We start from the raw sequence: 105,793 nt of genomic DNA on the forward strand, positions 1-105,793 counted from the left end.
GCAGATTTGCAAATAACTTAATTTTTACTTCAGCCATGAGGAAGACTATTTCATCCTATTCCTTAAATATACCTATGCCTTATAAGGAGCAGCCATCACCGGAAGGTTTGGAAAACAATGCAGCAAAGTCCAGATAACGACACCGCAAATTCACCGAAGCTCTCTGATCAAAAGTACAGGCTTTTAGGGCTTCTGATCGTTTTTTTTGCCCTTGTCCTCAGACTATTTGAACTTGGAGAGAGGGTTTTCCATCATGATGAAAGCGTACACGCCAGTTTTACCCTCAAACTGCTTGAAACCGGGGAGTACAGTTATAATCCAGCTTACCACGGCCCCTTTCTTTTCCATTCTACTGCAGCAGTCTTCCATTTTCTGGGAATAAACGATACCACAGCCCGCCTGGTCCCGGTCTTTTTCGGAGTGGCAACTATTCTGCTGCTCTTTTTGCTGAAAAAAGAACTGGGGAAGAGTGGAGTTCTCTGGTCAATGTTTCTGCTTGCATTTTCTCCAAGTATGGTCTACTTCTCAAGGTTCTTCAGAAACGATATGATAATTGTGTTCTGCACTCTGGCTGCTGTTGCAGGTGCATTCCGCTATCTCGACAATATTCACAGTTCAAAGCGGTACCCTTACCTTATCCTGACAGCGGCATCTCTTGCCATTGCCGTAACTGCAAAGGAAAATGCATATCTTGTCATACTTATATTCGGGGCTTATGCCGGGATGGGCTTATTATACTGGATTTATTCAAGCTGGAAGAGAGAAAACCTGAGTTTGCAAAAGACCCTTCTTCTAAAAAGTTCGGCTCTTTTATCTTTCCTTCCCGAATTTCTTCTTTCAGGGGCACTCTTCATTTTCATTGTAATGTTTTTTTATACAAGCCTTTTCAGAAACGATATTTCTCTTTTCTCAATCGTAGAAAGGGCTTTTACCCATTGGATGGCAATGCACAGGATAGAGAGGATAGGAGGCCCTTTTTACTACTATATCCCCATCCTTTTTAGATATGAAATTCCGGTTATACTTTTTGGGACTGCAGGATTTTTCCATTTTCTGAATAAGAAAGGAAAAAATGCTTCATTTTTCCTTTTTCTCTGCTACTGGGCATTTACCAGCCTGCTGCTCTACTCCTATCTTCAGGAAAAAGTTCCCTGGCTCGTTGTGCATATCGTCCTGCCCTTCGGAATTCTAGCCGGCGCTTGCCTGGGAGACTTCTTTTCCCGAAATATTGAATCTATAAAGCCGGATCAAGGGCTCCTGGAAGGAAATATAAGCCCCCTGACAGACAAGAAGCCATTTTCCCGGACAGAACACGCCGGAAAAGCCCGCACTTTAACAGCAGTAATTCTGGCGCTCGCCCTTCTATTTTCCCTGGGTCAGTGTATCTCGGTAAATTACTACAGGAGCATGGAACCGGCAGAACTGATGACATATACACAGGCCTCTCCGGATATTCGGGAGCTCATGGTGATGATAGAGGGTTTCAACCGAAGGCCTGAAACTCTAAGGCTTTACGTGATTGACCCGAATAAGTTGTACTGGCCCCTGCCCTGGTATCTGCGGGACTACGAAAAAACAGGTTACTCTTCAAAACCTCCCGCGAGCAGTAAATACGATGCTATTATTGTGCCCATATCCTATGATATGTACAAAGAAATCTCTGCAGAAGAGTACTCCTCTTACAACTTTACCCTGCGTCCGGGAAGAGATTTCACCCTCTATTATAAGAAGACACTTGAAAAGAACGGATAAATCTCGTATAAAAAGAAATTATTCATTTTGAATTGCAGAGGGAAAAGAGAGGAACACATAAACGGAACTATAGGGGCACACAGAAGCGGAAACACAGAAAAACAGAAGCGGCATACAGAAACATAGAAGCGGAATACAGAAACATAGAAGCTGAAACATAGAAGCTGAAACATAGAAGCTGAAACATAGGAAAACAGATCCGAAAGTACCTGAAAACGCAAATTATCTGTAAAAAGAGAAGAGTTCTTAAATGGGGTTTTTTATGGGCAAAATATTCTCTCTGGCAAATAATCTTGCAGGAGGACCCCCCTCTCAAAAAAACAGCAACGAAGGGGGGGAAGAAGAGGAAACAGGAACAGAGAAACAGCTGGAAAAGGTTTCTGAAAAGGGAGAGGAATTACCTGATTCTCCTGAAAGGTATCTGGAAGCCACCCCTACACCCAACCATAATGAAGAATTTTTTGAGAGCTGTCTCTGGATAACAATTAGAGACCTTATGACCAAAGAGGTGGTTACAATCCAGGAAGACACTCCTCTGGAAGAAGTCTTTTCGCTTTTTGGGAAGCTTCCCTACCATACTTTCCCGGTAGTGAATAAGAATAATGAGCTTGTGGGCATTATTGATATTGACATCATTCTTGAAATCCTGCTTTTGTGCCTGGTTCCCAGAGCAAAACATACTCCTCTTACAGCTATAAGGTCTCTTGGAGGAAAAGCGGAAGATGTAATGATAACGCATCCGGTGACAATTCCTCTTGATGCTACACTCAAAGACGCGTCAGACCTGATGATGAAGTACAGGTTTGACCGCGTCTGCGTCAGTGAAAACGGAAAACTGGCAGGAATCATCTCCAAGAAAGATCTTGTAAAAGAGATTTGCAGAAGAAGAAAGAAGGAAAGAATAGAGTAGACAAAAGGAAAGGGTCAATAACCCACTACTAAAAATCGCGGGCATGTAACTTATAACGGAAGTTGATGCATTCCTCCCATGTCTGAAGACACGGGTATCCTGCTTCTTTTTTCATGAAAACGATAAATGAATGCGAGATAGATGAATCCGATAATAAAGTAGAGAATGAATCCGATAATAAAGTAGGAGAATGAATCCAATAATAAAGTAGGAGAATGAATCCAATAATAAAGTAGAGAATGAATCCAATAATAAAGTAGAGAATGAATCCAATAATAAAGTAGAGGGGACAAAACAGAAGGGGCTAAAAGCTCTGGCCAATTCCTGAGAAAAAGGAATTAGGGTTAAAAAAGCAAAGATTGGGGGACTAACAGCAGTGAGTGCTCTGTTTCAGATACTGTTCCTGATTTTCAGTGTGAAAATTCTGGGTGAGGCGGCAGAAAGAGTCGGTGTCCCCTCAGTCATGGGAGAAATCCTGGCAGGTATCTTACTTGGAGCGCTTTTTCTTAACGTAGAAACCGGAGTAATTACTTTCTTTGCCCAGCTTGGAGCTATTTTCCTGCTTTTTACTGCAGGATATAAAGAAGTGAGCTTAAGGGACCTGAAACCCGCAGCATTAGCTGCCCTTGTCCCTACACTTTTTCAGGTAGCCTTTGCCTTTGCTTTCGGTTTCGGGCTTGGAAAGATCTTTGATTTCAGTTTTCTTCAAAGCCTCTTTATGGCAGTTGCTTTTAGCCCTACAAGTATAGGAGTGGTGATCAGGGCCCTTATAGACCTGAACTACCTTTCCAGCAGACCCGGGAAAATAATACTCTCCTCGGCAATCCTGGATGATATTATAGGGATATTTCTGCTCTCTGTGGTGGTTACCTTTGCCCGTTTTAACCGCGCGCCTTCATTTCTGGGTGTTCTTACGATTGCAGGAAAAATTCTGCTTTTTCTGCTGATTATGTATATCCTGGGAAAGTACTTTTTTCCCAGGCTTTTTGTCTACGCTCAGAAAATGCATGCAAAAGAAGCAGTATTTTCCTTTGTGGTTATGGTAGCCCTTTTTTCTGCCTATCTTGCAGAGTTTTTTGAGCTTCATGCAACAATTGGAGCGTTCATAGGAGGGACATTAATTTCGGAAATTCCCCTTGCCAAAATCCAGGATGTGCAGAGCAAAGTAGAAGGACTGGCTTACGGGATATTGATCCCTCTTTTTTTCGCATTCATAGGCTTTTCAATTGACCTGCCCACCCTGGGAAATACAGGCATTTTTGCCCTTCTGGTTGTCCTCTTTGCCCTCTCAGGAAAGCTAATAGGGGGTTTTATAGGGTCAAAAGCCATAGGCTTTGATTTTTATGAAAGCCTTATCTTCGGGATAGGAGTCATGCCCAGGGCAGGGGTAGAACTTGTGGTACTGGCCATAGGCAGGGAGCTGGGGATTATCAACCAGGAAATCTTTTCGGGGATAGTGCTTATGGTGGTTGTATCCATTCTGGTTTCTCCTCCACTTTTGAAGTTTGCGATTCAAACTGAAAGAAAAAAGAAAACCGATAATGGAATAAGAACATGATTGTTTAAAACCGGATGACGAAACGGGGTATGTATGCTAATATCTGGAAAAGGAATGGGAGATGACCTTTTAAGGCAGAGAGCCGAAAAAACTCAATTCCCCTTTTGATCAGTGAGCTCTCCTTGCGTTCAGGTACTTTACAATCTCCATCGAGATGAGTGTGGTGGAAGCTAAAGCCGTTATGCTTCCCAGCTCAGAAAGGGAAAGGGGAACCGTCCTGAAAGCAAATTGAAGGAACGGGACGTAAACCACTATCAACTGCAGAACCACTGTGGTCAGGACAGCGTAGACAAGAGGCTTGTTTGTAAAAAGTCCCAGAGTAAAAACCGAATACCTGTCAGAACGCCAGTTGAAGGCATTGAACATCTCTGAAAAGACCACAAGTGTGAAGATCATAGTCTGCAGTTTCGAAATGGGAACGCCGCTGTTCAGAGCCCAGACTAAAATTATCAATGCCTGGGAAGCTATAAGCCCTCCCAATCCCAGTCCTGCAGTGATTTCACGGCGGGTTATCAGCCCTTCCTCAACGTTTCTGGGCTTCTGTTTCATAAGCCCTCTGTCAGGAGGTTCAACAGAAAGGGCCATAGGCGGGAGCCCATCTGTAATCAGATTGATCCACAGGATCTGTACGGCAAGCAAAGGCAGGATCTGCCAGCCCAGAATTGCTATAAGGACAATCAGGACTTCTCCTATATGGGCTGTGAGCCCGTATGTGATGAAATTTTTTATATTTTTAAATATATTTCGTCCTTCTTCAACTGCCGAGACAATGGACGCAAAGTTATCATCGGCCAGGATCATACTTGAGGCTTCTTTGCTTACATCCGTGCCTGTAATGCCCATTGCTATGCCCATATCCGCAGCTTTCAGAGCAGGAGCATCATTTACCCCATCTCCGGTCATCGCCACAACATGGCCTTTCTTTTTTAGAGCTTCTATCACCCTCAGTTTATGGATAGGGTAGACTCTGGAGTAAACCGAGACCTTTTCAACTTTGTCTTCAAATTCACTCTCATCAAGACTGTCAAGTTCTGAACCAGTAAGAGTGAGATCGTTTTCTTTCAAAATTCCAAGTTCTCGCGCAATCGCAGCTGCTGTAACTTTATGGTCTCCTGTTATCATTACAGTCTTGATGCCGGCATCCTCACAGGTCTTGATTGCAACTTTTACTTCTTCTCTGGGAGGGTCTCTCATGCCAATTAACCCTGAAAAGACCATGTCTTCTTCGATCTTCTCTGCAGGGATTTCTCCGAATGAAACTTTTTCGGGAGAGAAGCCTTCTTCAAGTGGACGGAATGAAATAGCCATAACCCGAAGCGCCTGATTCGCAAGCTCCTTAACCTGCTCGGAGATCTCCCGCGCCTGCTCGGAGGTTAAAGCTTTCATTTCGCCGTTTTGGAAAATCTTTGTACATGAGGCAAGGATGACCTCGGGAGCCCCTTTTGAAAAAGTTACAAGCTCGGAATTAAGAACGTTTCCCGGATTGTCTTCCAGTTTATTGAAGGTAGTCATTCTCTTACTTTCGGAAGAGAAAGGTATTTCTCCAAGCCGCGGATATTTCCGGTCAAGTTTGGATTTTTCAAATCCAGCCTTTGCCGCAGCAACCACCAGAGCTGCTTCTGTTGGGTCTCCTGTAATTTTCCATCCGTCTTCTTCATAAAGGTTTGAATCGTTGCAGAGAGCAGCCCCAAGCAAAAGAATCCTAAGGTGTGTATCGTCTTCCGGTACTTCTGAATCTCCTTTTATAAATTTTCCCTCAGGATCATACCCGTTTCCTGTGACCTTGAGGATCTGCCCGTTAACATATATCTTTTCAACTGTCATTTTGTTCTGCGTCAACGTGCCTGTTTTGTCAGTACAGATAACATCTGTAGCCCCGAGTGTTTCTACGGAAGGCAGTTTTCTTACAAGGGCATGCCTTTTGACCATGCGCCTTACTCCAAGCCCGAGCCCTACTGTCACAACCGCAGGAAGGGCTTCAGGGATAGCGGCAACTGCAAGCGCAACCCCCCAGAGAAACATCTCAAGAGGGGGAAAGCCGGATAAGACGCCGAGCACTGCAACAAAAGCTACAATTACAAGGGTTGCCCCGCCAATCCATCTTCCGAATTTATCAAGGCTTTCCTGTAAAGGGGTTCTGGACCTTTCTATTGTTCCTAGAAGCCCGGCAAGTTCTCCAAAAGAGGTTTTCATGCCTGTTGCCGTGATAACAGCCTTTCCTCTTCCGTAGACAACTGCAGTCCCTGCGTAGGCCATGTTCTTCCTGTCAGCTCCCGAAGTGGCTGCAGGCAGAGAACCGGTAATTTTCTGGACAGGCACGGATTCCCCGGTGAGCGAGGATTCGTCCACTTTAAGGTTGAACTCTTTAATTATCCTGGCATCTGCAGGAATACGGTCCCCTGTTTGAAGCAGAATAATGTCCCCTGGAATCAGTTCTGTTGAGGGGATCTTTTTTTCAGTCCCGTTCCTTATTACAACTGCTTCCGGAGACGTCAGGGATTTGAGAAGCTCAATTGCTTTTTCGGCTCTGTACTCCTGCACAAAACCAAGAACTCCGGCAAGAAATACAGTAAATAAAATCACTATTGCGTCAATGGCTTCCCCAAGTAAAGCCGAAATAATGGAAGCAACTATCAGGATAAAAATTAAAATGCTTTTAAATTGTGATAGAAAGAGTCGAAAGATAGAGATTTTTTCTTTTTCTTTAAGCTCGTTTTTCCCATACTCTCCCAGTCTTTTTTCAGATTCATCGGAGCTCAGCCCTTCCTCTGATGTCCCCAGTTCCTCAAAAACCGAGCTAATTTCCTGATCGTAGTACACCCTGACCCTCGCCTCTTTGTAATCAGATCGCTCTGAACTCAATATGTCCTGTGTTATAATATAAATTAGTTTAATGTATATATAGCGGTTATACATTATAGCGGTTAGACATATCGATATTTAAAGGGGTTTTATGTAATTTGGAGTCCTGCAAAACCTTTTCTGGAAAAAAGATGTGGAATCTATCACGTTTCTCTAGAATCTATCACGTTTCTCTATATCGGAATTTCAGGGTTGTAAAGCCCAATTCTCAACAATCAGCTTATAAATTCAATGAATAGAGGGAAAAAGTATCCATGAAGATAGTAATAATCGGAAGCGGACTTGCCGGTCTGTCAGCAGGTTACAGGCTCTGTAAAGCTAACAAAGTAATAGTTTTTGAAAAAGATCCTGATATCGGAGGAATGGCAGCAAGCTACTGTCTGGAACACTCCGGAAAAAAATACTTTATTGAAAGGTACTATCACCATATATTCAGGAGTGATTCGGAACTTCTTGCCCTTATAAGGGAACTTGGGCTTGAAAAGCAGATGCTGTGGCTTGAAGCAAAAAACGCCTATTTTGTGGATGGCAAAAATTATCCCATGAACACTCCAGTCGAGATCTTACACTTTAGCCCTCTTTCTATTTTTGACCTGGTAAAACTTGGCTTGCTGGTCTTCAGGATAAGACTGATAAAAGACACGGTGGCCTATGATCAAATAAAGGCAAAGGACTGGATTCTCGATACTGCCGGAAAGTCGGTGTATGAAAACTTTTTTGCTCCCCTTATGAAAAGTAAATTCGGAGACAATGCCGAAAATGTTTCTGCTGCCTGGTTGATCGGGCGAGTGAAAATAAGGTCGGATAGGGGAAAAGAAGGAGAGAAGCTGGGGTACATGAGAGGGGGTTTTAATTCCCTTATAGAAGCCCTGGCAGGGGAAATAACTGCAAATGGGGGAGAGATTCACACAAGTAAGGAAGTAACGGAAATTGTGATCAAAGACAATGCCGTACAGGGAGTGGTAGTTGGCGGGGATTTTATAGCCTGCGATGCAGTTATTTCAACTGTAGAACCAAAAATACTGGATGCAATCACCGGAGGCAAGCTTGGGACCCTTCATAACTCTTTAAAAAATATCCGTTATCAAGGGACTGCTTGTGCTTTGATAGGGCTTGACAGACAGCTTATGGAAGATGGGAATTACTGGTTGAACATAAAAGCCGATGTGCCTTTTGGAGCCGTAATCGAGCACACTAATTATTTGCCTTTTGAAGACTATGGGGAACATCTGGTCTATGTGACGTCCTATTTCCAGGACGAAAAGAGTGCTCTCTGGACTCAAAAAGAAGAACGTATCATTGATTCTTATCTTAGAGGGCTCGAAAAAATGTTTCCCGGATTCTCAAGAGAGGAGGTCCACTGGACGAAACTCTACCGTAGAATAGATACCGCTCCTGTATATGAACAGGGGTATCTTAAAAATGTGCTTCCTTTTGCGGCAGGCCCATCCGGACTCTACCTTGCAGGTATGTTCTCTTCAACCAACTATCCGGAAAGGAGTCTGAACGGCTCGGTAAAAGCCGGGTTTGAATCCGCTGAACTGCTGATAAAATAAATATAAAATTATGTATATTAATGAAACTGTTTCTCTCAAAACAATCCCTTCGGACGAACTATTATATAGTCTGAGGGATAATATTCTACTGTCTGTGCCTGCAGAACTTCTTTCTGCACGGCAACCTGTCTTACCGGATTTGTCACTCGTGGGGATTTAGGAGTGGCAGATAAAGGAGAGGCGGAGAAAACTTAAAAAACGTTTTGAATTTCTGCCGTAAACTGTCTTTTTGGAGGCACACAGGTCATACCTGTAAGGGAATGGCAGAGGGGGACACACATGTTTTCCTTAAGGCTGAGCTCTCTAAAAAGAACCCGGACGCTGAACAAAAGCTGCCTGAGCTTCCGGAAATTGGTAAGGGTGGCATAAAAATAATAAAAGGAGTGGTAAAATATGTTATTCATGGACGTTAGTACCTGGGACCCCTCGGATCGTGATAGGATCCTTGAACACTTCGCGAAAATGGAAATTCCTGAAGGAATTGATGTAATCAACCAGTGGGTTGACCTTTCCGGAAACCGCTATTACATTCTCTACGAAGCAGAAAGTTCTGAGGCTTACGGAGCCTTCAACCTGCCATGGTCCGACATCTGCATGATTGACAGCGTTCCTGTAATGGAAACCTCCGAATTCATGCAGCTTCTGCCCAAGTACAAAAAATAAACGGCAAAAATTATACTTCAGTTTTCTTAAAGAAATTCGGTGAGTCGGTTAATGAAGGCTCACTGAAGATCTTTATTTCCTATTTTCAAATAAGGACTTTTTTAACACTTAGCTTTAACACTTAGCCTTAACACTTAGCCTTAACACTTAGCCTTAACACTTAGCCTTAACACTTAGCCTTAACGCGTAGTCTTTACATTCAGGTTTTTAACATTATGGTTTTTGTCTCCAGATATTCAGAAAGGGCGTCGGGTCCATTTTCCCTTCCAAAACCACTCTCTTTAACCCCTCCAAAAGGAACTTCAGGAGCTATCTTCATGTGCTGGTTGACCCATATAATGCCTGCATTTAACTGTTCACACCCTGTTCGTGCCCGGTCTAAATCTTTTGTCCAGATAGAAGCACCAAGCCCGTAACTGGTACTGTTTGCCTCCTCTATTGCCTCATCCAGGTCTTTTACCGTGACCATGGGCAGTAAAGGGCCAAAAACTTCCTCTTTCAAAAGTCTGGAGTCCCCTGGTACATCTGAAACAAGGGTCGGCTCAAAGAAGTACCCTTTATCAGAACCTTTGAACGCAGGTACTTTTCCTCCGGTAATTATCCTGCCTGAATCCTTCTCCTCAATTTCAGATGTGAGCTCTTTTATATATTCCCACTGATGGCGATTGTTAAGAGGCCCTATACTGGTATTTTTCTCCAGCCCGTTTCCTATTCTTAAGCTCCGAATGCCTGTTTCAAGCTTTTTTGTGAATTCTTCAGCTATGGATTCAAAAACATAAAGCCTCTTGACAGCGGTACAGGTCTGGCCGCAGTTGTAAAACCTCCCTCTCAGGGCTCCGGCAGCAGCACTTTCAAGATCGGCATCGTCACACACAAGCATAGGGTCACTTCCTCCCAGCTCAAGAGTAACCCTTTTCATCCCGCGGGCTGCAAGTTCAGCTACTCGTTTTCCGGTTCTGGCTTCTCCTGTGAAAGAAATTTTTCTTACATCAGGGCTGCGAACAAGACCTTCTCCTGCTGTTTCACCCGGGCCTGTGACCACATTCAACACACCTGCAGGCAGCCCGGCTTCCCCAAATATAGAAGCCAGATTCAGGTTTGTAAGGGGAGTGTTACTTGCCGGCTTCAGCACAAAAGTATTCCCGGAAATCAGAGCCGGGGCAATTTTCCAGCCCATAATCAGAGCAGGCATGTTCCAGGGAATTATGGCTGCACAGACCCCAAGAGGGTTTTTTACGGTAAAAGCATACCCATTTCCCGGGACCGGGATGAAGTCCCCTCGCAGACTGCCTGCAAGTCCGCAGTAATATTCAAGGACGTGTGCAAAACCTTCTATTTCATTTCTGGCTTCTGCAAGAGGCTTTCCCTGTTCCTGCGTAAGCAGGGCAGCTAGCTCATCCTTCCTCTGTCGGACAATTTCTGCAGTCCTGTAAAGAACTCCTCCCCTCTGCTGTGGAGATGCGGCAGCCCAGCCGGCGAACGCTGATGAAGCAGCTTCGACCGCTGCAGCCACGTCCTCTTCCGTGCCCCTGGGGACCTGCTCTATAAGTTCCCCTGTTGCAGGATTTTTAACCCCAAAAAACTCGCCTCCGCATGCTTCTACAGCTTTTCCGTTGATCTGCATTTTCATAGCTACCATTATTTGCAAAGATCTATTTTAAGCTAACAAAGCGTTTTATATCTTTAAAATAATAGTTATAAAGTCCAATGCGAAGACTATAGCGAAAGTAAAACGAAAAACAAATTCTCGTTCGACAGAAATATAAGTATATTTACAAATCACATAGTATCAAATATGGGATCTTCTGGCAGATTCGAATGCAGGATCTTCTGCCAGATTAAAACAAAGGAATTTATAAAATACTTATTATAAAAGTGTCAAAGTGGCTTTAGAGGCGAGACTCTTCTGGGAATAGGGGTGTGACTCCAGATGAGCTTGTATGGGATAAAGATACTTCCTGAACGACATTTTGCAGGATGTAATGTTTTGAGTTTACTTCCCGAGCTGCAATTTTTCAGTAGCTAAAAAAATGAATTTCACAGGCAGGTACAGATAACAGTGTCAGATTACCTTCAATTACTTCTATGGTTTTTTCTTGTCGAAATCCTGGGCTTGATTGCAATTCCACTTGCTGGAAATGCTGGAAACAGGCTGGCTGACAGGGGCATTTCTGCATCAAAAACTCTGGGAATTATACTTGTAGCCTATTTTTCCTGGATCTTTTCTTACATCTGGGGTTTTAACCGCAACACAATTCTTATCTCTATTCTTGTTCTTTGCATCCTATCAATTATCCTTTATCGGAAACAGAGAATTTTCCCGAAAGGAAAGGCTTTGCTCGTCAATGAACTCGTGTTCTTCGCAGGTTTCTTTTTTTTCTTGCTCGTACGCATGCACCTTCCGGAAATATATATGCACGAGAAATTTATGGACTTTGCTTTTTTAAATGCAGTAATAAGGACTTCCTCTTTTCCTCCGGCAGATCCCTGGTTTGCAGGTGGGTTTCTGGATTTTTACTATTATTTTGGGTATCTTTCCGTGGGTACTCTGGGAAAACTCAGTGCTGTCAAACCGACCATACTTTTTAATCTGGCAGTTGCCCTTACTTTTGCTCTTTCCTTCAATCTCTTTTTCGGCATAGGGTATAACCTTACCCACGGGAAAATTAAGTATGGATTCCTTACTGCTGGGGCGGGGATGCTGCTTGGAAATTTGCAGGGACTTATAGAATTTGTATCCATGTATGTCCTCAAGGTGCAGGTTGCAAGAGGATACTACTGGAGCAGTTCGAGGGTTATTCCTTTTACGATAAACGAGTTTCCCTATTTCACTTTCATACACGGAGACCTGCACTCTCATATGCTTGCAATCCCGTTTCAGTTGCTTGTACTGGTATTTCTCCTGAATATATATCTCAGGATAAGTGAGAACTCAATCTTTGAAAACAGCCTGGCATTTATGACATTTTCAATAGCTCTGGGTTTTTTATTCCCATCCAACTCCTGGGACTTCCCTGTGTACTTCAGCCTGGCACTTTTTATTATCTTTGCATTTTATTACGGGCATTATATTCGTAATAAAAATTTATTCGGATCCATTGCAGGATTTTCCGGAGCAGTCCTTCTCGTTTCTGTCTTCAGCTTCCTGCCATATTTGCCCTTTTATCTGTCCTTTAATCCTCAGGCGGCAGGAGGATTTGATTTTGTTGTGCCGGAACTCAGGACAACGATTGATAAATTCCTTATCCTTTTCGGACTTTTCCTGTTTTTAATCTTCTCTTTCCTTGTAACCCGCCTGGAATCCAGACGACAACTCGGAGTTTTTGTCCTTTCTGTTGGAGCATCAGCACTGCTTTCTTCGATATGGTCTATTCCCCTGCTTGCGGTTCTTTTTCCCCTACTTGCCCTTTCTCTGTTTTCGTTCCTGAAGGATCTTCCGGAAAGAAGCGCGGCAGGATTTATATTTCTTCTAATAGCAACAGTCGCCTTCATTGCCCTGATCTGTGAAATTATTTACCTTGACGATCCCATTTCAGGCGATTTCGCCCGTATGAATACAGTATTCAAATTTTACATGCATTTATGGATTTTCCTTGCTATTGCAGCCTCTTATTCATACTATGAACTTCATTTTCGTTTCTGGGGCGGGTCTGAAAATAGAATGCTTTTGAAGGGAACTTATGTAAAAAAAGCATGGGCAGTTGTACTTATGCTACTGGTTATTTCCTGTGCCTTTTTTCCTGTAGTATCAACCTTTACAAGAATAAAAGATATGAATGCCGAGCCTACCCTTGATGGAATGGAGTACATGAAGGAACTGGACAGGGGAGATTACAATGCCATACAATGGTTGCAGGAAAATATTGAAGGATCTCCGGTAGTCCTTGAAGCTTCTAAAGATGATAGCAGTTACAGGTATACGTCCAGGGTCTCTGCAAATACCGGGCTCCCTACAGTCATCGGGTGGGCAAGACACGAGCGGTTCTGGGGAAGAAACCACAAAGAAGTAGAAAAGAGGATAACAGATGTTCGCTCAATTTATTCCACTGGCAATGAAAAGAGAACCCTGGAGCTTATGGATAAATATAACGTAAGCTATGTGTATATCGGCAAACTTGAACGGCAGACGTATCACGTAAAACTGGATAAATTTGAGAATGAAACCTATTTTGAACCGGTTTACCGGGATACAGTCACAATATATAAATTAAAGAAAGGTGTGTAAAAGAGGAAAATTAAAGAAAGGTACTTAAAAGAGAATATTATATTTGTCTATTTTCAGAGAAAAACTGGCTCATGAGAAAAAATCATGGTTTAGATCAGATATATCATTTATTTCAGTATCCTAAACATTGTTTCATAAATACTTTTCATAAATACGCTTTAAAACAGGTTCCACAAATATATTATAAACATAATATTTATTTGAATATGTGGACATACCTGTGAATACAGTCCAGCATAAATACCCTATTATTATCATAAACGTTAAGAGGTTGTTCGTATAACCAGCGTCTCGGTAGTTCTGCCCGCTTACAATGAAGCCGCTAGAATAGAAAATACAGTCTCGATAACAGCAGAGACCCTTTCAAAGATAACTGATTCTTTTGAGATCATCATAGCAGAGGATGGAAGCACGGATGGTACGGACCGGATAGCTTCACGTCTTTCGGAACAGTATTCTTATGTCAAACACCTGCATTCCGATGAGCGGCAGGGTAGGGGAAGGGCCCTTAACAGGGCTTTTAAGGCAGCCTCAGGAGAGGTGCTCTGCTACATTGATGTGGATCTTGCAACAGATATGAGTTATCTGGAAAAACTGGTCAGAGCTGTAAGTACGGGTGGCTATGACTTTGCCACCGGTTCGAGAATAATGCCCGACAGCGATGCAAAAAGACCTTTCAAGCGGGAGTTTGCTAGCAGAGGATACAACTCCCTTGTGCGGCTTTTTTTGCGTTCAAAACTCTATGATCACCAGTGCGGTTTTAAGGCTTTCAGGAGAGGTGCACTCTTCGATTTGCTCGATGGAATTGAAAATCAGCACTGGTTCTGGGACACTGAATTGCTGGTCCGAGCTCAGCACCGGGGATACAGGGTTCTGGAGTTCCCTGTCTACTGGAGGCACGGAGGATCAAGCAAGGTCAATTTAGTAAAGGATGTTCTTGGAATGGGGTCTGAGATTTTCCGCCTCTGGTGGGAACTCTTTTTTCCGGGTTTCTTTTCCGGAAAAGGGAAAATTTTCTTAACAGCTTCTCTAGCACTTCTAATTCTTGCACTTGCTGCAACTTTTCTGGGCGTTTCCGATGTTCTGGAAAATATCAGGCATGTGTCCCTGGGCACCCTGGTTCTTTCTTCTCTTGTTTACTGCGTTTCCTGGCCGTTTCGGGGTATTCGTTTCCAGCAGATCCTTAATAGGCTTGGAAGCCATTACGGGCTTGGATTCCTTACAGGAAGTATTTTCATCAGCCAGTCTGCAAATGTGGTCCTTCCTGCACGAATAGGGGACCTGAGCAGGATGTATATCCTGAAAAAAAGTAAAGATCTTGCCCTTACAACAAGCCTTTCCGCTCTGACCATCGAAAGGGTCTTTGACATAATTGCAATTACCTTCATTGCCATATTTGCTTCTTCAAGTGTAGCTTCCAGGTTTGAACTTGCTTCCTGGATGGAGTCCCTGATTCAGTTTTCAGGGCTTGCAGTTCTCCTTTTCTTTGCAGCTCTCTTTGTATTGTCTTTTCGAGAAAGCCGCAGGAATAAGAGAGGTGGGAAAAAGGATTCTGTAAGTTCTTCCGGTGAACCTCTTCATAAAATAAAACAGTTTGTATCCACTTTTATCCACCAGATGAGCGTTGTTGCTGTCCGTCCCGGAGCGTTTGTTGCAGTTATTACATTTTCTCTTCTTTTATGGGGTATGGATATCCTTACCTGTTTTCTGGTTCTGAAATCCATTCCTTCAACTGGGGTAGATATGTATTCAGTGTCCACCATATCCCTGATCTTCCTGGCGGTAGCTCTTGGGAACATTGCAAAAACTTTTCCTATCACTCCTGGAGCTATAGGGACATATGAGGTTGCCCTTACTGCCGTGTTCGGGCTTGGAGGAATCAGGCCGGAAATAGGGTTTACAGTCGCTGTGCTTGACCACATAATAAAGAACTCGATCACATTGATTGGAGGCGGGTTCGCCCTCTCGGGACTCGGGCTCAGGTGGAGAGAGATTCTTTCAACGAATACCGATACACTGAAAGGGATGTGATAGCCTGAAACAAAATCTCAGCAAAAATGGTGCCGATTAAGTTCTTCAAGAGTGAAATGGGAGGGGGGCTCAACTCCAGTCCTAATATATGGGCAACAATAAATATAAGGGAATTTAAAAATGAAAAAGAAGTAAGGGAATTTTAAAAATGAAACCGAAGCTAATTTAAGACCGGAATAAATAATTGGAAGCTTTATCCAGAGTTAAATTAACGACCGCATGCTTTGCCTTAATCGATGTTTAAGTGCAAAAGATCTGAGTGGAAGAAATGTCTGAAAGAAAAATAATCGAAGTTCGGGATGCTTATTCCCTGCCGGAAGATGTGCTCGAGGCTGTTCACAGGGCACTGAACGAAGACGTTGAAAATATCGTAAGTCTGTTCAAGGTTCTTGCAGATCCGACCCGCCTGAGAATTCTTAAAGCCCTCGAAGTCCAGAGCCTCTGCGTCTGCGTCCTTGTTGAAGCTACGGACCAGAAGCACTCTGCACTTTCTTATCACCTCAAGCTCTTAAAGGAAGCAGGGCTCGTGGACTCCAGGAGAGAACGCAGTTTCCAGATCTACGACCTTACTGAATTTGGAAACCTGCTCCTGAAGCATATTGAAAAACACTTTGAACAAAACTAACTTGAGTGGATGGGGGGCTTTTTCCATTTAATAGTTCTGAGTCCCACAACACTCTATCTTAATTCTGTCTGTGTGTGGATTCGTATTCTTGAAGGATAATATTAGATTTTCTCGTTTGAGGATACCGTTGTGAGCTTTGAGAACTTTACTCCTTTAAGAGACATTATAGCTTCAGCAAGCTCTTTTATCTCTTCGCCTTCCCCATCCAGAACGATTACTTCAAAACAGTTGTCGTGGTCCAGGTGGATGTGCACGGAGGACTTAATCAGGGGAGAGTATTGGTGCTGGATGTCTGCAAGGGCGTTTGAAAGCCCACGCTTTGTGTGGTCATATATAACAGCAACAGTCCCTACACGATGACCTTTAATGTCACCCATCCACTCGTAGTAAGAAATGTAACTTCTGATGGCGTCCCTTATGCCTTCTGAACGGGAAGAGTAACCTCTTTTTTCAATAATCTCATCAAATTTATTAAGAAGTGTGTCGGGCAGGGATACCCCTATCCTCATAAGTTCTGTTTCCATCGTATCACCAGGTAATTTGCAATTTATCCGAAAGATATTACATTAAGTTATTGTAAGTATTACTATATATGTTTTATTCACTTGTTAATTTATATAAAAGAGTTGTATTCATATGTTAATTCATCCCTCAGTATATTAATGTTTGGGAACTATAATACTTAGCATATATGTAAGGGGCAAAGCGTCCATAAAAAAATAAAAGAGACAAAAAGAAATAAAAAATAAACACAAAAGGAAAAGAATTTAAAAAAAATAAATAAGCAAAACGGTTAAAGGAAACTTATTAAGTTATGCCGGCATAAAATACTAAACCATACAAAAACAAAAACTAAAAAAGAATTCATAAAGAATTAAAAAAGTTAAACGAAACCAGAAAGTCATTGAAAATATAGTTTTATTTTTTCCTTTAAACTCTCGATGTCCGTTAATGTCCGTTATTTCCTATAATCCTGCTTTCGGCAGGTCGACATAAAAATCCATTCAATTATTCTGTTGATATCGTTTTTTTCAGAACTTTTGAAATTCAATTTAAATCAAAAATTGCTAAATGTTAACCATAACATAATTAATATATATTTGTGGTAAATGCGATAAATGTCAAATCATGTTGGATATATAGTCCGTATGATATTGGTTTTTAAGTGAACCTGCAAAAAATAACAATTAAGGATATTTAGATGTTAGACTGTGCTTGCTGCCGAATGTAGGTATAATATGTCCGTTACTTTCCGGTTATCGTCTGTCCACGAGCCTCTTCGGTCTTCCCTTTATCTTGTAAAGCTCAAGCCCTCTGGGACCCGTGAAGTTGAAAAGGATCTTGAAAGTATCGTCTTCATAAGCCCTGGAAAGAGGATGTTTATATTTAAGGAAAGAGCGGATGAAGTTTTCTTTTATAAGGTCTCTGTCACAGGTATCGGGGTTTTCGCATTCCATACTGACCCTCAGTATGGTTTCTCCTTCATCTTCTCCGCCGTAGAGAAATGCTTCATACTCTCCTGTCAGGTAGTCCATATTCCCACTCTGGAAGACCCCCCTTTCCACGTCTACACGGTTAAAAGGAGTTCCTTCTATCCAGAAAGTTTCAGCCTCTCGCTGTGGAGTCATGATTTTCATATGCGTCCTTCCGCAAGAGCAGGTTTTGCGGGTGAGCACGACAGTCGTGTCATCAGTATCGTAGTTTAAGAGAAGGTTTCCTGCTTTTGCCCCAACAGGCAGAAGAGTGCTCAGGACAATCCTTCCACAATCCCCGTCAGGCACGAAGTTCTTCAGGTGCGGGTCGTAAACATCAAGATGGACGACATCCTCGGGAACATGGAGCCCTGTAATTTCACTGCATTCCCCGCACATCGTCCCTTCCGTGCTCCCATAGGTGTTGTACACAGGACAGCCCCAGATTTCCGAGAGATAATTTCTGGACTCGTCTGCAAAGGACTCTCCTCCAACGACAAGTTTGTTTATCCCGGATTCTTCAGGGACGAGTCCCTCAGCCTTCATCCTTTTGGCAAGGTTCAGGAGCTTAAAGACGCTGCCCACTATGCCTGTCGGCTTGTAGGCTTCAATGATGCGCAGGGGAAAAGTGCATTTACCCTCAGGGATGATGCTCATGCCCAGCTGCCTGGCAGCAAGGGTCATGGTGTTTGCCCCCACATTCATGCCGTAGGAAGCACAGATAACGACCCTGTCTCCAGGCCCGAAACCCTGAGACCTGAAAATCCGGGCGTATTTTTCTGCATAGCGTTCCCAATCCTCCCAGGTAAGGAAAAAGCTCTTTGGGGTCCCGCTCGTGCCGCTGGTCTCATGGATGGTGAAAACATCTTCCCAGCCCACGCTTTTGAACATAAAATCCTTCATCTCAGGGGGCTGGTTTTCCCGGATAGTCTTTCCAGATATTACGGGAAGCTCCTGGAGGTCTTCATGGGCTTTAATGTCTCCGGGCTTTATCCCATGCTTTTCAAACCATTTCCTGTAGAAAAGAGAATTTTCGGCTGCATATTTTACCGTGTAACGTACACGTTCCTCAATGAGAGCATCAAGCTCTCCCCTCTCCATAGTTTCGATTTCAGGGTTAAAGTAAGGTTTTGAAATGTCCATCACATTGCACCCCCATTGAAATATCTGTCTGGAAGAAAAGCCTGTTAATTATAGAATTCCAAATATGAATTTGGTCTTCAATTATGAAACAGTTTTGGGTAGAGGATTGCCAGGAGGAAATTAATCATAAATATTTCAGGTTGGAGCCCGGGCTGTAAAAAAACGGCTATGCAAAACCTTAAAAGCTCCACTGTTGCAACTCAGCGTTCGGAAGGAGTTGCTGAAATTTATTTTTAAAAGGTAAAAAAGGAAATAAACTTATTTTAAATTTATTTATCCCCAAAAGGCACAAGATATACGCCATTTGCTCTTTTTTGTCCCTTTACCAGCTCACAGTGCCTGAGGAGTGCAAACTGGTTTTCGGTTTCTCGTGGAGATATCCCAAATTTTTCTGCAATTTCTTCCTTTTTTGCCCCGCCCCGGGAAACAATGAATTCATAAATGGCTTTTTGCAGGTCTGTAAGGCCGTCAGTTCCTTCAAGCCCGGCTTCTTCCCTGAATATTTTTTTGGAGCGCACTGCCCAGGGGTTGCATGCCTGGATTTTATGGTGCCCCTCTATATAGCAATCCTCACAAAAAACCTTGCCTTCGTCTTCTATACTGTCTTCTCCTGTCAGTTCACGTCCGCAGGCCGCACACTTAGCAGGGCTGGTTATTTCTTCTGCCATCTTTTATCCCTCCAGAGTTTTATACATCCAGTTCATCCAGAATTTTGAGAACAACTACTGACCCGTAAGCTACGGCAGGTCCTCCTGCCATCAGTATTGCAGTGCTTACAGCCTCCAGGATCTCTTCCCGGGTCGCTCCCATTCTTACAGCTTCAGGAACGTGCTTCCAGAGGCAGTACTCACAGCGCAGGGCAACTGAAATCCCTACCATCATTATCTCTTTTGTTTTTGCGCTTAAAGCCCCGTCCTTGACGACTTCGGAATGAAGCCCCATAAGAGCTTTCATTACTCCCGGGATTTCCCCGGCCATTGCTTCCATCCTTTCATTCATATCGATTTTTTCGGTCGTGTTATCACTTCCTGAATACACAAAATTTAAGGTACCCAAAATTTAAGGAATAATTTAAGAATCAAAAGGCACCATGTACATTTCTTCTCCCATTTTTCTCCACTTTAAAAGCTCGCAGTGTCTCAGTATTGCAAGCTGATTCATGGTTTCCTGCAGCGTGAGCTCGAAAAGCTTCGAGGTTTTTTCAGGGGTTGCACCCCCTTCTGTAAGGATAAAATCATAGATTTCTTTTTGCAGTTCTGTTAGTCCGGCTGTCCCTTCAAACCCGTGCTGTTTTCTGAAGAGCTTCTTTGAACGCACTGCCACAGGGTCTGCAAACTTTATTTTTTGGTGCCCTTCCAGATAGCAGTCTTCACATATTGCCCGCCCGTTATCTTTTACGCATTCGTTTTCTGCAACTTCTTTGCCACAACCCGGACATATTACGAAATAGTGGATATTCGGGTCAAGCTCGCGGTTACCTGCTTTATTCGTTTTTATAAGGCCGTGAAACTCCAGATAACCTACTATTTCGTAAACAGTTGACCTTGATAATCCATATCCGGTTTTTGCCTTCTTGATAACATCCCGAATATGGAATCCACGCTCGGTTTGAACCTCTTTAATGCATTCAAGGATCCCTATTTCGTCTTCATCCAGAACAAGCATCATTATAATCTCCGGAGCTAAAGCCCATCCAGATTCAGTATTAATAAGGCAACGTTATAAAGAAGGACTCCAGGTCCCGAACAGCTCCAAAACACTGGACTTTTACGCTGGACCTTTTTTGGTTTCCCATCAAATCCTATTTTTGAACCGTGTTCTCTTCAATAGTTCGTTTCTCTATCTATTTGACACTAATTGTATATAATAATTACGATATCATTAAATATAATATCACTATTTCAGAGAAGGAGAAGTGGTGAAAAAACAAAACCCGGTTCACGCTGGAATGAATATTTTCGTCCTTTTCAGCCAGGTAACTGAAACATACAAAAGGTGCATTCCGAAGACCAGGGAACACTTATATCAAAAAATTCGGAGCCGGAAGCCCCGGAAAAGCAGCTCTCAGTTCCAGTCGGAAAGAATATGTACAAAAGACATGTTAGTGTTATTTACAATTTAGTGTTATTTACATCAAGATGTAAATCTAATCTAAATAATAAAAACATATAGAGAAACAACTCAGCCATATAACCGATGAGCACGTCCGTTACACTCGGCGAATACCATTCAAAAGTGATCATAATGTCCAGAAGCAAATACGGGCGTCATACCCCAGCATTCATACTCCTGTTCCTTGCACAGGAACCGGCTTACGGAGCTCTCTTACTCACCAGAATAGAAGAAGAGCTGCCTTTCAATCTAATCGATGGGCCTTCCCTTTACAGGTCTCTTCAAGACCTGGAAAAACAAGGAGCTGTTGAGTCTTACTGGGACACTTCAGAACCCGGCCCTGCCAAAAAATGGTACAGAATAAGCCCTACTGGGATGGAAAAACTGGAAGAGTTCAGGCAGGACATAGAAATGAGAATGCAAAACCTGGAATATTTCCTCAATACTTTCAAAAAACTATGAACCAAAATCACTTCAGAGTCCGGAACAATAAATTCATCCTGAAATTCTAATAAATAAACTCGTCCTGAAATTCTAACAAATAAATTTTCCCTCAAATTAAAAAATGAAAAACGTGGTGGTTTTCTGAGCGGCATCTACCTTTATGCCCTGGCTTTGATTTTTCTGGGCGTTTCCTTTTTCAAAGACCGGAATAAAACGAAAATGGCCCTCCGCAAGGCCTGGAAATCCTTCTCTTCCCTGCTGCCGGAAGTCCTCTCCATTATGATGTTTGTGGGAATTTCCCTGGCAATCCTGAGTCCGGAAACTATCTCAAGGCTGATCGGGTCAGATTCCGGGCCATTCGGGGTTGCAGTCGCACTGGTTGCAGGATCGGTTACTCTTATCCCCAGTTTTGTTACTTTTCCTCTGGGGGCTGCCCTTCTTAAAGATGGGGCAGGGTACGCCCAGATTGCCGCTTTTGTCTCCACGCTTATGGCTGTTGGAATCGTGACCCTTCCTGTGGAAATAAAATATTTCAACTGGTACACGGCAGTCCTGAGGAATATCTCGGCACTTTTTGTGTCTATAATTTTTACGATCGTGATCTGGAGGCTTATGTGATGGTGAACAAAGAAAATGCTGCCATAAAACCCGGACTCTTCACCCTGTTGAGGAAGTACAGGTTTTCGATAGGTTTTGCCTTTACAATTGCAGCCCTCTATTTTGCAAACCGACCCGTCGGAACAGAAGCCTTCGACATCTCCGTATCGAATACAATAGAAATGCTCAGTCTTCTCCCCCCGGTTTTCATCCTTGTGGGGTTGCTGGACGTCTGGGTCCCAAAGGAGACGATTATCCGGTATATGGGGGAAAACTCCGGTTGGAAAGGAATCCTCATGGCTGTTTTCCTGGGGTCTGCAGCCGCCGGTCCTCTCTATGTCGCGTTTCCGATTACGGCTCTCCTCCTGAGAAAGAGAGCAAGGCTGGCATACGTATTGTTTTTCCTGGGAGTCTGGTCCACTACCAAGCTCCCCATCGTACTTTATGAAATTTCATATATGGGATTAAGGTTCACAGCAATCCATGTAGCTGTTGGGATTCCCCTTTTCCTGTTGTTTTCTATGATTATCGAAAAGGTGATGCCAGAAGAAACCAGAGAAGCCCTGTACAGAAAAGCTGAACTGGAGTTGCCCTGAAAAAAAAGGTCAGACTCAGATCCTGCACACACACCTTGCACTCACACCCTGCACTCACACCCTACACTCACACCCTCTTTCTTTTAAGATCCGGACCTGTTCCTCATAGGTAGTCACAAATTCATTCTGTACAGCTACTCCTGTCGCAAGGGCAGGGTCCAGGGGGGTGTGGTGTTTATATCCCCTTTTTGTCATCTCTTCCACAAGGGCTTCATGCCTCAGGTAGAGAGCTTTAAGTTTTCCCTTCCAGCGCAGGGTTTCAGGGTGGTGAGCATAAGCTTTTTTGTTATTGGTAATTATGGACCAAAGGGCGTGCAATTCACGGTGTTCTCCCAGGAGGTGCTGCCTGCACATCTTCTCAGGGGTGATGTCCCAGATTCTCATAAGATGAACTTGAACACATTTCAGAAAGGGCTTTCGGCAGGAAATTTTAAGCTTTTAAGCCTGAACTTAATTTCAGGGATTTGTTTCTGATTCTAGATTCTGATACCTATTTACTGGCGGCAGGTGATAATATGGTCTATGAAACGGTGGACCTTAAGATATTCTGCCTTACTATTTATTTTAGTGGCGGGTATGTATTTGTTGCTTATCCCTGTGCTTGCCCATGTTCCGGCCTTTGGAGAGGGAGGTAAAAGCCCTGAAACAGCAACTTCCGTCGAAAATCCTGCAAAGTCCAGAGTCCTTTATGGACAGCTTTCAGGCACAGATGTTCAGTACTACAGTTTTAAGATGGAAAAAGGGGAGAGAATCGTACTTGGTCTGATTGTCCCTGCCGGGAAGGAGAGCCGGACTTTTACTCCTGATTTAATCCTTATGGGACCCGGGCTTTCTAACGAAGGAAAAGTTCCAGAAACCGCAGAACTGCCTGAAGGATACGGAACAAAGGTCTTTTCGGGAAAGATGCCTGAAAGCGCAACATACGAAGGATTTACTCCGAGCGCCTTCTACTCCCTTGCCCGGGCAGACCTCCAGGCCCCGGAAAGCGGCACATACTATGCAGCAGTGAGTTCTATTGAGGAAAGGGGCAATTACGGAGTTATTCTGGGATACAAAGAAAGATTTTCCCTTATCGAGTGGCTGTTAATCCCTCTGAACCAGATAAAGACTTACCGCTGGGAAGGACAGGGTCTGCTTTTTATCCTCTTCCCGCTGGGAGTAACGCTTGCAGCCGGAATTCTGGCAATTTCACTTAAAATGGAAGCTGCAGCCGGGTTCAATCCGGCACGCTGGTCGGGAATTTTTGCAGGGCTTTTCTTTCTGGGTACAGGCTTATCATTAATATTCCAGATGCTGGTTTCACTTAGCAGGAGTTCATACTCTCCCGAAGTAATCATTACTGTCTTTCTGGCTCTTGCCAGCCTCGGGCTTGGAATTACAGCCCTTATCTTGAGTCTGAAAGATGAAGGGTATGGGATGAAATCGAGACGAAAACAGTTTTACTTTTTCGGCATCGGGCTTGCAGGGCTTTTCCTCTGGGCAGGCTGGTTCATAGGGCCGATTCTAGCTTTTGAAGCGGCAGTCCTTCCCTGGAGGAGAAAAAGCTGAGTTGAGGGCAGGGGCAAACAAAAGATATAATATAATTACATTAAGAATAATTATTTATTAAAAATATAATTTGTATAATATGATTGAGTTCTATGATTATTAAATAATTATTCATTGGTCTTCGGTTAAGGAATTTTCTTGCCTGAAAGTGTCGATTTTGCATTAGAAGTCTACCTTAAATTTTGGCTTGATTACATGAAATCAATATCGTGTCCAGCTCTCAATTACTATAAATATTTGATAACTGTTGTGGGAATGGAGGTAATTTATCACGATTCCTCACTTAACCGAAGACGCATGAATAATTATTTAGTAACCGCAAATATGCGGCACGGACTTACCAGGGGGAAAAATATGGTAAATACATCACTGGAAGCAGGACAACTTGCACCTGATTTTTGTCTTCCTGATCAGGAAGGAAATCGGATATGCCTTGAAAACCTCAAAGGAAAATGGGTAGTCCTGTACTTTTATCCGAGGGACAACACTCCGGGCTGCAGCCTGGAAGCCAGAAATTTCAGCTGCCTGAGAACAGATTTCGAAGCTGAAAACGCAGTTGTTCTGGGAGTCAGCAGAGATAGCGAGGAATCTCACAGGACATTTATCGAAAAGAAAGAGCTTAATATTAAGCTGCTCTCCGACGAGCAGGCGGAAGTCCACGGGAAATATGATGTCCTGCACCCAAAACACTTCAGGGGAAAAGATGTTATAAGCGCTGTCCGGACAACTTTCCTTATCAACCCGGAAGGAAAAATTGTCAGGATATGGGAGCACGTTAAATCTGTAGGGCACGCCGAAAAGGTGCTTTCTGAACTGAAAAAACTGAAAGAGAAGTGAAATGAGAATAAGTCATAAAAGTAAATATCAGTAAAATTACATGTATCAAAATTTGTTGATATGTGTAAAACCTGAGATTTAGTATAATCGAAAAATTAGATTAAAAATAAAGGTGAAATAAATAAAAATAAAATTTCTAAGAAGAAAAAATAATCTTATCTTAATTTTATGTCCAGCCTTCTGAAAAAAATTGTTGCTGGTTAAGGCCCTTTCACAGTATTACCCCGGAAAGGAGCTTTTCCAATCTTTTTTCCTTAGTGACGTACTGTGGTCTCATGGGTTTGATATGTTTCAGCTCTTACAGTGAAATAGATCATATAAAGCGCTGCAAGTCCAACAATCATGTACACAATTTTCGAAAGAGTACTCCCTGTCCCGAAGATAGTATCTACAAGGTTAAAATCAAAGAGTCCTACAAGTCCCCAGTTTAATCCGCCCACTATAACAAGTATAAGGGCGATCAGGTCTACAGGATTTCTTACTGCCATAAGTATCACTCCCTTTTTACTTTATTTCCCTGTTTTCTATATCGAGAAGATATATAAAAATCCCTATATTAAAATTGGGTGTACTTGTATTTATATGTGACTAATCTAAAAATCGAAGCCTCTTAAAGAAAAAATAAAAAATAATAAAATAAATAGTTATTTTGGTACAGGAATTTTTTATTTTTCAGCACCCTTCTAACCGGATATTTTGAGACAACTCAAGTAATTTGTAGATGTAACCTTAGTTTTGTTTGACAGTATACATTGCATTTAGAATGAAAACTCATTTTTTCGTCAAAATCATTTGACAGCCTATAATAATTTCATCAAAATTACCTATGATTGGTTGTTTTTTCAACCCCATAATTTTGCTCGCTATCCATACAATCTCTCTAATTCAATACCAAAAATTTGATCAAAAATAAAGAAAATAGCCATCAAGAGAAAGAGAATCATCTGTCAAATCGAATCACAAAAAATGGGTCAAAAATTTGTTGACCATATATTACTTCTTCATTCTTCTCAAATATGAAAACATTCTTTCAACATAAAAATCAAACTGTCAAATTAAGGATGTAATACTTTCGGGAAAAAGGGTTTTTTGTGTTAAACGGTTGTTTTAGTCCTTAGGTAAATAATCAAAAATCCTTCCTAAAACCTAAGCAGAAAACCCCTGAGTCTTTAGCTCAGGAGTAGTTGACGAAAGCCTTCGGGCAAGTTTCAGAGAGCACCAAACACACCAGATACTAAATATATAGAAATTACATAAAAAATTAAGTTCACAAACACTTTACCAGCTTTATAGTCACAATTAGCTTGATATTCGTTTTCATATAGCTCAACGTATAATCTGTAAGATATTGATTTTCGGTTCCAGTTATCAATTAGCACACAAAATGCTCCTACTAACATAATAAGAAAGCTAGCTTTTGTTGATAAATTAACAACAGCTGGATAACTCTTTATTAGCAAGAAAGGAAGTATTATGCCGTCAAGACCTATGAAATACTTATAGTAATTATCCAGAGAAAAGTAATACTGATTCATGTTTTTACACCATATAAATTCCTTTAGTACACTAAAAATATTAAGCTAAATATTAACTTAATGCTTCAATGCGAATTATGTTTACCTTTTGATTAGTAGGTTTAAAGGCAAGTCTATCTAAAGAAACAGGTCCATTTTAAGCCATGTTTCTGGTAGCAGGTGAAAAATTTCAATTATCTGGGAAAAATCTAAATTTAAGCTTTAATAATCCTGTATAAGTATCCATAAAGCTTAAAATCTTAGTATGCAACATAACCAAAAAAATGGAATAACTTATTTGGATAAAATTAAGGATTTCTACCGAGCTGAATATTTTGCAATATATAATTCAACGTCGAATTTCCTTTTGCAACCCTCATAACTCATATATCTGATTTTTCCTATCACCTCTCTCTCCCTCCAGGCCCGGTCATGGACTCCTCCGATGCACCAGGCAATTCCAGCATACCCATTGGGATCTCTTCCGTCCAGTTCATATCTGTCATTCAGGCAGATTGCAATTTCAAGGGCTTTTTCAGGAGATTCGCTCCATTCCAGGATTTTTTTTGCCCAGTACATGCGCATGTAACCGTGCATTTTCCCTGTATAGAGAAGTTCCATCTGGCTTGCATTCCAGAGGGGGTCATGCGTCTTTCCGGCTTCAAATTCCTCCAGCGTGTAGAGGTACTCCCTCCTGTCCTGCCTGTGAGCATTCAGAGATTCCTTTGCCCAGTTAGGGAAACTTTCAAAGCTTTCATACTCGGGGGTGTAATAGCAAAAATTGTCCGCAATCTCTTTCCAGACAAGAAGTTCATCCAGGAAAGCTTTCTTTGATTCCGGATCAGTGTTTGCCTTTTCCACTTCAAGGGCAACTCTTTGAGCCGAAATCTGCCCGAAGTGCAGGTAAGGGGAGAGTCCCGAGACCCCTGTCTTTGTTGGATCGTTTCTCAGGGTATTGTAAGAGTCAAGCCTCTCTTCAAGAAAACTCTTCATCACTCTTTGAGCAGCTTTTTCCCCGGGCTTGAAATGCTCAGGCTCAAAGAAGGGGTCAGTATCTTTCCCGGAGAGTCCCTCAGAAAAAGTGGGTTTAATCCTGGTTTCCTGCGTATATGCAAAGGACTCCAGCCCGACGGTGCCAGTTGTGATCTCAGACGGTTCAGAGTTGGGTTCCAGTTCAGGGAATCCCTCCAGAAATTCAGGCAGGTGTCTATAGAGTTTGGGGCGAAAGGTATGGGCTGCATACTCTCTTTTTGGAGAAGCTTCCCAGCAGGGGACGACATTGTGGGCATCCACCTCAAAAAAGGGAATTCCGATTCCTGATATAACTTTGTCTACCCATTCTGTCTTCAAGTTTAGTGGGCTAAAATCAGTAACTAGAGTGCCAATCCCGTGCTCCTTGACAAATTCAGGTATTTTTTGCCCGGGATCTCCTCGCAGAAAGAAGAAAGGGATCTTTTTCCGGGAAAGGGTATTCCCAAGCTCCTGAAGCCCCTGGAGCATGAACTCGTACTGCCTTTTCCCTGCCCCTAAAAACCCGTATGTGAGACAAAAAACCACTACTACCGGGACACCAGTTCTCTGTGCAATTGCCCTGGAGAAAAGCAGAGCCCAGTTATCTTCAACCCTCTGGTCGCGGCTCATCCAGTAAGCAACAGGCCCATCACCTGTTTTCCCTGGTTTAAGAGTCCGGATGCGTTTGGGATTCATAAATGGTTTTTGGGTTCTCAGAGGATATAGAGCTAACATAAAAAAAATAAAACAAAAGCTAGAGGCATGAAAACAAAGTCCTTATCCAGTGAGCAACAGAAGCTGAAAAAGGTAAACTGTTAAGCTGTTAAACTGGCAGACTGTTGAATTGTTCAACTGTTAAACGGCTGAATTGTTAAACTGTTTAATTATATATTAAAACTCAAAGACCTGCCCGTCATAACCCAGGGGCAAAAACATCGATTCAATATGATGGGGGCGGAAGAGATGGCTGAGGTGAGTTAGGACCACTTTCTTTGCATTGAGTTTACCTGCAAGTGCCATAGCTTCTTCTGAATTCATGTGTTTTTTGATGTGGATGTGCGGAGGGACTATCCCATCGGCAATAAGAAGGTCCGGGTCTTTCATCAACTCCAGGCTTTTTTCAGGGATCTCTGAATTTGTATCTCCCGTAACCACAACTTTTGTATTACCCTCGCGGATGAGGACTCCTGTAGGGACTTCCACAGGTGGGTGGTTTACCTTAAAGAGGGTAAACTGAAGCCCTATCAACTCAAAAGGCTCATAAAGTTTTACGTAGTGGTATCTGGGTTTCAGGAACGAAACGTACTGGTTTATGTAGTCAAGAGTCTCGGGAATCCCGTAGACATCCACCTTGTTCTGAACCCGGTAAAACTCTCCGAAACCCGAGTAATGGTCGTAATGTCCGTGGGTCCAGATCACACCATCTATGCCTGAAAGCCTTTGCTTAAGGAACTGCTGTCGAAGGTCCGGGCTGGTATCAATAAGGATTTTTCCCTGATTTGATTCGACAAGGATAGAAAATCGAAGACGCTGGCTCTTTCCGCCGGCACGGGCATCTGCACAGGCTGCGCAGGTGCAGCCTATTTTAGGGGTACCGACTGCGTCACCAGTCCCAAGCAGCGTTATCCTCATGAAGAACTCTTCCCTTTGTATTCATCGGACTTGAGATTTGCCCTTTCATTAAAAGACGTTACTGCTTCCAGCAGGTCCAGCTGGGTGAGCACCTTGCGTTCTTCCAGAAGAGCACTCAGGACTGCTTCCCTGATAACCATGCGCAGGTCAGAACCTGAATAATCCTCTGTCAATTCCGCAATCTCTTGCGTATCAAAGTCTCCCTTGATGTGCCGGGTCACAATGTCCAGTATATTTTTGCGCATCTCAAGGTCAGGCAGAGGGAAATGGACGATTTCGTCAAAACGCCTCCATGCAGCACTGTCGAGCATCCGGGGGTGGTTTGTCGCAGCAATAAGAAGGACTCCATGCTCTACCAGGCTGATTTCATCTATAGCTTTCAGGAGAGTATTGACTGCCCTCTTGATTGCGGCATTTTCGTCTGAAGTCCTGGCTTTTGCAACAAAGTCCAGCTCATCTATGAAAAGAATGCAGGGATTCAGTTTTTTTGCAAGCAGGAAAACACGGTCTATGTTTTTAGCGGTCTCGCCAAGGTACTGGTCCGTAATCATTGAGAGCTTGACCTCAACAAAGGGAATCGAAAGCTGTTCTGAAAGGGCACGGGCAACTGAGGTTTTTCCGGTTCCCGGGGGCCCTACAAACAGGAGTTTTCCTATGTCATGCAGCCCGATATCCCGCAGGTATTCCCTGTGCTTGATGGCTTTCATAATTTTTTCAATTTCGTCTTCCTGTTCCCTGGTGAGCACAAGGTCCTTGACTTTCTGTTTTACGTCTTCAGGAGCGATAATGACAACGAGCTTGAGCATGTCTTCGCCCTTGTCTTCTTTCCTGATTTCAGCTATCAGAGATTCTATCCATTCCCTGTCGACTTCCTTTGGCCTGAGCTTTGCTTTTGCAGCTGCATAGTTTGAAGCCTCACCCTTCCTGATTTCTCCCAAATAATAAGCGAGGACAGGATTGTTTTCGATTTTCTCCTGAGAGCCTTCCTGTTTTTCAAACCATTCCGCGGCAAGTTCCAATGCGCTCAGGCGGAGTTCAAAGTGAGACCTATCAATGGTTATGAAAGGTACACTCCTTACACTTTTTTCGATGTCTTTAATCCCATATAGTTTTTCGATCCTGACAAATGAAGCTATTATGGGTTTGGGAACTGTTTTTTCTGTGCTGTTCCAGTAATTTTTTCGGATATTTTTGGGAAGGTCATTTACATCCAGTTCTGGGTAGCGATTATAGATCTCTGCAGTCAGCAGTAGCTCTACTATGTCTAGTATAATTCCTGACATGTTTTTTTATCCGTTGCGTATTGAGATGGGTCCATCATTAAGTGGTGGGCGTTCAAGTGCTGTAAGTTCTTAATTCTTTACTTAAGTTGTTAAAACTATTAATTGATTTTCTTCAATGATATAATTTACGAAGCAGGAGGCAGACCTCTGCAGAAGGATATACGCCGGTAGGAGGTGATAACTTTATCTAGCAGAAAGACTTTATCGTTTACTCCGTCTCTTCATGAAATCGAGAGTATATTTCAGGAAGAAATCTCTGCAAATCTGGAAACCTCTCGAGTTTCAGGGAGTATCTTTGTGAGTTCTGGAAGTGATTCGATCACTACCATAAAGTATTCCAGTTCCGGTACATATTCCAGTCCGCTTCTGAAATGCCAAAACATTATTTAAGAACTCCTATATTAAAGCTACTGTTGTTCCGGAACAATGTTTCCGGGAAATCTCTTTATCCAGGGAAATCCAGAATCCATAATCATCCCCAGAGAGGACCACCGCATGAAAAGAGAACAACTCTATTCAGGGAAAGCAAAGACTATCTATGCGACAGATAATCCCGACACCTTTATCTCCGAATTCCGAAACAGCCTGACCGCATTCAACGGGGAAAAGAAAGCTGAGATGGAAGGTAAGGGTTACTACAATGCCCAGATCTCAAAAAAAATATTTGAGATGCTGGAAGCCAGCGGGATAAAAACACATTTTATCAGCATGCTTTCTGACATCGATATGCTTGTAAAGAAAGTAGAAATCATAAAGATCGAGGTCATTGTCAGAAACATTGCTGCGGGCTCAATTACAAAGAGATACCCAATGAAAGAAGGTACTATTTTCGAGCCCCCGGTTCTTGTTTTTGATTTCAAAAGTGACGAATACGGAGATCCCATGCTGAATGACGACATCGCTGTTGCGCTTGGTGTTGCAACACGCGAAGAACTTGCTACACTCCGGAAGCTTGCGCTCAGTATCAACGAGCTGCTTGTGCCTTATCTTGATGAGAAAGGAATTTTGCTTCCCGACTTCAAGCTTGAGTTTGGAAGGAGGGAAGGGGAAATAATCCTTGCCGATGAAATTTCCTGCGATACCTGCCGCTTCTGGGACAAGAAAACCGGGCAGTCCATGGATAAAGATGTCTTCAGATTTGACAAAGGCGATATTTCCAAAGCTTATGAAGACGTTGCCCGGCGCATTGTGCCCGAGATCTTTGAATAAGCCGGATGAAGGTTGAATAAGCCTGATGCCTATTGAAGGTTTGAATGAACCTTCAAAGGCCTTTAAGTTCTTCTTTCTTAATTTTTCCTTCTTTATTATTTTTTTTATCTGAAAACCAGCATCGGATTAGCGATCTATTTTTTTGTTTCGAACTCTTTTTTCTTTTTTAACTCCTTACGCCTTAAAAAAAGAATCAAGCGTTGTCTGGAACCGGAAGTTAGAGAGCATCTTTGCCTGCTGCACCCACTCTAATTTTGGGGTTTTTACCCTTTCTGTAAGGTCTGAAATTGCTGTTTCCAGGGAATCGAAGGATTTCGGAGGATTTTGAAGAGCTTTTCTCATGCCCTCTCTGACCACCCAGACTCCAAGAGGAGCCCAGTAATCGGGAGTTATTTCCCTCAGCACAAAGACTGAAGCCTGCCTTTTGATTTCTGTAAGGTACTCAAGTACAGGAAGCCTTGCTGCATAATATCCCCCCGCCAGAGGGGAGTACCCTTTCTTTCCTTCAAGTCCTTCGCTGTCCTCTCCGATCCAGCTTGATTCTCCGGACCAGACTGTTTTTGGGAGCCAGATTTCAATAAGTTCAAAGGAATAAGCCCGCGGAAGGATGAGGACTTCAAAATGGTTTCCGAAATGTGTTCCGCTGAAAAGCTTAATGTCTGAAACCCAAGGGAAGTCTCGTATACGGTCTGCAAGTTCCTTTCCTGCCATATCGTCCACAGCTGTGATGGACCAGCGGGTAGGCACTATTTTGCGTTCTTTCCCGAGCAGGCCTATGGAAAAAAGGCGGGTGATATGTTCCGTAGAAACGTCACTTTTTAAAAGTTCGGTAACAGTGTCTTTTGCAAGGGCATCGGTATCATAGACCAGGTAGTCCACTTTTTTCGGGACATCCGGGTTTTCGGCAAGCTCAAAGTTTTTCACAAGCCCGGAAGGGCCCATAGGCGTAAGGACTGCATCGAACTTGAGTTCCTGTTTAGGAGCTTTAAAAAACCAGGCTTCGGTATCCACCGGCTTTCTGGAGAGTGCCAGTTCCTGAGCCTTTGCAAGAAGAGGATTTTCTTTGCTCCGTGCATCTTTTATATGCAGGCTCGTGTTTGCCCTGACCATACGGGAGCGCATGGAGATGATATCTTCTATCTGCATGTTTCCCCAGGCTGACGGGTCTTCGAGAAGCAAAGCTTCGTTTTCCGTTGCTAAAGGAGGAATCAGGGGACCTGCCGAAACTCTGGGGTAGCCGTAGCTTCCTACAAAAAGAGCTGGGGGAGAAGCCCCAAATATAGAATCTCCTGAGATAACAGGTGAAATTGACTGCAAGGATTTAAATTTTTCCAGAATCGGGCAGCGAGGGCGCCCACAAAGTCCTTTTCCCTTGCACTTGATACACAGTGTGTCTTTCACCTTTAGTTCATATCCTTACAGATGATGCAGGTTTTAGCTTCAGGAGCATTTCTGTACAGCCAGCCGGATTTCTGAACAAAACTGCATATGCTGCACATCCCGTCTACTTTTTCCTGAGAGGATAATCCGCCATTTAAGAGCACTGATGCAAATTTCCGAATTTCTTTTTGGGTCTCCTCAGAGAAATCAACTTCAGCCCCACGTTTTTCGCTCACGTACTGGGATACCGCAGCTCGTGAAAGCTCAAGGATATCTGCTACATCCTGCTGCGTGCATCCATGCTCAAAAATCATTGCCCGTGAAAGTTCAGCCCTGATTGCAGGCAAGACTTTCTGTACCATAATTTCGCATGTTGTTTTCATTGGAGACCAACACTTGCACAGATTATTATAATAATTACTATTATAATAATGGTTATTATAACAATTACTATTATAACAATTCTTCTTAAAATATATCTTACAATTTTTAAAATATATCTTACAATTTCTAAAATATATACAACGCACTTTTTGTATCGTTTTCCGAGCAGGAACTCCTGTTCCTTTCAATGCCTCGAGATGAAAGCACAAGCTCTCGAAAAGCTTGCAAAAAGATACTTAAACCCCAAACCTAAAACCTATAAACTTACATTCCTGTTCTGGGGGCCGGTTGCTCCGGTGGGGGACGGATTCAGAGTTTAATTCTTTATTTGTTCAGCAGAGAAACCCTTTTCCATTAAAACGTCTTTCATGCGGGTCAGGTGGTTGCCCTGAAGTTCTACTGTGTTTCCTTTTACTGTACCACCGCATGCGAATTTTGATTTAAGATAGGTGGATAATTCATAAAGGTCAATCTCACTTGCATCGAAACCTTCTACAACAGTGACTTCCTTACCATATCTCCTTCTGTTTACTTTCACAGTAATTCGCTGTTGCTCTTTTGCAACCTCTTCGCAAATGCAAAGTTCTTTAGGGAGCCCGCATACCGGGCACATTCCGCTGCTCATTTGTTGGTATGTCCTCCAAATTTGTAATCATTGTATATGTAAATTACATCCGAAAATAACTGATTAGATATAAAGTACTTATCAATGATGATATTAAAGCCTAATGGTGTTTTTAAGGCACTTTATACTGAATTTCGGTCATAACCAAAAATTCTCAATAATATAAAAAGCCTACCAGAGCTTTGTATTTTTTGAGTTTTTGTATTTTAAAGTAAATTAGTAAATTGTCTCATCGAGACAGAATAAATCTCACAGTCTGAAATTAATAAAATTTACAGGCTTGCATAAAAAGGGAGCTCGTATACGAAAAAAATCCAAAAATTCGGGCACATGCAGCTTCAATAAGCAAAAACTCCGGGAAACCCGGATTCGTACCTTGAAGAATAAACCCCTTAAATTTGTGTTTTTACCGGAAAAAGCATTTTTCAGCCAGCAAAAAGCTAAATATATCTTGAACTCCATCTTTTTATATTACCTATCTAATTACTTATCTACGCACTTTTAATATATAAATATGTCTATATAATAATATCCGGGAAATTTAACATATATTGGAGGTATCTTATGAATGAATTAGTCGGTTTTGTGAACGGAAACAATGTAAGGCAAAAAGTGCTCTCTCTACTAGCCTCAAAAGGGGAAATGGAAGGAGAACGTATCTCTAAAACTCTTCGGATAGTACATCTTACCATTGCAAAGACTCTCGAGGAACTGGAAGAAAAAGAGCTAATCGCAAAAAAAGAAGAGGTTTACTTCCTTACCGAAACCGGAATTAAGGTCGAAAAAATGGTCCAGCAAATCTAATATTTTACTGATTTTTTCAAATCAATTTTAATTTTTTTAGTTCTGAGCTATTTTAATCTCTTCTTCATCCGTCCGGAAAATTTGTCATTTTTTTGTAAACTATTCTGTAAACTATTCTGTAAACTATTTAATTTTTCCTCCGGCAGTGTTTGAATCTCTAGAGTCGGTTCTGATAAAGTCGGTTCTGATTTTTCTGGTCGTCCACTGGAATATTAAACAGCAAAAAGTAAAAACTACTGTAAAAAAGACACGGGAGCACACAAAAATCGAAGTAAATAAAGTCTGCAATGTCTCCACAGCCCAAAGAGCTGACAGCTACTTATTTTGCAGAACCTTTTTCCTTCTCGGGCTTAAAGAAATATTTATCTAATCCCTGTTCCTTTATGTCGGCATAGTCTGTTAACGCTACATTAACGCTACATTTAAATCCCTGATATTTCAGGGAAATTACAAGAAAAACCGAAGCTTCGGCATCCAAAAGAGGCTTAAGAATCAGAGGCAAGGCAATGTTACCTGAAGAAGACCTGAAGATTATTATCAAAGAACTTGGGCGAGAGCCTACTCTGGTAGAGCAGGGCTGTTTTTTAAATATGTGGAGTGAACACTGTTCCTATCGCTCCAGCGCCCCTCTCCTGAAAACTTTCACAACCACGGGCGAAAACGTTCTTATCGGTCCCGGAGATGATGCTGCAATTATTAAATTCGAAGACGGATATGTGCTTGCCATAGGCATGGAAAGCCACAATCACCCTTCATATGTAGATCCATATAATGGGGCAGCTACCGGTGTGGGAGGGATCGTGAGGGATATTATCTCTATGGGAGCCCGTCCAATAGCCCTTATGGATCCGCTCTATTTCGGGCCTCTGGACACCCCGAAAAACCTCTTCCTTTTCGAGCAGATCATTAAAGGAATTGCAGGGTATGGGAACTGCATAGGAGTGCCTGTTGTCAACGGCGAGACATTTTTTGACAGAAGATACAGCGGAAACCCGCTGGTAAATGTTGTTGCAGTCGGGCTCTGTAAGGAAGAAGAAGTAATAACCGCTCGCTCCCAGAAAGCCGGTAATAAGCTCGTGCTTGCAGGTTCCAGCACTGGAAAAGATGGACTTGGTGGAGCTTCCTTTGCTTCCAGAGACCTTTCCGAATCAGCTGAAGCCGACGACCGCCCGAGCGTTCAGGTAGGAGACCCATACACCGAAAAGCTTGTCATGGAAATGACTCTGGAAGCCATGGAAAAAGGATATGTAAAATCCTGTAAAGACCTTGGGGCTGCAGGGCTTGGAGGGGCAAGCTCGGAACTGGTTGCAAAGGGAGGACTGGGAGCACGCATTATTGCAGATGCGGTTCCTCAACGTGAACCCAACATGAACGCATATGAAATCCTGCTTGCCGAGTCCCAGGAGCGCATGCTCTTTGAAGTCACTCCTGAAGATGTCGATGCAGTACTTGCCCTGGTACAGAAGTATGACCTGAATGGGGCTGTGATCGGCTACCTCACAGAAGAGCCCACATATACCGTTGAGTTCAGAGGGGAAATCGTTGCCGACATTCCAATTGGTTTTCTGACAGGAGGGGCCCCTACCTGTGAGAAGCCCTCAGAAGCCCCCACACGAAGGGAAGAAGGCAAAAAACCGGAAGCTCCAGAAGACCTGAAAGCGGCTTTCATAAAGGTCCTGTCCTCCCACAACATCGCCTCAAAGGAATGGATCTACAGGCAGTATGACCACGAGGTTCAGTTAAGGACCGTTGTCAAACCCGGAGAAGACTCCGGAGTGCTCAGGATTACCGATACAAAAGGAATTGTACTTACCTGTGGATGCCAGCCCAGAGTCACCCTTCTTGACCCCTACACCGGAGGAAAGACGGCAATCATCGAAAACGCCATGAATCTTGCAGTAAAAGGTGCAGAGGGACTGGCTATTGTAAACTGCCTTAACTTTGGAAATCCGGATCGCCCTGAAACCTACTGGCAATTCAAAAACTCCGTACTCGGGCTTGGAGATGAAGCCAGACGGTTTTCAATTCCGGTAGTTGGAGGGAACGTTTCTCTCTATAACGAAAGTGATGAGTTCAAGACTGCAATCCCTCCCACTCCCTCGATAGGAATGATAGGGAAAGTGGATCTCGAAACCCCTCTGCCCTCAAGTTTCTTTGTGAAGGCAGGAGATAGCATTATCCTTGTAGGAGAGACAACACCTGAAATGGGAGGCTCCGAATACTACACCTGCATGGAGTCTGAAAATGTCGGAAATGTCCCTGCAGTCCCGGAGAACGCCCCTGACGTTATAAAAGCCATAGTCGAAACTGTTAAAAGTGGAAAACTTAGTTCTGCACATGACCTTTCCCTTGGAGGAATCGGGGCAGGGCTTGCAAAAATGTGCAGAGATCTGGGCGGAAAAGTAGACCTTAGTGAAGCTGCAGGAGAAACGCAGGCAGACGAATTCCTGTTCTCAGAAACTCCCGCAAGGGCACTGCTTGCAACACCCGAACCCGAAGCTGTAAAGGAAATGCTTAAAGGCGTACCACATGCCGTAATCGGTAAAGTTGGAGGCGACAACCTTGAAATTAAAGGCAAGAATTTCGAGGTTTCCCTTTCCTTAGAAGAAATCGCAGAAGCTTACGGCAGCCTCACCAGATTCATGATGGGATGATCATTTCATCCCCCTTTTTCTTTTTAGTCTAATGCTTTTTTTAACTCACAGCCTGCTATTTTTAGGCTGTTGTCTTTACTTTTTTATCTATTCTGTTCTTTACTCTTTTACCTATTCTGTTTTTGATTATGGTCAATAATTCATTTCCCAGGCAAAAAGCTGAAGGAAACAATAGTTTTTAGTACGTTTCCGCACAAGAGTCTTTTGTTATGAAAGCCGTGTGCATGTGTCTGGGAGTGCATCTGCCTTACAGTCCCAAGTGGTACTGGCCCGTAGAGGGGTTTTCCGGGGTGCCTGAAATGGACCGGTATTTTGACCGAAACCAAATTTTTTCAAGGCTCTTGAAAACAGGCAGAGAATTTCTGCGCCTTAATGATCTTTTTCTGGAGTCCATTGAAAGGGGGGGAAGCTATGCCTTTGATCTTTCGGGTCCTTTTCTGGAACAGTGCAGGTGGGACCCCGAACTTCTTGAGTCTTTCAGGGAACTTGCAGAAAGTAAAAAGGTAGAGTTTACAGGAAGCTGCAATTACCATTCCCTGAGTGCCCTTTATCCTGACCTTTCCTGGTTTAAAGAGGAAGTTATGATTTGCAGGGAAATGGTCCGGGAACTGTTAGGTGTAAACCCCGAAACTTTCGTGAACACAGAACTTCTGTATACGGAAAGAGTGGGGAGTTTACTTGCAGATATGGGGTTCAGGTGTCTTATTGCCGAAGGGTCAAGAAACATACTGGATGGATGCGATCCTGTCCTCGTTTTTGAAAACCACCTTCCGATCCTTCTCAGGCACATAAATCTCAGTGAAGACCTTGAACTGCGCTTTTCGGAACAAAGTTGGGAAGGCTACCCTCTTATTCCGGAAAAGTTCGCAGACTGGATTGCAAGCATGGAAGGGGATGTCCTGACCCTTTATTTTAATTACACAAGCCTCTGCCTTCACCACAGGAGCAAGAGCATGATAGCTGATTTTATACGGGCTTTTCCGGAAGCCCTGAAGAGCAGGGGTATTGAAATGATCACACCTTCGGAAGCAGTAAGCAGGTTCCGTCCTGTGAAACTTCCTACTCTCGGGACCGAACAGACAATCCGTTACGGAATGCACAATGCTGTTGGAAACCATGCGCAACAGCTCTATCTAAGGGAGCTGGTAAGGGTAGGGGAGGAACTTGCAGAAATTACAGAAAAACCAAATTACCAGAAGCTGAAGCAGGTTTTCGGTTACCTCCAGCAGAGTGAAATCCTTTTTTCAATGAATGCGGGAAACGCTCGTGAAGGGTCTGAAAAAGCTGTGAACTACTATTCCATTCTCTCGGATTTAAGACGAGCCATTCTGGAGGAAGGGGCATGACCTCTCTTTGCATGTACTTTCAGGTGCATCAGCCTTTCAGGCTGCGCAGGTTCTGGCCTGATGACAGGTCCGGATTTTTCCGCTACTTTGATGACAGAGGCAACAGGGAGATTTTTGAAAGAGTAGCCCGCAAATGCTACCTCCCTACAAACCGGGCTCTTCTGGACTCTCTCGACGAACATAAAGGGGAGTTCAGGTTTTCCCTTTCAGTCACTGGTACGCTGCTCGAACAATGTGAACTCTGGGGAAAAGAAGTGCTTGAGAGTTTCCGGCAATTGGCAGAAACAGGAGCTGTGGAGTTTCTGGACGAGACCTGTTATCATTCTCTTTCAAGCCTTTTTGACGACAAAACAGAGTTTATTGAAGAAGTGAAGGAACACAGAGAAATGATGTTCAACCTCCTTGGGGTTAAACCCCAGGTATTCCGAAACACAGAGCTTCTTTACAATAACACCATAGCAAAGATCGTTTCCAAGCTGGGTTATAAGGCAATTCTTACGGAAGGTGCGGACCATATGCTTGAGGGGAGGTCTCCTAACGTACTCTATAGGGCAAAAGGTTCAGGACTGCCCATTCTCTTCAGGAACTACAAGCTGAGCGACGATATAGGGTACCGTTTTTCGGCAAGGTGGTGGGAAGGATATCCACTTACTGCGGAAAAATGGGCATCATGGGCTTCAGGAGTCAAGGAGGATTGCGTCAATATTTTTATGGACTACGAGACGTTCGGAGAACACCAGTGGGAAGAAACCGGAATTTTTAAATTTCTGGAAAGACTGCCTTCCGAAGTCCTCAAAAGTGGCATGGAATTTAGCACTCCTGTAGAGATTGCCAGAAAATATTCGCCTGTAGCCGAGATCGATATTGGAGATTTTTCTACGATCTCCTGGGCGGATATGGAACGCGATACAAGCGCATGGCTCGGAAACGATATGCAAAGGCGTTGTTTTGAGGAAATTAAATTGCTTGAGCCTTTTGTGAGAAAAACAGAAGACCCTGAAATCCTGCGTATATGGAAGCACCTGTTGACTTCGGACCACTATTACTATATGTGCACCAAGTGGCTCGGGGATGGAGACGTGCATTCTTATTTCAGTGTCCACGCCACACCCTTCGAGGCAGCAGTAAACTTTATGGCAGTACTTATGGACTTCAAAGCTAGTGTATTCAGGAGCTTAACGCAATAACTTAATGAAATGCACACATACTAATTTACGGGAGTTTGAGTTACATGGTTCGAGACTTATGCATGTTTGCAGGTTTAAATGAAAATTCAAAAATTGTATGGTTCAAAATCACTTATTCGAAAGATCCCGGCTCTTTATCCCCAATAATTGATTTCCTGGAAAAGCAAAGTGTTCTCATAAGGATCGGGCACTTTGACAATATGAACATGGAAACAGGAGAGTATTCGGTCTTCACTGAAATCGGAAACGAAGTTGATTTAGAAGAGCTTTCCCGTAAAATAGAGGAGTTGGAAGCTGTCCTGAAGGTGGAATACGGGATTTCTGAAAACCGGATGATACATGGGGTGGATTTCCCCTTGAATGTGATAGGGGTCCGGGCAATTATTGCACGAGCACCCACCCTTGTTGATATAATCAGGACTCTGAACGAGAACGCACCACATGCCGAGGGGCTTCTCACCCTCTCAGGGCTTAAGGGCGGGATCCATGCAGCAAAATATTTCAAGAGCATCATGCCTCTTGACGACAACAATTTCACGAGCCCCCTGGTAGAACTCTACAAGGCTGTTGGGTGGGGTATACTGGAAATTGAATGCGATCCCGTTACTTTTGAGGGAAAAATTATTGTAAGAGATTCCTTTATTGCCGACGTTTATGGTGAGTCCGAACAGCCCGTATGCGCCTACATGAGCGGTTACTTTGCAGGGTACCTGACCGAATATTCCGGCAAGGCCATAAAGGTCAGGGAAATCAGCTGTAAAGCCACCGGAAAGAACGTCTGTGAGCACATAATCTCGCTGGCATCCCCCAGCATAAGCCCAGAACACCAGCCAAGAGGGGACACTCGGTGATCAAACAACCTAATGTCATTCTCGGAAATGACGAACTGCTTGTGACAATGGGCAGAAAGGGGGATATTTTAGGCTTATTTTATCCCCGCAGAGACCATGCCCAGCACGTAGAAGAATCCCTTGCCTGTATCCATACAGGGGAAAAGCTTCTCTGGACAAATGACAACGATTGGCACTCTATTCAGAATTACATCGAAGATACCAATATCGTATCCACAAAACTCTACCATGACTCCGGGATAAGGATCTCGATCCTGGACCTTGTGCATCCTGAAGTGCCGGTCCTTATCCGCAGGTTTAAGGTGCAGTCCCAGCAAAAGATGTCAGGAAAATTCTTTTACTATTCTAATTTGAACGTAGGGGAAACTCCCAAGAAAAACTCCGGATTTTGCGATACGGAAGCTCGCCTGCTTGCACAGTACTGGCAAAATTACTATATAGGAATCTATGCCCTGCCGGAGTTTACGGAATGGCAGATCGGAAAGGCAATGGATACCATATGGTGGACAAATTCCAAATATGATATGGAAGATGGAAAGCTGCAGCGGAATAAGGAAGATATCGGAAATATCAACAATGCTGTTGGCTGGGACCTTGAACTGGAAGCTGACGGAGCAAATGAGTTTGTAATCTTTATAGGAGCTGCATCTTCCCGGAGTCTCCTGTATAAGAGGATGCATGAGTTATCCAAACTGCCTCTGGAACACATCTTTGAAAAGACGCGGGAACACTGGGTGATGTGGCTAGCAAAAAAACATGTGCTCAAGATGCCAGGGCTTGAAGGGCATAATAACCTGCGTCAGGAGTTATTCAATGCATATAACCGGGCGCTTCTCATGCTTTATCTCCTGAACGACCGTGAACATGGATCCTTTGTGGCTGCTCCGGAGTTTGACTCCCATTTCGAGAAATGCGGAGGATACGGGTTTTGCTGGAACAGGGATACCTCGGAGGTTGTGCTTGCCCTCAAGCATTCCGGATATCCCGAATATTGTGACCGATTTTTCAAGTGGTGTATCCGGACCCAGCTCCCCAATGGTTCATGGTTCCAACGTTACTGGCTCAATGGAGACATAGCTCCTTCCTGGGGAAATTTTGACTATTCAACCCAGATAGACGAGACCGGGTCCACACTTCATGCCATGGATATATATTACAGGATTCTCGAAGGTCTCAAAAAGGTTGAGTTTCTGGAAGAAGTCTGGGTCACCGTGCTCAGGGCTGCCGAGTACCTGATGAAGAGGACCAAGTCAGGGCTGCATGAAAGCTGTATGGACCTTTGGGAGACTTATTACGGAGTTTTCACCTACACCAATGCCTCGATCTATGCAGGGCTCATGGGTGCCTCCCACCTTGCAGAAGAAAACGGTGAATCTGGCATGGCAAGGCGCTGGAAGAAAAGGGCTGAGTTCATCAAGCAGGCTACAATTGACCGTTTCTGGCTTCAGGAAGGCTACTTTGCAAAAGGAATCCTCAACGAGAAACTGGATAAAACCATTGATGCGAGTATCCTGGGCGCATATATGCCCTTTGGAATGCTCTCTCCGAAAGACCCTGTGGAAAGAGACATGATTCTTTTCCTGATCGAAAATATCCAGAAAAAGCTATCGATTCCTATCAATGCGGGTAATGGAATCAAACGTTACGAAAATGACAGTTACATCGACGGAAATCCCTGGATAATAACCACTCTCTGGCTTTCGGAGGCTATGTTTGCCTTTGTCCTTGATCTTCCCAAAGGACAAGAGGGGCAGTATGCCGAAGAGGTGAAAAAATTGACAAGTGAAGGGATTAAATACCTGAGATGGGCTCTGGCGGGGGCAACAAGCACAGGGCTTCTCCCTGAACAGGTGGACAAGTCTACAGGAAAGCCAGCCTGGGCGATCCCTCTTGGCTGGAGTGGTTCTCTCATGCTTGACAATATCCTTCTCCTTGATAAAATTTGCAGAAGAAACGCAGGAAATCAGGAATAAGGCTGAATAGATAAAAATAAGTGCCTGGAAAAAGGAGAAAGGGGAACCTGCTAATTACTTTAACCTGGGGAGCGCGGGGGCACAGCGAGAAGTCCCCTTCCTCGCCTTCATCAGAAGGATGACAAAAAGAATGTTGGAAAAGTTAACGGGATTCATCTCCAAGCTAAAGCATAGGGGCTTTCTCCATTCTTTCTCGTAATCCACAAGCTTAAACTTTGTTGATTTCTTCGGCTTCTCTCATGTATGGTCTGAGAACTTCCGGAATCTCCACGCTGCCATCTTCTCTCTGGTAGTTTTCCAGTATCGCAACGACGGTCCTGCCGACAGCAAGGCCTGAACCGTTAAGCGTGTGGACGAACTGCGGGCCTTCAGGGGTTCTGAAGCGGATATTTGCTCTCCTGGCCTGGAAGTTCTCGAAATTTGAGCACGAGGATATCTCCCGGTATTTTTTCTGTGCGGGTACCCATACCTCTATGTCGTAAGTCATGGCCGCTGAGAACCCTATGTCACCAGTGCAAAGGCTTATGACGCGATACGGTATCTTCAGGAGTTTGAGAATCTCCTCAGCATCGAGGGTGAGTTTTTCCAGTTCTTCATAGGATGTCTCCGGCTTCACGAACTTGACAAGCTCAACCTTGTTGAACTGGTGCTGGCGGATGATTCCTCTAGTATCCTGGCCATGTTTTCCTGCCTCACGCCTGAAGCATGCAGTATATGCTGTAAGTAATACCGGCAGATTTTCCATGTACTCATCCATGAAGAGGTTGGTCACCGGGACTTCCGCGGTAGGTGCAAGATAATAGCCGTCAGCGCTGCATACATACATGTCATCTTTGAACTTTGGCAGCTGTCCTGTACCGGTCATGGCTTTTTCATTGATAAGCACAGGTGGGTAAACTTCGAGATAACCCTGGTCAGTGTGTACATCAAGCATGAAGTTTATAAGCGCTCTTTCAAGTTTCGCGCCCATGCCTTTATAGACTGTAAAACCCTGACCTGCGATCTTTACTCCTCTCTCAAAGTCAAGTATATCCAGCGCCTCCCCTATTTCCCAGTGTGGCTTTGGGGTGAATGTAAATTCTCTTGGCTCTCCAACTACCCTTACAACCGGATTGTCGTTCTCATCCTTGCCTATAGGCGTCATCTCAGATGGGATATTGGGGATACTGAGCATTATCTCATTTATTTTTGACTTATAGTCGCGTATCTTATCATCGATTTCTTTAATACGATCATTGATGCCCTGCATCTCATTTATCTTGGATACGGTGTCCTTATTTTCCTTCTTAAGCTGCGCTATCTCGCGGGTGACCACATTGCGTTTATGCTTCAGGCTATCGCCCTCGGCGCTACATTTTCTCCAGGCCACGTCAGATTCAAGAAGGCTATCTATAAGCTCGGTGCCCATATTCCTGTTAATAAGAGCACGCCCAACTATGTCGGGGTTGTTACGTACAAATTTGAGTTCCAGCATGTTAAGCCCGCGTTATCCTGCATGTTAGCTAATATATATTTTGCTATTTTCAGGCTGTAAGCCTGTTATATGAAACATACAAATGAAAATACAACGAAAAAATAACTTTCGGATAAAGGAAATTGAGGGAGTCCGATACTTACCCTATACAGGCAAGAATCTTCCCGTAAGGGCTTTCCTCAAAGTAATTGACAAATTGACTGGTTTCCCTACTGGAATCCCCTGAATCCGAACCGAGAAGTAAACTTGAAAGTCTTGCCTTGTTCATATACACTACTCTTGGCTCCCCCTGAATACCTCCCAGTTCCGCAGCCTTATCAATTGCATCATAGAGGTTTCCAAAGTCGTCCACAAGCCCAAGCTCCTTTGCTCTGGACCCGGTATATACGCGTCCGTCGGCAAGTTTTTTTACATCACTCCTGCTCATATTACGTCCTTCTGCAACCTGGGTTACAAATTCTTCATAACTATCCATGACAACGCTGTCAGCGTATTCTTTTTCTTCGTCCGTAAGCCCTCTCCAGGTTCCTCCCATATCTTTGAACTCTCCGGACTTTGAAATGTAATAATCTATACCTTCCTTTTCGTTGAAAGAAGACTTATTCTCAAAGGTCCAGATAACTCCTATGGACCCCGTATTTGTTGAAGGATTTGCAAATATGTAATCTGCAGGTGCAGAGATATAATATGCAGCGCTGGCCGCAAGATCTCCCATGGAAACAATAACCGGTATGCCCTGTTCTTGAGCTTTCTCGATTTCTACTGTAATCTCCTGTGCGGCTGCAGGAGATCCTCCCGGACTGTTTATCCTGAGTACTATTGCCCTGACGTTTTCATCCGCTACAGATCTGTGGATGTTTTCAGAAATCTCTTCTGAGGTTGCATAGCCGAGTCCTGCAGGAACGTTTCCAGTGAGCATGGTGCCCTGCACATAAATTATCGCTATCTTCTCAGAAGTCCCTATATTTCCTCCGAAACCGAGCCCGTAGATGATAGCAACCATACTGAGCCCAATAACAGCAATCAAAGCCAGTAAGATCACAATATAGGACGTACCGCTGCGTTTCTTTTTCTTTACGGAAGGAGAAGAGCTGGAATTCATGCTTAAACTCTCGTTTTCAATCCTTTTTTTATCAGGGTCCCGGGGAGGAAGTTCCTGAGCATCCTTTTTTGCAGATTCCTGTCTTTCAGGAGCAGAATCGGAATATGAGGAATTTTCCTCGATAGTACTATCTGAAATATCTCCCTCTGGGACAATAGTCTCTTTTTTATTGGGAGCACTACTTCTCGAAAGGTCGTCTCCAGATGCCTCTTCTGGACTCGTGCTTTTTGAATCCACACCTTCTGAGTTTACGTTTTCATCATTCATATCTGACAGGACCGTATTTCTTGGATTTTTTTCTTTAATTTCCGGTCTATGCTTCTTTACTGCTGAAAACTCCAGTTAAGGGGCAGGCAAATTCTCCTTTTCGGGAAACTACCAGAAATATGTTTTTAAGAAGCCCGCAAATAAAAGGGTCAATTCAACAGGTCTGAATTGTCCGAGCAACTATTTATGTCTCTCTGTATTTCACCCTTCTTTATATAGGAGTATCAACTATCCCTCAAATAAGTTCCATTGTAAACACATTAAGCGAAATATATTTCAGAATTGCAGTCATCCAGAAGAGATACACTTATAAAAATATATGGAGATAAGAATGTCAAACTCATCCAATAAACCTGTACTTGTCACATGTGGCCTGCCCTATGCCAACGGCAAGGCCCATATCGGGCATCTCCGGACCTATGTGCCCGCTGATATTTTTGCCCGCTCCCTGCGGAAGGAAGGAAGGGAGGTTACCTTTGTTTGCGGTTCGGATACCCATGGCACCCCAATTGTCGTAAACGCCGAAGAGCTCGGGATCTCTCCTAAAGAACTGGTCGAAGTCTATCATAAACACTTTGACGAAACTTTCAAGCAGCTTGGAGTTTACTTTGATGCTTTTGGGACAACCGATGACCCTGAAAATCATCACCGGACCATGCAGATTGTAAACCGGCTGATTGAAAAGGGCTATGTATACCCGAAAATTATAGAAATCGCTTACTGCCCGAAATGCAACCGCTTCCTTCCTGACCGTTATGTGGAAGGAGCCTGCCCTCACTGCGGAGAAACAGCCAGAGGCGATGAATGTGACCAGGGATGCGGAAAACACCTCGAACCTGGAGAGCTTCTGAACCCTGTATGTACTATCTGCGGAGGGCCTGCAGAGTACCGCCAGCAGGAACACTTCTTTTTCAAACTTTCCGAGTTTAGCGACTACCTGATGAATTACCTCTCAAATGACCTGGGAGGTACCAGTAATGCCATCAATTACGCACTTGGCTGGGTAAAGCAGGGGCTTACGGACTGGTGTATCACAAGGAACCTTGAATGGGGGGTTCAATTCCCGGGGCATGAAGACCTTGTGGTTTACGTCTGGGTGGATGCTCCCATAGGATACATGGCTTTCACCGAGGAATGGGCTGAAAAGACAGGGGATTCCTGGGAAAAATTCTGGAAAGAGGACGGAGAAATAGTCCACTTTATTGGAGGGGACATTACCTACCACCACTGCATCTTCTGGCCTGCCATGCTTAAAGGCGCAGACTATTCCGTGCCTACCGCTGTTGTGGCATCAGGCATGGTCAAGATCGAAGACAAGAAGTTTTCCAAGACCAGAGGTTATGTGGTCTGGGTAGGGGAAGATTATCTTGACCACGGCTTCCATCCCGATCTCCTGAGGTATTACCTTGCAAGCTACACTTCTCATACTAAGGAACTGAACTTCTCCTGGCGCGTGCTTCAGGAAAAGGTCAACACCGAACTGGTGGCTGTGTTCGGGAATTTCCTGTACAGGACCATGCTCTTTGCTTTCAAGAACTATGGAGAAGTTCCTGAAGGGAAACTCGAACCTGAAGTAAGCGCAGAAATCGAAAAGGCTCTAAAAGAAGTAAAAGCTGCAATGGCTGAGTACGAGTTCAAAAAAGCTGTCGATTCTGCCATGACTCTCGCGTCTTTTGGGAACATTTATTTCCAGTCCCACGAGCCCTGGAAACTTATAAAAGAAGACAGAGCCGCTTGCGGACAGGTCCTCTACAACTGCCTCCACCTGGCAAAAGCCCTGAGCATTATATTTGAACCCGTGCTCCCGCTGACCATGGAAACAGCCTGGAAAGGGCTCGGGCAGGAAAGCGATATACATGCTGTGCAGTATGAAGAAGCCCTTGTGCCTCTGAAGGCAGGCACAAAACTTGCAAAGCCTGAGCTCCTCTTTACCAAGCTTGAAGATGACAGGATAGGAGATATGGATGAGATTGCAAATCAGAGGGTAAAAGCTGCAAATGAAAAGAAAAACGCGGCAAAGGGGAAGGGAAAGGAGCCCGTCAAATCCGATGGAATGGGTCCCGGAGAAGAGGCAAAACCAGCTGAAAAAGCCGAAGACGCAGCAATAACTGAAGAAAAAGGGCAAATCGAAACTCTTCCAATGGTCGAGTACGAAGACTTTGCAAAACTTGACATAAGAGTAGGAAAAGTCCTCCTTGCCGAACCCGTAAAGAAGTCCAAAAAACTCCTCCGTCTGGAAGTGGATATAGGCGAAGCAAAACCAAGGCAGCTTGTTGCAGGCATGTCTTCCTATTATACTCCTGAAGAGCTTGTCGGGAAGAATATAGTCGTGCTCACCAACCTGAAACCTGCAAAACTCTGCGGAGTTGAGTCAAACGGCATGATGCTAGCAGCCGATGACGGTGGAGTAATTGTAGCAGCCCTGATGCCGGACAAAGATCTAAAGCCGGGTTCAAAGATAAGGTAACCTGCTCCACGTGTTGTGCAGGTCACTTTTTAATTTTTGGAAGTATTCTAAATACTAAAGATTGCGTTAGCCCCGTCTGCGCCACCCCCGAATTCATTCGGGGGCATCCCCGGCGTTTCTGTGTTTTAAATCTTCTTTTCTTCTGATATTTTTCAGTTCATTTATCTCCGCAGGCGGTAAGCTCCTCCCTCAAAAAGCTGAGCCGTTAGGCAAAGATTTTATGGAGGGGTAGTTCACACTTCGTACTCTGTAGGTCTAATCATCGGTATCAAAGTGTATCTCAATGAAGTGGAAGGCGATATAGGTAAGCAAGACTCATTACTAAAGCGGGGATGAGATACAGATATACAATTCTTGGCACAAGTTTCATACCTTTGGTGTAAATTATAAGCACGAACAGCGAAATCCATGCAAGAATACCATAGAATGTATATGCCGATACTTCCCACGAGTATTGCTCAAATACGATACCAATTGTATTAAGTATCATAATAAGCCAACTCCACACAAATAATACAAAGAACGAAACCGGAAGCCAATAATCTGTAAACACAGCGTAACCTATAACACCGAGTTGATCGAGCATCCCGTGTACAACATGCACGAAAAGCAGACATAAAATAATTGAAACTAGGATTTTATCTCTTTTTGTTAGTTCCACTTTTATACCCTCTTTTGATCTTATTTTTATCCCGCTTGCATTTAACTCCACCACGCTATTAACCTGCTCTCGGCAGGTCGACATTAGATTTTGAGAACTCTTTATAATGGCGTTTTCCAGTCAGATATAAATATGTATTCTGTTTGAAGATGGTTGACATATGGCCCAAATCTCACGACATATTATGATAGCGTCGGAAAAGTCCATAATTTCCTAAAATTTGCCCAATTTGATCATTGTACATAAATTTAATAATTCCGCATGATGCCGATTCACTACTTTAAATTTTAATGACTGTGTGCGATAAGTTCTAGATTTCAGACTTTTCCGACGCTCTCATTATAGACAATGAACCATTTTTGCAATAATGTTTCCCAAGTTTGACATGTCCCAATAAATAACACAGTATTCTCTCACAAAAAATGCATTGTGGCGGCATAATGTTGTTAGAAATATAAAAAATGTCAAAAATCAAAAAACACAAGATAGAACTTTGAATTGTATGAAGAAAACATAATCATAAAGCCCATTTGTACATTACAAAATGTATGCTTCTGTCAAATTAGGGATGTTTAGTATCAGGGATAATGTGGTTTCTAGCAAAAACGCCATAAGTAATAATATTCTGAAAAAACAAGTTCCCTGCTGAATATAGGTCCGATGATTACGGTTTTTAAATTTGAGCATCGGGTTCGTGTGCTTAAGTTTAAGCACATAATTCAGCATCAATAGAAGTTTATGCGCCGAAAAAGGCGGGACTTCAAATAAAAATAGTCGGGAAAATTACCGAAATTGACCAGATGAATTGACCAGATTAATTTTTAATTGCTTTTATCCAGTACCATTTCAAGGTAAGAAGTCCGAATAGAGTCTTTTTCCCCGGCGCCAAACTGTTTTAGTAATTCAAACAGCTTTCCCCTTGAAGTTTCAAGATCTTTTTCATCTTCAGCTATGATTTCTACTTCCAGGAATTCTCCCAGTCCTTCGACTGCGTCAAGGCAGACAGTTATCTCTCCTGCCCTGAAGACTTCCCTTTTTTTCCGAACTATTCCGGCATCAGAGAAACCAAGCGCATGGAGTATTTTTGCAGTAGTTGCTTCATCTACAGAAGTTTCGAGTTCTTCCCGGGTTTTGGATACTTTGTCAAGTTTAGGGCCTTTATAGGTCAGCACGGCTTGACCGTCCAGGGAACGAATCCTGAGAGCCTCGTCGGTCTTTGAAAAATCCCTGTAAGGAGCTGCAAAATAAGTATCTGACTGATTCTCAATCCCTATTTTTATTGCCCCTAATTTCTGAAGGACGGAGCGGACCTTTGAATGATCCGCTCTGACCTTGACTTCCACTTCAATCATAGGTTACAGACATCTCCGATTTTATCCGGGAAGCCCCGGAAATCCTTACTTTAATTAATTATTAACGAAATCCGGAAGAATCCGGATCCTATCAGGCATCTGCAGGGATGAATTTAGTGCCGTAGTAAATCATGCCGCGATCGCCGTCTTCCCCTAGCTTCCTGAACACGGACTTAACCCGCGTTCCAATCTGGATTTTATCAGGGTCACCAATCACCTGGGAGGTCAGCTGGGGCCCTTCATCCAGTTTAATAATTGCAAGGGTGTAGGGAGCCTGGTTTTCAAAACCTTCCGCAGCCGTGTGAATCAATGTATAGGTTACTATTTCGCCGGTGCCTTTGAATTTGAATGATTCGAGTTCACCCATGCGCCTGCAGTTTACGCAAACATTGCGCGGGGGATAAAAATATTCCCCACATTCCTTGCAGTGGGTCCCTTCAAGGTTATACCTGCTGCCGAGGCTTCTCCAGAATCTTGGAACAGAAGACATCAAATATCACCTCTCCCTCGAGAAAATATGTATCACTGCGGTCGCTCCTGACCCGCCTACGTTGTGGGTCATTCCATACTCGGCTCCTGCGACCTGGCGCTTTCCTGCGTCCCCGCGGAGCTGGGTTGCAATTTCCACAGCCTGCTTTATGCCGGTTGCTCCCACGGGATGTCCGCAGGCTTTCAAGCCACCGGATGTGTTTACAGGGATCCGACCTCCAATCGCAGTTTCCCCATTTTCTGTGACAATTCCGCCTTTCCCTTTCTCTGCAAATCCGAGGTCTTCAATTGCGCAGATCTCGGCAATGGTAAAGCAGTCATGCACCTCGACAAGGTCGATGTCTTCAGGCTTCAATTTTGCCATGGAATATGCCCTCTTTGCAGCCATCACGGTTGCGTCCAGAGTTGTGATGTCCCTTCTGTCATGAAGGGCAAGTGTGTCACTTGCCTGTGCTGTTGCTTTAATGTAAATGGGAGTATCAGTATATTTGTGGGCAACGTCTGCAGGAGCCAGGACAAGTGCAGAAGCTCCGTCTGTTATGGGGGAACAGTCAAAGATATGTAATGGGTCGGCTACCATTATTGAGTTCAGTACGTCGTCCACGGTAATTTTATTCTTGTACTGGGCAATAGGGTTGAAACACCCGTTTTTGTGGTTTTTAACGGCTACTTCTGCAAGCTGTTCGCTTGTAGTTCCATACCTGTGCATGTGTAGCTTTGCAATCATTGCATAAAGCCCGGGGAAGGTTGCTCCCGCCATGCCTTCCCATTCCCGGTCAGCGGCTGCTGCAAGAGCCGAAGCAGCTTCTTCAGATCCGACATCAGTCATCTTTTCCGCTCCTGCTGCGACCACAATATCGCTGTAACCTGAAGCCACGGACATTATAGCCTGGCGCAGGGCAAGCCCGCCGGACGCACAGGCAGCTTCCACTCTGGTAGCTGGAACATGAAGGTTTCTCGAAAGCCCTGAATAGTCCGCTATAAGGGCACCTATGTGCTCCTGGTCAACAAAGCGGCCCCCACTCATGTTTCCTACATAAAGAGCATCGATATCTTTTCCGCTCACACTTGTATCTTCAATCGCTCCGATTCCGGCTTCTACGACTATGTCTCTCAGGGAACGCTCCCAGAGTTCCCCAAATTTTGTATTCTTTATTCCGATAATTGCTACGTCTCTCATGTATTCACCCCGTTTTCAGGCCAGACGGATTTTGCCTTTATGTCTGGCATACTTTGCGTAGTCGATGTATATAGGATCCTTTATAAGTTCGGAAACCGTCGGAGCCAGATTTCGGATTTCCTCAATCCTGTCAGTAACTGTTATGCTGAATGAATCGGACCCTGCTCCTGACCCGAAGGCGGTCGCAAAAATCCGGTCCCCGGGTTTTGCCTGGTCAAGGGTTGCGGCGATTCCCATAAGGCAGGACCCTGAATACGTATTCCCTATTTTTGGAACTACAAGTCCAGGAGTTATCTGGGCTTTTGTGAACCCCAGCATCTTTGCAGCTTTGCTTGGGAACTTCCCGTTTGGCTGGTGGAATACTGCATAATCATAATCTTCAGGTTTTGTCCCGAGTTTATTAAGAAGGCCTTTTGCGCCATTTGTCACGTGTTTGAAGTATCCCGGTTCTCCTGTAAAACGTCCTCCGTGCTCGGGGTAAGGCATTCCTTCCCTTCTCCAGAAGTCAGGAGTATCTGTTGTAAAAGAGTATGTATCTTCAATGATTGCTGCAAGCTCGGATTCTTTTCTCCCGATGAGGCAGGCAACTCCTCCTGCTGCGGCAGTGTATTCCAGGGCATCACCGGGGGCTCCCTGGGAAACGTCTGCTCCTATAGCCATGCCAAGGTCAATCATTCCAGAACCTACCAGCCCCATACATGCCTGAACTGCGGCTGTTCCTGCCTTACATGCAAACTCAAAGTCTGCTGCAGTCATTTCGGGGGTTGTGCCTATAGCCTGGGCTACTATAGTGCTTGTCGGTTTTACAGCGTAGGGATGACTTTCTGAACCTGTATATACCGCCCCGATTCTGGAGGGATTTACACCGCTTCTTGCCATTGCGTATCTTGCCGCTTCCACTGCAATCGTTGCTGTGTCTTCATCGACATCAGGCACGGATTTTTCGTACACCATGAGGCCATTTTTGAGAGCCTCTGCGTCATCACCCCAGAGCCGGGCGATTTCTTCAATTTTTATACGGTATCTAGGAACATACGCACCGTAAGATACAATTCCAATAGTCATGTGTTCACCTGTTTTTGAGTGGTTAGGGCATCAGTTTCCAAGGGTTCATTCCCTTGCATAGTATTGACTGTATTTTTTCAGTAACTGCACAATCTGATCGAGGTCCATTGTAGTTGTGACCAGGGGTACACGGTCTACTTCCGCCATCTTGACTGCAACAGGTTCGACCTCTTCTTTACGGAGCCCGTGAAGCACAACAGCTCCGGGTTTCAGGTTGGTGACCCGGATAGCTACCAGGGGGGATTTTCCGGTACTGACCTTCGTAAAGATCATGGCTCTATCTGTACTCCAGCCATAGAGCTTCTGGAATTCGTGGGAGGAAAGTTCCAGGACTGCCCGCTGGCTGTCGATGACAGAAAAACCATATAGGGGCCTCTCAACCCCTTTATAAACAATCTCGCCTTCAATAAGGTTTACCAGTTTCGCAAGCTGTATGGGGAAAGTATACTCGTAGGTTGAGTAGATGGATTTTGAGCCGTTTTCGGCGTTAAGTATCGATTCATAGGTGTGGATCTTTTTACCTCCCCGCTCAATATCAACTTCAAGCAGGGATTCCACGATCTTTCGGACGATCATTGTCCCTGGAGACTTTCGCCTCCCGCTTTCGTAATCACTGATAACAGAGGGAGAAACCTTAAGGTAATTTGCAATATCGGTCTGGGATATCTCGAAGTTTAATCTCCACTTCTTCAGTGACTCTCCGGGTTTTTCGGAGAGTGTGATATCTCCAGCCATCTTTTCTGCCAGGCGGTTGCGCAGATTTTCTGAGGAATCGTTGGATGTCATGACTTACTTAATCTAAGAGGAAACATTCCCTTATATATTTAACGAATGCGAGTTCGTCAATTGTCGCAGGAGTTTAACTATCAGGTAAGAGTGGGGTCTTATGCAAAAAATTTATATCAAGTGTAAAAGAACTTACTATGTAATGCCTGCAGATTCACGGAATCCTGAGATAAGCGTTTCTGATCTTCTCCTGTATATCAACTGCCCGCGGCGCGTATACTTTGTCAGCCGTGGTTTTGAGCTGTTCCCGGAAATAAATGCTTCAAGGATTGAAAGAATGCTCTTGAAAGAGCTTTCTCTGACTTTTCCTGAAATTGTGAGGGAATGTTCGTTAAACGCCGATAACCTGTGCAAAGAACTTGAAACTGCTTTTCTCCATGCATGTGAGGACCTCCCGCTTATGTTCCCAGCAGAATTCGCATGCATTGAAAAGGAAGTCGTTGAAGAAGGGAAGGCGCGGGCAAGAGCTAAAATTCCTGAAATCGCGGCTAACCTTTTCAGAGGGCTTGAAGAATACGGAAAAGACCCTATGCTTGCGGCACTTACGCCTGTTAAAACCGAGCCCTTTCTTTCATCTGAAAAACTTAACCTGAAGGGTGTCCCGTCCAAACTTGTCTGTTTCGAGGGCAGGAATGTCCCCTCGATTATGAAACCTGGAAATTGTCCGGTTCAGGGCGTGTGGGCCTCTGACCGGATGCATGCCGCATCCCTTGCCCTTCTCCTTGAAGCCGAGGCCGGAGGAGAAGTACCCTTTGCCTTTGTTGAATACGTAAGTTTCGGCCTGCTCCGGAAAGTAACTATCAGAAGTTCGGACCGCAGAGAAGTTTTAAAAATTTGCAGGCGTGTGGAGAAAATAAAAGCCGGATTCATGCCCGAGAAAAAAGAAGAAAAATTCTGTTCAGAATGCACTTTTTCAGAGCATTGTGTTTCAAATTCGTCCTTGATGTCAAAGTTTTTTTGAACCGGGAATGGACGGAAAAAGATTACAGCACAATGAAAAGGGAAAAAAGAATCTGTCCCATTTGTATGGTTGGATTTGGAGAGAACAGATGAATGGTAAAAATGGGACATTAGCGCTATGTATTGCTATGGCATTGTGTCTATGTCTTATGCCATCAGCAATGGCTTCGACCGAAGAACAGCAAACCAACCAAACTAAAGATGCTGCTCAGTTAAAGATGGAGGCTTTGGAGGCTGAGCTGGGTGAAGAAGGAATGAAGGAAGTTGCGGATTACCTGGAGCTGCAGGCTTCTTTGCCTGATGTAGTGAAACGTATGCCGTATAGAGGACTTGCTTTTGCTGCTACTGATCCTGAAAGTCAAGCTATTACAATAAAATATATTGATCACTTCGATGTTTCTGAGAAGGAGAAAGAGGAGTATAAAGCTGGACTGCAGGACATCTGGGAGAGGTATCCGGATAAGATCACGAAGGATGACTATGCTTTCATGATTGAGTTGGGTCCAATGATCGATAAAGAGGCTTTTAAGAACTATCAGGATCAGGATTATTCAAACAACAGTGATTTTGAATCTGATAATGGTAGTAGCTCAGGTGAAAATGAATCGAGCAAAAGTAACTCTACTCTAGGCTTCGGATTATTGGGGAGCTTGACCTGCCTGTATGGAGGATGGAAACTCAGGAAAAAGTAATGAAGGACCTGGATAACCGGATTGCTGGTAATTGGTAATCTGTAGCCTGTTGGATCGGATACACAAACTGTTGAAGCCTCTGGTTATGAAATTAACCGTATATAAGCGGGATTAAAGCCATATTTTTGAGTGGTTAATATGAGTAAAGTAAATAAGAAAATCACCTTCTTTATTATTTTTCTGATTTTTGTAGTAATTATTGGATTATTTGTAAAAATGACCATTTTTACTCCAACAGTAAATCCTGGACAAGAAGAGAGAAAAGTAGCTGGGTTAATCATTCAATTTAGAGATGGGGTTAGTGAGCAGGAAGCAAAATCTATTCTCAAAAACTATAATTTAGCTAGATATAAACTGGATTTCACGGTTGATATGCCGGATAACTACTACATAATAGTAGATGAAGATAATATAATGGATGTAAAAAGTGAATTGAGATACGAAAATTTGACTGAAGCTACTCCGGCTTTAGAAAAAGGAAATTATTACATAACTAAAAAAGGAGATTATTACATAATTACAATAGCGGAACAAAACATTCACAATGAAAGTTTTATTGAGATGCTAAATAAATATAATCTTGAAGTGAAAAAGTTCGTCTATTGCCATGTTATCATTACAGATCACCCAGATAGTGGGATTTCAGAGGAACGTGTGAATAAAGTAAAAAGTGAGCTTGAAATGAATGAAAACGTCTTCACTGTTTACTTTGAGTCTATTGAATAATGAATATTTCACATTTGACAGGCAGGAAGCCCTGTTGCTTTAACGCAGGGAGGAATGCCGTCAACTTTCTGGCATTCCGTTCCACGTTTGGATTTCTCCACTCTGCTTTGGAAACGAATTTCCGTAGCAGGTAATATGGTTTTGGAAAACCGTATCCCCTCGCCAATGTTGGATATGCTTGTCAAGTGTAGCACACCGCCCCTACCTCTCAGGACTTTTAATGCTACACGATAGAGCTACAAACTGAGGAAGCATTCGCAGGTATCATGACATTTACAACGTAGTCAATTAAGACTTAAGCTGGTCAATCAGGGCTTTTGCAAGCCACACTGCTTGAGCGTGGGGTAGTTGACATTATTTGGTAATTAATAATCTTTGCTTGTTGAGTCTGGTACTTATATATATGGAATCATTTGGGAGTTTAGATAAGAAGGCTCTGAGGAAAAGCCAATGCCTTTTAAAGGTGAACCTCGCTCAATCTGTATGACATGTTCCTTGAAGCCGAGGCCGGAGGGGAGATGCCCTTTGCCTTTGTTGAATACGTAAGTTTCGGCCTGCTCAGAAAAGTGACTATCCGAAGTTCGGACCGCAGAGAAGTTTTAAAAATCTGCAGGCGTGTGGAAAAAATAAAAGCCGGATTCATGCCTGAGAAAAAAGAAGAAAAATACTGTAAAGAATGCACATTTTCAGAACATTGTGTTTCAAATCCATCCCCGATGTCTAAGTTTTTCTAAACCATGTAAGGGCCATTCTGGGACAGGAAGTGCCATGGGGGAATAAAAGTCTTACAGACTGCCTTAAAATAACGCTAATCTATCAAACTATTTTTAGCTTGATATGAGTGTGGAGGGTGAAAACTCAGTAAAAAGTAATGAAGGACCTGGATAACCGGATCGCTGGCAATTGGTAATCTGTAGCCTGTTGGATCTGATACACAAACGGTTGAAGCCGCTGGTTCTGAAGTTAACCGTATATATGTGAGGAGTTAATACTCCTCATTTTTTTCGGTGATTGATATGAATAAAATTAGCAAAGTCGTAGTTGTTTTTATTGTTTCTCTGACTTTCTTAGTACTGATGATGCAATCTCAAGAAGTTAAAGTAGCTGGTTTACTTATTCAATTTGAAAATGAAACTACTGAGCCGGAAGTTCAAGCCATTCTTGAAAATTACAACATACCTGTGAATTATACCATAGACTACAATTCTAATATTGGGCGAGGAATGTACTACATAAAAATAGATGAAGATAAAATAAATGAATTGAGGGAAGATGAAAACTGGACTTCTGTAGTTGAACTCAAAAAAGGAAATTATAACATAATTATGTTATCTGAAGAATTTGTTCCAGATGAAAGTTTTCTTACAATGCTGGACAAAAATAATCTCCAGTTGAAAAAGGCCGTCGTGTGTTATATCCATTTTGGAGATGGACCACAGAATTGGGTTGTGGGGACGAATTGTGTTCTGGAAAAGGATGCAATCAGGATAAAAAATGAGCTTGAAACAAATGAGAAAGTTTTGATTGTAGGTCTAGATGATATTGAAGGGTAAAAACACTGCACTGAACTATCACTGCAGAAATTATGATACATGAATCATTAAACTTCCAGAGTAAATAAATTTATCCAAGCTAAAATTTATTATGGTGAAATTATCATGATGAATAAATCATACCAACTACTGTATATCGCTTTCTTCGTCATTTCTTTATCATAATCCTGATTATGCATATAATAAATAGTGACAGGAGACCATCTTAAATTACCCCCAAATATTTACGCACCCTATGTATGAAATCAAATACAGTAAACATCATAGTTTAGATTTATATTTTAGACATTTAATGGTTTAATGCTACTTTTCCAGTTCAAATACATAAGTCCTGCCACGGCTGCAAAATAAATTCGATATTAAAACTTTTTCATAGGAAAAGCTAAAACCTTCCACAAAAATTTTTGGTCAAGCTTTTTTTTAAAAAGCTTGAGCCAAAGCCTTTTAAAGGTGAACCTCGCTCAATCTGCATGACATGTCCAAACCAGTATACCTTGGCAAAATGCTCCTGCACTGGTGCGATGCCTGCAATGTGCCTGTGCTCGGAAAACAGTGTGGGTGCGGCAATAGAGCAAAAAAAGTTGAGGTCACTCCTCCCGGCGATATTCGTCCGGCTTTTGATTATGATATAAAACGCATAAACTCCGTTTCTGAAAAACAGTTCAATGCCCCCCTTATCCCCGAAGGGCATCTTGTGGTGCTTAACAAAGCCCCTTATGAAGACCGGATGGATGAAATTATAGTGGACGGGGAAGTCCTTGCATCTATCAGGTTTGAAATAGAAAACTGCACATGGGTCCTGCTCCCCAGGCTCGAAGGAGCAAGGCGGCTTTTTCAGGGCAGGGACAGGAAAGAGCTTAAAAAATGGGTGGTTATCGAGCCGGAAATTATGCCCTTTATCCTGAAAAAAGGGGCAAGTGTCCTTGCTCCCGGAGTCCTTGATGCAGATCCGGAAATCGAAAAAGAGGACGAGGTTGTTGTCCTTCTCCCTTCCGGAGAGGTAGTTTGCTGCGGGAGAGCCCGGCTGACAGGCAGGGAAATGATTGAAGAAAAGCGCGGAAATGCCGTAAAGCCGCGCTGGAGTGCAGAACCCGTAGCTGCAAAAACCCTTCCCCCGGGAAAGAGCTGGGATGATGCCGTAAAAGCCAATGAGAAAATTCTTGACTCAATGATAGGGATGGCTCATTCTTTCATAAGAAACGTTTCCGGAAGTATGGACCTGAAAGTCAGTGTATCCTATTCCGGGGGCAAGGACAGCCTTGCAGTGCTGCAGCTTGTGGATGAAACTCTGGACGATTATGAATTGATGTTTGCAGATACAGGGATTGAGTTTCCGGAAACCCTTGAAAACGTCAAAAAGGTTGCAGAATATTACGGAAAAACCCTCCGGACAGCGAGTTCAGGAGATTCGTTCTGGGAGTCTATTGGAGTTTTCGGGCCTCCGACAATGGATACGCGCTGGTGTTGCAAGATCTGTAAACTGGGACCCATTGCCAGGCTGATTGACGAAAATTATGAGGGAGGCTGCCTGAGCTTCATAGGACAGCGCCAGTACGAATCCCATGCTCGCTCCATCAGTAATAAGGTCTGGAAAAATCCCTGGGTCGGAAATCAGGTTGGAGCGTCCCCCATACAGGAATGGACAGCTCTGCATGTCTGGCTCTACCTCTTCAGGACAAAAGCTCCCTATAATCCGGCGTATGAGAAAGGTTACGATCGGATGGGCTGCTGGCTCTGCCCGTCTTCCTCCCTATCCGACTTTTTCCAGCTTGAGGAAAGTCACCCTGAACTTGCACAAAAACTCAACACCCACCTCCTGGCTTACGCAGAAAGGATGGGACTTTCCCCGGAATGGGTAAAATACGGCTTATGGCGCTACAAACGCTACCCCAAAGTCCTGCAGGAGCTTGCGGATAGAAAGGGAATTTCCCTGCTCCCTACCCAGGAAGCTCCCGGAGAGCTCCATTTTGAAGTTGCCACAGGATACAGGCCCTGCAAAGCAGGAGGGATTTCTGCGGATGGAAGTTTCGGGCAGGCGATAGATATTGAATCTCTTGAAGAAAGCGGAATGCTCAATCCTGTAGGGAAAGCTTCCTTCATAGAAGGAGCTGCCTCTGTCGCTCTGGGGGAGTCGAGAGCCCAGGTCTTTGCTTCCGGAAATGTGAACGGAAGAAGTGAAAACGAAAAAACCCTGAAAAAGCTCATGCGAATGGTAGAGTTCTCAGTAAGAAGAGCTGTCCTCTGCCAGGGCTGCGGAGTCTGTGTAGGACACTGTGAGCACAACGCAATTGAAATGAAAGAAAAGAGAGCCTGGATCAGGGAGAGCTGCACTCACTGCGGGGCCTGTATAGAGGTCTGCCCGCTTGTGAAATTCCTGTAAGTATTAATCCAGTGTTAAATGATCAGGTTGTCCATAATTAATCGCTTGACATTATTCCGGGCAGCCTGACCAGTATCTCCTATTTTTTTCATGTCCTGTGCCTGTGCAGCTGATTTCTTTTTTTCTTTTCTGCATTGTGCAGAGCTGAGCCGGCTCGCCAGCCAGAGAATCTACAACAACAGGCAAACCGTCACTGCTGTTGAAATAGGCCAAAATCGAAATTCCTTCACTGACCTCAACTAAGAGATAAACTATAGAAAACACGACGGAAGGACAAGGAAAAGCTATCAATATTTTTTAATTTGCCCTCTTGAGCGCAGCTCAGCTAAACCCCATCAAGTAGTCCTCTTGAGCGCAGCGAAAAGGACCGCGTACTCCCGAGGCGCAATTCGGGTGCCGAATCGCAATTCGGGAAGCACAACTAGGGGAGAAAAGCATATCAAAAATAAAATGAGCCTACGGCAAGGCAGGGCGGATGGACTTTAACCAGAGAAGGCGGTCTTGCGTGGGCTCCAGGTTCCGTGACCTGTAAAATGTATTACTCGGCATCAATATTGATTTCAAAACAGCTTGCTATCTGGTTTCCCCTCCGGTATGTGCCTTTTATCTTTTGACTTCCCTGGCAAGTTACCTGAATATCCCATACATGGTATCCCACGCTTCCGGTCTTTTCCTCATCTTCAGGGACAAACATGTCCCTCATTATCTGTAAGCCGTTACTGGTTGCAATGTCCCAGCTGAATCCGCTGACTGGATTTTCCGGAAATTGGATTGTAAACGGTTTTTTGATCATATTGTCCCTCTCCTAACCGTCCTTATGCAGTCGTCCTTCCTTACCCACTTTATAATTCTTTCGCCATTTTTTGCGAATTTCAGATAAATCACTTTTCTGAAAAAATCCGCATGTAGAGCTGATCTACATAAAAAAATAGCCTCTCTCAAAAATGGGATCGAAATTCAGGTTATGGAAGCAATTTCGAACTATTACCCATATTATTATTACATTTCTTGTTTGATAAATTTTATGAAAAAATTCTCTTCGGGGTTAACAATAAAATGGACACAATCACTAAAATATTTTTAACTGCGGCAAATGTTGTTTATATACTAGTTATAAATATAAATTATGTGGTTAACTGGAGTACTGTAAATGTATAATCGAGTAAACATTTACTCGCCTGATAAATCTCCTGGCCTGTACAAACGACCAGGTAAACACAGGATCGAAATAGCACAAACAATGAGGTAGACCTACCCCCAAACATATGCATAACACAGCATTCAGGCTTAATAATCAAAAAGGCTTTTTTGACCCTTTTTTTTCTGGAGCCCTCCTACCCTTACCCCCACACGCCGGAGTTCAGTTCTGTTTTCCGAAAGGAATTCGCTCAGGATTTCCCTGGTTGCTTCAAGAAGGGCTTCCTTTGAAGAAACTGTATGGTTGAGTGTGCGACTCCTGGTATACATCCTGAAATTTGAGTTTATGGCCGTAAAGGTTACAACCCTGAAGGAGAGTTCCCTTAAATTCAGTTTTTCAATAACGTCTCCTGCAAGCATTTCCAGCAGCGGAAAGATAAGTTCCTGATCCAGAGTATCCTCAGGCAGTGTTGCAATCCTCCCGATCTGTTCTGAGCCTTCCCTTTCCTTAAGGGGGGAGTCATCAATTCCTGCCGCCGCTTGTTTAAGCCACGTACCCCGGGCTTTTCCAAAGGTGGAAATAAGTTTGATAACATCATATTCTGCAAGGTCCTTTACCGTAACTATGCCCATTTCCTGCAATTTTTTTGCAGTTACATCCCCGATCCCCCAGAGTTTGGACACCTTCAACGGCCAGAGAAAACCTTCCAGATTCTGCGAACTCACGATCGTAATCCCATCAGGTTTTTTTGCGGAGGAAGCCATCTTGGCAATTAGCTTATTTGGCCCTATTCCTATAGAGCAGGTCAGTTTCTCCTTTTCTTTTATTTCTTCCTTTATCTGCATCCCGAGCTCAAAAGCAAGGTTAAAGTCTCCCTCTGTCCTGTCGGTAATTTCAAGGAAAGCCTCATCAATACTTGTCTGTTCAAAGGAATCTCCGTTTTCTCCGGGATCTGCATAGTTGCGGAGAATTTCCATGATTCTGTCTGAAACCGAAGTGTAAAACTCCTTCCTGACAGGCAAGAAAATAGCTTCCGGATTGAGTTTTTTAGCCCTTGAACAGGGCATTCCCGACCGAATCCCAAACTCCCGCGCAATGTAATTACATGTGCTTACAGATCCGCTGAGTTCGCTTCTCCCGGAGAGCATGCAGACTACAACTGCTTTTCCGCGGAGTTCCGGCTTTTCCCGCTCCTCAATGGCTGCATAAAAATAGTCCATGTCTATGTGAAGAATAACCCGCTGCATCACAGTAAAAGATGCGGGGAAGATTTGTATAATTATCTCTCAAGCTTATTTGCCTTTCAGGTTTAATAAAGCCGAAAAGGAATGTACAGGAAATGAAATGAAATGAAAGTAAATGAAATGAAATGAAATGAAAGTAAATGAAATGAAAGGCATAAATATCAACAAATATCTTAATCCACTAACCCTGAAAGAGAATTAAGCAATGAACATAAACTTTAAACCGGAAAGTACAAACCATAACACATAAAAAAGATAACTTCATTAGCTGTGACACTATTTTTAAAAAAGGTATATTATAAGGTCATTAGTTGTCTCCTTACAGGACGTTTTCAAGTATGAGTATATCGAATCCCCCACACAACTCCGATGAAGCAAAAAATATCCCTGAAGAAATGGCAGGCAGGAGGAATCTTAAAACAGAGGCAAGTCCTGAAAAAGCAGACAAAGCCTCTGAAATAAGCGGTACTCCTATCCTTGAAGTAAGAGATCTCTGTCACAGATACCCACACCTTGAGTCAAATGCCCTGGATAAAATTAACCTGAAAATATTCAAAGGGGAAAGGGTTGCAGTGCTTGGGGCTAACGGAGCAGGAAAATCAACTCTTTTTAAACACCTTAACGGGATCCTGCGTCCTCTTTCCGGAGAAGTCCTGGTAAAGGGAGAAAAGGTTACCAAAAAGAATGTCCGGATGTGCAGAGAGGCAGTTGGGATAGTTTTTCAGGACCCTGATGACCAGGTGCTTGCCCCAAGCGTTGAAGAAGATATAGCTTTTGGGCCGATTAATATGGGCCTCTCCAGAGAAGAGGTAGAAAACAGGGTTAAGGAAGCCCTGGAAATGGTGGGACTTACAGGTTTTGAAGAGAGAGCTCCGCATCATCTGAGCGGTGGGCAGAAGAAACTTGTGGCAATTGCAGGCATTCTTGCCATGCGCCCTGAAGTTATAGTGCTTGACGAACCCACAGCAGGGCTTGATCCTTTGAGTTCAGCCCGCATCCTGGAACTTATCCTGAAAATGAACCGGGAACTCGGGATCACCATGCTTCTTTCCACACACGATGTGGATGTTGTCCCTTATTTTGCAGAAAGGGTTTTTGTCCTCCATCACGGGAGACTTGAGGCTGACGGAAGTCCGGGAGATATATTCAATGACCCCGAGCTTCTCAGAAAAGCCCACTTAAGGCTCCCGAGGGTTGCAGAGGTCTTCGAAATGCTGCAGCAGGAAGGCGTTAATGTCAGCATACAGATAACAGCCGAAACTGCAAGGGATGAGATCCTTCGGGTCATAGGCTCGGGACAGAAAACCGCCGGGATTGAGTAAAAGCCTAAAAAAAGGCTCCTTACGGGGGAATGTATAATGGTAACTCTCACTGATATTGAACGCGAATCCTATAAAAACAGCCCGATACACAGGCTTGACCCCGGGGTAAAATTGCTTTTTGCGCTTGTGATAATCATTTACGTAGTTAGCCTACCCAGGATTCACGATAAAAATATGGTTCGCCTTCTTGCCATAGAAGTTTATTTGCTGGTTCTTGTACTTGTTGCAGGGCTGGATTTAAGGTACTTTTTCCTCCGTATTCTCGCAATTTTACCTTTCGGGCTCGGAATTGCCCTTATTCAGCCTTTTCTGCGGCCTTCCTTCGTAGAAAATTATACGCTTTATCCTCTTGACCTGCCTTTAGGGCTAAGCATAACCTATGAGGGGCTTGCCTTTGGGAGTTCACTGCTTGTGAAATTTCTTGTCTGCATAACATCCATCGTCCTGCTATCTTCCACTACGCGGTTGAGAGATATGGTTGCAGCAGCCGACAGGATAGGTATCCCGAAGGAATTTACGTTGCTCCTGAGCATGATGGTGCGCTACCTCTTCCTTTTCTGGGCCGTCCTCAAAAGGATAAGGGTTGCACAGCAGACCAGGCTCTTTGATATCTGGAACAAAGATGTGCCGAGAAAATGGGCCATCGAGCAGGTCGGAAACAGCATGAGCTCAATCTTCATACGCTCCTATGAGCAGGGAGAAAGGACCTATATCAGCATGCTTTGCAGGGGCTACGGAAGCGGGTACGAAAAATCGTATTACAGGACAAAAATCAGAACTCAGGATATCTTTTTTCTGCTTCTGGGTGCAGTCTGTATATTATACGTCCATCTTTATGTCTGAATTATCTACTGCCGGAAATCCATGAGACTGAAAATATATTTATAGGGCTTACGCGGTTGAACTGGAAATCAATAGCATTAAACCTTCAACTGTGCAAAATATGAATTTCGCTTCAACGTTTGTTGCACTTGATTTTATCTCTCAAGTGCGTAAGTCCTATATTTATTAAAACCCACTGCCCACAGATCTCCAGAGATTTTTGCTTTTTTATCAGAAATACAACCGTATTATTAACTGGAGGTTCCGGCAGAACCCTGAGATATTTTTCTAATCTAGAAGGCATCTCGAAGAGGGAACCACCGTCCAGGACTCTACTGAGGCCTTTCGTAGAGGCGGTAGGAGACTCTACTTCCTTTGGGCAGAACTTTTGCAAGAGGATCAAAGTAAAAGAGCAATTTCCTCAGGGAAAGGGGGACCCTTTTTCCATCCTGCTCAATTCTGACTCCAAAAAGGCCGTATTCAGTATTGACCCTTGCAGTTAAGGAATGATAAAATATAACTTCTAATTTTCAGTTTGGGAATCGATATCTAATTCCATGTCCTCCAACAATTATTCTTGGCAACAAAACCCATTGATATTATATTTGAATCATTCCTAAGCCATCAATCAACGATTGTTTAGAATTTCGGGGTTTTGATGATACTGGTACCTTTTTATCCAGGTTTATTATCTTTCCGCTACCCAGAATGTAATTCTGAATTCCGTCCCCCTTACTCTCTTAAGCTCGATTTCTCCATCGACCTGGTCAACAAGGATGCTTACCAGCTGCAGTCCGAGTGATTCAACACGTCCCAATTCTATGTTTTCAGGAATTCCTTTCCCGTTATCTGAAATTGTCAGGCTGAAAAATGATTTGCTTATTTCGTGATCAAGTTCTTCCCTGCAAAGCCGGATTCGAATATCTCTCTCTTTTTCAGTAAAGGCATGTTTGAGAGAATTCGAAACGAGTTCGTTAACAATTATTCCTAACGGGACAGCGGTATCCATATTGAAGAAGGCATTTTCTTCCAGATCCATGTATAGGTGAACATTTTTACTACGAAGGCTGTAGGTCTGGAGAAGATTTCCAGCTAACTTTTGAAGGTATTCTGAAAAGTCCAGGGTATCAGTTCCTTCTCCTTTATAGAGTTCTTCGTGTATGAGGGACATTGAAATTACCCGGTTCTGACTTTCCCTGAATGCTTCGAGAATTTCCGGCGTAGTAACTGCCTCTCTATGAATGAACTTTTCAGCCTGAAGGTCAAGAAGAGAAGAGATTACCTGTAAGTTGTTTTTTATTCTGTGGTGGATTTCTTTTTTCCTGGCGTCCTCAATTTTTACCAGGGTTTCTTTTGCCTTTATTCTCTCGGTAACGTCGGTTATTGTGCTCTGATGATTATCAGATCTCCCATTCTTGCCTGGAATTTTCTGATATACTTCATGCACCCATTTTATTTTTCCGTCCTTGCATCTTATTCTGTAGCTAAGTTTTCCATAATATGGAGAACAAGCGTTTTTGATCTCTCTTTCTTTTTTGAGGAATAAAGGCAGGTCTTCCTTCTCAACAATTTTTTTCCACCGCTTTTTGGACATTAATTCTTCTTCACTGTACCCGGTGATCTCTTCTACGTTCCCTTTTACAAACTCCAGGTTGAAATCCTTGTCTTGCTGAAAAGCAATTCCTGTAAAGTTCTGTATGAAAGAACGGTACCTTTCCTCGCTTAATATAAGCGAGTCTTCAATTTTAGTACGCTCCGTAATGTCTTGGAGTGTTCCCCTCATTCTAATAGGAGTATTTTTCTCATCAAAAATAACTTCTCCATGTGAATGGACTATGCGCTCTTCTCCATCAGCTGAGATAATCCGATGATCATTGTCATAGGGCTGTTCTCCCTTCAAAGCTTTTTTAATGGCATTATCTACAAAATCTCGATCGTTGGGATGTATATAATTAAAAAATGCATTGTAAGTTGCTCTGAATTCTTGAGGATTAAGTCCAAAGATAAGATAAATTTCATCAGACCAGTAGAGTTCACCGGTTACAATATCCCATTTCCAGCTTCCAATATGAGCCATTTTTTGAGCTTCAGAAAGATCTATTTCACTCTCTTTCAGTTGTTTGTAAGCCTTTTCAAGCTGCAGTGTTCTTTCTTTGACTAATTCTTCTAAATGATCGTATGATTCTCCCGATTCAACTTCTGTATCCTGTACAGCGCAAATAGCTGATTTTTCTACTTTCTTGCGCCCGGGATTTTCTATCTGCTCCCATATACCCTCTCTTTTAATCAAAGAGAATCGATGATTTACTACAATGTCAATGATCTCGATTGCACTGCACCTGTCGAGAAAATAAGTGCATAGAGCCATTATCTGGCAATTCTCTATGACGTTATCCATTTTTTCTTCAAGCTTAACAAAACCATTCCAGTTTTCATTTTCCAGCCAGGGAATATTCACGGTCAACCTCAAACCGTCATAACCATTGGCAAGAGCTTCATTAAGTTTTTCGACCCATCCGTTTAATAGTCTCTCCAGATCAAAAATATCCTCCTCGAGAAGCCAATGCGCATAGGGAATGATTTCAATCTGACCTTTCTCCAAATAAACATCAATACCCGGGACAGAATTCCTCAAAGCTTCTTTTGCCTCTTCTACGTATGGAGGTTGTGACGTGATCCATAGACAAAATTCGTTATCTTCCAACCCTGCTTTAAAATAGGGAACAAGCATATCCATCAAATCTTGTTTGGTTTGGTAGAACTGGCACAGGTGGGTTCCCCAGTGAATGTCTCCAATAATATAGATACCAGAACTCCTAGTGTTCGTTCCCATCCACATCTCTCCAACTTAGGACTTACGCAGTGACATGTTTAGAGACATAACTCAGCCATTATTGTAATTTATTAATATATTTTTAAAATAATTTAAGTTTTAAAGGACTCAACTGAGTATGCCATAAAGTATCAAAATTTATTAAAAAATAAAAATTACTTATACTTATACGTATAATCAATAACACCATATAAATGTTATTGACATCTATTTTGAAAGATGTTTTTTTAAGATATTTCATATTTTCGGTGCAAAGTAAGACTTCCACCCAAGAAAGAAAACCAAGAAAGGATTACATTTTCAGTTAGAATCCGGATCTATCACACAAAAAAATCAATACATCCTTCCGCATCCTTCGCCTCATTTATAACCTCAGATTGAACCTTTATGGCTCTGAAGCCTTTTTATCTTCGGTTCAGAAATACAACCGTATTATTAACTGGAGGTTCCGGCTGAACCCTTAGATATTCTGCAAATCCTGAAGGCAGCTCGAAAAGGGAACTTCCGTCCAGAACTCTCCTGAGACCCTTTTCGTAGAGGCGGTAGGAGACCTTACTTCCTTCAGGAAGAATTTTTGCCAGGTGTTCAAACACCTCCTTTTTGGGTTCAGCCTGAGCGGCGACCATATAAAGGTCACATCTCATTTCAAGTGGCAGGCTGAAGTGGTTTCCTTTTATTATTTTGATGCTTTCGGAAAGCCCGAGGCAGGCAATTACTTTCCTGGATAGACTTGCCCTTTTTCTATCCTGCTCTATTCCAATTCCAAAAAGGCCATATTCGCGGCAGAGCACTATCAGACTCAGAGGGAGAGGGCCACTGCCAAGAAAAAGAACACAATCTCCGGGTTCCAGACCCGAACCTGTATATTCGGTACTTGCAAGCTGCAGGTAGTTCGGATAAAATGTAAAATTCCGGAGAGTTTCCCATGGGTCCGAGCTTTCAAGAAGGCTTTTTGCCTTTTCGTTTTCAAGTTTCAGATTGTATAAAAACCGAAACCGAGAAATCGAATCTATCAGAGCATCAAAATCCGGGCTTTTAAGGATAACATCAATAGACTTTTCATCTACTTCTAGGGCTGCGAGTTCGTCCAGCCTTTTAAATATGGCATGCAGTTCGTCCGAGGAACTTCCCTGAATCTCCTCCTCACTGGGATCTTTTACCACATCAGAAATCTGCCGAAGCTCGGCAACTAAGGAAGCAGTCTCGATTTTCGGAATATTATTCACACTCCAGGAAGACCAGGGTGTTGTTTACCCCGCAGGAAGGATATATCTCATTTATTTTCCGAAAACCCCGGGTATGCTCTGGAAGTACAGACCAGTAGAACAGTTGCCTCATGCCCGTATAGTTGCGGTAGCACACAGAAATCGGTTTCCCAGTGTCTGATTTTCTCTTTATTATAGTATGAAGATTCTGGAAGATGCGCGGCTTCGGTTCAGCGAGAGCGGCTACGAGCACAGAATCCCATTCGAGTTCTGAAAGTACATTCTCATCCCCTTCAATAATACTGATTTCTTTTTCAAGGCCAAAGTGCTTTACACAGCTTTTTGCCAGAGCCACTGCTTCGGGATCCTTATCTATACCGATGCAGCGAATGCCGTATAATTTACTGAATAGCAGTAGAGTAATAGGAAGAGGACCACAGCCTATAAAAGCCATAACTTTAATCGGGGGGAATTCTGGAAATGGACATTGATCAGATTTTCATATCTCGGATACAGGGGAAAAGATTCGAGCACTTTCCAGGGATTTTCATGGTCAAGGATTTTTCGTGCAAGCTGGCTCTCATGAAGGCTGAAATAACTGGTGTAGCTGGAATGGACTGCAGGAAGTAAGGCCCGGATCACCGGGTCCTGAAGGACAAACTCACACATGGTGCTGTCAACATCCAGATGCCCCAGCTCATCAAGCTCGGAAAATATCTCATAAAGCTCTTCCAGATTTGATTCTGCAATTGTACTTAAATCGCGGTCTTTAATATTGTCGTAAAAATGCAATATGTGTGACCTTATGTCGTATAATTGTGGCTCATCTTCCTGGAATCTGGCTGAAAGAGGGCTGCCCTCAACGTTCAGTAAGCTGTTCATGAGATCATATACCTCATTATTCCTCATTATTATATTTAAAAAATTATAAATTCATATATAATTTAGAGTTAGTTTTTTTGAATTATAATAAAAAGCTTTCGACAATTTTAGACAAGTAAGTATGTTAAAAAGTTTCGTTGCATTAAGTAAAAGAAACAAGATGAAATATGCAAAAGGCAAAGGTAAAAATCGTCAGAATCGTATGAACATAAATAAAAGATGATTGTTAACGGAGAAGAAATAAAAATGTCAGGGCATTTTATGGAAAAATCCAGCTAAAAAAGGGTGGGGCAAAAAAAGCTTATTCTTGCTTTTTCTGTCCCGATATCAGAAATATGGAGTTATTCTTAAGAAGCCTCTGTGATAATGAGTGTCGGTTTCTTTGAAACTTCTGCACCCCCGGAAGAGGATTGATTGCAGTGTTCACAAGTCCGGTTTCGGAAAAAAGAATGGAGATATTTTCCGGGCTTATTTTCTCATAGAGGGGAAGAGAATTTCTTATCGGATCGTAAGACTTCTTGAAAATCAGATTGTACTGGTTCTTTTTCGCAAACCTTTCTGCCAGCTCGGAAAGCATTCTTTTGATATGCCTGTCCGGGCGGGGGTCAAACCAGTTGCCATCGATGGAAAAAATCATGCCTTCTGGTTTAAGGACGCGCTTCCACTCGCGAACGGCACAGGCAGGCTCCTGGAGGGTCCAGAGAAGGTATTTGTTCACAACCAGATCAAAGGAACAGTCTTCGAAAGGCAGATTTTCCGCATCTCCATGGAACAAATCAATTTTTAGACCCATGTTATCTGCGTTATGCTTTGCTTTCTCGAGCATGCCTTCAGATAGATCTATGCCTGTTACCTCATGCCCTATCTCGGCAAAAAGGAGGGCGAGAAAACCTGTGCCTGTTCCTACATCCAGTACTTTTAAACTCTTGCCGGGAGCCAGGGATTTTTCAAAGATTTGTTTCCAGACTGTCCGCTCTTCCTCATCAAAGCCGTTTACTCCGTTTGCGTAAGTGGAAGACCTGAAATTCCAGTAGTTGGCAATAACTTCCTTGCAGTCTATAAATACTCCTCCACATAATAATGAAAATATGATGGTATACAAATAGGATTTTTTTTCATAATAAATATTACCAAAGATTAAAATCTAATGAGTATATACTACTTAATTGCTTATAAAATCAATCGATTAGGAATCAAAAAACTAGTAAGAGTGGGACTGATGTGGATTAACACCAACTTTTCCCGGATGAATATCTATTCGACGTGATGGAAGATTCTAGGATACTTAATTTGACTAAAAAATAAAAATCCCAACACGGAAGGAGATTTCCAAAAAAAATTATCGAAAAAAATAATACCAAAATGTATATATGTAATACTAGATTATCTAGAATTATACAGAAAATCTTCCAAAAATACCTTCAAAAATACACATTCGGAACAATCATAATAGATTTCTAATTGGTATTAATTCGCCTGATGGCACTCAGTAAATTTTGATTTTATAGGTGTTTTATCTTTATATGATGAATATTCTGAAAAACATGGGAACTGGAATGTTCACAGTGAAGACAGAGAAAATAAAAAATAAGGTGTAAAAAGAGGAATACAAAAATGCATATACCTGATTCTTTTATACCGTTAAACCAGGCAATAGTCTACTGGGTAATTGCCCTTCCATTCATAATAATGTCAATGAAGTGGGCAAAAAATGAACTTGACGAAATGAAGGTACCTATTCTTGCTGCCCTTGCAGCAGGAATCTTTGCAATCCAGGCCATGAATATTCCTATAGGGATGGGGACAAGTGGGCACATGGTTGGGGCAGCCCTTGTGGCAATTGTTTTCGGAAGTCCCTGGGCAGGAGTTCTCGTACTCACGCTTGTGCTACTCGTGCAGGGGTTCGCTTTTGGTGACGGTGGGATTACTACCATGGGAGCTAATATTCTTAATATGGGCATCGTTTCCGGCTTTGTGGGATATTATACTTATGTTGCCCTTCGCAAGAGCACGGGCACAAGCATCGCAGCCTTCGGAGGCGCCTGGCTTGGGCTCTTAATCTCGGCAATAGTCTGTGCGATTCAGATGTGGATTGCAGGGACTTTCCCCCTGGTACCAGGTCTCATTGCAATGGGCACCTATCACCTGATAATTGGTTTTATCGGCGAGGGACTGATCACTGCAATTGTAATCACAGCGATTGCAAAATCCCGCCCTGACCTCCTTGAGGATAGTTTCACTGTCAGACCGGAGAAGTCTAAGAAGGAGGCTCACGCATGAGCGGAAAATCGAACATGAAGTTCCTTTACGCAGGAATTGCAATTGCACTTTTGCTTTCTGTCCTTGCTCCATTCCTTGCATCTCCAGACCCTGACGGGCTGGAAAGTGCGGCTGGAGGGATAATTGAAGAATCGAAAATGTCCCAAATTGAAGAGATGGAGCCTGCAGTAAGTTCTCCAATGCCTGACTATTCAATAGAAGGTATGGGTAAGGGCGGAGAAGTCCTGGCAATTGCAGTAGGAACACTTGCAGTACTGGCAATCAGTTTCGGTTTTGGAAAAGTGTTCAATAAAAAAGCCTGAGCAAAAAATCGTTTTTCCTTTTTGAAAAGCCGTTCTTCTTCCGGATAATGGGGGAGACGGCTCCCTGCATGGGGGAGATTGTCTCCAAAAATCTTTTTTCCATTAGTAAGGCATTTCGACAGGATTCTTTCCGGATTCTCCTTTATCAAAATATTTTTGTGTCCCCTGAATAAACTTTCGCGGTTACTCACCAATAAATATTATGCTGGAGGGACACAGCTCTTTTACAACACAAACATGGCATCTGGGTTTTCTTGCCTGGCAAACTTTCCTCCCGTGATAGATCAGGGTCATAGAAATTGAGTCAAGGTCTTCTTTTCGGGCAAGTGAAATAAGATCCTGTTCTATTTTTTCCGGGCCTGTGTGCCTGGTAAAGCCCAGCCTCCCCGAGACTCTTTTTACATGGGTATCCACGGCAATGCCCTCTATTACCCCGAAAGCCCTGGCAAGCACTATATTCGCTGTTTTTCTTCCAACACCGGGAAGGGTTACCAGTTCATCCATTGTATCTGGCACTTCTCCATCATAGCGTTCGACAAGCAATTGTGTCGCAGCTTTGAGATTTTTTGCTTTGTTTTTGTAAAAGCCTGTGGAATAAATGTCAACTTCGAGTTCTCTGATGTCTGCGCTGGCATAATCTTCGGCAGTCCTGTATTTTTTGAACAAATTTTCAGTTACCCTGTTAATCTGGACATCCGTTGACTGAGCAGAGAGGATAGTTGCTACAAGAAGTTCCAGCGGATTTCTGTAGTTAAGAGAAGGTTTTGCATCCGGGTATTCTTCCTTTAAAAGAGCCCATACCCGATCAAAATTATGCTGGTTGTCAGGAATATCATACTCCAGCAAGGGCTCTTTAGAAGTCAATTTCTTCGGTTTATTTTCAGGCATCAAAAAACTCCATTACCGTGTTTATTTTTCCTGTATCAGCCAGAAGAACAGGTTTCTTAAAGGAAACTGAATCTCTTTTTATTTTACCTTTTCCGGGTCAAGATCTGAAGTAAGATGCCTCAGGGCTTTAGCGTGAAGCAGGTATCAAAATACCAACAACTTAATGAACTAGAACTCCAAGAAGTTTATGATTAAATGTTAACCGAAATGTTGCATTTGAGGAGTTTAACTCTAACTTTTTTTAATAAAAAAAGTTTCTTACTAATAAAATAACGTGTAAACCATAAGTTTTATAGGTAATAATTTTTAAACCAAGTATATTGGTGGTTTTTTGGTAAAAAGGGCATTGCTCAGCGTCTCAGACAAGACAGGAATTGCGGAATTTGCACGCGGGCTTGAAGCACTTGGCGTGAAGATTATATCTACAGGCGGGACTGCGAAAATCCTTCGCGACGCCGGAATCGAGGTTACTGATGTCTCGGAAGTCACAGGTTATCCGGAGATGATGGGAGGAAGAGTCAAAACTCTCCACCCGAGAATTCATGGTGGGCTCTTGTGCTTGCGGGACAGCAAAGAACAGATGGAGGAAGCTGCAAAAGAAGACATCTCTCTCCTTGATCTGGTGGCTGTAAACCTGTACCCCTTTGAAGTAACGGTTTCCAAAGAGGGTGTGGAACTTGAAGAAGCCATCGAAAACATAGATATCGGGGGTCCTACCCTTCTCCGTTCGGCAGCCAAGAATTATCGCTCGGTAACAGTAATCTCTGATCCGTCGGACTATGGGCGTGTCCTTACGGAACTGCGCTCAAGTGGAATTATCTCCGAGAATACCCGGGCTGACCTTGCGGTTAAAGCTTTCAGGCATACGGCTGATTATGATGCAGCCATTGATACTTACCTGAGCAGGACTCTGCTTGGAGAAGAAGTGCTGCGCCTGAAATATACCGATGGCGTAAAACTTCGCTACGGGGAGAACTGGCATCAAAAAGCCTATTTTTTTAAAGATTCTCAAATTGAAGGCCCCACTCTGGCAAAAGCTGTCCAGCTGCATGGAAAAGAACTTTCTTACAACAACTATGTGGACGCCGACAATGCCCTTCAGACGGTCAAAGAACTGGGAAACACTTCTCCTGCTGTGGTCATTGTAAAACACAACAACCCGTGTGGACTTGCTACTGGAAACACACTTTTGCAGGCTCTGCAGTCTGCCTGGGACGGGGATCCGATTTCGGCTTACGGAAGCATAATCTGTACAAACGAAACTTTTGACCTTGAAGCTGCAACTTTTCTGAATGGGAAATTCATAGAGATCATTCTCGCTCCTGACTTCAAGCCGGATGCCCTGGAATACCTTAAAAATAAAAGTGAAAACCTGAGGCTCCTGAAACTTCCAGAACTCAGAGAGGTTTTCGGGAAGGAATACACCTACAAATACATAATCGGTGGCATGCTTAAGCAGAGCCTTGATATTGGGATCTATGAAAAATGGGAGAATGTTACTGAAATTCCCTATCCTGAGAACAAACGCGCCCTCTCGGAGTTCTGCCTTAAAGCCTGCAAAGCTACAAAATCCAATGCTGTGACCCTTGCTCACGAATACGAACCTGGATACTTCATGGTACTGGGTATGGGAGCAGGGCAGCCTAATAGGGTGGACTCGATCCGCAAACTGGCAGCTACAAAGGCAGTTGAAAATCTAAGGGTAATCTATGAACGTGAGCAACCTGCTGCACCCTTCGAAGAGTACTGCCAGAAGATTATGTCCGAATGTGTAATGGCATCAGACGCTTTCTTCCCCTTCGATGACAGCGTAGTCCATGCAGAAAAAAATAATATCCGCTATATTGTTTCCCCTGGTGGATCTATCAGAGACAATGAGGTTATTGCTACTGCAAACCGACTTGGAGTTTCCCTGGTTTTTACAGGCATGCGGCATTTCCTTCATTGAAAAATAAGTAAAGACAAAGAAAAACTCAAGGTACATACTTGAGTTTAATGTAAAAACTCGAGTACCCCTGCGTCTAAGTGTGGGGTACACTCCCATTTTTAGATTATTTTTCAGAACCTCATGTTTTGAAAGATAAGAAATTTGCCGGAGTTGAAGCTTTTATAAGAAGAAGCGTAAACCCCTCAGGTTTATCCCGGGGGATATAAGTGTCAACTCATTTTTGATTCCTTATATAATATACTGCTGATTCTGTGTTCTTAGTTAAGTGCATATGTCGGTTTAATTAACTCTGAACATTAACAATTTAGTTATAGATTCAATCCCATATTTACGTCACTGCCAGATTTGCGTATTTTCATTATTAATTCCTCCAAAGGCTACATTAAATATCAATTTTTTATCTCTGATTTTCAACCTGTTTGCTGAATATGTGGCTTTAAATCGTATATTGGTAGAATTATCTTATATCATTGTCATAATATTTTATTTTATAAAGTTACAAATCTTTTTCCAACTGAAGATTTTACATTTTCGAAAGACTGGTACACAGAACCTCTAACTGCCACAAATAATTATTAATAATCAAGTATACTCTTGAAAAAGATAATATATATTGAATTCATATATCATTCTAGCAATATTATATCACTCTGATATAACTGCCACCTCTATTCAATATAAAAGATGAGAAAAATATGAAAATCAATTTGCCTTCACTTTAAATCAAAGCTGGAGGACCAAACTATCATAATAAATTTAGAATTACTCTAAATACAGTATAAATAATCACGGGCTGATATGTGTGAAATCAACTGGACTTTTAAGCATCCTAACCTTTTCTGAAAAACGAAAAGATCTTTTATTTTTACTTCAGAAGAGTCCAAGAACCCTTTCAGAAATCAGGGACTACTTCGATGTAAAATCACCGGAGATTCTGCCTCGCCTGAAAGAAATGGAAACTTCGAATTTAATTGTCAGACAGGAAGGACTTTATCGGTTGACTTCTCTGGGGAAAGTTGCAGCCATATATTACAAACCTTTGCTTGACACTCTGGCCGCTATAGAAGCAAACGGGGACTTCTGGAAGGAACATGACCTCATAGCAGTTCCTGATATGTTGTTAAATCGAATTCAGGAGCTAAAGGAGTGTAGAGTTATAAAAGATGAGCATGAACATATTTATGACTCCCATAAGGCATTCATGGAAAATATCCTGACTTCCGGTCGTTTTATGGGGTTTGCATCCATTTTCCTTCCTAGCTATCCATCGATGTTTCTTGAGATGGCTCGCAGGAACATCCCGATCTCCATAATTGTTACACCAAATGTCTTTTTCAAAATAAAAAGCGAGCATAACGCTGAAATTGAAGAGTTTCTGAAGTACAAACACACAAGTTTCTATGTCTACGACAGCGCAAAGGTAGCTTTTGTCGTAACAGACAGATTTCTATCACTCTCACTATTTTTCAACAACGGGAACTTTGACCCTCGAAGTGACCTTGTGGGTTTTGATTCTCTATCAATTAAATGGGGAGAAGACCTTTTTAAACATTACAAAGATAATGCAGTTGAGATAAAGAGTCTGTAAACCGAAAGTTGTAATGGCCTGAGGTTGTAGATATTCTGAGAGTCTGAAGAGAAATAAGCTGGAAAAAAGAATTGGGTCTAACTGAAGACGCTCGATCTTCAGTCTGACCTGTTTAAAGCCTATTTAACAGACTTTCGACAGATCTCCTGTACTGATGCTTTTAGTTACTGAGTCAACTACCCATCACTAAAGTAACGGGCTTGTATATCCCTGCTATTACGGATCATTTATACGTATGGCTGGTTGACCTGGGGAGAACCACTCCTGGATTCTCTTGCGAGAATGGCAGCCCAGTTCTATCGAGACGCTTCAAAGGTTACTTTTGGTGGGTTGTTGCCAACCTATAAAGATAGAACTCCAATGACAGTAGACTCAACTTAAGCTGTATCCTGCTAATTGCAGTGCCCTACTCCACTATGGAAGTGTTGAGGCTATCTGATACAATATAAGCAGCGGGGGTATAATAATGATTACTGAAAACGAAAATCAAGAGAGATTACGCATTCCTTATGCATTCCTTCACCCACTGAAGTAGGGGGAATCCTGCTTAATGTTCTTGAATCTGATCATCAGCTCCAGATGTATTATCAGATCGAATATTTTGTCAGATCGAGTCTTTAATCAGATTGAATCTTTTATCAAAGTTTTTTAACTTGGGAAGCGTGGAGACACAGCGAGAAGTCCCCTTCCTCGGAGCGAAGCGACAGGTGGGGGTAGTTCACTTAGAATCTTTTGTACAGTCAGGTCTTATGCAATCAGAGCGCCTGCAATCATCCTGAGTCCAAGAATCGAAGTGGATTCTCCGTCCACAAGAACGGTCCTTTCAAGTTTTTTGGAAAAAATATTATCATCCTCAGAATTTGTAAAGTTCTGGATGCATATCAGCCCGCAAATGAAACTGTAGAGAACTATAAGGGGTTCGAAAGCAAGGACTCCATGGATAAGGGCAATCCCAAGTGCCAGGTGGGAGATCAGGTGCATGGCAGTAAGAAGATTGCGGGTTTTTCGTACTCCAAGGCTTATGGGCAGGGTCTTGATGCCGGCAAGAGTATCGCCTTTAATATCCTTGAAATCATAGATGGCAGAGTTAATAAAGAGTTTGACTCCGAAGAAAATAAAAACCAGAACAACAGGGACCATATTTCCACACCCCGTGCCTGCAAGCCCTGCAATAAAAATACCCCATGTAAGTCCCACAACAATATTTTTAACTCCAAGTCCTCCTTTGAGTTTCAAAGCGAACCTGCCGATTTTCATGCCTTTACTGTAAAGATAGCCAGTTATGAAGGGTATGAACGCAAGTGCAAGAATTCCCTCTTTTGCCAGTATATAAGTTCCTATCATAAAAGCCAGGAGTGAAATCCCGAGTCCAACTTTTTTATTCGAGCCACTCAGTTCCTTTCGGTTTACAGTATCTTCCTCTGCTCCCAAAGCTCTGTCAAGGGTGTATACAGTATAAATTATTAGACCACCTGCAACACAGGTTAGTATACTTGATTGAATGTGGAGTAGTAAAAATGCGAGATGTATTCTTAGTGCACCAGAGAATGCAACTAAAACAGAACTTTTAAGAAGTTCAAAAGTGGCGTTTTCGGCTCTCTGTCTGGGGTGATTAGTTCTTCCGTACTTGAATATTTGCTCAAAACTTCCCGACAATACATTGGAGTTCATGAAACTAATACTGTCTGACTTTTAAATATTATTAATTCACTATAATATTGCCAGATCCCTATAACCGATAAATAACCTTACAAATTGTATACGATTGAACTAACTTTTTGAGTGATAAGCTAACAATTATATTTATACTGAAAAATTATCCGGTGATTACTTGCTAAAAAAAGACACGGGGCACGTTATTAGAAAAAATTGAACGTGCACAAAAAGCTGAAATTCTACAGGACCAACCCTTTATTCTGAGTGGTGACGGCGAATTTAGAAAGAATATTTAAGCTTCGTGAAAACAAAAATTGCCCAAAATGAGGTTGTCGCCGGGTTGACAACTTTCATAACGACAACATTCTTAATTTTTATTACATCTAAGGTTCTAGGTAGCACGGGAATAGATTTCGGGACCTTTATGGTTATGACCTGATTCTCAGCTCTTTGAGTAAGCCCCGGAGTTTAGAAGAAGGCACAGGCAAAAAAGGATAAAAACACAGGTAAAAGACGGCATGGATCACTTTGCCCTCCCTGTTTTTACGGAGGGCAAAAAACCTTGTCCGAACCTTTGATGCGGACGTTTCCAGGGAGGAAACGCTTGAAAAAAAATATATATTGATTTCGCAAACTATTTTTTGCAGTAATATTCGTATATATAAATTATCCTAAAAGGATATTTGAAATATTGTACTCGAAATCTTCAACCTTCAAAGGCAGAGACTTTCCACCACATCTTCACCCTTGTACTCCAGCCCTTTTGCACTAGAGCACCATTCTCATTCTCAAGTACTTCCTGAAGGTAGGAACTGAGAATCTCCTCCTTCTCAGGTGAAAATGCAGCGTATTGAGGCTTAAAGTGCTCAAGAGCCTCTTTGATGTTTTCAAAGCGGTTTTTGTGCTCAAAAGGAAACACCTTCACGTCTGGATAGATTCCCATATCGTAGAGTACGTTGTAAAGGACATCTGCCTTTGGGCCCTGCCTGTACTCGCACCCGTGCAGGATAGGCCAGAGGTTTCGAGAGTGTATGTCCCAGGAAGTATCTCCTGCAAACCAGTAAAGGTAAACATATCCCGAAGATACCTCAACCATTTTTTGGATTGAATCCCGGATATCTTTCATGCCCAGGGAATAAGATGCAAACACGACATCATAGGGGGGGCAGAGGTCAGATCCCGCATCAACAGTTTCCCAGTCTTTATAGACACAGTCGATATTCCTGGTTCCATAAGCCTTGATATTTTGTTTCAGAACCTCCATCATCCCTTCTGCAGGCTCGACTGCTGTTACATGCGCAACCCTCTCAGCAAGAGGAATTGCCAGGCTTCCGGGGCCTGCTCCAATGTCAAGAACTCTGGATTTCGGGGTAAGGGCCATCCCAGTTAGGGTTTTTTCAATCCTATCTTTATTTTCCAGAGACATTTCCCAGAACCTTTTAGCGTTCTCTTTCCTTTTCCACATGTTTGTGCAATCAGTATTCATCTGCGTTTTACTCTGCAACTCAATTCTTTCTTTCCAGAGTTCATTCCAGTCAATTTTGATATCCATCCTGCATCCTCGTTAATTTGCCTGGTTTTGATTTATGTAATACAAAAAAATACATGTGTATTAATAAATAAGTATTTTACTAAAAATTCATATGAACACTTGAAAACCACTACTCTATGTCAAAAAGAGATCTAAACTAAAGTGGCAGATACAAAAATAGGCAAAAAATATACGAAAAAATAGACGATATAAACAGCTAATAAATAGATATAATCAACAAAAAATAGCTAATAAAATAGCTGATAAAATAGCTGATAAAATAGCTGATAAAATAGCTGATAAAATAGCTGATAAAATATATGATAAAAATAAATGGAGAAAAATATATAAAAAATCGGGCTTATGAGCCCGAAAACGAATTTATTAACTTTCAAACGCTTTTTTAGAGAGGAACTATCTTTTTTCCGTATGACTCGTTCAGTACCTGACCAAGGGCCGTGTAGATTGCGGAAAGTCCTGTAAGGATTCCTTCATAACCAGCGATTTTGAGTATTGCTGCACTGCCAAGGGCGTTTCCTGCGGCCAGCAAGAAGAACAGGATTGTAAGAGTCAGGAATACAACAGATAGGGCCTTTGAGCCTTTCAATGTACCTATGAACATGAAAAGGGTGAAGACTCCCCACATGAAGAGGTATGCAGCAAACGGGAATGACTCAGTGGCCAATCCTGAGTAGCTTCCAGACTTCGGAAGCAGGACAATTCCTACCAGAGTGAGCCAGAAAAATCCGTATGAGGTAAAAGCCGTGGTTCCGAAGGTGTTCCCTTTTTTCCATTCCATCATCCCGGCAACGACCTGAGCTAACCCACCATAGAAAAAGCCCATCGAAAGGATCATCGCGTTCATAGGATAGAAGCCTGCATTGTGTATATTCAAAAGCACAGTTGTCATTCCGAAAGCCATCAAACCCAGGGGAGCTGGGTTCGCCGTATAGTCCTGGATTTTTACGTGCGTAAGATTCATAATGTCTTGAATGTCCTCACTCATAATAATCATCCTCCTAACAATCCTAAAGGTCAATCCACCTACCTGTTACCGGAGACCTAGCCAGACTTTTCTATAGATATTAACAGAGACACGGGTCGTTTTTATGTTCTCGTTTTTACCTTTTGGATACGTATGTAATTATTAATACTTATATTTACGGACAGTAGATATATTTTCAATACATCATAAATATATAATATATAATTTCATAATAAGCTATAGGATAATCTTATGGCCGGATATTATGGAGGTTCATAACAAGCTATTTATGAACAGGTGTGGAATTCCCTTCATATGACTCAGGTAAGAAGACCTCTTATGCTCATGATCCTTGATGGATGGGGCTACAGGGAAGCCGAAGAAGGAAATGCTATTCTGGCAGCCAGAACTCCAAACCTCGATCGCCTGTTGAAAGAATACCCATGGTGCTTTTTAGAATCCTCAGGAGAAGCCGTAGGTCTGCCAGAAGGTCAGATGGGGAACTCTGAAGTCGGCCATCTGAATATAGGGGCAGGAAGAATTGTTTATCAGGACCTTACAAGAATAAACCTCTCTGTCAGGAACGGTGACTTTTTCAAAAATCCTGTTTTTCTGGATGCAATTTCGAACGCAAAGCTCAATGATTCAAGCCTGCACCTCATGGGGCTTGTCTCTTACGGAGGCGTTCACAGTTATATGACCCACCTTTATGCCCTTATCAAACTTGCACAGGAAAAAGGGCTAAAAAAAGTATATATACATGCTTTTCTGGACGGGAGAGACGTACCCCCTAAAGCTGCTCTTGCAGATATTAAAGAACTTGATGCTTTTTGTAAGAAGAGTGGGAGTGCTAGGATTGCGACAGTATCAGGGCGCTACTACGCAATGGACAGGGATAAGCGCTGGGAGAGGACACAGCTTGCCTATGATGCCCTGACTCTCGGGGTTGCTCCTTATAAAGCTCCTAATGCTGAAACTGCAGTTTCTGAAGCCTATGGTAGGGGGGAAAATGACGAATTTGTAAAACCCACTATAGTCACTGGTCCTGAAGGGAATCCTGAGGCAGTCATACAGGACAATGATTCAATAATTTTCTTTAATTTCAGGCCCGATAGGGCAAGGCAGCTTACCTGGGCTTTTGTAAATGAGGACTTTGAAGGTTTCGCCAGGGAAAAACGCCCGAAGGTTCACTATGTTTGCATGGCACAGTATGATGAAACCCTGGATTTGCCTATTGCCTTCCCACCTGAAAAACTGGAAAATGTGCTTGGAGAAGTACTTAGCAAGCAAGGGCTTGTCCAGCTTCGCATTGCAGAAACCGAGAAATATGCCCATGTGACTTTTTTCCTGAACGGCGGGCAGGAAAAATGCTATGAGGGAGAAGACCGCTGTATGATTCCTTCACCAAAAATTGCCACTTATGACCTCAAACCCGAGATGAGTGCATATGAAGTTACGGATGAGGTGGTCAGGAGAATTCAGTCCGGAAAGTATGATGTAATTATACTCAATTTTGCAAATATGGATATGGTCGGACACACCGGAATTTTTGAAGCCGCAGTACAGGCAGTAGAAACCGTGGATGACTGCGTGGGCAGGGTTACGGAGGCTCTGAAGAAAGCAGGAGGTGTAGCACTTATCACTGCAGACCACGGAAATGCCGAACAGATGGAAGATCCACACACCGGAGAGCCGCATACAGCTCATACCTCAAATCCTGTCAGATGCATTTACGCAGGAAACGGTGAAGTAAAAGCCCTTGAGGATGGGAAGCTTTCTGACCTTACTCCCACCCTCCTGGAGCTTCTTGGGGTCCCTAAACCTGAAGAGATGAAAGGCAAATCGTTAGTTGTAAAAGAGTGACGGTAAAGGAGAAGTTAAGGGCAATAAAGAAAAGGAAGCATTAACGAAAAAATCAGTGTTTTTTAATTTTTCATTCAATTTTCTTTTTGCTTCTTTTACTCTCTTTTACTCTCTTTTTAGATTTCGGTTGTCCCCTGCACATGGTTGATATTTTGGTATTAGAGCTTCCAGCATGGCTATGAGTTTGTTTATATCTACGTACACAGGCGGGTTCAAGCGGAGTGCGGCGCGTGAAAAGAAATAGTGATAAGCAATAACGTGAGATGCCAGTTGGGGCCTTTTCGGAATACTGCCAACCAATTAACCAGGGATCACCTGGATTTTCGTTCCCATTTTCTTTTCTTCCTGTTTGCACCCTTACGTTTTTTCTGCAGTATTTAATATTTGTTATTTTTTGGTTTATTTCTATTTTTTAGAGAGTTTTCTGGCTCGGTTTTCATAAATAATACTGGCTTTCCAGGCAGGATTTTTTTAAAAAGATTAAATATCAGCAGCTACAATAAAAAATGCAGATAATGATGATATTATAATATCTTTAGATGTTCTTCGAGGTTGTACGACACATGATCAAAATAACTACTCCCTCTCGGCTTCACATAACCCTTATCGATATGAACGGTGAGATTGGAAGAGTGGACGGGGGAGCAGGGCTGACCCTTTCCACCCCGAACATAAAAGTTACCGCAGCAGAAGCTGATGGAATCCAGATCGAGGGGTTGCAGGGATTTGCCGACCGCATGAGAAAAGCCGCAGAAGCCCTGCTTCCTGAAGGAAAAGGAGTCCGGATTAATGTAGAAGAACTGATTCCTCCTCATGTGGGCTTTGGATCAGGTACCCAGGCTGCTCTGGCTGCGGCAGCAGCTGTGAATGAACTGTACGGGCTTGGAAAAAGCGTTAGAGAACTTGCATTTGCAGTAAAAAGGGGAGGAACCTCGGGCATAGGAGTAACTGCTTTTGAGAAGGGTGGATTCATAGTTGATGGAGGGCACAGGTTCAAAGACAAAGGAGCTTTCATGCCTTCGGCCGCCAGCAGGGTGCCGCCGGGACCTGTACTTTTCAGAGAAGATTTTCCGGATTGGGATGTAGTTATTGCAGTTCCTGATGATACGGGCATGCACGACCAGGAAGAGATCAATGTGTTTCAGAAATTCTGCCCCCTCCCGATAGAGGAAGTCAGGGAGGTTGCACATATGGTACTCATGAAGATGATGCCTGCAGTAATAGAGGGCGACATCGAAAGTTTCGGGGCTGCTGTAAACCATGTCCAGACAGTGGGTTTTAACAAGATGGAGAGTCTTATCTGGCCCGAATTCGTAAAGAACATTGCCTCTTTTATGCGCAGCCGAAGTTACGGAGCCGGAGTAAGCTCTTTTGGGCCTGTAGTTTATGCTTTTGTGGATAACAGGGAAGAAGGCAGGCAGCTCCAGGCAGAAGTCCAGAAAATGCTTGACGAATCGGCAGGTGGAATCACAATGATGACTCGAGCAAAGAACAGTGGGGCAGAGATCTTTAAAGTCTGATATTAAAGCCTTAACTAAAGCTCGGGTTAAAGAATTTTGATGTCGTTTAAAGTCCGGAATCCTCCGGGTTCATTGAGAATTAGAGGGCGGAATAGGGTCGTGTCCCGGAAGCAGATGAAAAGCCTCCCCGGACGCATCCAGAGGGTCTACGTGTACAACTGCGTTTGACAGGTAATTCAGGCCGTGCAGCATTCTGTGCCTCACATTTACCGCGATTTCATGCCCTTCCTTAACAGAGAGTCCGGATTCTACTGCGATATTAACTTCAGCATGAAGCCTGTGCCCTAACCAGCGCACTCTTATTTCCGTAATATCCTCTACATCTTTTACCTGGCTTACTACTTGCCGGATATCGTCAACAATTCGAGGGTCAACCCCATCCATCATGCGGGAAAATACGGATTTGCCTGCTTCCCATACTATGCGGAGGATTGCAACTGTGATCAGGAGTCCGATTATCGGGTCTGCGAGAGGATAACCCAGCCAGATGCCCAGGGCTCCGAAAAGCACGGCAATGCTGGTAAACCCGTCTGCACGTGCATGGTATCCGTCAGCAATAAGGGCAGCACTTCCTATTTCTTTTCCTACCCTTATCCTGAACTTTGCCACCAGTTCATTTCCCAGAAATCCAATAATTGAGGCTGCAGCCACAGCCCATAGAAACCCAACAGGCTGTGGGGAGAGAAGCCGGGAAATCGATTCATAAGCTGCAACTGCAGCACTGAGGGAGATAAGGAAAACAATTAACAGACCTGCGAGATCTTCTGCCCTACCGTAGCCGTAAGTAAAACTTTTGTTGGGTTTTTTTCTGGAGAGCAGGAAGGCAAAACCCAGGGGGATTGCAGTTGCGGCATCCCCAAAGTTATGGATGGTATCGGCAAGAAGGGCTACACTGCCCGAAACCCATACGACCAGAATTTGAAAGAGCGCAGTTATCATCAAGCCGACAAAGGCCCATTTGACAGCATAGAGCCCTCTATCCGTGGAAAGAAGTTCGGGGTCCACAACTCCATGGGCATGGGAATATGAGTGTTCTTTTCCTGAATGCTCTGGTTCAGATTTTGTCAGTCTCAGACCTCCCTGGTTTCAGACCTCCCTGCCTGTATATCTCTGACGAAGATACTTTCACAGGGAATGAATTCAATTTATAGAAAATGTAAGGAAAATGTAAGGAAAATGTAAGGAAAATGTAAAGAAGGAATCTTAAATGGAAATACCTCTTGAGCCCTTAAAACTCTTTAAAACCACTGGTCAAGGGTTTTCTGCCTGGCTCCTGAAGCCGCTTTAAGGCGTTCTACAGCTTTTTCCATCCTGTCTACGGAGAAGCCATTCTCCTCGCAGAGGAATTTGATGAGTTTTTCGGAATCCGGTTTGCTCCATTTGATTTCGTAGTCGTCCGTAACATCAGGATGGGTAAAAAGTTCTTTTATATTGTCCAGGCCTTCGATTTCCACTCCCTTTTCCCGGAGCACGGCATGGATATCTCCATGCTTTTTAATCAATTTAAGGGCTGTTTTTGGGCCTACTTTTTCCAATCCTTTGTTATAATCCGTACCCACACAGATTGCAATATCGATAAGCTGGTCCCGGTTGATCCCCAGGGCCCCGAGGGTTTCATCGAGTTCGATCATTTCAAGTTCAGCATCAACGTATACATTCTTTCCAGGGAGCTTTCGTTTTCCAGTGACCGTCATGTTACGGACAACACTCGGGGCTCCGAAAAGGAACGAATCATAGTCCTGGGAAGCAACACAATCTGCATCCTTTTTAATAACCATATGAGCAGCCTGCGCCTCTCCTTCACAGGGGGCCTGTGTCCAGGGAATACCCATTATTCCGAGAAGGTATTTGGAATCTTCAACAATGGTCTGGTCAACCTTTGAAGACGCCTGAGCATACTTATGAGCAGCTTCAAGGTCCCCTTCTGCCTTTGCATTTTCCCATTTTTCCAGTGAAGTTTCCCTTACTTCTTTTCTTCGGCTAAGGGTTTCGGATTTAAGGTCAGGGGGCTTGCCGTCAAAAACGAATACAGGTTTGATTCCGGCTTCAATCAGGCTTGCTGTCCTGTAGAGCAGGCCAGAGAGGTGGGAGGTCACTTTCCCGCTTGAATTAACCAGAGGACTTCCATCCCTCTGGCGGATAATGCTCAAAAACTGGTGAAGGGTGTTAAATGCATCAATTGCAACCACCCGGTTTGAGAGGTCAGTAAGCTCTATTTTTCTTTTCTGAAGCAGATCTCCTATGTCCGTGCCCATATTTTTTCCTTCTGGTATATGAAACTCTTTTTAGCCTCAGGCTTCTTTACTTTTACTCTTATCTTTAACTCTTTTACTGCTTCCGGGCAGTTACTATTCTCAGGCGGGTTTATCAGGTGATGCCTGTTGCTACCTACCTGTATCTCGTTCCCAGTATCTCGTTCCCAGTATCTCCATTTTCTGGACAATAGGCTTTATGTGTACTGAAGTTTTATGCTTGTTGCCAAATTAACGGCCTTTTGAGATAGAGGGAAATTAAAAAAGGGGTTTTAAAGAAATTATTCCAGGATAATCTCCGCAGGTTCGCTCATATTGAAGTTCAGGCGGTAATCTTCTGCATAGAGTGCGGTATAATAGGTCCCTTCAGGCAGAAAGTCATAGATAAAAGCCGTATTTTCATCCATCTTAAGTGTGCCAAGTGCTGTCCAGTCCTTAATGCCGGATTCTCCGTAGACCGGTGCGTATGCAGTGACTATATCCCCGGGTTCCGGTTCAAGCACTTCTTTTGAGAATAGGATGTTTCCATCATCCAGGGCTTCGTAGGGATTCATGTAAGCTTTGACAGTCCCATTGAGCGGATCCAGGTAAAGCTGGGCAAGACAGGATCTGGACTCTCCATCTCTTTGAAGTCCCAGTTCGGTAGTAAGTATCCTGTTTCCATTCTCGCTTTCTCCTCCACAGGCTGCATAAATAAGAGAGTTTTTCCCTGTTTCAGAGTCCTCTATAAAGATCCATTCTCCTCCCCAGGCAGGAAGGCTGTAGTTTGTGCCCCCCGCGCAGGCAAGGGGCATTCTTCCTATGAGAACAGGTCCTTCCGGAGAGGTAATAAAGTAAACCTGGTCTACTGAAGCCAGCCCGGAATCATCTACTACTGAAAAGGAATCTCCGGATTTAGAGATGCCGGGTTCTGTAAAGTCCGCACAGGTCCTCGCAGAATATCCATCAAGGAAGTCCATCCATACTTCTGAAATGGAAACCCTGCCGTAATACGTAGAGTAATTATCCGGAGTCTGGGGAGAATATACGGATACCCCATATGCATCAGGCATTGTGCCGTCTTGCCTTGAGTAAATAACAAAATCTTCAAGCGATTTAATGAGCGCGTCAGAACTGCCTGAAAGTTCCGGCATTTCCTCTCCGATTCTCAGGGCAAAACTCTTCAGGTCCATTGAGATTTCAGAGCCTTTCTTTGGTTCGACCCCGAACTTCCGGGCTTTCGTAATAGATGCCCCAAGTCCGCAATACCCTTTTGTGTTTGAGACGCTTGTACCCATATCCTCTGCAAGCCCATCTACATTCTGCAGTACTTCATCGGTTTTGGAGAGGTCAAGAAGAGAAAGAGTTCTGGGAGGCACATGAGAGGGATTCTCAAGGTAGCTGTCAATGATAACCCTGCCTATTTCTTCTGTAGAGGCGTTTGGATTCTTTGAGACATGCCCTATGAAAGCAACATAGTCCCAGCCGTGGGTAGGCTCGATTGACTCGGAGGCAAGCATGTAATCTGCTGACGGCTTAATTGCTCTCGCAAGCTCAAGGGTGGACATGAGGCAGGCATCAAAACCGATAAGGTCAAAATGCATTCCTGAGGTCTCAAGGACATTGCTCAGTTCAGGCAGCTCCAGTCTGTCATAACCATAATTTTCGTCAAAGCAAACCCCTCTGTAAGCATCTCCATGGTCCCAGAAAATAAGCAGGACCCTTTCACTCTCATAGTTTTCTCGGATATACGAAAGAAATGTTTCAAGCCCTGCGGCATCTCCCATGTTTGCATGGGGATATGTCTTCTGGTGGATGCCCTCATTGCCTATGACCTCATCCTTTCCGTCCTTTCTGAGGTCATCAAGCGCTGCGATTGTCATGCCCTCCCATCCATCCACAGAAGCTCCTCCATAAGCTATCAGAATTTCAGTATCTTCCCCGTTCAGCATGGAGGCCCCATCAATAATTTCGATGATGTCCTTGCTGGCATATCTATTTGAAGACTCAAGGTCACTTCCAACCATATAGACAGCAACAACAGTAGATAGCTGTTGTTTTGGAAAAGCTGCCTCCGGTCCTGCGGAATTATCTATACCTTCTTTTAGACAGCCACTGCTCAGTAGCAAAAAAAGAATGAGAATTAAAATAATTACAGTAAACCCTGTTTTCCGGAATTGCCATCCCAAATTCAGCTCTCCATAAATGCCATCCCGGTTAATCCAGGAGAAAAGGGAAACATCCAGGAACTTTAAAGATTTATCGGCATCTGTCGAAGTATGAGGATGTCAGGCTGCAAGATCAAGTCGGACATCAATCACAGAATCTTCATTTGCCTCTATTTTGGATATTGTCAGTAGATTTCCTTTTCTTTCCAGAAGCGTCGCCTTTGTGACCTGGACCTGGTGCCCATCTATTTGTTTTTTGCTATTATTTTTATGGATTACCAGAAGCTTCTGGCCCATCTCGGCTCCTTCTCCTATTTTAGACACTATATTTCGTATTACCTGTTCAAAATCAGAATAAATCAAAATCTCCGACTTATTTGCAACCTTTTTGATAATGCCAATCGGTTCCAGATTAAGGTGCATATTAGCTTTCCTTCTTTACCTGTTTACACAAGTAATCAATATACTAACTCTGAGTAATAATAACTTACGATACACGATCTCAATTTGAATATATTTATAAATGCCCTGATTCCAGATCTACCCCCTTACTACAGGACATCCGATATATAAACTTTGCTAAATAATGGAGCTTGCGTCCGAAAAGAATGAGGGAATTTGTATTTCTGAATGGTTTCATAGCATCAATTCTTATGTATATGGATAAAAGTATTAATAAAGTTACTTGACCTAAAATATAAGTTAGAATCTCTTCTATAAATCCTATATATTAACTTTTCCTTTTAATTATATATGTCATGTGCTACATTTGTCCCACCTAACAATTAAATTATATGAGTTATCCATATTTTCCAGTCTGAAAAGAGATTTAAATATTAATACATCTGGAAGTTTATACAAAAAAATCGTTGATTAACGATAAAATATATTTAAAAAACATCCTGATTAAAAAAAGAAGGAAATGGAACGTAAGACAGTTTGAAGGTAAAGCGCAGAATGAAATCAAGGGCGTGGAAAGAAAGACAAAGAATAAACTGTGAACAGAAAAAGAATAAACTGTGATGAGAAAAAATAAAATTATAAGCAGAAATCAGTGATATTTTCTGCGGTTGAATTCATATACTGCATTATCAACTTTACTTGAGAGCTCATTCATACTTTCTTCAATTTTTGTTTCCGAACTTTCCATATTAACCCTGAGGGCCCGGTCCTTTGCTTCCATCTTGTCTTCAAAATTCTGAAGCTTGTCATTAATAGAGATGAGCATGAGAGATAATGTTCCGGCCAGAATCATAATCGATAAAATAATTAAAGGGTCAATGAAAGGGTTTGTGGGCTTGTATGTAAATCTTCTAAGCCATTCGAAGGATAGAAGGAAAGATGACAGAATCATCACAACAAGGAATACTGTATCTCTGGTTTCCATTGTATACCTCTAACGTACTTATGGAAATTCTCCTTATGCAGCCATAAACTTCGTGTAAAACCACAAATTCCTAAATACCGGGCTGAAAATTATTGGGTGGAGATAATTCCATTAAAGTATTTACTGTTTTTCTATTTTTACTGCATTTCCATATTTTCTATTTTTTTATTTTTTTATTTTCGCTTATTTTTTATATTTTTACTACTTTTGCTCATTTTTTTATTTTCGCTTATTTTTTATACAGTTATTCTATATAATTTTTTGCATAAACTATTTATGTATCTTTCATCCCTCTTTTAATTTTTCCCCTGATCCTATTAAACAACCAAACAATATCTAAAAGAGAATAACCGGGACTCCTATCGGTAAACTAACAGGAGTGGGGGAATTTTCATAAAATAAAAACTCGGAAAAAATTGTAAGTCCGGAGTAAGATTGCAGAATAAATACGGTAAGGCAGACAATTGGTGAAATTAATAATATATTAAGGAACATAAAAATTGAAGACAGAATATAGAGTAATTATATAAAGGAATAGAAAAGGCATAGTGTCAAGAAATAAGGAGTTTAGTACTTGAGTTCCAGCGAACATTCACTTAAAGATTATTTGCCGATTCTTTCCATGGCAGGGTTAATCCTAATTGTGCAGGTTCTCGCCCTTCTTTTATCAACGCCAATGGAAATCAACGAAATGCAGGCTTTTGAAGATCCGACACAGGTTTCCAATTCGATTTATTATATCGTGATGATCCTGGTTTTTACGCTTCTTGTCCTGATCGCGATAAAGAAAAACATGAAATGGATAATCAGTCTACTCATATACTTCGCCATAGTCAGTACTCTCTACTATGTATTTTTTGCACTGTTCACCTTGATTCCTTCCCTGGCAGGCTTTGAAAATATCGCTTCACTCCTGATTTCTACAGGGTTGACCGTATTGCTTTACAAATACCCGGAGTGGTATGTAATCGATATTCTGGGGGTCTGCATAGCAGGTGGGGTCAGTGCCCTGTTAGGAATCTCCCTTTCCATTATCCCTGTAGTTGTCCTTCTGATATTGCTTGCAGTCTATGATGCCATCTCGGTATATAAGACAAAACATATGATAGTCATGGCTGAAGGTGTAATGGACCTTAAACTTCCTCTTCTTTTTATAATCCCAAAGAACTCGAACTATTCATTCATTAAGGAAAGTTTTAAAGAAGGAGAAAAACGTGAAGCCTTTTTCATGGGCCTTGGAGACGCGGTCATGCCCACCCTTCTGGTAGTTTCCGCAAATGTATTCATCGAAAGCGGAGGATTCTCATATCCTGTACTCGGGGCAATGCTGGGGACTCTTGTAGGGCATGTATTTCTTTCCATCCTGGTAATGAGGGGAAAACCTCAGGCAGGGTTGCCCTTCCTGAATTCCGGGGCAATTCTCGGATTTTTTGCTGGAGTCCTGCTTTCGGGAGCACCAATCATTTAAGAAAATATGTAAATAGAAGTTTAACTTTTTCACTTCATTTATTTTTATATATTTCTGTTTTATACCCACTTTTCCGGGCTTTTACAAAGATTTTTTTATTTATAGATTAATCAATTGACATGGCCAAAAAAATCGCAGTGGTCTTTGACAGTGCTGGAACTCTTCTCCACATGTACAGAGTTGCAAAAGAATCCAGCACAGGGAATATTCTTGAAAACATAGAGAGCACTGCCATTGTCGCAAAGAAAAACGGTTGTGGCCTTGTAGCTCTTAACATTGATAATGAACTAATCCTGAGCTCAAGAAGGGATATGTTTTTATTTGAGTTTATAAAAAAGTACGGAGTTTCAATAGGTATAAGCTGTTCAAAAGGAAAATTTACCCCGGACGTTGCCTGTGAGATCATAAGAGGGGCTTCTCTCTTGATGGGGGATGTACATGATGTGCTTGAGGCAGTTACATCCCACTGCCCTGACAGCATTTATCTTGCGGCAGGTCTGATAGTGGACTCGGAGGAAAGAAAAATACCCTACGTGCTCAGCACGGGAGGGCAGGTATTCGGTAAAACATTGCAGACCATCCAGTTGCTCCATGCCATGGAAGTGGATGTATACATAGCATCCGGAGACAGAATGTCTACTCTTGTGCAACTTGCAGAGTTCGTAAATATCCCGCATGAAAGGATCTTTGCCTTTGCAGACCCCATTATGAAAGAAAAAGTGGTGCTTGAACTTAAAAACAAGTATGAGAAAGTAATTATGGTGGGGGACGGAATTAACGATATTCTGGCTCTCAGGGCAGCAGATGTGGGCATAATGACGACCCAGCAGGGAGACGAAAGACCCGGAGATCTCAGAGAAGCAGCAGATGTGGTGCTCGACGACATTATAAAAGTTGTGGATGTGGTAAAAGGATTGTAACGAGCAAAAATCCAGCAAATTTACCAAATGATGTTGATTCTGGATGTTCACAGTGACATAATAATGCGTTATGTTTATCTAATGTTTACTCTTATCTAATTGTTGCCCATATGTGTGAAATTTATTGGTCATGTTAATGCAATATTCATTTTAAAGTAATTACTTTCCACTCTTGAGCGATATGCCCAGGCAGGCAGGAGAAAGCCACATAAATTTATTTGCAGCTCATAATTTGCGGAGGAAAATGCATGCCAGTATTTATTGAAGTTAAAAACCTAACTGTAGACTTCGACGGTCTCAAAGCCCTGAAAAATGTAAATTTAAGTATCAACGAAGGAGAAGTCGTTGGAGTTCTGGGAAAAAGCGGATCCGGAAAAACAATCCTGATGCATGTGTTGCGCGGGACCGAGTCTTTTGAGAACATCTCAGGTGAAGTAATTTATCACCTCGCCCGCTGTGAGAAATGTGGATATATAGAACGCCCAAGCAAAATAGGCCATAAATGCCCGGTATGCAGTGAGATTCTTGAGGCGTTCGAAGCTGATTTTATAAAACTTTCACTTTACGATCCGATAAGAAAGGATATCACCAAGCGCATTGCAATCATGCTTCAGAGAACCTTTGCCCTCTATGGGGATGAAAGAGTTCTGGTAAACGTCATAAACTCTCTTAATGAAATCGGGTACAAGGGAGAAGACGCCATGAAAAAAGCGGTTTACCTCCTCGAGGAAGTAAATCTGAGCCACCGTATGATGCACGTGGCAAGGGAGCTTTCAGGTGGAGAAAAACAGAGGGTAGTGCTTGCAAGACAGCTTGTAAGAAACCCCCTCCTCCTGTTAGCTGACGAGCCCACAGGTACCCTTGACCCCCTGACTGCAAAACTGGTCCACGATGCCATTATAAAGGCTGTTAAGAGCTACGATATGAGCATGGTCCTTACATCTCACTGGCCCGAAGTAATCGAGGAACTGGCAGATAAGGCAATCCTGCTTGAAAACGGAGAAGTTGTCCAGGAAGGAGATCCACTTGAGGTTTCTGCGATCTTTATGCAAAGTGCCTCCCTGGTAAGACAGGAAAAGAACTCACTGGTAGGAGAGCCTATTATCCGCGTAAGGGACCTGGCAAAACGCTATATTTCAGTAGACCGGGGAGTGGTCAGAGCCGTGGACAAAATCTCTTTTGACGTCAAGGAAGGAGAGATTTTCGGACTTGTCGGGTTAAGCGGAGCAGGCAAGACTACCACCTCGAAAATCCTTATGGGAATTTTGCCCCCAACCTCAGGAGAAGTTGAAGTCCGTGTCGGAGATGAATGGGTGGACATGACAAAACTGGGGGTTGACAAAAAAGGCAGAGCAACGAAATACATGGGATTCCTGCACCAGGAATATGGGCTTTATACCCACAGCTCCGTAATAGACAATCTTACAGAATCCATCAGCCTGGATCTTCCATTCGAACTTGGGGTTAGAAAAGCCATAATCACTCTCAAGGCTGCAGGTTTTGAAGAAAATAAGGCAAAAGCTGTTTTGCCCAAAATGACCAATGAAATGAGTGAAGGAGAGCGGCATAGAATTGCACTTGCGCAGGTCCTTATCAAGGAGCCAAGGATCGTTATTATGGACGAACCAACAGGGACCATGGACCCTATTACCAAGGTATCAGTGACAAACTCCATCCTTAAAGCCAGAGAAGAGATCGGAGAAACCTTTGTAATAGTTTCTCATGATATGGATTTTGTAAACGAGATATGTGACCGTGTAGCACTTATGCGTAACGGAAAGATCATAGCTTTAGGGAAGCCGGAGGATGTACTCTCCCATCTTACTGATGAAGAACGGGTCAAAGCTACAGAAGAAATATAAATATACCGCCACCTCTTAGTATTGAACAATACTAAAATGAGGTGCCGATTACGAGTAATGAGATCAGCGTAGAGGTGAACGGGCAAAAATTCACTTTGCCTGCAGGCTCTACCCTTGGAGACGCTATTAAAGTTTCCAGAGCCCCCTATATAGCCGGTACAGCGGTTGGAATTCTTAAAAAAACTGCTGAGAAGAGAACGGAGAATGTCACTGAATACGCTATCAATACACCTAGAGGGGAACTAAGGATAGAACTCAAAGATCCTGAATCATCCTCCGGAAAACTATGGACTGAACATTATAAAGAGTACGAAGGTCAAAATATCCACTGGGCAAGTCCTGAAGCTCTGGCTTTTGGCCCTTTTGAAGCCGACATAAAGCCTTTACGTGAGGCAGGGAATTTTGAAGCGTTTGATGTTGTGTTCGGGGCAGGAGGATTTGACTCCCGTAATACTCATCTGATCCTGTCACGAAAAAGGCATGCTGCTGAGTACGGATCTCCCGATGATGGCGTTTTTGCAACAATTGTAACCGGGAGAAATCTTATTTTCAGGCTTTCGAGAGAAGACTCCATCCTGAGCATAGAGCCGGTTATAGAATGGGAACAACTTGCAGAAAAAACCTGCACCACCGACCTATCTACCCTTCTTGAAAATGAAGATAGTGTATTTACTTATTTTGAGGTCGAGCTTTCCATAAACGCCCCTAAAGGAGCTGAACACTTCTATGCCCTGACCCGTGAGGGAACTCTTTCCGTAGATGTGATAACTAGCGCATTTGTCTCAGATGATAACCTGAAAGAAGAACCCGTTCCTTATGAAAACTTTGAGCCGAGAAGAGAAGGGTCCATCTCTGTCAGGACAGTCGGATACGGGACAGGCAGGGCATATATTTCAAGAGATGATCGGCCTTCAAGCCTTGTGCATTCGGTCGTAGGGCAGGTAACAAAAGGTCTTGAACTTATCAAACTCGCGGAAAAGGGGCAGAAGCTGTCAGTAGAAAGCCTTCCTCCCCAGATAGTCCTGCTGGGCCATAGCTTTGAAGAGGTCGAGCCCGTACTTTCCTCTATAGGAGTGGAACTGGTAAGAGATGGGTACACAGGAAAAGATGCAGTAATTGTCAGGCAGGACCCGCCAACAACTCTGGAAATTCTCGGAGAAGCGAAAGTGACTGCTTATGCGGTATCCCGGGAAAAACTCATTGAAGTTGAGCTTTACCCGGAGAGTGCCCCAAAATCGGTGGACTTTTTCCGCCGCTCTCTTGAACTCAAAACAAAAACTGTTGGAAAACTTCCTGTTTATATGATCTATGAGAACACTTACCTTTTCAAAACAGAAAAGGAAGTGGTGAAATACATGGAAGTACTTCCTGAAAACACGCCAACTGCCAGAGTACTTGCCGGGGAAATAGGAATCACAAATCAGGCCGCAAAAAGGATGGGGACTATAGGGGTTAGACTTGTAGACGACGACCTCTTCGGTCCTACCGGAGAAAAATTATCCTCAACGAATATTATCGGTCGGATAGTCGAGCCCGAGAGACTCAAGGGTATTGAAGAAGGAGATGCGATATACATAAGTGAAGTTGTACGCAGGAAAACTGATTATCAGGGAAACTGAGAATCCAGAGTATTGATAATTATCTAAATATAAAAAAAGGGAATTAATTTACTTGAATAATGCATAATAAAATATTACATAACCGAATTAATGTACTTGATACTTGAGCGGATTCACATGTTTGGATTTATCACAGGTGAAGTCTCCCGAAGTTGAGGAGAGACAGAAGATGACAGAAATAAAACAAAATGAGATTACAAAGTACATTGTAATCAGTTCGGATATAGTGCTGCCTGCGGATGCAGCCATGAAGATTTATGAATCAGAGTTTCCGGTTATTGTAAAGGAGACCTGCTTTGGACTTATTGTAACAGGACCGGAGGAGGATGTCCTTGCAGTGGTAGAAAAGATCCAGCAGATGGATAAAAACCACATTTTTATAAAAGAGAGGGGATTTCCTGCCGGTGATGAGAGGCGCTGCCGGGCAAGCCGGGGCGGAGGCCCGAGGCCGGGATTCCATTTTCTGAGGGAAGAAGTGAAGATGCTCCCTGCCATAGGGGCTGCACTTGATGAGCTGGAAGCAAATGAGTCCGTAAAAGAAAAGCGCAAAGAGAAAAGCAGGCTTAAGGTTTCTGATTTGGAAAAACTTATTGAAGAAGAGCTTGCGAGGTGAATTTTTTGGCAAAGGTTTTCATTTACCCTGTAAACAGTCTTATTTTGTCTGACCTGGTTGAGCGCTTTGAGCATATACCCCTTACAATGATGAATCAGGTGAAAGAGAAAGTTACAAACATCAGCCTGGATTCTCCCCCTATTAATATTACTCCGGAAGACCCTAAAATCGGGCTTCGATATGCTGCGGTTGAAGTGCCGGCTGGAGTAAGGGGCAGGATGGCTCTAATAGGGCCCCTTATAGAAAAAACCGAAGCTGCAATAATAGTTGAAAACCCACCTGCAAACTTTGGCTGCGTGGGCTGTAACCGCACAAACGAACTGATGAAATATCTGGTGCGCGATAAAGGAGTCCCTATTCTGGAAGTAAAATACCCGGAATCAAACGATGATGCCCGCGACTTCGTGAACCAAATCGCGGCATTTCTAAAATCACTGCCAAAAGAAAACCAAGAATCTGACGGGCTGCCAAAAGAAGATAAAAAGCCAGTAGAGGAAAAACCTGCAGAAAAGGGGGCAGAGGAATGAGTGCCGATGAATCTGGACTTGTAAAGATTGCTCTGGTCTCCTGCGGCTCTGAGTATGCCGGGGTTCAGCCCGAGTTTGAAGCTGCCGCAGCTAAAGTAAATGCAAAATTCATTTATCCTGAAATTGACATTGCATCAATAGATACCATAGGCAAAGAATTCGGGCTTGAAGTTGCAAGTGGAGACCTCAGGCTCATGATGGCACGGGCAAAGGCTGTTGTTGAAGGTACGACAAAAGTAGATGGAGTCTTCATTACTACCTGTTTCCGCTGTGCAGAAGGAGCCATTGTTCGAAACGAGGTCCGAAGGTACATCCATAAGCACTCAGATATCCCTGTAATCAGCTATTCATTTACCGAACGAACAAGTGCAGGCACCCTGCTCACCCGTCTTGAAGCCCTGACCACAATTGCCAGGCGCAGACATCTCCTTGCCCGGGAAGTCCAGACCGGACTGACTGGGGGAATAGATTCGGGATCGACAACCACAAAAGCTGTGGTTATGAGAGATAACAAGATCATAGGGAAAGGCTGGGTGCCCACAACAAAAGTCCTTGAAAGTGCCGAAGAAGCCTACTCTCAGGCCCTTAAAGAAGCCGGAGTTGCCAGAGAAGAAATCCAGGCACTGGGTACTACAGGGTACGGACGTTTCCTTGTAGGGGATCATTTCAAAGCTCAGCTTATCCAGGAAGAAATTACCGTCAACTCAAAGGGAGCTGTCTACCTTGCAGACAGGCAAAAAGGATCTGCAACGGTCATTGATATCGGAGGTATGGACAACAAGGCAATCTCTGTTGAAGACGGAATCCCTGGCATGTTCACAATGGGAGGGATCTGTGCCGGAGCTTCGGGACGTTTCTTTGAAATGATCTCAAAGCGGCTCGGTGTGGATATTACGGAACTCGGGGCCCTTGCAGTTAAGGGTATGCATGAAAATGTAAACATGAACAGTTACTGCATAGTCTTTGGGATACAGTCCCTTGTAAACTCCCTTGCCAGAGGAGCTACCCCGGAAGACGTGGCAGCTGCAGCCTGTTACAGTGTGGTAGAACAGATCTACGAGCAGCAGCTGCAGGAAGTGGACGTAAAAGAGCCGTTGATCCTTGTAGGGGGTTCTTCCCTTATCGAAGGAGTCCCTAAAGCTCTCGGAGACCTTCTCAAGATCGATGTTCTTGTACCGGAAAACTCCCACCTGATAGGGGCGGTAGGGGCAGCACTTCTTGCTTCCGGCTACGTGGGAGAGTGAGGTAAAAATGGAGTCGCTTGAGACCTTTGTTGTCGAGGCAGCAATTGAGTCGGAGCAGGAGTTTTACAGGAAGATTATCGAGGACAACCTTGCAAGTCTCAAGCTTGCCCCTGCAATAGGGCGGATCAAGGTAGTGCTGAGACCTGAAGATTCTCTCTTCCAGATGGCAATCATTCTCAGGGATGTAGGCACCAGGGTTACGACAATCGACATTGCTGACGTGGAAGCAAAACCTCTCGCCAGTGAAGTAATGATTTCGATCAAAAAAGAGCAGTACATTCCGGAACTGCTCGGGAAACTCTGGGAGCGCTACGGAAAAGCGAACATCAGCCAGCCGGACCGGTGGACTGTAGCCATAACCACGGATAAACCAGCAGAAGAGGCGGCTTTTCTTAAAGAAATGATGGTTGCAGACCCGAGGCACAGGCTTCACGAAAACCTCGTAGATTTTGCGATTCGTGCCACTCCCGAGGGGTTCAGGGTTCGCTATCATCTATATAAAGGTAATCGCTTTGTTTTTGTGGCATCTGAGGAAGCACTGAAACAGGAGTGGATCGAAGAAGCAGGAGTAATGCTCAAAGAACTGACGGAAGGAGGGAAGAATTAAGATGGTTGTACTCTTACCCTATCTTTACACCGGCGGGGTCCATAAGCACGGGCTTTTAATCGAACTGATGGAAGACCTCGGAGGCTACATAATTCAGAAAGTAGTTACCGGGATCGAAGTCAATCTTATAATGCTTATACCTGAAAAAGATATTGATCTTGTAAAAAAACTCTCAGCCGAACTGCTCGGGGTTCTGTTGGAAGCCCCTCTTACAGGGGTAGAGATCGCAGTTGTCTCCCCTACGCTTGCCTCACACCACCTCCCACATTCGGCTTGCGATATAGCAGAATACCTCCGCCATCCCGGAGCCAATACAAATATGATAGGGCTCGCAAGGGGAATGGGGCGCAGGGTATCCCTGTCCATGGACTATGAAAGAAAGCTTATCAACGAGCATGATATTGCGGTTTTCACCTTCGGGTCTTTCAGTGACTGTATTACGAAAAAGAAGCCGAAACTCTTTGAAGGCATTGAGATCCCTATTGTGGTTACCGGAGGGCCTGTTGAACTGAAAACCGAAGATGTCCCCGGGGCAGACCTGTACATTGGAAATATCGGAAGGGTTTCTCACAGGTTAAGAAGAACAGAGGAAATTAATGCCCTCGACAATCTTAACGAAGGGGTTTCAAAGATTGCTTCTGAGATTCGCCAACAGCAGGCAAAAGACCCTCTTGCAGTGCTTCCTGCGCGAGTCATGAAGGAGATCGAAAACCAGGTTCCGGAAATCCACAGGGTGCTCTCTCCTGCCCCCCTCACTCTTCAGCTTAATGGGATCAGGGTCAAACTGCCATATGATGAATTCCACGAGAAAATTGAAAAGCTGGAGTTTGATGAAGGAGTCATCCTTTCCGAGCTGGCGAATATCTCCAGATCAAAAATGAAAAATTATATATTGATAAAAATCAAATCTAAGTCTGACGTTGGTTTTGCAATTTGATCCGGATTCTGTTGGGTTAAAATATATCCACTTTACATTTTTACTGGGTTTGTGCCTTTTCACTAATCCTTTAAACTGTAAATCCTTATCCAAAAAACGGCGTCTGACCAGGTTTTGATGTTAATGTGTGCTGGTGGTTTCTTATGGAACTTGAGGATATTGTAGAAATTTTAAAAAAGGATCCCGAGAAAGTCATTCCGGAACTCCTCGAGGATGCCCGGAAGCAGTATGGGGAAGTCCCTTACATTATGAACTTTATGAAAGATCTCCCTGAGATCTTCATCCCGAAAACTCTTTATGATAATTCCATTATGCGAGAGTTCAAAAATCTCGACCAGGAAACTGTGGAACTTATCTCTATAGGGGTAGCTTCTGCCCTCCGCTGTGAGCATTGCCTGAAAATGCATATAAGAATCGCAAAAAGAAAAGGAATCCCAAAAGAAAAAATATTTTCTGCAATAATGATAGGGGCATCCCTGTCCAACGCCGCAGTACTTGCAGAAAGTACAAGGGCTCTTGCATCAGAATTCCCTAGCAAAGAAGGGGAAAATGACGAAAAAGAACAATGCTGTGATCCTGATTGCGAAGTATGCAATATCGCCGGAGCTAATATTAAGTAACCAGTAAGCAAAATTCTAGTAATTTTATTTCTTCAAGCTCACTTTAAAAGTTCAATTTTAGATTTAATTTTAAAAAATGATTTTTGAAGATCGGTTTAAATTAAAAATCGGTTTACAAATCAAATTCTCGTTTAACTTTTGGGATAAACATTGCGAAGTTAAGTTCTTATAATCTTAAAGCTTATTTTTTAACAGATCTTTCAGGTCTTTAATTAACGTAATTTATATACTTTGTCGAGATTTCCTGAGAACTTCTCAGGTATGCCTGTTCAACAGGTTCACCTGGTATTAATATTTATAATAATATCTATAAACCATTTATAATAATATTTATAAATCATTTGTAATAATATTTATAATAATGATCACAATTGAAATTAAATGTATTGCCGATACGGAGGCTCATTTGTATTAATCAAAACAACATTTTTAGAATAATTTTACCCTTTGTCTTATTGCTGATGGTATTGGTTTTACCTGCTGTTTTACCAGTATCCGGGGCTAGTTCTGAGAAGATTCTCGATAATCCCTGGAATCATTCTCCTATCACAGTGTACGTAGACGACAAAAATATACCGCCCCATTACAGCCCTACATATTATGAACAAATAGAAAAGGCTCTTGAATACTGGGAAAATGGAGGAAACGGTAACCTCGAGTACACCCCTGTTTTTGAGATTGTTGACTCTGAAGACGCTGACATAAGAATAATGTGGGTGGAAAACCTGGAACGCGTTGCAGGTGCTCCTTCGGGTGTAGCAGGCTATGCAAAACCCAGTATCTCCGGAGACCGTTTCGTTGAAGTGGATATAGTCCTTGAGGTTGGAAACTATCAGGGCAGGGGCTGGCGGCAGTATGGGGACGCAACCATGCTTACCATTGCAAAACATGAGCTCGGGCATGCCCTTGGTCTCGGGCACAGCAATGATCGGGGGGATATAATGTATCCTGAGTACGAACTCAGGGATAATGTGAACCCCATTCTACTGGACAAGTACGGAACCCTGCTGCGTGCAGCAGGTTTTATAGCTCTTGCAATTCTCCTGTTCCTTGGTGTAAGCTGGCAGTACAGTCGGAAAAAAAGAAAAAAACTTGAAGATGAGTACTTCAAATGAGAACGGACATACAGGCAAATTTTCGGATCAAACAGGAGGTTCGTAAGGTTTTTTGTTTTCAAGGATAAACCTTTTGAAAAAATTCCTGAAATAAGCAGGGAGTGTCTCCATTCCGAGAATACGTTCAAGGGAAGTCCAGGCGTATTCAATATGCTCGTAACTCAATTTAACCTCAGATATAACATACCCCCCATTAAATACAATAGCAATAACCCTTTTTTCTGGAAGTTCAAAGTTTGCCTCTCCTGCAATTTCCCCTGGATAAATTGAAATTCCGGTTTCCTCCTCTACCTCACGCACAACTGCTTCTTTTAGAGTCTCATCCGGGTTCACTTTCCCGCCTGGCAGGTCCCATTTTCCAGGGTTAGTGTGGGAGTTTTCCGAACGCCTGAGCAGCAAGAATTCTCCTTTCTCATTAAGGACAAGGGCGTATACAGAAATAATATACGGTTTCTCCAGATTCATACAATAATATGTGAGATTTCCCGGTCTTAAAGGCTGGCTCTTTCAAGATCTTCACAGTATAGGTCCTGATTATAACTTACCTCTCAATAGGAAGGCTTTAAGGCAAATATTTCTATAGAGCAATTATAAGACTTAAAGGAAAATATAGAATCCCCCGAATGATTGAAAAAGGAATTATAACTTGAAATCTGGTTGAAAAAAACATCAGAACCAGGCCCAAAAGAAGGCCTAAATAACAGAGGCATAAAAAAGGGATTGAGATGGCTGGCTGGACAGAAAAAACAGTATATGTAGACCTTAGCTCCGAAGAAGTTATCGTCACCAGTACCGATGAAAAATTAATCCGCATGTACCTGGGCGGCAGGGGGCTTGGAGTAAAGTTGCTTTCCGAACTTGCAGATGCTGATATTGATCCACTTAGCCCTGAAAACCCCCTTATTTTCACTGTTGGACCGCTTACAGGCCTTGCTCCAATGGCTTCAGGGTCAGTCTTTACATCGAAATCACCCCTTACAGGCACAATATTTAGCTGGAATATGGGTGGGGGCTTCGGGAGAGAACTGAAAAAAGCCGGAATCGATGCTCTGGTCATTACAGGAAAGGCAAAAAGACCTTCTTACGTGGAAGTTAGAGACGAAAACGCTGAAATTGTGCCGGCAGAAGAGCTCTGGGGAAAAAACACCGACGTATGCACCAAGGCCCTGAAAAGCAAAGGAAGTGTAGCCTGTATAGGCAGGGCAGGAGAAAAAGAAGTTCTTATTTCTTCTTTTGTCATTGATTCCATCCACAGCGGAAGGGGGGGGCTGGGGGCGGTCGCGGGCTCAAAGCTGCTAAAAGCAGTGGTTGTAAAAGGGGAAAAAGAGCGTTTACCAGCCAGTCCTGAAAAGTTCAAAGATCTCGAAACAAAGATGCTAAAGCTTTTTGAAGCAAACCCCGTGCTCTCCAAAGGGCTTGCCAACTATGGCACGCCTGCACTTGTAAAGCTTCTGGATTATATGGACCTCGTCCCCTGCAGAAACTTTTCCGGAAGGGGAACTGCTTTTGCGGACCTGTTTTCAGGGGAGTATATCAAAACCAGCTTCGAGCTTGAGAAAGAAAGCTGCCCTGCCTGTCCTCTGGGCTGTAAACGAAGGATAAAGAAAACCGGGCAGGTTCTTCCTGACTACGATTCCCTCTGGGCTTTCGGGTTCAACCTTGAAAACCAGGACTTTGATTCGGTGCTCCTGGCAGATAGAATCTGTAAGGATTACGGACTGGACCCTGTTTCCGCCGGGTCCGTGCTTGGCGCCTGCGCAGAACTCCAATCCGGGAAAATAAATGCCAGGGAACTTGAAACCCTGCTTGCAGGAATCGGGGAAGGAAGCGAACCCGGAAAAGGCGCCAGAAAGTACCTCTCGACCCGGAAAAGGAGAGACCTCAGTATGGATGTAAAGGGGCTAGAACTCGGAGGTTTTGACCCCCGGGGTATCAGAGGGCAGTCCCTTGCTTACGCAACTTCCTGTCACGGGGGAGATTACCTCACAGCCTTTATGGTCGGGCCCGAAGTGCTTGGAAAGCCTCTGCTCCTTGACCGTTTCAGCCTCAAAGGAAAAGCCGGAATTCTGCAGGTCTTTGAAAACCTGACTGCTGTGCTGGATTCCCTTGTGTTCTGCCCGTTTTCTATTTTTGCTATCAATGAGGAACTCTGTTCAGCCCTTCTACATTCGGGGGCCGGGATGGAAGTATCTCCTGCGGAACTCCTGAAAGCAGGAGAAATAATCTGGAATCTGGAGAGGATTTATAACCTGAAAGCGGGTTTTACACGAAAAGATGATGCTCTTCCGGAAAGGCTGTTCGAAGCCGGCAGCGAAGAAAGAGGAGATGGAATTCCCAGGCAGGAGTTTGAAGCTGCTCTTCAGGATTATTACCGGTATCGTGGTTGGAATAAGGATGGGGTGCCCTCTCAGGGAAAACTGAGAGAACTTGGACTTGGATGATAAAGAAAAAACGAAAATAGGCTGCGGACTTTTGCATGTACCTCAAATTCCGCAGGAACAGGGTTCATCCGGAGTTCATTCGAACAGCCAAATTTTACCTATAATCTCGAATATTTCGTTCAAATTAGTGGAATAATCCGATTATTTAGGACGTTTTCTCTAATATTGTGCCCGGAACTACTGAATCTCGCATAAGCATTATATACTCTAGGATAATTAATCGTATTAGTTCTCTACCTGTGAGCTTGTACATGTATTCAGGTAGTAATTACTTTCCAGTTTTTCTATACAGAGCAAGTAAGCAAAGTATGGATAAAAGGGTAGACAGGCTTAAAAATTAGAACAGCCATCTTATACCACTTCACCGGAATTGGCACTGGATAAATTTTCCGCAAATCCGGTATGGCGCTTACAACTTATTGAGATAAAAGGGTAGACAGGCCTAAAAATTATAAAAGCCTTCTTATCCCACTTCACTGGAATCGGCACTGGAATATTTTCCGGCAAATCCGGTATGGCGCTTACAACTTATTGATACACATATCTAAAACGTAAGGGAGAATTGTTATGAAACAGCAGGTTGAAGTTAAGGAGCTTAAAGAAGGGAAGTACATGATCGTCGACGACGAAGCATGTGTCATAAAGAGCATTACAAAATCCAAACCCGGGAAACACGGATCCGCAAAGGCAAGAATAGAGACAATTGGCCTTTTTGACGGCCAGAAGCGTTCCTATATCGGCTCCGTTGCAAACAAAGTATATATCCCGATTGTGGAACGGAAGAATGCACAGGTAATCTCAATCGTCGGCGAAATCGCCCAGCTCATGGATATGGGGGATTTCTCAACATTTGAGATTCTAATCCCTGAGGAATACAAGGAAAAGGTGAAAGAGGGCGAAGAGATTTCTTATATCACAGCCCTTGGAAAAGTCAAACTCGATATAAGGACATAAACCCTGAAAAGCAGGAGAAATCTCAGGTTAACAACCTGAAATCCTTTTTTAAGTAAACAATTTACCTCAGGTAAGAGTATGTTTTTACCCACTTCCTTTATAGATGCTCTTGCAGACTATGAGTCTGCACGTTATGTTATTTTCGGCGTACCCTTTGACAACACCTCCTCGTACCGCGCAGGCAGCCGCTGGGCTCCAGATGCTATGAGGCAAGTCTCTGCAAATTTTGAGAGTTATAACCATACTTTTGACATCGACCTTGTGGATCTTCCTATTTATGATGCCGGAAACCTGGAAACTTCAGCTTCAGTTGACGAGACCCTGCGGGACCTTTACGAAGATGTAAAGGGTTTATTGAATGACGGAAAGCTTCCAATAATGCTTGGAGGAGAACATTCCCTGACTTATTCTACGGTTAAGGCGTGTGCCGAGTTCGCAGGAGATGACTTCGGAGTTCTTGTCCTTGACGCCCACTTCGACCTCAGGCAGGAGTACAGGGGATTCAAGCATAACCATGCATGTGTATCCCGGAATATTCTCGATCAGGTCACGAAGAATCTTGTTTCTATAGGCATAAGGAGCGGTCCGGAAGATGAATGGGTTTTTGCCAGGGAAAATAACCTGAAATACTACACTGCAGATGATGTTGAATCCATAGGCATGGTCGAAGTTCTCAAAGAAGCAATTGAATGTCTGGACTGCAGTCAGCTCTATCTTTCTCTTGATATGGATGCAATAGACCCTGCTTATGCCCCAGGTCTCGGTACACCTGAGCCTTTTGGCCTCAGTGCCCGGGATGTCAGGACTGCAATAAGGACCCTTGCTCCCTTCTCAATGGCTTTCGACATTGTTGAAATTGCCCCTGAATACGATTCAGGACAGACAGCCATGCTCGGAGCGAAACTCATGAGGGAATTCATTGCCTCCCATGCAAAAAGCTGCATCTAAATCTAAGTTGCATCAAAATATAAGCTGCAAAGAAAGAATGGGCTTTAAAGCATAAGCTACGAAAATCAAATTGCGTGCGGCCACCCCACCCTAAAGGATGGGGTATGCTGATGGGCCGCACGCCCGGTTATTCTGGCACTTAGAAATCGTTAATTTTCTGTTGCCCAGATTTCTTTAATCTATGTGA

At 43.2% G+C, this 105,793-nt stretch carries 94 protein-coding genes and 1 pseudogene; 50 read left to right on the forward strand and 45 right to left on the reverse strand.

Annotation, left to right across the window (positions count from 1 at the left end; genetic code table 11):
* The first annotated feature begins 117 nt into the window (after positions 1 to 117).
* From PHF18_RS07730 to PHF18_RS07740, 3 genes are all read left to right on the forward strand, one after another.
* Positions 118 to 1,752 (forward strand): flippase activity-associated protein Agl23, encoded by a 1,635-nt coding sequence (locus PHF18_RS07730; protein ID WP_300100702.1) that lies wholly within the window; start codon positions 118 to 120, stop codon positions 1,750 to 1,752.
* A 262-nt stretch (positions 1,753 to 2,014) separates the two neighbouring features.
* A complete protein-coding gene (locus PHF18_RS07735) occupies positions 2,015 to 2,662 on the forward strand; it encodes an HPP family protein (protein WP_300100705.1) in 648 nt (215 codons plus the stop codon).
* A gap of 376 nt (positions 2,663 to 3,038) precedes the next feature.
* A complete protein-coding gene (locus PHF18_RS07740) occupies positions 3,039 to 4,220 on the forward strand; it encodes a cation:proton antiporter (RefSeq protein WP_300100708.1) in 1,182 nt (393 codons plus the stop codon).
* A 108-nt stretch (positions 4,221 to 4,328) separates the two neighbouring features.
* Here the strand turns inward: PHF18_RS07740 and PHF18_RS07745 are convergent, their stop codons facing one another.
* Positions 4,329 to 7,082: a cation-translocating P-type ATPase gene (locus PHF18_RS07745; RefSeq protein ID WP_300100711.1), complete on the reverse strand. Its 2,754-nt coding sequence runs from the start codon at positions 7,080 to 7,082 to the stop codon at positions 4,329 to 4,331.
* 254 nt (positions 7,083 to 7,336) lie between these two features.
* On the opposite strand from PHF18_RS07745, the gene PHF18_RS07750 reads away from it, so the two are divergent.
* Positions 7,337 to 8,638 carry an NAD(P)/FAD-dependent oxidoreductase gene (locus PHF18_RS07750; RefSeq protein WP_300100714.1) on the forward strand — a complete coding sequence of 434 codons (1,302 nt, stop codon included), beginning with the start codon at positions 7,337 to 7,339 and terminating at the stop codon, positions 8,636 to 8,638.
* A 191-nt stretch (positions 8,639 to 8,829) separates the two neighbouring features.
* Here the strand turns inward: PHF18_RS07750 and PHF18_RS07755 are convergent, their stop codons facing one another.
* Positions 8,830 to 9,042 (reverse strand): hypothetical protein, encoded by a 213-nt coding sequence (locus PHF18_RS07755; RefSeq protein WP_300100717.1) that lies wholly within the window; start codon positions 9,040 to 9,042, stop codon positions 8,830 to 8,832.
* On the opposite strand from PHF18_RS07755, the gene PHF18_RS07760 reads away from it, so the two are divergent.
* Positions 9,032 to 9,301, forward strand: a complete 270-nt coding sequence (locus PHF18_RS07760; protein WP_048127824.1) for a DUF3303 family protein — start codon at positions 9,032 to 9,034, stop codon at positions 9,299 to 9,301. The genes PHF18_RS07755 and PHF18_RS07760 overlap by 11 nt on opposite strands.
* 199 nt (positions 9,302 to 9,500) lie before the next feature.
* On the opposite strand, the gene PHF18_RS07765 is transcribed toward PHF18_RS07760, so the two are convergent.
* Positions 9,501 to 10,940 (reverse strand): aldehyde dehydrogenase, encoded by a 1,440-nt coding sequence (locus PHF18_RS07765; protein ID WP_300100725.1) that lies wholly within the window; start codon positions 10,938 to 10,940, stop codon positions 9,501 to 9,503.
* Positions 10,941 to 11,360: 420 nt separating this feature from the next.
* Here PHF18_RS07765 and PHF18_RS07770 point away from each other — a divergent pair, with 420 nt between their 5' ends.
* The 3 genes from PHF18_RS07770 to PHF18_RS07780 all read left to right on the forward strand — a co-directional run bounded on the left by PHF18_RS07770 (position 11,361) and on the right by PHF18_RS07780 (position 16,182).
* Positions 11,361 to 13,526 (forward strand): DUF2298 domain-containing protein, encoded by a 2,166-nt coding sequence (locus PHF18_RS07770; protein WP_300100728.1) that lies wholly within the window; start codon positions 11,361 to 11,363, stop codon positions 13,524 to 13,526.
* A 300-nt stretch (positions 13,527 to 13,826) separates the two neighbouring features.
* Entirely contained in the window at positions 13,827 to 15,557 is a 1,731-nt protein-coding gene (locus PHF18_RS07775) for a flippase-like domain-containing protein (RefSeq protein WP_300100954.1), read from the forward strand.
* Positions 15,558 to 15,825: 268 nt separating this feature from the next.
* A complete protein-coding gene (locus tag PHF18_RS07780; RefSeq protein WP_300100731.1) occupies positions 15,826 to 16,182 on the forward strand; it encodes a helix-turn-helix transcriptional regulator in 357 nt (118 codons plus the stop codon).
* A gap of 101 nt (positions 16,183 to 16,283) precedes the next feature.
* Here the strand turns inward: PHF18_RS07780 and nikR are convergent, their stop codons facing one another.
* The 5 genes from nikR to PHF18_RS07805 form a co-directional block, all read right to left on the reverse strand.
* A complete protein-coding gene (gene nikR, locus PHF18_RS07785; RefSeq protein ID WP_300100733.1) occupies positions 16,284 to 16,706 on the reverse strand; it encodes a nickel-responsive transcriptional regulator NikR in 423 nt (140 codons plus the stop codon).
* 732 nt (positions 16,707 to 17,438) lie between these two features.
* On the reverse strand, positions 17,439 to 18,797 hold the full coding sequence (gene ftsA / locus PHF18_RS07790) for a coenzyme F390 synthetase (protein ID WP_300100736.1): 1,359 nt from the start codon (positions 18,795 to 18,797) through the stop codon (positions 17,439 to 17,441).
* Between the two features lie 269 nt (positions 18,798 to 19,066).
* Positions 19,067 to 19,465, reverse strand: coding sequence for a hypothetical protein (locus PHF18_RS07795; protein ID WP_300100739.1), 399 nt, complete (start codon positions 19,463 to 19,465; stop codon positions 19,067 to 19,069).
* A gap of 19 nt (positions 19,466 to 19,484) precedes the next feature.
* Positions 19,485 to 19,796, reverse strand: coding sequence for a carboxymuconolactone decarboxylase family protein (locus PHF18_RS07800; RefSeq protein WP_300100742.1), 312 nt, complete (start codon positions 19,794 to 19,796; stop codon positions 19,485 to 19,487).
* 72 nt (positions 19,797 to 19,868) lie between these two features.
* Positions 19,869 to 20,465, reverse strand: a complete 597-nt coding sequence (locus tag PHF18_RS07805) for a hypothetical protein (protein WP_300100745.1) — start codon at positions 20,463 to 20,465, stop codon at positions 19,869 to 19,871.
* Between the two features lie 528 nt (positions 20,466 to 20,993).
* On the opposite strand from PHF18_RS07805, the gene PHF18_RS07810 reads away from it, so the two are divergent.
* The 3 genes from PHF18_RS07810 to PHF18_RS07820 all read left to right on the forward strand — a co-directional run bounded on the left by PHF18_RS07810 (position 20,994) and on the right by PHF18_RS07820 (position 22,546).
* Complete coding sequence (locus tag PHF18_RS07810) at positions 20,994 to 21,371, forward strand: PadR family transcriptional regulator (RefSeq protein WP_300100748.1); 378 nt, start codon at positions 20,994 to 20,996, stop codon at positions 21,369 to 21,371.
* Between the two features lie 201 nt (positions 21,372 to 21,572).
* Positions 21,573 to 21,971, forward strand: coding sequence for a permease (locus tag PHF18_RS07815; protein ID WP_300100750.1), 399 nt, complete (start codon positions 21,573 to 21,575; stop codon positions 21,969 to 21,971).
* Positions 21,971 to 22,546 (forward strand): permease, encoded by a 576-nt coding sequence (locus tag PHF18_RS07820; RefSeq protein WP_300100752.1) that lies wholly within the window; start codon positions 21,971 to 21,973, stop codon positions 22,544 to 22,546. Before PHF18_RS07815 ends, PHF18_RS07820 begins: the two co-directional genes overlap by 1 nt.
* A gap of 54 nt (positions 22,547 to 22,600) precedes the next feature.
* On the opposite strand, the gene PHF18_RS07825 is transcribed toward PHF18_RS07820, so the two are convergent.
* Positions 22,601 to 22,930, reverse strand: a complete 330-nt coding sequence (locus PHF18_RS07825; protein ID WP_300100755.1) for a pyrimidine dimer DNA glycosylase/endonuclease V — start codon at positions 22,928 to 22,930, stop codon at positions 22,601 to 22,603.
* A 192-nt stretch (positions 22,931 to 23,122) separates the two neighbouring features.
* On the opposite strand from PHF18_RS07825, the gene PHF18_RS07830 reads away from it, so the two are divergent.
* On the forward strand, positions 23,123 to 24,094 hold the full coding sequence (locus PHF18_RS07830) for a hypothetical protein (RefSeq protein ID WP_300100758.1): 972 nt from the start codon (positions 23,123 to 23,125) through the stop codon (positions 24,092 to 24,094).
* Between the two features lie 354 nt (positions 24,095 to 24,448).
* On the forward strand, positions 24,449 to 24,931 hold the full coding sequence (locus PHF18_RS07835) for a peroxiredoxin (RefSeq protein ID WP_300100761.1): 483 nt from the start codon (positions 24,449 to 24,451) through the stop codon (positions 24,929 to 24,931).
* A 254-nt stretch (positions 24,932 to 25,185) separates the two neighbouring features.
* On the opposite strand, the gene PHF18_RS07840 is transcribed toward PHF18_RS07835, so the two are convergent.
* The 6 genes from PHF18_RS07840 to PHF18_RS07865 all read right to left on the reverse strand — a co-directional run bounded on the left by PHF18_RS07840 (position 25,186) and on the right by PHF18_RS07865 (position 30,754).
* The gene (locus tag PHF18_RS07840; RefSeq protein WP_300100764.1) at positions 25,186 to 25,419 is read right to left on the reverse strand and encodes a DUF378 domain-containing protein; all 234 of its coding nucleotides are present in this window, start codon (positions 25,417 to 25,419) and stop codon (positions 25,186 to 25,188) included.
* A 720-nt stretch (positions 25,420 to 26,139) separates the two neighbouring features.
* Entirely contained in the window at positions 26,140 to 26,466 is a 327-nt protein-coding gene (locus PHF18_RS07845) for a hypothetical protein (RefSeq protein ID WP_300100767.1), read from the reverse strand.
* A gap of 297 nt (positions 26,467 to 26,763) precedes the next feature.
* A complete protein-coding gene (locus tag PHF18_RS07850) occupies positions 26,764 to 28,152 on the reverse strand; it encodes a deoxyribodipyrimidine photo-lyase (protein ID WP_300100770.1) in 1,389 nt (462 codons plus the stop codon).
* A gap of 195 nt (positions 28,153 to 28,347) precedes the next feature.
* Entirely contained in the window at positions 28,348 to 29,088 is a 741-nt protein-coding gene (locus PHF18_RS07855; RefSeq protein ID WP_300100773.1) for an MBL fold metallo-hydrolase, read from the reverse strand.
* Entirely contained in the window at positions 29,085 to 30,371 is a 1,287-nt protein-coding gene (locus PHF18_RS07860; protein WP_300100776.1) for an ATP-binding protein, read from the reverse strand. Before PHF18_RS07860 ends, PHF18_RS07855 begins: the two co-directional genes overlap by 4 nt.
* Positions 30,372 to 30,613: 242 nt before the next feature.
* Positions 30,614 to 30,754 (reverse strand): hypothetical protein, encoded by a 141-nt coding sequence (locus PHF18_RS07865; RefSeq protein ID WP_300100779.1) that lies wholly within the window; start codon positions 30,752 to 30,754, stop codon positions 30,614 to 30,616.
* A gap of 112 nt (positions 30,755 to 30,866) precedes the next feature.
* Between PHF18_RS07865 and purC the strand changes: the two genes are divergently transcribed.
* Positions 30,867 to 31,580, forward strand: coding sequence for a phosphoribosylaminoimidazolesuccinocarboxamide synthase (purC, locus tag PHF18_RS07870; RefSeq protein ID WP_300100957.1), 714 nt, complete (start codon positions 30,867 to 30,869; stop codon positions 31,578 to 31,580).
* Between the two features lie 174 nt (positions 31,581 to 31,754).
* Here the strand turns inward: purC and PHF18_RS07875 are convergent, their stop codons facing one another.
* From PHF18_RS07875 to yciH, 3 genes are all read right to left on the reverse strand, one after another.
* A complete protein-coding gene (locus PHF18_RS07875) occupies positions 31,755 to 32,981 on the reverse strand; it encodes an Nre family DNA repair protein (protein WP_300100782.1) in 1,227 nt (408 codons plus the stop codon).
* A 2-nt stretch (positions 32,982 to 32,983) separates the two neighbouring features.
* Entirely contained in the window at positions 32,984 to 33,343 is a 360-nt protein-coding gene (locus PHF18_RS07880) for a transcriptional regulator (RefSeq protein WP_300100786.1), read from the reverse strand.
* Positions 33,344 to 33,660: 317 nt separating this feature from the next.
* Entirely contained in the window at positions 33,661 to 33,969 is a 309-nt protein-coding gene (gene yciH, locus PHF18_RS07885) for a stress response translation initiation inhibitor YciH (RefSeq protein ID WP_300100788.1), read from the reverse strand.
* 564 nt (positions 33,970 to 34,533) lie between these two features.
* Between yciH and PHF18_RS07890 the strand changes: the two genes are divergently transcribed.
* On the forward strand, positions 34,534 to 34,773 hold the full coding sequence (locus tag PHF18_RS07890; RefSeq protein ID WP_300100791.1) for a transcriptional regulator: 240 nt from the start codon (positions 34,534 to 34,536) through the stop codon (positions 34,771 to 34,773).
* Between the two features lie 319 nt (positions 34,774 to 35,092).
* On the opposite strand, the gene PHF18_RS07895 is transcribed toward PHF18_RS07890, so the two are convergent.
* Positions 35,093 to 35,251, reverse strand: a complete 159-nt coding sequence (locus tag PHF18_RS07895; protein ID WP_300100793.1) for a hypothetical protein — start codon at positions 35,249 to 35,251, stop codon at positions 35,093 to 35,095.
* A 28-nt stretch (positions 35,252 to 35,279) separates the two neighbouring features.
* On the opposite strand from PHF18_RS07895, the gene purL reads away from it, so the two are divergent.
* The 5 genes from purL to PHF18_RS07920 all read left to right on the forward strand — a co-directional run bounded on the left by purL (position 35,280) and on the right by PHF18_RS07920 (position 42,784).
* A complete protein-coding gene (gene purL / locus PHF18_RS07900; RefSeq protein ID WP_300100796.1) occupies positions 35,280 to 37,427 on the forward strand; it encodes a phosphoribosylformylglycinamidine synthase subunit PurL in 2,148 nt (715 codons plus the stop codon).
* Positions 37,428 to 37,636: 209 nt separating this feature from the next.
* The gene (locus PHF18_RS07905; protein ID WP_300100798.1) at positions 37,637 to 38,773 is read left to right on the forward strand and encodes a glycoside hydrolase family 57 protein; all 1,137 of its coding nucleotides are present in this window, start codon (positions 37,637 to 37,639) and stop codon (positions 38,771 to 38,773) included.
* On the forward strand, positions 38,770 to 39,960 hold the full coding sequence (locus PHF18_RS07910; RefSeq protein ID WP_300100801.1) for a glycoside hydrolase family 57 protein: 1,191 nt from the start codon (positions 38,770 to 38,772) through the stop codon (positions 39,958 to 39,960). The genes PHF18_RS07905 and PHF18_RS07910 overlap by 4 nt, the downstream gene beginning before the upstream one ends.
* A 44-nt stretch (positions 39,961 to 40,004) precedes the next feature.
* A complete protein-coding gene (locus PHF18_RS07915) occupies positions 40,005 to 40,811 on the forward strand; it encodes a V4R domain-containing protein (RefSeq protein WP_300100803.1) in 807 nt (268 codons plus the stop codon).
* Positions 40,808 to 42,784 carry a glycoside hydrolase family 15 protein gene (locus tag PHF18_RS07920; protein ID WP_300100805.1) on the forward strand — a complete coding sequence of 659 codons (1,977 nt, stop codon included), beginning with the start codon at positions 40,808 to 40,810 and terminating at the stop codon, positions 42,782 to 42,784. Before PHF18_RS07915 ends, PHF18_RS07920 begins: the two co-directional genes overlap by 4 nt.
* Before the next feature lie 208 nt (positions 42,785 to 42,992).
* On the opposite strand, the gene serS is transcribed toward PHF18_RS07920, so the two are convergent.
* Entirely contained in the window at positions 42,993 to 44,258 is a 1,266-nt protein-coding gene (gene serS / locus PHF18_RS07925; protein ID WP_300100808.1) for a serine--tRNA ligase, read from the reverse strand.
* A 139-nt stretch (positions 44,259 to 44,397) separates the two neighbouring features.
* Positions 44,398 to 45,627 carry a signal peptide peptidase SppA gene (sppA, locus tag PHF18_RS07930; RefSeq protein WP_300100810.1) on the reverse strand — a complete coding sequence of 410 codons (1,230 nt, stop codon included), beginning with the start codon at positions 45,625 to 45,627 and terminating at the stop codon, positions 44,398 to 44,400.
* A 331-nt stretch (positions 45,628 to 45,958) separates the two neighbouring features.
* On the opposite strand from sppA, the gene metG reads away from it, so the two are divergent.
* Entirely contained in the window at positions 45,959 to 48,094 is a 2,136-nt protein-coding gene (gene metG, locus PHF18_RS07935) for a methionine--tRNA ligase (RefSeq protein WP_300100813.1), read from the forward strand.
* Between the two features lie 280 nt (positions 48,095 to 48,374).
* On the opposite strand, the gene PHF18_RS07940 is transcribed toward metG, so the two are convergent.
* The 6 genes from PHF18_RS07940 to PHF18_RS07965 all read right to left on the reverse strand — a co-directional run bounded on the left by PHF18_RS07940 (position 48,375) and on the right by PHF18_RS07965 (position 53,627).
* Complete coding sequence (locus PHF18_RS07940) at positions 48,375 to 48,809, reverse strand: hypothetical protein (RefSeq protein ID WP_300100815.1); 435 nt, start codon at positions 48,807 to 48,809, stop codon at positions 48,375 to 48,377.
* A gap of 767 nt (positions 48,810 to 49,576) precedes the next feature.
* Positions 49,577 to 50,107: a class IV adenylate cyclase gene (cyaB, locus tag PHF18_RS07945; RefSeq protein ID WP_300100818.1), complete on the reverse strand. Its 531-nt coding sequence runs from the start codon at positions 50,105 to 50,107 to the stop codon at positions 49,577 to 49,579.
* Between the two features lie 91 nt (positions 50,108 to 50,198).
* Complete coding sequence (locus PHF18_RS07950; protein ID WP_300100820.1) at positions 50,199 to 50,597, reverse strand: Zn-ribbon domain-containing OB-fold protein; 399 nt, start codon at positions 50,595 to 50,597, stop codon at positions 50,199 to 50,201.
* A gap of 6 nt (positions 50,598 to 50,603) precedes the next feature.
* The gene (locus PHF18_RS07955; protein WP_300100822.1) at positions 50,604 to 51,776 is read right to left on the reverse strand and encodes a thiolase domain-containing protein; all 1,173 of its coding nucleotides are present in this window, start codon (positions 51,774 to 51,776) and stop codon (positions 50,604 to 50,606) included.
* Between the two features lie 15 nt (positions 51,777 to 51,791).
* On the reverse strand, positions 51,792 to 52,841 hold the full coding sequence (locus PHF18_RS07960) for a hydroxymethylglutaryl-CoA synthase (RefSeq protein WP_300100824.1): 1,050 nt from the start codon (positions 52,839 to 52,841) through the stop codon (positions 51,792 to 51,794).
* Between the two features lie 45 nt (positions 52,842 to 52,886).
* Positions 52,887 to 53,627 (reverse strand): helix-turn-helix domain-containing protein, encoded by a 741-nt coding sequence (locus PHF18_RS07965; protein WP_300100826.1) that lies wholly within the window; start codon positions 53,625 to 53,627, stop codon positions 52,887 to 52,889.
* Positions 53,628 to 53,769: 142 nt separating this feature from the next.
* Between PHF18_RS07965 and PHF18_RS07970 the strand changes: the two genes are divergently transcribed.
* The 6 genes and pseudogenes from PHF18_RS07970 to PHF18_RS07995 all read left to right on the forward strand — a co-directional run bounded on the left by PHF18_RS07970 (position 53,770) and on the right by PHF18_RS07995 (position 59,938).
* Positions 53,770 to 54,588 (forward strand): Dna2/Cas4 domain-containing protein, encoded by an 819-nt coding sequence (locus PHF18_RS07970; protein ID WP_300100829.1) that lies wholly within the window; start codon positions 53,770 to 53,772, stop codon positions 54,586 to 54,588.
* A gap of 538 nt (positions 54,589 to 55,126) precedes the next feature.
* A pseudogene (locus PHF18_RS07975) lies at positions 55,127 to 55,279 on the forward strand (YncE family protein); the annotation flags it as partial.
* Between the two features lie 138 nt (positions 55,280 to 55,417).
* The gene (locus tag PHF18_RS07980) at positions 55,418 to 56,005 is read left to right on the forward strand and encodes a UPF0228 family protein (RefSeq protein ID WP_300100831.1); all 588 of its coding nucleotides are present in this window, start codon (positions 55,418 to 55,420) and stop codon (positions 56,003 to 56,005) included.
* Between the two features lie 479 nt (positions 56,006 to 56,484).
* Positions 56,485 to 56,739 carry a Dna2/Cas4 domain-containing protein gene (locus PHF18_RS07985; RefSeq protein WP_300100960.1) on the forward strand — a complete coding sequence of 85 codons (255 nt, stop codon included), beginning with the start codon at positions 56,485 to 56,487 and terminating at the stop codon, positions 56,737 to 56,739.
* Between the two features lie 282 nt (positions 56,740 to 57,021).
* On the forward strand, positions 57,022 to 57,558 hold the full coding sequence (locus PHF18_RS07990) for a UPF0228 family protein (protein WP_300100834.1): 537 nt from the start codon (positions 57,022 to 57,024) through the stop codon (positions 57,556 to 57,558).
* A gap of 475 nt (positions 57,559 to 58,033) precedes the next feature.
* On the forward strand, positions 58,034 to 59,938 hold the full coding sequence (locus tag PHF18_RS07995) for a phosphoadenosine phosphosulfate reductase family protein (RefSeq protein WP_300100836.1): 1,905 nt from the start codon (positions 58,034 to 58,036) through the stop codon (positions 59,936 to 59,938).
* A 51-nt stretch (positions 59,939 to 59,989) separates the two neighbouring features.
* Here PHF18_RS07995 and PHF18_RS08000 read toward each other — a convergent pair whose 3' ends face one another.
* From PHF18_RS08000 to dinB, 3 genes are all read right to left on the reverse strand, one after another.
* Complete coding sequence (locus PHF18_RS08000; RefSeq protein ID WP_300100839.1) at positions 59,990 to 60,202, reverse strand: hypothetical protein; 213 nt, start codon at positions 60,200 to 60,202, stop codon at positions 59,990 to 59,992.
* 274 nt (positions 60,203 to 60,476) lie between these two features.
* On the reverse strand, positions 60,477 to 60,731 hold the full coding sequence (locus PHF18_RS08005) for a protease inhibitor I42 family protein (RefSeq protein WP_300100841.1): 255 nt from the start codon (positions 60,729 to 60,731) through the stop codon (positions 60,477 to 60,479).
* A 494-nt stretch (positions 60,732 to 61,225) separates the two neighbouring features.
* Positions 61,226 to 62,323, reverse strand: coding sequence for a DNA polymerase IV (gene dinB / locus PHF18_RS08010; RefSeq protein ID WP_300100844.1), 1,098 nt, complete (start codon positions 62,321 to 62,323; stop codon positions 61,226 to 61,228).
* Positions 62,324 to 62,658: 335 nt separating this feature from the next.
* Here dinB and PHF18_RS08015 point away from each other — a divergent pair, with 335 nt between their 5' ends.
* Both PHF18_RS08015 and cbiQ read left to right on the forward strand, forming a co-directional pair.
* Positions 62,659 to 63,642, forward strand: a complete 984-nt coding sequence (locus tag PHF18_RS08015; RefSeq protein WP_300100847.1) for an energy-coupling factor ABC transporter ATP-binding protein — start codon at positions 62,659 to 62,661, stop codon at positions 63,640 to 63,642.
* Positions 63,643 to 63,678: 36 nt separating this feature from the next.
* The gene (cbiQ, locus tag PHF18_RS08020) at positions 63,679 to 64,485 is read left to right on the forward strand and encodes a cobalt ECF transporter T component CbiQ (RefSeq protein ID WP_300100850.1); all 807 of its coding nucleotides are present in this window, start codon (positions 63,679 to 63,681) and stop codon (positions 64,483 to 64,485) included.
* 667 nt (positions 64,486 to 65,152) lie between these two features.
* On the opposite strand, the gene PHF18_RS08025 is transcribed toward cbiQ, so the two are convergent.
* The 5 genes from PHF18_RS08025 to PHF18_RS08045 form a co-directional block, all read right to left on the reverse strand.
* Complete coding sequence (locus tag PHF18_RS08025; protein ID WP_300100853.1) at positions 65,153 to 67,303, reverse strand: MEDS domain-containing protein; 2,151 nt, start codon at positions 67,301 to 67,303, stop codon at positions 65,153 to 65,155.
* Positions 67,304 to 67,701: 398 nt separating this feature from the next.
* Entirely contained in the window at positions 67,702 to 68,523 is an 822-nt protein-coding gene (locus PHF18_RS08030) for a nicotianamine synthase family protein (RefSeq protein WP_300100856.1), read from the reverse strand.
* Entirely contained in the window at positions 68,516 to 68,956 is a 441-nt protein-coding gene (locus tag PHF18_RS08035) for a nicotianamine synthase family protein (protein ID WP_300100859.1), read from the reverse strand. The genes PHF18_RS08030 and PHF18_RS08035 overlap by 8 nt, the downstream gene beginning before the upstream one ends.
* The gene (locus tag PHF18_RS08040; protein WP_300100862.1) at positions 68,944 to 69,384 is read right to left on the reverse strand and encodes a hypothetical protein; all 441 of its coding nucleotides are present in this window, start codon (positions 69,382 to 69,384) and stop codon (positions 68,944 to 68,946) included. Before PHF18_RS08040 ends, PHF18_RS08035 begins: the two co-directional genes overlap by 13 nt.
* Before the next feature lie 301 nt (positions 69,385 to 69,685).
* Entirely contained in the window at positions 69,686 to 70,486 is an 801-nt protein-coding gene (locus tag PHF18_RS08045; RefSeq protein WP_300100866.1) for a class I SAM-dependent methyltransferase, read from the reverse strand.
* Between the two features lie 512 nt (positions 70,487 to 70,998).
* Here PHF18_RS08045 and cbiM point away from each other — a divergent pair.
* On the forward strand, positions 70,999 to 71,664 hold the full coding sequence (gene cbiM / locus PHF18_RS08050; RefSeq protein WP_300100869.1) for a cobalt transporter CbiM: 666 nt from the start codon (positions 70,999 to 71,001) through the stop codon (positions 71,662 to 71,664).
* Entirely contained in the window at positions 71,661 to 71,966 is a 306-nt protein-coding gene (locus PHF18_RS08055; RefSeq protein ID WP_300100872.1) for a PDGLE domain-containing protein, read from the forward strand. The genes cbiM and PHF18_RS08055 overlap by 4 nt, the downstream gene beginning before the upstream one ends.
* Before the next feature lie 183 nt (positions 71,967 to 72,149).
* Here the strand turns inward: PHF18_RS08055 and nth are convergent, their stop codons facing one another.
* A complete protein-coding gene (nth, locus tag PHF18_RS08060) occupies positions 72,150 to 72,854 on the reverse strand; it encodes an endonuclease III (protein WP_300100875.1) in 705 nt (234 codons plus the stop codon).
* Between the two features lie 331 nt (positions 72,855 to 73,185).
* Here nth and purH point away from each other — a divergent pair, with 331 nt between their 5' ends.
* The 3 genes from purH (at position 73,186) to PHF18_RS08075 (ending at position 76,771) form a co-directional block, all read left to right on the forward strand.
* Positions 73,186 to 74,802 (forward strand): bifunctional phosphoribosylaminoimidazolecarboxamide formyltransferase/IMP cyclohydrolase, encoded by a 1,617-nt coding sequence (purH, locus tag PHF18_RS08065; RefSeq protein ID WP_300100876.1) that lies wholly within the window; start codon positions 73,186 to 73,188, stop codon positions 74,800 to 74,802.
* A gap of 802 nt (positions 74,803 to 75,604) precedes the next feature.
* Positions 75,605 to 76,390 carry a winged helix-turn-helix domain-containing protein gene (locus PHF18_RS08070; protein WP_300100879.1) on the forward strand — a complete coding sequence of 262 codons (786 nt, stop codon included), beginning with the start codon at positions 75,605 to 75,607 and terminating at the stop codon, positions 76,388 to 76,390.
* Between the two features lie 243 nt (positions 76,391 to 76,633).
* Positions 76,634 to 76,771 carry a hypothetical protein gene (locus PHF18_RS08075; RefSeq protein WP_300100882.1) on the forward strand — a complete coding sequence of 46 codons (138 nt, stop codon included), beginning with the start codon at positions 76,634 to 76,636 and terminating at the stop codon, positions 76,769 to 76,771.
* 366 nt (positions 76,772 to 77,137) lie between these two features.
* On the opposite strand, the gene PHF18_RS08080 is transcribed toward PHF18_RS08075, so the two are convergent.
* From PHF18_RS08080 to PHF18_RS08090, 3 genes are all read right to left on the reverse strand, one after another.
* Entirely contained in the window at positions 77,138 to 78,061 is a 924-nt protein-coding gene (locus tag PHF18_RS08080; RefSeq protein ID WP_300100884.1) for a UbiA family prenyltransferase, read from the reverse strand.
* Between the two features lie 691 nt (positions 78,062 to 78,752).
* A complete protein-coding gene (locus tag PHF18_RS08085) occupies positions 78,753 to 79,598 on the reverse strand; it encodes a class I SAM-dependent methyltransferase (RefSeq protein WP_300100887.1) in 846 nt (281 codons plus the stop codon).
* A gap of 382 nt (positions 79,599 to 79,980) precedes the next feature.
* Positions 79,981 to 80,583 (reverse strand): acetate uptake transporter, encoded by a 603-nt coding sequence (locus tag PHF18_RS08090; RefSeq protein ID WP_300100890.1) that lies wholly within the window; start codon positions 80,581 to 80,583, stop codon positions 79,981 to 79,983.
* Positions 80,584 to 80,877: 294 nt separating this feature from the next.
* Between PHF18_RS08090 and gpmI the strand changes: the two genes are divergently transcribed.
* Together gpmI and PHF18_RS08100 are read left to right on the forward strand one after the other, a co-directional pair.
* Positions 80,878 to 82,425, forward strand: a complete 1,548-nt coding sequence (gene gpmI, locus PHF18_RS08095) for a 2,3-bisphosphoglycerate-independent phosphoglycerate mutase (protein WP_300100893.1) — start codon at positions 80,878 to 80,880, stop codon at positions 82,423 to 82,425.
* Positions 82,426 to 82,988: 563 nt separating this feature from the next.
* Positions 82,989 to 83,945 (forward strand): beta-ribofuranosylaminobenzene 5'-phosphate synthase, encoded by a 957-nt coding sequence (locus tag PHF18_RS08100; RefSeq protein WP_300100896.1) that lies wholly within the window; start codon positions 82,989 to 82,991, stop codon positions 83,943 to 83,945.
* A 69-nt stretch (positions 83,946 to 84,014) separates the two neighbouring features.
* Here the strand turns inward: PHF18_RS08100 and PHF18_RS08105 are convergent, their stop codons facing one another.
* The 5 genes from PHF18_RS08105 to PHF18_RS08125 all read right to left on the reverse strand — a co-directional run bounded on the left by PHF18_RS08105 (position 84,015) and on the right by PHF18_RS08125 (position 89,731).
* Positions 84,015 to 84,950, reverse strand: coding sequence for a cation diffusion facilitator family transporter (locus tag PHF18_RS08105; RefSeq protein ID WP_367279168.1), 936 nt, complete (start codon positions 84,948 to 84,950; stop codon positions 84,015 to 84,017).
* A gap of 233 nt (positions 84,951 to 85,183) precedes the next feature.
* The gene (gene fen, locus PHF18_RS08110) at positions 85,184 to 86,200 is read right to left on the reverse strand and encodes a flap endonuclease-1 (protein ID WP_300100899.1); all 1,017 of its coding nucleotides are present in this window, start codon (positions 86,198 to 86,200) and stop codon (positions 85,184 to 85,186) included.
* Positions 86,201 to 86,478: 278 nt separating this feature from the next.
* Positions 86,479 to 88,365: a clostripain-related cysteine peptidase gene (locus tag PHF18_RS08115; protein ID WP_300100902.1), complete on the reverse strand. Its 1,887-nt coding sequence runs from the start codon at positions 88,363 to 88,365 to the stop codon at positions 86,479 to 86,481.
* A 99-nt stretch (positions 88,366 to 88,464) separates the two neighbouring features.
* The gene (locus tag PHF18_RS08120) at positions 88,465 to 88,767 is read right to left on the reverse strand and encodes a hypothetical protein (protein ID WP_300100905.1); all 303 of its coding nucleotides are present in this window, start codon (positions 88,765 to 88,767) and stop codon (positions 88,465 to 88,467) included.
* Between the two features lie 628 nt (positions 88,768 to 89,395).
* Positions 89,396 to 89,731, reverse strand: a complete 336-nt coding sequence (locus PHF18_RS08125; protein ID WP_300100908.1) for a hypothetical protein — start codon at positions 89,729 to 89,731, stop codon at positions 89,396 to 89,398.
* Positions 89,732 to 90,305: 574 nt separating this feature from the next.
* Here PHF18_RS08125 and PHF18_RS08130 point away from each other — a divergent pair.
* From PHF18_RS08130 to PHF18_RS08180, 11 genes are all read left to right on the forward strand, one after another.
* Positions 90,306 to 91,199, forward strand: a complete 894-nt coding sequence (locus PHF18_RS08130) for a presenilin family intramembrane aspartyl protease PSH (protein ID WP_300100911.1) — start codon at positions 90,306 to 90,308, stop codon at positions 91,197 to 91,199.
* 119 nt (positions 91,200 to 91,318) lie between these two features.
* Positions 91,319 to 92,119 (forward strand): HAD-IC family P-type ATPase, encoded by an 801-nt coding sequence (locus tag PHF18_RS08135; RefSeq protein WP_300100914.1) that lies wholly within the window; start codon positions 91,319 to 91,321, stop codon positions 92,117 to 92,119.
* A gap of 248 nt (positions 92,120 to 92,367) precedes the next feature.
* Positions 92,368 to 93,981 (forward strand): methyl coenzyme M reductase system, component A2, encoded by a 1,614-nt coding sequence (atwA, locus tag PHF18_RS08140; protein ID WP_300100917.1) that lies wholly within the window; start codon positions 92,368 to 92,370, stop codon positions 93,979 to 93,981.
* 41 nt (positions 93,982 to 94,022) lie between these two features.
* Entirely contained in the window at positions 94,023 to 95,600 is a 1,578-nt protein-coding gene (locus tag PHF18_RS08145; protein ID WP_300100920.1) for a methanogenesis marker 3 protein, read from the forward strand.
* A gap of 169 nt (positions 95,601 to 95,769) precedes the next feature.
* The gene (locus tag PHF18_RS08150; RefSeq protein WP_300100923.1) at positions 95,770 to 96,213 is read left to right on the forward strand and encodes a methanogenesis marker 6 protein; all 444 of its coding nucleotides are present in this window, start codon (positions 95,770 to 95,772) and stop codon (positions 96,211 to 96,213) included.
* On the forward strand, positions 96,210 to 96,740 hold the full coding sequence (locus PHF18_RS08155; protein WP_300100926.1) for a methanogenesis marker 5 protein: 531 nt from the start codon (positions 96,210 to 96,212) through the stop codon (positions 96,738 to 96,740). Before PHF18_RS08150 ends, PHF18_RS08155 begins: the two co-directional genes overlap by 4 nt.
* Positions 96,737 to 97,984, forward strand: coding sequence for a methanogenesis marker 15 protein (locus PHF18_RS08160; RefSeq protein WP_300100929.1), 1,248 nt, complete (start codon positions 96,737 to 96,739; stop codon positions 97,982 to 97,984). Before PHF18_RS08155 ends, PHF18_RS08160 begins: the two co-directional genes overlap by 4 nt.
* Positions 97,985 to 97,991: 7 nt before the next feature.
* The gene (locus PHF18_RS08165; RefSeq protein ID WP_300100931.1) at positions 97,992 to 98,591 is read left to right on the forward strand and encodes a methanogenesis marker 17 protein; all 600 of its coding nucleotides are present in this window, start codon (positions 97,992 to 97,994) and stop codon (positions 98,589 to 98,591) included.
* Position 98,592: 1 nt separating this feature from the next.
* Positions 98,593 to 99,528, forward strand: coding sequence for a methanogenesis marker 7 protein (locus PHF18_RS08170; RefSeq protein WP_300100933.1), 936 nt, complete (start codon positions 98,593 to 98,595; stop codon positions 99,526 to 99,528).
* Positions 99,529 to 99,671: 143 nt separating this feature from the next.
* Positions 99,672 to 100,148: a carboxymuconolactone decarboxylase family protein gene (locus PHF18_RS08175; RefSeq protein ID WP_300100936.1), complete on the forward strand. Its 477-nt coding sequence runs from the start codon at positions 99,672 to 99,674 to the stop codon at positions 100,146 to 100,148.
* A gap of 461 nt (positions 100,149 to 100,609) precedes the next feature.
* Positions 100,610 to 101,263, forward strand: a complete 654-nt coding sequence (locus tag PHF18_RS08180) for a matrixin family metalloprotease (RefSeq protein ID WP_300100939.1) — start codon at positions 100,610 to 100,612, stop codon at positions 101,261 to 101,263.
* 27 nt (positions 101,264 to 101,290) lie between these two features.
* Here PHF18_RS08180 and PHF18_RS08185 read toward each other — a convergent pair whose 3' ends face one another.
* Positions 101,291 to 101,728, reverse strand: a complete 438-nt coding sequence (locus PHF18_RS08185; RefSeq protein WP_300100941.1) for an NUDIX domain-containing protein — start codon at positions 101,726 to 101,728, stop codon at positions 101,291 to 101,293.
* A gap of 260 nt (positions 101,729 to 101,988) precedes the next feature.
* Here PHF18_RS08185 and PHF18_RS08190 point away from each other — a divergent pair, with 260 nt between their 5' ends.
* From PHF18_RS08190 to speB, 3 genes are all read left to right on the forward strand, one after another.
* Complete coding sequence (locus tag PHF18_RS08190; protein WP_300100944.1) at positions 101,989 to 103,704, forward strand: aldehyde ferredoxin oxidoreductase family protein; 1,716 nt, start codon at positions 101,989 to 101,991, stop codon at positions 103,702 to 103,704.
* A gap of 567 nt (positions 103,705 to 104,271) precedes the next feature.
* Positions 104,272 to 104,658 carry a translation initiation factor IF-5A gene (locus tag PHF18_RS08195; protein ID WP_300100948.1) on the forward strand — a complete coding sequence of 129 codons (387 nt, stop codon included), beginning with the start codon at positions 104,272 to 104,274 and terminating at the stop codon, positions 104,656 to 104,658.
* 78 nt (positions 104,659 to 104,736) lie between these two features.
* The gene (gene speB, locus PHF18_RS08200) at positions 104,737 to 105,606 is read left to right on the forward strand and encodes an agmatinase (protein ID WP_300100951.1); all 870 of its coding nucleotides are present in this window, start codon (positions 104,737 to 104,739) and stop codon (positions 105,604 to 105,606) included.
* The last annotated feature ends 187 nt before the right edge of the window (positions 105,607 to 105,793 follow it).

The organism is Methanosarcina sp., assembly GCF_028693135.1.
In the GTDB taxonomy this organism is placed as follows: domain Archaea; phylum Halobacteriota; class Methanosarcinia; order Methanosarcinales; family Methanosarcinaceae; genus Methanosarcina.

Bases quoted from the DNA above. Each gene is read 5' to 3' on its own strand.
- PHF18_RS08150 (WP_300100923.1), top strand. From the start codon at position 95,770: ATGACAGAAATAAAACAAAATGAGATTACAAAGTACATTGTAATCAGT.
- PHF18_RS08195 (WP_300100948.1), top strand. From the start codon at position 104,272: ATGAAACAGCAGGTTGAAGTTAAGGAGCTTAAAGAAGGGAAGTACATG.
- PHF18_RS07990 (WP_300100834.1), top strand. From the start codon at position 57,022: ATGAATAAAATTAGCAAAGTCGTAGTTGTTTTTATTGTTTCTCTGACT.
- dinB (WP_300100844.1), bottom strand. From the start codon at position 62,323: ATGCAGCGGGTTATTCTTCACATAGACATGGACTATTTTTATGCAGCC.
- PHF18_RS07750 (WP_300100714.1), top strand. From the start codon at position 7,337: ATGAAGATAGTAATAATCGGAAGCGGACTTGCCGGTCTGTCAGCAGGT.
- PHF18_RS07765 (WP_300100725.1), bottom strand. From the start codon at position 10,940: ATGGTAGCTATGAAAATGCAGATCAACGGAAAAGCTGTAGAAGCATGC.
- PHF18_RS07970 (WP_300100829.1), top strand. From the start codon at position 53,770: ATGCCTGCAGATTCACGGAATCCTGAGATAAGCGTTTCTGATCTTCTC.
- PHF18_RS07910 (WP_300100801.1), top strand. From the start codon at position 38,770: ATGACCTCTCTTTGCATGTACTTTCAGGTGCATCAGCCTTTCAGGCTG.
- purL (WP_300100796.1), top strand. From the start codon at position 35,280: ATGTTACCTGAAGAAGACCTGAAGATTATTATCAAAGAACTTGGGCGA.
- PHF18_RS07955 (WP_300100822.1), bottom strand. From the start codon at position 51,776: ATGAGAGACGTAGCAATTATCGGAATAAAGAATACAAAATTTGGGGAA.
- nikR (WP_300100733.1), bottom strand. From the start codon at position 16,706: ATGGAAACAGAACTTATGAGGATAGGGGTATCCCTGCCCGACACACTT.
- PHF18_RS08100 (WP_300100896.1), top strand. From the start codon at position 82,989: ATGATCAAAATAACTACTCCCTCTCGGCTTCACATAACCCTTATCGAT.
- nth (WP_300100875.1), bottom strand. From the start codon at position 72,854: ATGCCTGAAAATAAACCGAAGAAATTGACTTCTAAAGAGCCCTTGCTG.
- PHF18_RS07800 (WP_300100742.1), bottom strand. From the start codon at position 19,796: ATGAATGAAAGGATGGAAGCAATGGCCGGGGAAATCCCGGGAGTAATG.
- PHF18_RS08175 (WP_300100936.1), top strand. From the start codon at position 99,672: ATGGAACTTGAGGATATTGTAGAAATTTTAAAAAAGGATCCCGAGAAA.
- PHF18_RS07860 (WP_300100776.1), bottom strand. From the start codon at position 30,371: ATGTCAGGAATTATACTAGACATAGTAGAGCTACTGCTGACTGCAGAG.
- PHF18_RS07735 (WP_300100705.1), top strand. From the start codon at position 2,015: ATGGGCAAAATATTCTCTCTGGCAAATAATCTTGCAGGAGGACCCCCC.
- PHF18_RS07880 (WP_300100786.1), bottom strand. From the start codon at position 33,343: ATGAAAACAACATGCGAAATTATGGTACAGAAAGTCTTGCCTGCAATC.
- PHF18_RS07845 (WP_300100767.1), bottom strand. From the start codon at position 26,466: ATGAATCAGTATTACTTTTCTCTGGATAATTACTATAAGTATTTCATA.
- PHF18_RS07840 (WP_300100764.1), bottom strand. From the start codon at position 25,419: ATGGCAGTAAGAAATCCTGTAGACCTGATCGCCCTTATACTTGTTATA.
- PHF18_RS08160 (WP_300100929.1), top strand. From the start codon at position 96,737: ATGAGTGCCGATGAATCTGGACTTGTAAAGATTGCTCTGGTCTCCTGC.
- yciH (WP_300100788.1), bottom strand. From the start codon at position 33,969: ATGAGCAGCGGAATGTGCCCGGTATGCGGGCTCCCTAAAGAACTTTGC.
- PHF18_RS08005 (WP_300100841.1), bottom strand. From the start codon at position 60,731: ATGATCAAAAAACCGTTTACAATCCAATTTCCGGAAAATCCAGTCAGC.
- PHF18_RS07760 (WP_048127824.1), top strand. From the start codon at position 9,032: ATGTTATTCATGGACGTTAGTACCTGGGACCCCTCGGATCGTGATAGG.
- PHF18_RS07850 (WP_300100770.1), bottom strand. From the start codon at position 28,152: ATGAATCCCAAACGCATCCGGACTCTTAAACCAGGGAAAACAGGTGAT.
- PHF18_RS07805 (WP_300100745.1), bottom strand. From the start codon at position 20,465: ATGATGCTTGTTCTGGATGAAGACGAAATAGGGATCCTTGAATGCATT.
- PHF18_RS08055 (WP_300100872.1), top strand. From the start codon at position 71,661: ATGAGCGGAAAATCGAACATGAAGTTCCTTTACGCAGGAATTGCAATT.
- PHF18_RS07865 (WP_300100779.1), bottom strand. From the start codon at position 30,754: ATGTTTTGGCATTTCAGAAGCGGACTGGAATATGTACCGGAACTGGAA.
- PHF18_RS08015 (WP_300100847.1), top strand. From the start codon at position 62,659: ATGAGTATATCGAATCCCCCACACAACTCCGATGAAGCAAAAAATATC.
- PHF18_RS07980 (WP_300100831.1), top strand. From the start codon at position 55,418: ATGAGTAAAGTAAATAAGAAAATCACCTTCTTTATTATTTTTCTGATT.
- PHF18_RS07755 (WP_300100717.1), bottom strand. From the start codon at position 9,042: ATGAATAACATATTTTACCACTCCTTTTATTATTTTTATGCCACCCTT.
- PHF18_RS07890 (WP_300100791.1), top strand. From the start codon at position 34,534: ATGAATGAATTAGTCGGTTTTGTGAACGGAAACAATGTAAGGCAAAAA.
- PHF18_RS08165 (WP_300100931.1), top strand. From the start codon at position 97,992: ATGGAGTCGCTTGAGACCTTTGTTGTCGAGGCAGCAATTGAGTCGGAG.
- PHF18_RS07915 (WP_300100803.1), top strand. From the start codon at position 40,005: ATGGTTCGAGACTTATGCATGTTTGCAGGTTTAAATGAAAATTCAAAA.
- PHF18_RS07820 (WP_300100752.1), top strand. From the start codon at position 21,971: ATGGTGAACAAAGAAAATGCTGCCATAAAACCCGGACTCTTCACCCTG.
- PHF18_RS07730 (WP_300100702.1), top strand. From the start codon at position 118: ATGCAGCAAAGTCCAGATAACGACACCGCAAATTCACCGAAGCTCTCT.
- sppA (WP_300100810.1), bottom strand. From the start codon at position 45,627: ATGAATGATGAAAACGTAAACTCAGAAGGTGTGGATTCAAAAAGCACG.
- cbiM (WP_300100869.1), top strand. From the start codon at position 70,999: ATGCATATACCTGATTCTTTTATACCGTTAAACCAGGCAATAGTCTAC.
- ftsA (WP_300100736.1), bottom strand. From the start codon at position 18,797: ATGGACATTTCAAAACCTTACTTTAACCCTGAAATCGAAACTATGGAG.
- PHF18_RS08135 (WP_300100914.1), top strand. From the start codon at position 91,319: ATGGCCAAAAAAATCGCAGTGGTCTTTGACAGTGCTGGAACTCTTCTC.
- PHF18_RS08085 (WP_300100887.1), bottom strand. From the start codon at position 79,598: ATGGATATCAAAATTGACTGGAATGAACTCTGGAAAGAAAGAATTGAG.
- speB (WP_300100951.1), top strand. From the start codon at position 104,737: ATGTTTTTACCCACTTCCTTTATAGATGCTCTTGCAGACTATGAGTCT.
- PHF18_RS07995 (WP_300100836.1), top strand. From the start codon at position 58,034: ATGTCCAAACCAGTATACCTTGGCAAAATGCTCCTGCACTGGTGCGAT.
- serS (WP_300100808.1), bottom strand. From the start codon at position 44,258: ATGCTGGAACTCAAATTTGTACGTAACAACCCCGACATAGTTGGGCGT.
- PHF18_RS07950 (WP_300100820.1), bottom strand. From the start codon at position 50,597: ATGTCTTCTGTTCCAAGATTCTGGAGAAGCCTCGGCAGCAGGTATAAC.
- PHF18_RS07825 (WP_300100755.1), bottom strand. From the start codon at position 22,930: ATGAGAATCTGGGACATCACCCCTGAGAAGATGTGCAGGCAGCACCTC.
- fen (WP_300100899.1), bottom strand. From the start codon at position 86,200: ATGGGCACGGACATAGGAGATCTGCTTCAGAAAAGAAAAATAGAGCTT.
- PHF18_RS07780 (WP_300100731.1), top strand. From the start codon at position 15,826: ATGTCTGAAAGAAAAATAATCGAAGTTCGGGATGCTTATTCCCTGCCG.
- metG (WP_300100813.1), top strand. From the start codon at position 45,959: ATGTCAAACTCATCCAATAAACCTGTACTTGTCACATGTGGCCTGCCC.
- PHF18_RS07795 (WP_300100739.1), bottom strand. From the start codon at position 19,465: ATGGCAGAAGAAATAACCAGCCCTGCTAAGTGTGCGGCCTGCGGACGT.
- PHF18_RS08040 (WP_300100862.1), bottom strand. From the start codon at position 69,384: ATGAACAGCTTACTGAACGTTGAGGGCAGCCCTCTTTCAGCCAGATTC.
- PHF18_RS07835 (WP_300100761.1), top strand. From the start codon at position 24,449: ATGGTAAATACATCACTGGAAGCAGGACAACTTGCACCTGATTTTTGT.
- PHF18_RS07905 (WP_300100798.1), top strand. From the start codon at position 37,637: ATGAAAGCCGTGTGCATGTGTCTGGGAGTGCATCTGCCTTACAGTCCC.
- purC (WP_300100957.1), top strand. From the start codon at position 30,867: ATGAAAAGAGAACAACTCTATTCAGGGAAAGCAAAGACTATCTATGCG.
- gpmI (WP_300100893.1), top strand. From the start codon at position 80,878: ATGACTCAGGTAAGAAGACCTCTTATGCTCATGATCCTTGATGGATGG.
- PHF18_RS07960 (WP_300100824.1), bottom strand. From the start codon at position 52,841: ATGACTATTGGAATTGTATCTTACGGTGCGTATGTTCCTAGATACCGT.
- PHF18_RS07965 (WP_300100826.1), bottom strand. From the start codon at position 53,627: ATGACATCCAACGATTCCTCAGAAAATCTGCGCAACCGCCTGGCAGAA.
- PHF18_RS08180 (WP_300100939.1), top strand. From the start codon at position 100,610: ATGGTATTGGTTTTACCTGCTGTTTTACCAGTATCCGGGGCTAGTTCT.
- cbiQ (WP_300100850.1), top strand. From the start codon at position 63,679: ATGGTAACTCTCACTGATATTGAACGCGAATCCTATAAAAACAGCCCG.
- cyaB (WP_300100818.1), bottom strand. From the start codon at position 50,107: ATGATTGAAGTGGAAGTCAAGGTCAGAGCGGATCATTCAAAGGTCCGC.
- PHF18_RS08035 (WP_300100859.1), bottom strand. From the start codon at position 68,956: ATGGCTTTTATAGGCTGTGGTCCTCTTCCTATTACTCTACTGCTATTC.
- PHF18_RS07830 (WP_300100758.1), top strand. From the start codon at position 23,123: ATGTATTTGTTGCTTATCCCTGTGCTTGCCCATGTTCCGGCCTTTGGA.
- PHF18_RS07810 (WP_300100748.1), top strand. From the start codon at position 20,994: ATGAGCACGTCCGTTACACTCGGCGAATACCATTCAAAAGTGATCATA.
- PHF18_RS08125 (WP_300100908.1), bottom strand. From the start codon at position 89,731: ATGGAAACCAGAGATACAGTATTCCTTGTTGTGATGATTCTGTCATCT.
- PHF18_RS08025 (WP_300100853.1), bottom strand. From the start codon at position 67,303: ATGTGGATGGGAACGAACACTAGGAGTTCTGGTATCTATATTATTGGA.
- PHF18_RS08120 (WP_300100905.1), bottom strand. From the start codon at position 88,767: ATGCACCTTAATCTGGAACCGATTGGCATTATCAAAAAGGTTGCAAAT.
- PHF18_RS07815 (WP_300100750.1), top strand. From the start codon at position 21,573: ATGGCCCTCCGCAAGGCCTGGAAATCCTTCTCTTCCCTGCTGCCGGAA.
- PHF18_RS07855 (WP_300100773.1), bottom strand. From the start codon at position 29,088: ATGAGGATAACGCTGCTTGGGACTGGTGACGCAGTCGGTACCCCTAAA.
- PHF18_RS08185 (WP_300100941.1), bottom strand. From the start codon at position 101,728: ATGAATCTGGAGAAACCGTATATTATTTCTGTATACGCCCTTGTCCTT.
- PHF18_RS08080 (WP_300100884.1), bottom strand. From the start codon at position 78,061: ATGAACTCCAATGTATTGTCGGGAAGTTTTGAGCAAATATTCAAGTAC.
- PHF18_RS08090 (WP_300100890.1), bottom strand. From the start codon at position 80,583: ATGAGTGAGGACATTCAAGACATTATGAATCTTACGCACGTAAAAATC.
- PHF18_RS08170 (WP_300100933.1), top strand. From the start codon at position 98,593: ATGGTTGTACTCTTACCCTATCTTTACACCGGCGGGGTCCATAAGCAC.
- atwA (WP_300100917.1), top strand. From the start codon at position 92,368: ATGCCAGTATTTATTGAAGTTAAAAACCTAACTGTAGACTTCGACGGT.
- PHF18_RS08190 (WP_300100944.1), top strand. From the start codon at position 101,989: ATGGCTGGCTGGACAGAAAAAACAGTATATGTAGACCTTAGCTCCGAA.